The 92,925-nt window shown below is 59.9% G+C and carries 98 protein-coding genes, 1 pseudogene and 1 riboswitch; of the genes and pseudogenes, 53 read left to right on the forward strand and 46 right to left on the reverse strand.

The genetic code is table 11. The features are described from left to right. Together BUB78_RS12640 and BUB78_RS12645 are read right to left on the reverse strand one after the other, a co-directional pair. A partial coding sequence (locus BUB78_RS12640) for an ATP-grasp domain-containing protein (protein ID WP_342742324.1) occupies nucleotides 1-329 on the reverse strand: 329 nt, incomplete at its 3' end. 72 nt (nucleotides 330-401) lie between these two features. Continuing rightward, entirely contained in the window at nucleotides 402-911 is a 510-nt protein-coding gene (locus BUB78_RS12645) for a hydrolase (protein WP_245813474.1), read from the reverse strand. 498 nt (nucleotides 912-1,409) lie between these two features. Between BUB78_RS12645 and BUB78_RS12650 the strand changes: the two genes are divergently transcribed. The 9 genes from BUB78_RS12650 (at nucleotide 1,410) to BUB78_RS12690 (ending at nucleotide 12,153) form a co-directional block, all read left to right on the forward strand. Further along, a complete protein-coding gene (locus tag BUB78_RS12650) occupies nucleotides 1,410-2,114 on the forward strand; it encodes a GntR family transcriptional regulator (RefSeq protein WP_073198459.1) in 705 nt (234 codons plus the stop codon). A gap of 34 nt (nucleotides 2,115-2,148) precedes the next feature. After that, complete coding sequence (gene oxc / locus BUB78_RS12655) at nucleotides 2,149-3,918, forward strand: oxalyl-CoA decarboxylase (RefSeq protein WP_073198460.1); 1,770 nt, start codon at nucleotides 2,149-2,151, stop codon at nucleotides 3,916-3,918. Between the two features lie 45 nt (nucleotides 3,919-3,963). Continuing rightward, nucleotides 3,964-5,226 carry a formyl-CoA transferase gene (gene frc, locus BUB78_RS12660; RefSeq protein WP_073198461.1) on the forward strand — a complete coding sequence of 421 codons (1,263 nt, stop codon included), beginning with the start codon at nucleotides 3,964-3,966 and terminating at the stop codon, nucleotides 5,224-5,226. A 68-nt stretch (nucleotides 5,227-5,294) separates the two neighbouring features. Continuing rightward, on the forward strand, nucleotides 5,295-6,212 hold the full coding sequence (locus BUB78_RS12665) for a methionyl-tRNA formyltransferase (protein WP_245813478.1): 918 nt from the start codon (nucleotides 5,295-5,297) through the stop codon (nucleotides 6,210-6,212). Nucleotides 6,213-6,252: 40 nt separating this feature from the next. Then, nucleotides 6,253-7,920, forward strand: a complete 1,668-nt coding sequence (locus tag BUB78_RS12670) for a formate--tetrahydrofolate ligase (RefSeq protein WP_073198463.1) — start codon at nucleotides 6,253-6,255, stop codon at nucleotides 7,918-7,920. Nucleotides 7,921-7,922: 2 nt separating this feature from the next. Continuing rightward, nucleotides 7,923-8,786 carry a universal stress protein gene (locus tag BUB78_RS12675; protein ID WP_073198464.1) on the forward strand — a complete coding sequence of 288 codons (864 nt, stop codon included), beginning with the start codon at nucleotides 7,923-7,925 and terminating at the stop codon, nucleotides 8,784-8,786. 147 nt (nucleotides 8,787-8,933) lie between these two features. Next, a complete protein-coding gene (locus BUB78_RS12680; protein WP_073198465.1) occupies nucleotides 8,934-9,917 on the forward strand; it encodes a Bug family tripartite tricarboxylate transporter substrate binding protein in 984 nt (327 codons plus the stop codon). Between the two features lie 153 nt (nucleotides 9,918-10,070). Then, a complete protein-coding gene (locus tag BUB78_RS12685) occupies nucleotides 10,071-10,598 on the forward strand; it encodes a tripartite tricarboxylate transporter TctB family protein (RefSeq protein ID WP_084732863.1) in 528 nt (175 codons plus the stop codon). Between the two features lie 43 nt (nucleotides 10,599-10,641). Then, nucleotides 10,642-12,153 (forward strand): tripartite tricarboxylate transporter permease, encoded by a 1,512-nt coding sequence (locus tag BUB78_RS12690; RefSeq protein ID WP_073198467.1) that lies wholly within the window; start codon nucleotides 10,642-10,644, stop codon nucleotides 12,151-12,153. Nucleotides 12,154-12,204: 51 nt separating this feature from the next. Here the strand turns inward: BUB78_RS12690 and BUB78_RS12695 are convergent, their stop codons facing one another. Next, nucleotides 12,205-13,611, reverse strand: a complete 1,407-nt coding sequence (locus tag BUB78_RS12695; RefSeq protein WP_073198468.1) for a helix-turn-helix domain-containing protein — start codon at nucleotides 13,609-13,611, stop codon at nucleotides 12,205-12,207. A 141-nt stretch (nucleotides 13,612-13,752) separates the two neighbouring features. On the opposite strand from BUB78_RS12695, the gene BUB78_RS12700 reads away from it, so the two are divergent. After that, nucleotides 13,753-14,805 (forward strand): ketopantoate reductase family protein, encoded by a 1,053-nt coding sequence (locus BUB78_RS12700; protein WP_073198469.1) that lies wholly within the window; start codon nucleotides 13,753-13,755, stop codon nucleotides 14,803-14,805. Nucleotides 14,806-14,879: 74 nt separating this feature from the next. Here the strand turns inward: BUB78_RS12700 and BUB78_RS12705 are convergent, their stop codons facing one another. Continuing rightward, nucleotides 14,880-15,128, reverse strand: a complete 249-nt coding sequence (locus BUB78_RS12705) for a DUF1127 domain-containing protein (protein ID WP_073198470.1) — start codon at nucleotides 15,126-15,128, stop codon at nucleotides 14,880-14,882. 174 nt (nucleotides 15,129-15,302) lie between these two features. Then, entirely contained in the window at nucleotides 15,303-16,136 is an 834-nt protein-coding gene (locus BUB78_RS12710; protein WP_073198471.1) for a prephenate dehydratase, read from the reverse strand. 118 nt (nucleotides 16,137-16,254) lie between these two features. Here BUB78_RS12710 and BUB78_RS21570 point away from each other — a divergent pair. From BUB78_RS21570 to BUB78_RS12735, 6 genes and pseudogenes are all read left to right on the forward strand, one after another. Next, nucleotides 16,255-16,770 (forward strand): annotated as a pseudogene (locus BUB78_RS21570) (c-type cytochrome); the annotation flags it as partial. Beyond that, on the forward strand, nucleotides 16,744-17,280 hold the full coding sequence (locus BUB78_RS21575; protein WP_425442186.1) for a c-type cytochrome: 537 nt from the start codon (nucleotides 16,744-16,746) through the stop codon (nucleotides 17,278-17,280). The pseudogene BUB78_RS21570 and the gene BUB78_RS21575, both read left to right, overlap by 27 nt. A gap of 175 nt (nucleotides 17,281-17,455) precedes the next feature. Then, complete coding sequence (locus BUB78_RS12720; protein ID WP_073198473.1) at nucleotides 17,456-19,390, forward strand: extracellular solute-binding protein; 1,935 nt, start codon at nucleotides 17,456-17,458, stop codon at nucleotides 19,388-19,390. A gap of 32 nt (nucleotides 19,391-19,422) precedes the next feature. Beyond that, nucleotides 19,423-20,517, forward strand: coding sequence for a microcin C ABC transporter permease YejB (locus BUB78_RS12725; RefSeq protein WP_073198474.1), 1,095 nt, complete (start codon nucleotides 19,423-19,425; stop codon nucleotides 20,515-20,517). A gap of 127 nt (nucleotides 20,518-20,644) precedes the next feature. After that, nucleotides 20,645-21,751, forward strand: a complete 1,107-nt coding sequence (locus tag BUB78_RS12730; protein ID WP_073198475.1) for an ABC transporter permease — start codon at nucleotides 20,645-20,647, stop codon at nucleotides 21,749-21,751. Continuing rightward, entirely contained in the window at nucleotides 21,748-23,352 is a 1,605-nt protein-coding gene (locus tag BUB78_RS12735; RefSeq protein WP_073198476.1) for an ABC transporter ATP-binding protein, read from the forward strand. The genes BUB78_RS12730 and BUB78_RS12735 overlap by 4 nt, the downstream gene beginning before the upstream one ends. Nucleotides 23,353-23,395: 43 nt before the next feature. On the opposite strand, the gene hemN is transcribed toward BUB78_RS12735, so the two are convergent. Beyond that, nucleotides 23,396-24,751 (reverse strand): oxygen-independent coproporphyrinogen III oxidase, encoded by a 1,356-nt coding sequence (gene hemN / locus BUB78_RS12740; protein WP_073198477.1) that lies wholly within the window; start codon nucleotides 24,749-24,751, stop codon nucleotides 23,396-23,398. A gap of 77 nt (nucleotides 24,752-24,828) precedes the next feature. On the opposite strand from hemN, the gene fnrL reads away from it, so the two are divergent. Beyond that, nucleotides 24,829-25,569, forward strand: coding sequence for a transcriptional regulator FnrL (gene fnrL, locus BUB78_RS12745; protein ID WP_170865076.1), 741 nt, complete (start codon nucleotides 24,829-24,831; stop codon nucleotides 25,567-25,569). A 50-nt stretch (nucleotides 25,570-25,619) separates the two neighbouring features. Here the strand turns inward: fnrL and BUB78_RS12750 are convergent, their stop codons facing one another. Further along, nucleotides 25,620-26,459: a universal stress protein gene (locus BUB78_RS12750; protein WP_073198478.1), complete on the reverse strand. Its 840-nt coding sequence runs from the start codon at nucleotides 26,457-26,459 to the stop codon at nucleotides 25,620-25,622. 206 nt (nucleotides 26,460-26,665) lie between these two features. Between BUB78_RS12750 and ccoN the strand changes: the two genes are divergently transcribed. Genes ccoN through ccoP form a run of 4 tightly spaced genes read left to right on the forward strand, consistent with a single transcriptional unit; the run spans nucleotide 26,666 to nucleotide 30,088 of the window. Next, nucleotides 26,666-28,270 (forward strand): cytochrome-c oxidase, cbb3-type subunit I, encoded by a 1,605-nt coding sequence (gene ccoN, locus BUB78_RS12755; RefSeq protein WP_073198479.1) that lies wholly within the window; start codon nucleotides 26,666-26,668, stop codon nucleotides 28,268-28,270. Nucleotides 28,271-28,284: 14 nt separating this feature from the next. After that, entirely contained in the window at nucleotides 28,285-29,010 is a 726-nt protein-coding gene (ccoO, locus tag BUB78_RS12760; protein WP_073198480.1) for a cytochrome-c oxidase, cbb3-type subunit II, read from the forward strand. 14 nt (nucleotides 29,011-29,024) lie between these two features. Then, nucleotides 29,025-29,222, forward strand: a complete 198-nt coding sequence (locus BUB78_RS12765; RefSeq protein ID WP_073198481.1) for a CcoQ/FixQ family Cbb3-type cytochrome c oxidase assembly chaperone — start codon at nucleotides 29,025-29,027, stop codon at nucleotides 29,220-29,222. A gap of 5 nt (nucleotides 29,223-29,227) precedes the next feature. Continuing rightward, entirely contained in the window at nucleotides 29,228-30,088 is an 861-nt protein-coding gene (ccoP, locus tag BUB78_RS12770) for a cytochrome-c oxidase, cbb3-type subunit III (protein ID WP_073198482.1), read from the forward strand. Nucleotides 30,089-30,337: 249 nt separating this feature from the next. Here the strand turns inward: ccoP and BUB78_RS20730 are convergent, their stop codons facing one another. Next, nucleotides 30,338-30,505, reverse strand: a complete 168-nt coding sequence (locus BUB78_RS20730) for a hypothetical protein (RefSeq protein ID WP_170865073.1) — start codon at nucleotides 30,503-30,505, stop codon at nucleotides 30,338-30,340. Nucleotides 30,506-30,604: 99 nt separating this feature from the next. Here BUB78_RS20730 and BUB78_RS12775 point away from each other — a divergent pair, with 99 nt between their 5' ends. The 5 genes from BUB78_RS12775 to ccoS all read left to right on the forward strand — a co-directional run bounded on the left by BUB78_RS12775 (nucleotide 30,605) and on the right by ccoS (nucleotide 35,834). Next, nucleotides 30,605-31,492: a LysR family transcriptional regulator gene (locus BUB78_RS12775; protein ID WP_073198483.1), complete on the forward strand. Its 888-nt coding sequence runs from the start codon at nucleotides 30,605-30,607 to the stop codon at nucleotides 31,490-31,492. A 96-nt stretch (nucleotides 31,493-31,588) separates the two neighbouring features. After that, complete coding sequence (gene ccoG / locus BUB78_RS12780) at nucleotides 31,589-33,025, forward strand: cytochrome c oxidase accessory protein CcoG (RefSeq protein WP_073198485.1); 1,437 nt, start codon at nucleotides 31,589-31,591, stop codon at nucleotides 33,023-33,025. Further along, nucleotides 33,025-33,480: a FixH family protein gene (locus BUB78_RS12785; protein WP_170865074.1), complete on the forward strand. Its 456-nt coding sequence runs from the start codon at nucleotides 33,025-33,027 to the stop codon at nucleotides 33,478-33,480. The genes ccoG and BUB78_RS12785 overlap by 1 nt, the downstream gene beginning before the upstream one ends. 6 nt (nucleotides 33,481-33,486) lie before the next feature. Beyond that, nucleotides 33,487-35,670, forward strand: coding sequence for a heavy metal translocating P-type ATPase (locus tag BUB78_RS12790; protein WP_073198489.1), 2,184 nt, complete (start codon nucleotides 33,487-33,489; stop codon nucleotides 35,668-35,670). 5 nt (nucleotides 35,671-35,675) lie between these two features. Further along, nucleotides 35,676-35,834, forward strand: coding sequence for a cbb3-type cytochrome oxidase assembly protein CcoS (ccoS, locus tag BUB78_RS12795; protein ID WP_073198491.1), 159 nt, complete (start codon nucleotides 35,676-35,678; stop codon nucleotides 35,832-35,834). A 143-nt stretch (nucleotides 35,835-35,977) separates the two neighbouring features. Here the strand turns inward: ccoS and BUB78_RS12800 are convergent, their stop codons facing one another. The 8 genes from BUB78_RS12800 to BUB78_RS12835 form a co-directional block, all read right to left on the reverse strand. Beyond that, nucleotides 35,978-37,432, reverse strand: a complete 1,455-nt coding sequence (locus BUB78_RS12800; protein ID WP_073198493.1) for a D-alanyl-D-alanine carboxypeptidase family protein — start codon at nucleotides 37,430-37,432, stop codon at nucleotides 35,978-35,980. A gap of 261 nt (nucleotides 37,433-37,693) precedes the next feature. Next, entirely contained in the window at nucleotides 37,694-38,686 is a 993-nt protein-coding gene (locus tag BUB78_RS12805; RefSeq protein WP_073198495.1) for an ABC transporter substrate-binding protein, read from the reverse strand. A gap of 29 nt (nucleotides 38,687-38,715) precedes the next feature. After that, complete coding sequence (locus tag BUB78_RS12810) at nucleotides 38,716-39,561, reverse strand: ABC transporter permease (RefSeq protein WP_073198615.1); 846 nt, start codon at nucleotides 39,559-39,561, stop codon at nucleotides 38,716-38,718. After that, nucleotides 39,561-40,436, reverse strand: a complete 876-nt coding sequence (locus tag BUB78_RS12815; protein WP_073198497.1) for an ABC transporter permease — start codon at nucleotides 40,434-40,436, stop codon at nucleotides 39,561-39,563. The genes BUB78_RS12810 and BUB78_RS12815 overlap by 1 nt, the downstream gene beginning before the upstream one ends. A gap of 198 nt (nucleotides 40,437-40,634) precedes the next feature. Further along, nucleotides 40,635-41,420 (reverse strand): ABC transporter ATP-binding protein, encoded by a 786-nt coding sequence (locus BUB78_RS12820; RefSeq protein ID WP_073198500.1) that lies wholly within the window; start codon nucleotides 41,418-41,420, stop codon nucleotides 40,635-40,637. A 93-nt stretch (nucleotides 41,421-41,513) separates the two neighbouring features. Then, a complete protein-coding gene (hydA, locus tag BUB78_RS12825; RefSeq protein ID WP_073198502.1) occupies nucleotides 41,514-42,977 on the reverse strand; it encodes a dihydropyrimidinase in 1,464 nt (487 codons plus the stop codon). Continuing rightward, nucleotides 42,974-43,357 (reverse strand): helix-turn-helix domain-containing protein, encoded by a 384-nt coding sequence (locus tag BUB78_RS12830; RefSeq protein WP_084732865.1) that lies wholly within the window; start codon nucleotides 43,355-43,357, stop codon nucleotides 42,974-42,976. Before BUB78_RS12830 ends, hydA begins: the two co-directional genes overlap by 4 nt. Continuing rightward, the gene (locus BUB78_RS12835; RefSeq protein WP_073198506.1) at nucleotides 43,291-44,541 is read right to left on the reverse strand and encodes a Zn-dependent hydrolase; all 1,251 of its coding nucleotides are present in this window, start codon (nucleotides 44,539-44,541) and stop codon (nucleotides 43,291-43,293) included. The genes BUB78_RS12830 and BUB78_RS12835 overlap by 67 nt, the downstream gene beginning before the upstream one ends. Before the next feature lie 135 nt (nucleotides 44,542-44,676). On the opposite strand from BUB78_RS12835, the gene BUB78_RS12840 reads away from it, so the two are divergent. The 3 genes from BUB78_RS12840 to BUB78_RS12850 all read left to right on the forward strand — a co-directional run bounded on the left by BUB78_RS12840 (nucleotide 44,677) and on the right by BUB78_RS12850 (nucleotide 48,232). Then, the gene (locus BUB78_RS12840; protein WP_073198508.1) at nucleotides 44,677-45,324 is read left to right on the forward strand and encodes a TetR/AcrR family transcriptional regulator; all 648 of its coding nucleotides are present in this window, start codon (nucleotides 44,677-44,679) and stop codon (nucleotides 45,322-45,324) included. 38 nt (nucleotides 45,325-45,362) lie between these two features. Then, a complete protein-coding gene (locus tag BUB78_RS12845; protein ID WP_073198510.1) occupies nucleotides 45,363-45,980 on the forward strand; it encodes a TetR family transcriptional regulator C-terminal domain-containing protein in 618 nt (205 codons plus the stop codon). Nucleotides 45,981-46,270: 290 nt separating this feature from the next. Further along, a complete protein-coding gene (locus BUB78_RS12850; protein WP_073198512.1) occupies nucleotides 46,271-48,232 on the forward strand; it encodes a tetratricopeptide repeat protein in 1,962 nt (653 codons plus the stop codon). Between the two features lie 27 nt (nucleotides 48,233-48,259). Here BUB78_RS12850 and preA read toward each other — a convergent pair whose 3' ends face one another. From preA to BUB78_RS12895, 9 genes are all read right to left on the reverse strand, one after another. After that, nucleotides 48,260-49,564 (reverse strand): NAD-dependent dihydropyrimidine dehydrogenase subunit PreA, encoded by a 1,305-nt coding sequence (gene preA / locus BUB78_RS12855; RefSeq protein ID WP_073198522.1) that lies wholly within the window; start codon nucleotides 49,562-49,564, stop codon nucleotides 48,260-48,262. 33 nt (nucleotides 49,565-49,597) lie between these two features. Beyond that, nucleotides 49,598-50,425: a class I SAM-dependent methyltransferase gene (locus BUB78_RS12860; RefSeq protein ID WP_073198524.1), complete on the reverse strand. Its 828-nt coding sequence runs from the start codon at nucleotides 50,423-50,425 to the stop codon at nucleotides 49,598-49,600. A 24-nt stretch (nucleotides 50,426-50,449) separates the two neighbouring features. Beyond that, on the reverse strand, nucleotides 50,450-51,772 hold the full coding sequence (locus BUB78_RS12865) for an NAD(P)-dependent oxidoreductase (RefSeq protein WP_073198618.1): 1,323 nt from the start codon (nucleotides 51,770-51,772) through the stop codon (nucleotides 50,450-50,452). A gap of 157 nt (nucleotides 51,773-51,929) precedes the next feature. Beyond that, the gene (locus tag BUB78_RS12870; protein ID WP_073198621.1) at nucleotides 51,930-52,697 is read right to left on the reverse strand and encodes an FCD domain-containing protein; all 768 of its coding nucleotides are present in this window, start codon (nucleotides 52,695-52,697) and stop codon (nucleotides 51,930-51,932) included. Between the two features lie 64 nt (nucleotides 52,698-52,761). Further along, nucleotides 52,762-53,136: a Lin0512 family protein gene (locus BUB78_RS12875; RefSeq protein WP_073198526.1), complete on the reverse strand. Its 375-nt coding sequence runs from the start codon at nucleotides 53,134-53,136 to the stop codon at nucleotides 52,762-52,764. Then, a complete protein-coding gene (locus BUB78_RS12880; protein ID WP_073198528.1) occupies nucleotides 53,129-53,479 on the reverse strand; it encodes a Lin0512 family protein in 351 nt (116 codons plus the stop codon). The genes BUB78_RS12875 and BUB78_RS12880 overlap by 8 nt, the downstream gene beginning before the upstream one ends. A gap of 3 nt (nucleotides 53,480-53,482) precedes the next feature. Beyond that, entirely contained in the window at nucleotides 53,483-54,091 is a 609-nt protein-coding gene (cobO, locus tag BUB78_RS12885) for a cob(I)yrinic acid a,c-diamide adenosyltransferase (protein WP_073198530.1), read from the reverse strand. A gap of 18 nt (nucleotides 54,092-54,109) precedes the next feature. Further along, nucleotides 54,110-54,826 (reverse strand): LrgB family protein, encoded by a 717-nt coding sequence (locus tag BUB78_RS12890; RefSeq protein WP_073198531.1) that lies wholly within the window; start codon nucleotides 54,824-54,826, stop codon nucleotides 54,110-54,112. Beyond that, a complete protein-coding gene (locus BUB78_RS12895) occupies nucleotides 54,823-55,251 on the reverse strand; it encodes a CidA/LrgA family protein (RefSeq protein ID WP_342742326.1) in 429 nt (142 codons plus the stop codon). Before BUB78_RS12895 ends, BUB78_RS12890 begins: the two co-directional genes overlap by 4 nt. 59 nt (nucleotides 55,252-55,310) lie before the next feature. Between BUB78_RS12895 and BUB78_RS12900 the strand changes: the two genes are divergently transcribed. After that, nucleotides 55,311-55,688: a hypothetical protein gene (locus BUB78_RS12900; protein WP_245813481.1), complete on the forward strand. Its 378-nt coding sequence runs from the start codon at nucleotides 55,311-55,313 to the stop codon at nucleotides 55,686-55,688. On the opposite strand, the gene BUB78_RS21190 is transcribed toward BUB78_RS12900, so the two are convergent. Together BUB78_RS21190 and cobN are read right to left on the reverse strand one after the other, a co-directional pair. Further along, nucleotides 55,685-55,945 carry a GNAT family N-acetyltransferase gene (locus tag BUB78_RS21190; RefSeq protein WP_245813483.1) on the reverse strand — a complete coding sequence of 87 codons (261 nt, stop codon included), beginning with the start codon at nucleotides 55,943-55,945 and terminating at the stop codon, nucleotides 55,685-55,687. The two genes, BUB78_RS12900 and BUB78_RS21190, sit on opposite strands and share 4 nt — an antisense overlap. 273 nt (nucleotides 55,946-56,218) lie before the next feature. Continuing rightward, entirely contained in the window at nucleotides 56,219-59,935 is a 3,717-nt protein-coding gene (cobN, locus tag BUB78_RS12910; RefSeq protein WP_073198623.1) for a cobaltochelatase subunit CobN, read from the reverse strand. A 92-nt stretch (nucleotides 59,936-60,027) separates the two neighbouring features. Between cobN and BUB78_RS20735 the strand changes: the two genes are divergently transcribed. Beyond that, nucleotides 60,028-60,195 carry a hypothetical protein gene (locus BUB78_RS20735; RefSeq protein ID WP_170865075.1) on the forward strand — a complete coding sequence of 56 codons (168 nt, stop codon included), beginning with the start codon at nucleotides 60,028-60,030 and terminating at the stop codon, nucleotides 60,193-60,195. 2 nt (nucleotides 60,196-60,197) lie between these two features. On the opposite strand, the gene BUB78_RS12920 is transcribed toward BUB78_RS20735, so the two are convergent. Together BUB78_RS12920 and cobW are read right to left on the reverse strand one after the other, a co-directional pair. Continuing rightward, complete coding sequence (locus BUB78_RS12920) at nucleotides 60,198-60,647, reverse strand: GNAT family N-acetyltransferase (RefSeq protein ID WP_073198539.1); 450 nt, start codon at nucleotides 60,645-60,647, stop codon at nucleotides 60,198-60,200. Continuing rightward, nucleotides 60,644-61,738 (reverse strand): cobalamin biosynthesis protein CobW, encoded by a 1,095-nt coding sequence (gene cobW / locus BUB78_RS12925; protein WP_073198541.1) that lies wholly within the window; start codon nucleotides 61,736-61,738, stop codon nucleotides 60,644-60,646. Before cobW ends, BUB78_RS12920 begins: the two co-directional genes overlap by 4 nt. Nucleotides 61,739-61,810: 72 nt before the next feature. Here cobW and BUB78_RS12930 point away from each other — a divergent pair, with 72 nt between their 5' ends. Then, nucleotides 61,811-62,140, forward strand: a complete 330-nt coding sequence (locus BUB78_RS12930) for a DUF1636 family protein (RefSeq protein ID WP_073198543.1) — start codon at nucleotides 61,811-61,813, stop codon at nucleotides 62,138-62,140. A 4-nt stretch (nucleotides 62,141-62,144) separates the two neighbouring features. Here BUB78_RS12930 and BUB78_RS12935 read toward each other — a convergent pair whose 3' ends face one another. From BUB78_RS12935 to BUB78_RS12945, 3 genes are read right to left on the reverse strand one after another with little or no spacing between them, the layout of a single operon-like run. Continuing rightward, the gene (locus BUB78_RS12935; RefSeq protein ID WP_073198545.1) at nucleotides 62,145-62,642 is read right to left on the reverse strand and encodes a hypothetical protein; all 498 of its coding nucleotides are present in this window, start codon (nucleotides 62,640-62,642) and stop codon (nucleotides 62,145-62,147) included. Nucleotides 62,643-62,693: 51 nt separating this feature from the next. Next, a complete protein-coding gene (locus tag BUB78_RS12940) occupies nucleotides 62,694-63,374 on the reverse strand; it encodes a CbtA family protein (protein WP_073198546.1) in 681 nt (226 codons plus the stop codon). A gap of 3 nt (nucleotides 63,375-63,377) precedes the next feature. Then, nucleotides 63,378-63,542: a CbtB domain-containing protein gene (locus BUB78_RS12945; protein WP_073198549.1), complete on the reverse strand. Its 165-nt coding sequence runs from the start codon at nucleotides 63,540-63,542 to the stop codon at nucleotides 63,378-63,380. A gap of 33 nt (nucleotides 63,543-63,575) precedes the next feature. Further along, a riboswitch (cobalamin riboswitch) is annotated at nucleotides 63,576-63,799 on the reverse strand. Nucleotides 63,800-64,222: 423 nt separating this feature from the next. On the opposite strand from BUB78_RS12945, the gene BUB78_RS12950 reads away from it, so the two are divergent. Together BUB78_RS12950 and smc are read left to right on the forward strand one after the other, a co-directional pair. Next, nucleotides 64,223-64,411 carry a hypothetical protein gene (locus BUB78_RS12950; protein WP_073198551.1) on the forward strand — a complete coding sequence of 63 codons (189 nt, stop codon included), beginning with the start codon at nucleotides 64,223-64,225 and terminating at the stop codon, nucleotides 64,409-64,411. 147 nt (nucleotides 64,412-64,558) lie between these two features. Beyond that, the gene (smc, locus tag BUB78_RS12955; protein ID WP_073198626.1) at nucleotides 64,559-68,014 is read left to right on the forward strand and encodes a chromosome segregation protein SMC; all 3,456 of its coding nucleotides are present in this window, start codon (nucleotides 64,559-64,561) and stop codon (nucleotides 68,012-68,014) included. A 95-nt stretch (nucleotides 68,015-68,109) separates the two neighbouring features. On the opposite strand, the gene rpmE is transcribed toward smc, so the two are convergent. From rpmE to BUB78_RS13010, 11 genes are all read right to left on the reverse strand, one after another. Next, complete coding sequence (gene rpmE, locus BUB78_RS12960) at nucleotides 68,110-68,331, reverse strand: 50S ribosomal protein L31 (RefSeq protein ID WP_073198553.1); 222 nt, start codon at nucleotides 68,329-68,331, stop codon at nucleotides 68,110-68,112. 11 nt (nucleotides 68,332-68,342) lie between these two features. Then, nucleotides 68,343-68,726 carry a 50S ribosomal protein L19 gene (gene rplS, locus BUB78_RS12965; protein WP_073198555.1) on the reverse strand — a complete coding sequence of 128 codons (384 nt, stop codon included), beginning with the start codon at nucleotides 68,724-68,726 and terminating at the stop codon, nucleotides 68,343-68,345. A gap of 301 nt (nucleotides 68,727-69,027) precedes the next feature. Beyond that, a complete protein-coding gene (gene trmD / locus BUB78_RS12970; protein WP_073198557.1) occupies nucleotides 69,028-69,828 on the reverse strand; it encodes a tRNA (guanosine(37)-N1)-methyltransferase TrmD in 801 nt (266 codons plus the stop codon). Between the two features lie 111 nt (nucleotides 69,829-69,939). Next, entirely contained in the window at nucleotides 69,940-70,449 is a 510-nt protein-coding gene (rimM, locus tag BUB78_RS12975) for a ribosome maturation factor RimM (RefSeq protein ID WP_073198559.1), read from the reverse strand. Between the two features lie 143 nt (nucleotides 70,450-70,592). Beyond that, nucleotides 70,593-71,222 (reverse strand): 5,6-dimethylbenzimidazole synthase, encoded by a 630-nt coding sequence (gene bluB / locus BUB78_RS12980; protein ID WP_073198561.1) that lies wholly within the window; start codon nucleotides 71,220-71,222, stop codon nucleotides 70,593-70,595. Nucleotides 71,223-71,240: 18 nt separating this feature from the next. Further along, nucleotides 71,241-71,642, reverse strand: coding sequence for a 30S ribosomal protein S16 (gene rpsP / locus BUB78_RS12985; protein WP_073198563.1), 402 nt, complete (start codon nucleotides 71,640-71,642; stop codon nucleotides 71,241-71,243). A 48-nt stretch (nucleotides 71,643-71,690) separates the two neighbouring features. After that, entirely contained in the window at nucleotides 71,691-71,987 is a 297-nt protein-coding gene (locus tag BUB78_RS12990; protein WP_073198565.1) for a chorismate mutase, read from the reverse strand. Beyond that, on the reverse strand, nucleotides 71,980-72,585 hold the full coding sequence (locus BUB78_RS12995; protein WP_073198567.1) for a GNAT family N-acetyltransferase: 606 nt from the start codon (nucleotides 72,583-72,585) through the stop codon (nucleotides 71,980-71,982). The genes BUB78_RS12990 and BUB78_RS12995 overlap by 8 nt, the downstream gene beginning before the upstream one ends. After that, nucleotides 72,582-73,151, reverse strand: a complete 570-nt coding sequence (locus BUB78_RS13000) for a GNAT family N-acetyltransferase (protein WP_073198569.1) — start codon at nucleotides 73,149-73,151, stop codon at nucleotides 72,582-72,584. The genes BUB78_RS12995 and BUB78_RS13000 overlap by 4 nt, the downstream gene beginning before the upstream one ends. 74 nt (nucleotides 73,152-73,225) lie before the next feature. Beyond that, nucleotides 73,226-74,728, reverse strand: a complete 1,503-nt coding sequence (ffh, locus tag BUB78_RS13005) for a signal recognition particle protein (protein ID WP_073198571.1) — start codon at nucleotides 74,726-74,728, stop codon at nucleotides 73,226-73,228. A 206-nt stretch (nucleotides 74,729-74,934) separates the two neighbouring features. Continuing rightward, complete coding sequence (locus BUB78_RS13010) at nucleotides 74,935-75,441, reverse strand: hypothetical protein (protein ID WP_073198573.1); 507 nt, start codon at nucleotides 75,439-75,441, stop codon at nucleotides 74,935-74,937. A gap of 180 nt (nucleotides 75,442-75,621) precedes the next feature. On the opposite strand from BUB78_RS13010, the gene BUB78_RS13015 reads away from it, so the two are divergent. Together BUB78_RS13015 and BUB78_RS13020 are read left to right on the forward strand one after the other, a co-directional pair. Further along, nucleotides 75,622-76,503 carry a LysR family transcriptional regulator gene (locus tag BUB78_RS13015; RefSeq protein ID WP_073198575.1) on the forward strand — a complete coding sequence of 294 codons (882 nt, stop codon included), beginning with the start codon at nucleotides 75,622-75,624 and terminating at the stop codon, nucleotides 76,501-76,503. Continuing rightward, nucleotides 76,500-77,393 carry a DMT family transporter gene (locus BUB78_RS13020; protein ID WP_073198577.1) on the forward strand — a complete coding sequence of 298 codons (894 nt, stop codon included), beginning with the start codon at nucleotides 76,500-76,502 and terminating at the stop codon, nucleotides 77,391-77,393. The genes BUB78_RS13015 and BUB78_RS13020 overlap by 4 nt, the downstream gene beginning before the upstream one ends. On the opposite strand, the gene BUB78_RS13025 is transcribed toward BUB78_RS13020, so the two are convergent. Both BUB78_RS13025 and BUB78_RS13030 read right to left on the reverse strand, forming a co-directional pair. Further along, nucleotides 77,386-78,369, reverse strand: a complete 984-nt coding sequence (locus tag BUB78_RS13025; protein ID WP_073198579.1) for a glycosyltransferase family 61 protein — start codon at nucleotides 78,367-78,369, stop codon at nucleotides 77,386-77,388. The genes BUB78_RS13020 and BUB78_RS13025 overlap by 8 nt on opposite strands. Next, nucleotides 78,359-78,694, reverse strand: coding sequence for an ArsR/SmtB family transcription factor (locus BUB78_RS13030; RefSeq protein WP_073198628.1), 336 nt, complete (start codon nucleotides 78,692-78,694; stop codon nucleotides 78,359-78,361). Before BUB78_RS13030 ends, BUB78_RS13025 begins: the two co-directional genes overlap by 11 nt. 188 nt (nucleotides 78,695-78,882) lie before the next feature. Here BUB78_RS13030 and BUB78_RS13035 point away from each other — a divergent pair, with 188 nt between their 5' ends. The 14 genes from BUB78_RS13035 (at nucleotide 78,883) to BUB78_RS13100 (ending at nucleotide 88,243) form a co-directional block, all read left to right on the forward strand. Next, a complete protein-coding gene (locus BUB78_RS13035) occupies nucleotides 78,883-79,296 on the forward strand; it encodes a universal stress protein (protein ID WP_073198581.1) in 414 nt (137 codons plus the stop codon). Between the two features lie 266 nt (nucleotides 79,297-79,562). Beyond that, a complete protein-coding gene (locus tag BUB78_RS13040; protein WP_073198630.1) occupies nucleotides 79,563-79,925 on the forward strand; it encodes an AtpZ/AtpI family protein in 363 nt (120 codons plus the stop codon). After that, the gene (locus BUB78_RS13045; RefSeq protein ID WP_073198582.1) at nucleotides 79,915-80,697 is read left to right on the forward strand and encodes a F0F1 ATP synthase subunit A; all 783 of its coding nucleotides are present in this window, start codon (nucleotides 79,915-79,917) and stop codon (nucleotides 80,695-80,697) included. The genes BUB78_RS13040 and BUB78_RS13045 overlap by 11 nt, the downstream gene beginning before the upstream one ends. A 127-nt stretch (nucleotides 80,698-80,824) precedes the next feature. After that, complete coding sequence (locus tag BUB78_RS13050; RefSeq protein WP_073198584.1) at nucleotides 80,825-81,061, forward strand: F0F1 ATP synthase subunit C; 237 nt, start codon at nucleotides 80,825-80,827, stop codon at nucleotides 81,059-81,061. Between the two features lie 87 nt (nucleotides 81,062-81,148). Beyond that, complete coding sequence (locus tag BUB78_RS13055) at nucleotides 81,149-81,682, forward strand: F0F1 ATP synthase subunit B' (protein ID WP_073198586.1); 534 nt, start codon at nucleotides 81,149-81,151, stop codon at nucleotides 81,680-81,682. A 4-nt stretch (nucleotides 81,683-81,686) separates the two neighbouring features. Next, nucleotides 81,687-82,247, forward strand: coding sequence for a F0F1 ATP synthase subunit B (locus BUB78_RS13060; RefSeq protein WP_073198588.1), 561 nt, complete (start codon nucleotides 81,687-81,689; stop codon nucleotides 82,245-82,247). Between the two features lie 366 nt (nucleotides 82,248-82,613). Next, complete coding sequence (sdhC, locus tag BUB78_RS13065; RefSeq protein ID WP_073198591.1) at nucleotides 82,614-82,997, forward strand: succinate dehydrogenase, cytochrome b556 subunit; 384 nt, start codon at nucleotides 82,614-82,616, stop codon at nucleotides 82,995-82,997. 10 nt (nucleotides 82,998-83,007) lie between these two features. Further along, nucleotides 83,008-83,379, forward strand: coding sequence for a succinate dehydrogenase, hydrophobic membrane anchor protein (gene sdhD, locus BUB78_RS13070; protein WP_073198593.1), 372 nt, complete (start codon nucleotides 83,008-83,010; stop codon nucleotides 83,377-83,379). Nucleotides 83,380-83,389: 10 nt separating this feature from the next. Then, nucleotides 83,390-85,195, forward strand: a complete 1,806-nt coding sequence (sdhA, locus tag BUB78_RS13075; RefSeq protein ID WP_073198595.1) for a succinate dehydrogenase flavoprotein subunit — start codon at nucleotides 83,390-83,392, stop codon at nucleotides 85,193-85,195. Beyond that, nucleotides 85,195-85,947 carry a class I SAM-dependent methyltransferase gene (locus tag BUB78_RS13080; RefSeq protein ID WP_084732866.1) on the forward strand — a complete coding sequence of 251 codons (753 nt, stop codon included), beginning with the start codon at nucleotides 85,195-85,197 and terminating at the stop codon, nucleotides 85,945-85,947. Before sdhA ends, BUB78_RS13080 begins: the two co-directional genes overlap by 1 nt. Then, nucleotides 85,944-86,267: a succinate dehydrogenase gene (locus BUB78_RS13085; RefSeq protein WP_073198598.1), complete on the forward strand. Its 324-nt coding sequence runs from the start codon at nucleotides 85,944-85,946 to the stop codon at nucleotides 86,265-86,267. The genes BUB78_RS13080 and BUB78_RS13085 overlap by 4 nt, the downstream gene beginning before the upstream one ends. A gap of 15 nt (nucleotides 86,268-86,282) precedes the next feature. After that, complete coding sequence (locus BUB78_RS13090; protein ID WP_073198600.1) at nucleotides 86,283-87,062, forward strand: succinate dehydrogenase iron-sulfur subunit; 780 nt, start codon at nucleotides 86,283-86,285, stop codon at nucleotides 87,060-87,062. Nucleotides 87,063-87,183: 121 nt separating this feature from the next. Beyond that, on the forward strand, nucleotides 87,184-87,390 hold the full coding sequence (locus BUB78_RS13095) for a hypothetical protein (RefSeq protein WP_073198602.1): 207 nt from the start codon (nucleotides 87,184-87,186) through the stop codon (nucleotides 87,388-87,390). Between the two features lie 10 nt (nucleotides 87,391-87,400). Continuing rightward, entirely contained in the window at nucleotides 87,401-88,243 is an 843-nt protein-coding gene (locus BUB78_RS13100; protein ID WP_073198604.1) for an urea carboxylase-associated family protein, read from the forward strand. Nucleotides 88,244-88,360: 117 nt separating this feature from the next. On the opposite strand, the gene clpB is transcribed toward BUB78_RS13100, so the two are convergent. Next, complete coding sequence (clpB, locus tag BUB78_RS13105; RefSeq protein ID WP_073198606.1) at nucleotides 88,361-90,979, reverse strand: ATP-dependent chaperone ClpB; 2,619 nt, start codon at nucleotides 90,977-90,979, stop codon at nucleotides 88,361-88,363. A gap of 260 nt (nucleotides 90,980-91,239) precedes the next feature. On the opposite strand from clpB, the gene BUB78_RS13110 reads away from it, so the two are divergent. The 3 genes from BUB78_RS13110 to pyrF all read left to right on the forward strand — a co-directional run bounded on the left by BUB78_RS13110 (nucleotide 91,240) and on the right by pyrF (nucleotide 92,725). Further along, nucleotides 91,240-91,539, forward strand: coding sequence for a hypothetical protein (locus BUB78_RS13110; protein ID WP_139279342.1), 300 nt, complete (start codon nucleotides 91,240-91,242; stop codon nucleotides 91,537-91,539). Nucleotides 91,540-91,739: 200 nt separating this feature from the next. After that, nucleotides 91,740-91,967: a hypothetical protein gene (locus tag BUB78_RS13115; protein WP_220084010.1), complete on the forward strand. Its 228-nt coding sequence runs from the start codon at nucleotides 91,740-91,742 to the stop codon at nucleotides 91,965-91,967. A gap of 65 nt (nucleotides 91,968-92,032) precedes the next feature. Continuing rightward, nucleotides 92,033-92,725: an orotidine-5'-phosphate decarboxylase gene (pyrF, locus tag BUB78_RS13120; RefSeq protein ID WP_073198610.1), complete on the forward strand. Its 693-nt coding sequence runs from the start codon at nucleotides 92,033-92,035 to the stop codon at nucleotides 92,723-92,725. The last annotated feature ends 200 nt before the right edge of the window (nucleotides 92,726-92,925 follow it).

Genomic DNA, 92,925 nt, shown 5'->3' on the forward strand with positions numbered 1-92,925 from the left:
TCTTCGATATAAATCCGGTTGACCTGCTTGCCGGCAGGGCCGGTCTGCTTGGTCACAAGGGTGCGGCCGAGCATGCGCTTGGCTTCCTCGGCGGCCTCTTCAACGGATTTGGTGATCCGCACGCCGCCTTTGCCGCTGGTCCCGGCCTCTTTGAATTTGCCTTTTCCGCGCCCCCCTGCGTGGATCTGAGCCTTGACCACCCAGACAGGGCCATCCAGAGCGCTGGCCGCCGTTTTGGCGTCTTCTGCCTTTGCAACAACACGCCCGTCGCCGACTGGCGCCCCATATTGGCGTAGCAAGGCCTTCGCCTGATACTCATGTATGTTCATCTTTATCCTCCCTGAAAGTTTGCAATGTGGCATCCGAGTCTGGATTTCTTGGATGCTGAAAGTTTTTTTCTGTTACTTGATGAGCGGGAGCAGCTTTTTGAAGGCTGGCGTTCCGGCTTTGCCAAGCCATTCAAAGACAACCATCTCGGTTGTAACGATAGCTGCCCCACTGGCGCCGAGCCTTGCGATACAGGCCTTCTCGCTGTCGAGGGTTCGCGACGCCGTCGCGTCCGATACCACAAACACATCATAATTCCGTTCGATCATGCTGGCGGCTGTCTGGACCACACAGATATGCGCCTCCATTCCGGCCAGAACGACCTGCTTGCGGCCAAGTCTGGCAAGCGTTTCGGCAAAGGTTTCATCCTCCATGCATGAAAAGTGCATCTTTTCGAGGGTAATCGTATCCGGCCTTCCGGTGAGTTCGGGCACGGTGTGTCCGAGGCCGGCGGGATATTGTTCAGTCATGATCACAGGTATGCCAAGCTCATGTGCGCTGGAAAGGAGAGTGCGTGTATTGCGAATTGTTCGCGCCGGTGCCTGCATGGCGGGAACGAGACGCTCCTGCATGTCAATGATCACAAGCACAGATTCCTCAGCTCGAATGAGCATAACTACAGGCTCCTCTCTTGTGATATTATATACTTTTCATTTTGTGGTATACCAAATACCATATGAATTATCCATCATCAAGATGGTTGTTTTTAGCGGTGAGGAACCTCGCGAATCGCGGTAACGCGTTAACGCTGGCGGACAATAGTTCAAATGCTGCATTGCAGAGGAAATCTGCCGTGCTCAAAGAAGCACAGCGCGCCAAAAACGCGCCTGAAACCTAATTAAATGTAACTATAACAGTGATATATATAGAATTCGATGATTGTGATCCAATTTCGCATGATGGGCCGCTATGGGCGTAAAGTTCTAGTATTTTCAGCAGTGTTACCGTAGCTTTCCTTGCCCCTTTATGCAGGTGCGGCGAAAGTTTTAATTAATGGGAATTGCCTGAAAAATTTCTCTGGTCTATGGTATACCACAAGTCAGTAGGGTTTGCGCCGATCCCCGGTCAGACTGGAGAGAACCATGAAGCTTCGACCGATTGTGACGAATCTCACGCTGAAGGGCCACGTGTACGAAAGGTTGCGGGAAGCAATCACTGCGGTGGATATCTACAGTCCCGATGCTGATCTCAGATTGGATGAGCGATCGCTGGCAGATCAACTCAAGGTCTCCAGAACGCCGCTGCGCGATGCAATCGCGCGGCTTGAGGCCGAAGGTCTGGTCGCCGTGGTTCCACGTAAGGGCGTGTTTCTTCTGCGCAAAAGCCTGGATGAAATTCTGGAGATGATCGTGGCCTGGGCGGCGCTGGAGAGCATGGCTGCGCGGATGGCAACAGTGCATGCCTCGGATGCCGAGATCGCATCGCTTCGCAAGATCGCCTCCAAGCACAATGATAAGTTATCTCTGACCCGAATCTCGGAATACTCGGACGACAACATTCAGTTTCACCTGCGCATTCTTGAGGTCTCGCACTGCTTGCTTCTCAAATCCATGGCCGAGGGGCTCTTCCTGCACATGCGTGCGGTGCGGTTGCGGGCGATGGGCGAAGCCGACCGGATCAATCGCTCGGTCGTTGATCACGCTGAAATCATCGAGGCCCTGGAAGCGCGCGACGCGGATGAGGCTGCGTTGAAGGTAAGAGAGCACACCATGCGTTTGCATGAACACGTTCGGAAAACCTGGACGAGGCTTGAACTCGCTCAGAAATTAAATGCGGAAACGGCGTGACGTAATATGCGCGCACCGGAATTGGAGGAAAGAAATGCCTGCAGACAGCGTTTTATCGGGATCAGCTGATCAAGAGTCGGTCGCTATCGAGACTTTGACCGATGGGTTCCACCTTTTGATTGATGCACTAAAGTTGAATGAAATCAACACGATTTATAACGTTCCGGGTATCCCAATCACCGATCTTGGTCGCTACGCGCAGGGTGAGGGAATTCGTGTTCTTTCCTTCCGCCATGAGCAGCACGCAGGCTATGCCGCAGGGGCTGCCGGTTTTCTGACCAAGAAGCCCGGGGTCTGCATGACGGTATCGGCTCCCGGATTTTTGAACGGCTTGACGGCATTGGCCAATGCCACAACCAATTGCTGGCCGATGATCCTGATTTCGGGGTCATCCGAGCGTGAGGTCGTTGACCTGATGCAGGGTGACTACGAAGAGATGGACCAGCTGGCCATCGCCAAGCCGCTTTGCAAGGCGGCGTACCGTATCCTGCACGCGGAAGACATCGGGATCGGTGTCGCACGAGCGATCCGTGCTGCGGTCACGGGGCGGCCAGGCGGTGTTTATCTTGATATCCCGGGCTCTTTGCTCGGACAGACGATGGATGCCATCGAAGGCCAGAAATCTCTGGTGAAAGTCATTGATCCGGCCCCGTCACAATTGCCCGCACCCGATGCGGTGGCTCGTGCGATTGATGTGCTCAAGGGGGCCAAAAAACCTCTGATTATCCTCGGCAAGGGCGCGGCCTATGCGCAGGCGGATGATGTGGTGCGCGAGCTGGTCGAGAAATCCGGCATTCCTTACCTGCCGATGTCGATGGCTAAGGGCCTGTTGCCTGACAACCATCCGCAATCCTCTTCGGCAGCACGTTCTTTGGTATTGAAGGAATCCGACGTGGTTCTGATGGTCGGCGCCCGCCTGAACTGGTTGCTGAGTCACGGGAAAGGCAAGCAATGGGGCGAGCCGCATTCCAAGAAGTTTATACAGATCGACATCGAACCCAAGGAAATGGACAGCAACGTAGAAATCGCGGCCCCATTGGTCGGCGATATCCAGTCCTGCGCTCAGGCGTTGATCGACGCGATGGGGTCTGACTGGAAAAAGCCACCAACCGACTGGACAGGTGCGGTGCGAGCAAAAGTTGAAGGCAACATCGAAAAGATGGCATCGCGCCTTCAGGGCAATGCCACCCCGATGAACTATCATTCGGCTCTTGGTGTGGTGAAAAAGGTTTTTGAGGACCGGCCTGATACCATTCTGGTCAATGAAGGCGCAAACACACTCGATTTTGCCCGCTCAATCGTAGACATGAGCAAGCCGCGCAAGCGGCTGGATGTGGGGACCTGGGGTGTGATGGGGATCGGCATGGGGTCTGCCATTGCCGCGGCTGTCGAAACGGGCTGCCCGGTCGTGGCCGTTGAGGGCGACAGCGCCTTTGGGTTCTGCGGGATGGAGGTTGAAACCATCTGTCGCTACAACCTTCCGATTTGCGTCGTGATCTTCAATAACAACGGCATTTACCGTGGCGACGACGAAAACCGCTCCGGCGGCGACGATCCGGCAACGACAGTTTTCGTCAAGGATTCTCGCTATGAGAAGATGATGGAGGCCTTTGGCGGTGTGGGCGTCTACGCGACCTCGCCTGATGATCTCAAACGCGCGATCTTCGAGGCCATCGATAGCCGCAAGCCAACGCTGATCAACGCAATTATTGACGAGGCGGCAGGTAAGGAAAGCGGCAATATCGGCAGCCTCAATCCGCAATCCGTCGTGGCCCAAGCGCGAGAAGCAGCCGCGAAAAAGTAAACAAACTTCGTTTAAAATATCCACCCAAGTAAGCAGGGAATAAAAATGAAAGCTCTGAAAGGCGTCAAGATTCTTGATTTCACGCATGTGCAATCTGGACCGACATGTACACAACTTCTGGCCTGGTTCGGGGCCGATGTGATCAAAGTCGAGCGTCCCGGTGTCGGTGACGCCACCCGCAAACAGCTGGTCGATGTGCCTGGGGCGGACTCTCTCTATTTTACGATGCTCAATCACAACAAGCGGTCGATTGAGCTGAACTCGAAAAACGAGACCGGCAAGGAAGTGCTGACGCGGCTTGTGAAAGAATGCGACGTGTTGGTCGAGAACTTTGCCCCCGGCGCGCTGGATCGCATGGGCTTTTCCTGGGAGCGTATTCAGGAGATCAACCCGCGTATTATCATGGCATCGGTCAAAGGGTTTGGTCCGGGCAAATATGAAGACTGCAAAGTCTATGAAAACGTCGCCCAATGTGCTGGTGGGTCGGCGTCGACAACCGGCTTTCTGGATGGTCCACCGGTCGTGACGGGTGCCCAGATCGGCGATAGTGGTACCGGTCTGCACCTTGCACTGGGGATCGTGACGGCCTTGTTCCAGCGTGAAAAATCGGGGCGTGGTCAAAAGGTTCTGGCGCCGATGCAGGATGGGGTTATCAACCTCTGCCGCGTGAAGCTGCGCGATCAGCAGCGTCTCGAAAAGGGCCCGCTTAAGGAATATTCGCAATATGGTGCCGGGATTCCGTTTGGCGATGCGACACCCCGCGCGGGAAACGATTCAGGTGGCGGACAACCGGGCCGTATCCTGAAATGCAAGGGCTGGGAAACCGATCCGAATGCCTACACCTACTTCATCACTCAGGCCGCTGTTTGGGAGAAGGTCTGTGATGTTATCGGTGAACCCGACTGGAAGACCAAGGAAGGTTATGCCACGCCGCCCGAGCGGCTGAGCAAACTGGACGAGATTTTTGCGCGGGTCGAAGCCTGGACGATGACCAAAACCAAATACGAGGTCATGGATATCTGCAACCCGCTCGACATTCCTGTTGGTCCGATCCTGTCGACCAAGGAAATCATGGAAGACCAGGGCTTGCGCGCGACCGGGACAATCGTCGATGTCGATCACCCCGAGCGTGGTCAGTACACAACAGTCGGCTGCCCGATCAAACTTTCAGACAGCCCGGTTGATGTGACCCGCTCGCCGCTTTTGGGAGAACATACAACCGAGATCCTTCAGCAAGTGCTTGGATACGAGGGAGAAGATCTGGCCCGTGTGATAGCTTCGGGGGCAGTTGGTCAGGTCACTAAATAGGTCGCGGCAAATGAAGAGGTTGACCGTGTAGCCGTGAAAAAATGGCTCCACGTCAATGGGAGGACAGAATGAGACTGATAGTAATGGGACAGCAGGCCTTTGGTAAGGACGTGCTTGCCAAGCTTCTGGAGGCCGGAACCGACGAGGTTGTCGCGGTTTATTGCGAGCCCGACAAAGACGGCAAGCCGGTCGATCCGATCAAGGAATTCGCGGTCGAAAAAGGCCTGCCGGTCCATCAGCCTGCGAATTTTGACGATCAGGCGGCGCTTGATACATTGGCCAGCCATAACGCCGACCTGATGATCATGGCGTTTGTAAATGTGTTTGTCCCCGAAGCCGCACGTGACACGCCGAGCCATGGGTCAATCTGTTTCCATCCCTCGCTTTTGCCGCTGCATCGTGGTCCTTCGGCGGTGAACTGGCCGATCATCATGGGGGCGACCAAGTCGGGGTATTCCTGGTTCTATCCATCGGATGGATTGGATGAAGGTGACAGCCTTTTGCAGTGGGAATGCCCTATTGATCCCGACGACACGGTCATTCAGCTCTACTTCAACAAGATTTATCCGCATGCCGTCGATAGTGTGTTGACGGTATGTGACCTCTTTCGCAGCGGCAAACCTCCGCGGATCGTACCAGACGAAAGCCAGGCCACATATGAACGCCGGTGCAACAAAAATCATGCACGGGTGAATTGGCATGCTCCTGTCAGGCAGGTCTATAATCTGATCCGCGGCACCAACCCGGCCCCGGGTGCATGGACCACGTTCAACGGCGCCGAGCTTGGTATATTCGACAGCGCGCTTGTGCCCGGCGACGGGATTTCGGGCCGCGTTCGCGAGATCAGCGAAGACGGCATCTCCATTCAATGTGTCGGCGGGCGCATACTTGTAAAACGGGTCCGCCCGGCGGGTGGCGCAAAACAGCCTGCCTCTGAGTGGGCCGCCTCGGTCGGGCTCAAACCCGGCGACACGTTTGGCACTTAACCAGCACAAAAATAATTCCCGAGAAGTATAGGAAAGCACAATGTCAGACATCGAAATAGCACGCGCAGCCAACAAGAAACCGATCCAGGAGATCGGGGCCAAGCTCGACATTCCAAATGAGCATTTGCTGCCTTTCGGCCACGACAAGGCCAAGGTCTCGGAGGAGTTCATTCGCTCGCTTTCGGGCAAGAAGAATGGGCACCTGGTTCTGGTAACGGCGATCAATCCGACGCCTGCTGGTGAAGGCAAGACAACCACGACCGTGGGTCTGGGTGACGGGCTTAACGCCATCGGCAAAAAGGCAGCGATCTGCATTCGCGAAGCATCACTGGGTCCGTGTTTCGGCATGAAGGGTGGCGCAGCCGGCGGCGGATATGCTCAGGTCGTTCCCATGGAGGAAATGAACCTTCACTTTACGGGCGATTTCCACGCGATCACCAGCGCGCACAACCTTCTGGCGGCGATGCTGGACAACCACATCTATTGGGGTAACGAGCTGGATATCGACATCCGCCGTGTTGTCTATCGTCGCGTCTTAGACATGAACGACCGGGCGTTGCGCCAAGTTGTCTGTAGCTTGGGCGGTGTTGCCAATGGCTTCCCGCGTGAAGCAGGGTTTGACATCACCGTAGCCTCAGAGGTCATGGCGATCCTGTGTCTGGCCACTGATCTGGCCGATCTGGAAAAACGGCTGGGCGATATCATCGTGGCCTATCGCCGCGACCGCACGCCTGTTTACGCCCGTGATATCAAGGCCGACGGTGCCATGACCGTTCTGTTGCAGCAAGCGATGCAGCCGAACCTGGTGCAGACATTGGAAAATAACCCGGCCTTCGTGCATGGCGGGCCTTTCGCCAATATCGCGCATGGCTGTAACTCTGTTGTCGCAACCACTACTGCCCTGAAACTGGCCGATTATGTCGTGACAGAAGCCGGATTTGGCGCCGATCTGGGCGCCGAGAAGTTCATGAACATCAAGTGCCGCAAGGCGGGCCTGAAGCCCGAGGCGGTTGTCATCGTGGCCACCGTGCGGGCGATGAAGATGAACGGCGGCGTCGACAAGAAGGACCTGGGCGAGGAAAACGTCAGCGCCGTGGAAAAAGGCTGCCCGAATCTCGGTCGTCATATCGAGAACCTCAGGAAATTTGGCGTCCCGTCAGTTGTGGCGATCAACCACTTTGTTACCGACACCGACGCCGAGGTTCAGGCGGTGAAGGACTTTGTTGCCAGCATGGGGTCAGAGGCCATTTTGTGCAAGCATTGGGCCGATGGATCGAAGGGCTCTGCGGAATTGGCCAAGAAAGTGGTTCAGATCGTTGAAGGCGGTACGGCGGACTATAAACCGCTTTACCCCGACGATATGCCGCTGTTTGAAAAGATGGAAACCATCGCCAAAGAGATCTATCGCGCCGACGAGGTGTTGGCGGATGCAAAGATCCGCAACCAGCTGAAGGAGTGGGAAAATCAGGGGTACGGGCATCTGCCGGTTTGCATGGCCAAGACGCAGTATTCCTTTACGACTGATCCCACCCGGCGCGGCGCGCCCACCGGGCACAGCCTGCCGATCCGCGAGGTTCGTCTTTCTGCCGGTGCCGGATTTGTCGTTGCCGTCTGCGGCGAGATCATGACCATGCCGGGCTTGCCGCGTGTACCTTCAGCCGAGTCCATCTGCATCAACGAAGATGGCCTGATAGACGGGTTGTTTTGATCATGAGCGGCAGCACACTTCATACCATTATGGTGCCGGTTCGGGGCGACGGTAAAGGCCCGGTGCTATTTGCTCACGCCGCAACGCTGGCCAGGCGCTTCGGCGCCCATGTCAAGGTTGTTCACTGCCATCCAAAGGCCGAAGACATGATGCCGTTTGGCGTTGTCATTCCATCCTTCCTGCGGAAGCAAATCGAGGAGGCAACCAAGAAGAATGCCGACACGACCGAGGACATTGTCTATGAGAAATATACTGCTGACGCCGCCAAACATGGCATCAGCGAACAAGACCCGGAACTGAACAAGCCGACGACCAAGTTCTACGAATACGAGGGTAAACAGGCCGATGCCGTGCGCCACTATGGCCGGTTGTCCGATCTGATTTGTGTGGCCAAGCCAAGCAAAGAGGAAGATCTTGGATTTAATACGTTGAAATCTGCCCTGTTTTCATCGGGGCGTCCGGTTTTGGTCTGTCCCAACACCGATGATGTTGCGCCGGATCTGGGGCGCCATGTTGCCATTGCCTGGAATGGATCGCTCGAAGCATCCCGCGCAGTTAGGATGGCAATGCCGTTAATTGAAACCGCCAAGGCGGTGACAATCCTGACTGGCGGCAAATCCGATCACGCAGCAACGGCCGACGATTTAAAGGATTATCTCGCTCAGCGCGGCGTCACGTCCAAAATCGAAGAATTCTCAGGCCAGGGAAATGTTGGGCGCCTGCTCCTTAAGAAATGTAGCGAAATTGGTGCCGACCTTATGGTGATGGGGGCATACAACGACAGCTACGAGCGCGAGTCACTGCTGGGCGGAAACTCGGCGACGATTGTTGCCGAGGCGGCGATCCCGGTGGTGATGGTCCACTGATTTTACGTAAGAACAACGATAGAACAACAAGGAGGATACTCTCGACCCAAAAACCAGGAGGAGCAAACCAAACCGAAGGTGGCGCTTTCTCAAGAAACGAAATGGCCGTGTAACGGCTGGCAATCGGTACTTCTAGGGAGGAAGAACATGAAAATTTTGAAAACTTTGACAACCAGCATCGCGGCACTGGCCCTTACGGCCCCTGCAGCCTTTGCTGAATGGCAACCACGCAAGCCTGTTGAGCTCATCATCATGGCCGGGACGGGGGGTGGTGCGGATCAGATCGCACGGCTGCTTCAGGGTCTCATTCAAAAGAACAACATGAGCCCGCGTCCGTTTATCCCAATCAACAAGCCGGGTGGTTCGGGCGCTGAAGCCCTGTCCTATATCAAGGGCAAAGAGGGTGACAACCACACGCTGCTGGTCGCACTGAACAGCTTCTACACCACGCCGATCATTCAGGAAGAACTGGATATTGACGTCACCACATTCGCGCCGATCGGCCGTATGGCGATGGATACGTTCCTGTTGTGGGTCAACAGCGAGCGCGAGGACATCACAGATCTCGACAGCTATGTTGCGGCCGTCAACGAAAGTGGCGGCACATGGAAGGTCGGCGGTACGGGGTCTGGCCAGGAAGATTCGATCCTGACTGCGATGATGGAAAAGGAATTGGGTTACAACGTAATCTACATTCCGTTCCCGGGTGGCGGCACCGTGGCCAAAAACTTGGTTGGCAATCAGATTGACTCGACCGTCAACAACCCGTCTGAGCAGATGGAGTTCTGGCGTGCTGGCAATACCAAGCCTCTGGTTCAGTTCAATGGAACGCGTTCAGCGCCCTTTGAGGACGTCCCGACCGCCAAGGAACTGGGCGTTGATATCGAGTACTACATGCAGCGCTCGATCAGCGGTCCGGCCGGAATGGATCCGGAAGCGGTCGCCTGGTACCAGGACCTGTTCGAGGAGCTGTTCAACTCGCAAGAGTGGCAGGATTATTGCAAGTCGGACGGTCTGACATGCGACGAATGGATCTCGGGTGACGCGCTGTCTGCGTTCCACGATGCACAGCTCAAGCGGCACGTCGAACTGATCGAAGCCGTTGGTGCCGACAGCATCACGTCCAAGTAATTGACATCACCTACCCCGAGCACGAGCGATCCTGCTCGGGGTAACACTGTAGTCTAACCAGTCAGCCAGATCGCTTGCACTCGCTGCGGGGCATGCGGCGATTGAGCCTGGCAATCACCAAACCAAACGCTGTCTGGATGTGGAGGATACTTAATGTCTGTTCGTATGGCTGAATTGATGATGGGAGTGTGCACGCTGCTGATCTCTCTTGGTCTGATGTGGAGCGTGACCAGTAACGATCTCACTGTTGGCTGGATCGAAGGACGAGGCCCGGGCGCGGGCATGTGGCCGTTCTGGCTGTCTGTGGGCATGGCCCTTGCTTCTATCTGGACCTTGGTTCGTTGGATGAGAGGCATCACCGCAGAATCCCGCAACAACGACCCCTACATCGACCCAGAAACCGTCTTCATCGTTGGAATCACGGTCGCCGCAATTTTCTTTCTACTGGTTTTGACCAGCGTAATCGGCCTCTACTTTTCGATGATGCTGTTCTTGTTGTTTTACATAAAGTTCATTGGAAAGCACAAATGGCCCGTCACGATGACCGTTGTGATCGCCATGCCTGTCGCGATCTACATGCTCTTCGAAGTGGCGCTCAATAAATATCTGCCACGTGGGTGGCCGTTTTTTGAGAACATCTTTCTTCATATCGACGATTTTCGTTATGCGATCTTCTCGTGAGGCCATCCCTAAAACCGTCAGAGACACAATAGGATAAATCTCCATGGACTCCATACTTAGCTTGCTTGCCGCAGGGCTTCTACAGTCCTTCGAGCCGCTCAACCTTGCCATGATTTTCCTCGGCTGTTTTGCCGGCCTGTTCATCGGCGCAATGCCAGGGCTTGGGTCTGTCAACGGCGTGGCAATCCTTCTTCCTGTCACCTTTCTGGTGCCCCCGACGGCTGCCATTATCTTTCTCGCCGCGCTTTATTATGGGGCGATGTACGGGGGGGCTGTCAGTTCGATCACGCTCGGAATCCCTGGTGCATCAACCGCCGTTGCGACGGTGTTTGACGGACGCCCGATGGCGCAGTCCGGCAGGGCCGATCAGGCGTTGATGGCCGCCGCCATAGCGTCTTTCATTGGGGGGACGATTTCGGTGATCCTGTTCACCGGCTTTGCCCCGCCACTGGCCGCCTTCGCGCTAAAATTCGGGCCGCAGGAAGAATTTGCCCTTATGTTACTTGCTTTTGCCACCTTCATCGGACTTGGCGGTGACGACATACCAAAAACCATCTTTTCGATCCTGATCGGCCTGGTGATGGCAGCCGTCGGCTTTGACATCATCTCTGGTCAGCCGCGCCTGATCTTTTTCGATATGGTCGAATTCCAGCGTGGCATTCCGTTTCTGGTGCTTGCCATCGGTATTTATGGCATCGGTGAGATGATCTGGACGCTGGAGCATACCAAAGGTGCCATCCAGATGCACAAGGTCGATTTCGGCTGGAAGAAGATCAAGGAGAATCTGGGACGCATTAAATCATATTTGCCGGTTTCGGTCATGGGTTCGATGCTTGGGTTCTTCGTTGGTACGCTTCCGGCGGCCGGCGCAACGCCAGCCTCTCTGATGTCCTATGGGCTTGCTAAAAGCTTTTCCAAGGATGGTGATAGTTTTGGCAAGGGCAACGTGGCCGGTGTGGCCGCGCCTGAGGCTGCCAACAACGCTGCATCCACCGGGTCCATGCTGCCGATGCTGACGCTTGGCATTCCCGGCTCGCCGACCACGGCAATCCTGCTGGGTGGCATGATTATCTGGGGCCTGCGTCCGGGACCGCTGTTGTTTGCTGAAAGCCCGGATTTTGTCTGGGGTCTGATTGGCTCGATGTATGTGGCGAACTTTGTCACGGTTCTTCTGAATATCGCGCTGATCCCGGTGTTCATCCGCGTACTGGCTATGCCTTTCAGCATCCTCGCACCAATCATCTTCATCCTTTGCGTTGTTGGCGTCTTTGCAACGACCGACAGAATGTTCGACACTTGGTTAATGCTGCTTCTCGGGTGTATCGGTTACCTGATGCGCAAGTTGAATTACCCGGTTGCGCCCGCGGTTTTAGCCATCGTGCTTGGCCCGCTGACGGAACGGGCGATGCGCCAGTCGCTGATCGGCAGTCAGGGTGATCCGATGACCTTCCTTGAGCGCCCGATCTCTCTGACCTGTATCCTGATCGCGGTTGCTCTGGTGTCTTATCCGCTGGTGTCCAACATGATGAGGAAACGCAAGGCTGCATCTGCGTAAGGTCAGGCACACCGCTAAATGATCTTGGAAAGGGGCCTTGACGGGCCCCTTTCAGCTTTCGTAGCGGGTGTTTCCGCGTCGGTTTTCGTCCATGGACAACTGAGTGAAAAGCGGTTGATGCGCGCGCTGAGAACAGGCCTGTCGCGGGCAGATATGACAGTTGATCCCGATCGGCGCATAAAGCTTTGGATCTTCGAAGTTGTAACTTGATGCATAGCGAAGCCGCCCGGCGTAACGTGTCTCGCAGCCAAGCGCCAATGTCAGCCTTCTGTCCTGGGTCTCTTCGCTGAACACGGGACGGTGCACGGTTCGGCTCAGCGTGAAATAGCGTTCTCCATCCGGTGTTTCGACGAATTGGGGCATCACAACACCTGGTGTGTAAAAGGCCGTATGGATATTCCAGACCGGGCACGATCCACCATACTCGGCGAGGTGAAACGATGTCGAATTAAAGCGCTTGGTCACGTTGCCGGCTTTGTCGATGCGCAGAAAAAAGAACGGTACGCCACGCGACCCTTCGCGCTGCATCGTGGTCAGGCGCTGGCATACCTGCTCGAATGACGCCCCAAAAGTGGCCGCGACGCGGTCAATGTCATAACCACAGGCCTCTGTTTCGGTCAGGAACGTTTCATAGTGCATCATGAAGGCGGCAGCGAAATAATTCGCCAGTTCGACCCGCAATCGTGCCAGGGCCTGAGAGGTACGGATGCCACTGCGTTCGACAAGTGTCGCGATGATTCCAGGGTATTCGACAGTGCATAAAACATGGGCGAGTTGAAAGACGCGGTTCGAGTGGCTCAGCGCCTGCGACAGATGAATGACACGTTTGTTTTCATCGAAGTACCGCAAGGCATTGCCAAGTTTGTCGATTTTGCAGACTTCGACCGAAATACCGTGCTTTTGAAACAGCCTGTTGCGCAGGAATGTAAAGTTTTCTTCGGGCGGCGCGTATTCACCGTTCCAGGCGCTTTCAGCGGCTTTTTCGAGTTCCGGAAAGTGGTTTTTGTGATCGCGAAAAAAGTCGTGAATAACCGATTCCGGTGATGCGTTCAGCAGCTCGTCTTCGGAGCTGTTCCCACCCAGTTTCATGATTTTTTCCAATGCCACACGATGGGCCGCGTGGAGTTGCAAAAAGTGGTCCACCAGCCGCGGCGCATGATCAATTGCGCCGCGTATTTCCTGAATGTCCGGTTTTTCGCCAATGAAAATCGGGTCTTGAACGGCATTGCGCAGATCCGCCGCCTTGCGCGCGGTTTCGTCCTTGGTCAATTCGCGCCAATCCACCGCATAGGCATCGGCGAGCGACATAAGCAGTTTTACAGACAGACTTCTCTGGTTGTTTTCAAGCAGGTTTATGTAGGATGGGCTGACCCCCAACGTCCGTGCCATCTCTGCCTGGGTTTGTTTGCGTTCACGCCGGAGTTGACGCAATCGCGGGCCGATCAGGGTTTTGGTCAAGGCGTGATCCTCACAGCATTACAAAAAGTAGGGATGTAAATTTAACAATATACACAAAGACGTTGTTTTTGTAGCGGCGCTTTCATTCTGTTGGTATCGTTTTCATGAATTTGCAAAACACTGACGGATAAAAGGGATATCATGGCATATAAAATCGTCATACTCGGGGCTTCGTATGGCTCGCTTCTTGGAACCAAGCTTTTGATGGCTGGTCAGGATGTGACCCTTGTTTGTCGGCAGGCGACCGCTGATCTTATCAATGCCGAGGGAACGGATGTGCGCATCAAGCTGCGCGGAGAAGACGAGCACCGGTCCTTCCGCTCTGATGATTTGCCCGGCAAGCTCGATGCGAAAACCCCCGAGCAGGTGAACCCGGACGAGTACGACATGATCGCCCTGGCCATGTCAGAACCGCAATATTGCAACGCGTCCATTGTCGATCTTCTGGGCCGGATCGCGGCAAGCAGAAAGCCCTGCCTGTCGATCATGAACATGCCGCCTTTGCCCTATCTGCGCCGGATCAAAGGGCTGGACACCAAAAAGCTGGAAGCCAGCTTTACCTGCCCGGATGCCTGGAGCGGCTTCACTCCCGGCGCCGTCACCCTGTGCAGCCCCGATCCACAAGCCTATCGCGTTCCCGAAGACGGGGCGAACACCTTGCATGTCGGTTTGCCAACCAACTTCAAGGCGGCACCATTTGAGACGGATGAACACAACAAGATCCTGCGTGATCTTGAGGCCGCGATTGATGCGGTTCGCGTGGATGGCCAGGATGTTCCGGTCAAGCTTCGGGTGTTTGACTCGCTGTTTGTACCCTTCGCCAAGTGGAGCATGCTGCTGACCGGCAACTATCGCTGTGTGCTGCCCGAGGGGGCCCGCCCGATCAAAGAGGCGGTGCATGGGGATATTGACCTGTCAAAACGCATTTACGAGCTGGTGAATGAGATCGTAAGCCGGTTGGGCGCTGATCCGGAAGATCGTGTTCCGTTTGAAAAATACGCAAAGGCCGCCAATGGTCTGCTCAAGCCGTCCTCAGCCGCGCGTGCCATCGACGGTGGGGCGCAGCGCGTGGAACGGGTGGACATGCTGGTGACGTTGATCGCCGAGCAGGTCGGCGTGTCGGTGTCTGAATTGAGCGGGATTGTCGAGACCGTCAACGCGCGCCTGCAGGCGAATGCGCTCGAACATACATGATGAACATAGGGCAGGGCCAAATGGTCCTGCCCTCTCCGTCTGGACGGTCTCGGAATGATTGCAGAGTGTTGACGTCAGCCCGCGATCACGCGGAAATTTTCGGATTTCTGTGCCACATACTGCACAATTTCATCCCGGCTCACGCCCACCGAGGCAAGTTTGCGGTCGCTGGCAAGCGAGAGCATTTCAACTTCTTTGGCCATTCGATTGGCCGCGATGATCGACTGAAACACACTGTCGATGAAGCGCAGCGGCGCCAACATGGCATGAGACATGTTCTCGCCAAATGGCATATGGGGTCTGATGTTTGTGTTGATCGACATGGCACTTAACCCTCAAGCTTCAAAAATCACGCTCCATTTACTCTGCAGTGCAGCAGGTCACAACGGCGCTTTCCGCAATGCAGCAATGCTGTCCGGTCATGGCTGGAAGGGCGGAATCGGGCTGTCGGCCTTGCCCGGCCCGCCAAAAAGCAGAGACCGACCGCCCCGGGCGCGCTAGTGGCGGCGGGGGTCGGCCGGGTAAACGCCTAGAATGGTGATGTCCGAGGTGAAATAATCCAACTCGTCAAGCGCGCGGGCCACCTCGGGGTCGTCGGGGTGACCTTCGATATCGGCATAAAACTGCGTCGCGGTGAACGATCCGCCGACCATATAGCTTTCAAGCTTGGTCATGTTCACGCCATTGGTCGCGAATCCGCCCATCGCCTTGTAGAGCGCCGCCGGAATGTTGCGCACCTCAAAGACAAAGGTGGTCATCATCCCGTCATCGCCGCGGCGGCTGAAATCGGGCTCGCGCGCCATCACCAGGAAGCGGGTGGTGTTATTGCCCTCATCCTCGATCCCCTCGGCCAGCACATCAAGACCATAGATTTCGCCGGCCAGGGCACTGGCGAGGGCGGCCATCTCGGGTTTTCCGGCCTCGGCCACGTGGCGGGCCGAGCCGGCGGTGTCGGCGCCGGTCACGCGGTGGATGCCGTGACGCTCTAGAAACGCGCGGCACTGACCCAAAAGCATGGTGTGGCTCATCGCGCTTTCGACCTGATCAAGGCGCACGCCGGGCAGGGCCAAAAGGCTGATCTGCACCCGCACGAATGCCTCGGCGATGATATGCAGCCCCGAATCAGGCAGCAGGTGGTGAATGTCGGCAACCCGTCCGAAGGTTGAATTTTCGACCGGCAGCATCGCCAATTCGGCCTCACCGTCGCGCACGGCGGCAATCGCGTCTTCGAATGTGCGACAGGGCAGCGGATCAAGCTCTGGATAGGTTTCACGGCAGGCCTGGTGCGAGTAGGCGCCAAGCTCTCCCTGAAAGGCAATGCGCTTTTTCATGAGCAATTTCCGTATTTTTGGCCCTCTCGGGCGTTTGGTCGCGGAAACTACACCTTGCGCCCCCATAGGGGAAGCGGATAGATACGCGGCCAAACACAGTTTAAATGGAAACGGGCCCATGTTCGACACAATGACACTTACCAAGACCGTTGGCGCGCTCTGCGGGGCTCTTCTTATCTTTCTGATGGGGAACTGGGCTGCAGAGACAATTTACTCTATGGGCGGCGGTCACGGCGATGATCACGCACAGGGGTACGTGATTGAAACCGGCGCTGAAGAAGGCGGCGAAAGCACTGCCGATGAAGGCCCGAGCTTTGGCGAACTGCTGTTGGCGGCGGATGCGGACAAGGGCGAAAAGGTCTTTGGCAAATGCAAGGCCTGTCACAAGCTTGAAAAGGGCGAGAATGCGACCGGCCCCCACCTCTATGACGTGGTTGGGCGCGCCGTGGATGCCGCCGAAGGCTTCGGATACTCCGGTGCACTGGAAGCCGTGGCCGAGGTGTGGACGCCGAAAAACCTGTATGATTTCCTTGAAAACCCCAAGGGCTATGCGCCGGGCACCACCATGGGCTTTGCAGGTTTGAAGAAGCCCGAAGACCGGGTGAACCTGATCGCCTATCTTGATGAGGTGGACGGTGCCAAGTACGTCGATCCGAATGCTGGTGCCGAAGAAGCCGCTGCCGAGCCTGCCGCTGAGGAAGCTGTCGCCGAGCCTGCCGCTGAGGAAGCTGTCGCCGAGCCTGCCGCTGAGGAAGCTGTCGCCGCCCCCGCCGCTGAAGAAGCCGCTGCCGAACCTGCCGCTACAGGGGCCTCTGGCTTTGCTGCAATGGTTGCTGCCGCTGATATCGAGGCTGGCAAAAAGGTATTCCGCAAATGTGGCGCCTGCCACAAGGTTGAAGACGGCAAGAATGGCGCCGGCCCGCATCTTTACGGTGTGGTTGGCCGCGATATCGCCAGTGTTGACGGCTTCAAGTATTCCGACGCCCTGACCGGGATTGAGGGCGAATGGACCGCTGATGAGCTTGGTGCTTTCCTCACCAATCCGCGTGGCTTTGCCGCTGGCAACCGCATGAGCTTTTCCGGGCTTAAAGACGAACAGGACCGGGCCAATTTGATCGGTTACCTGCAAAGCGTCGCCAACTAAGCCTCGCAACATCCTGTCAAGGCCGCCGCCCAACCGGGTTGGCGGCCTTTTTCATGGGCTACACACGGATTTGCGGGGGCTTTGGGCCGACAGTGCTTGAACAAGACGTGGCGCCCTCTTAGCTTGCCCTAAACAGAAAAAGCGCCAGTTATGGGTGCGGCAGGAGGAGAATGATATGACCGGATACCACGCCCCGGCCAAAGCCCGGGCCCCCCAGCGTTTTGCGCGCCTGCGCATCGTGGCGACCGCAATTGGCCTGTCGATTGGCGCGCTGCTTGCCCAGGGGGCCTTGGCGCAGGATGACGTGATCACCTCGCACGGCTATTCCTATTTCGGCGATCTGAAATACCCCGCCGATTACAAACATTTCGATTACGTGAACCCCGAGGCGCCCAAGGGCGGTGAAATCTCGCTTTATGCGCCGGGTACGTTTGATTCGATGAACCCCTATTCACGCAAGGGCCGCGCCGGGCGTCTGTCCTGGATGGTCTACGAGAGCCTGCTTGGCGCCTCCGAGGCGAGCGGCGAGCCGCTTCCGGGCGATAGCTATAGCGAAGCCTACGGGCTTTTGGCCGAGAGCCTCGAATATGACGCGGGCAAGACCTGGGTCATATTCCACATGCGCCCCGAGGCGCGGTTTGCCGATGGCACGCCGGTGACGGCGCATGATGTGGTGTTTTCGCATAACCTGTTTCTGGATCAGGGCCTCAAATCCTATGCCGATGCGGTCAAACGCCGGGTGCTAAGCGCCGAGGCGCTTGACGATTACCGGGTCAAGTTCACCTTTGCAGAAGGCATCTCGCGCCGCTCGCTGATTGATCAGGTTGGCGGCACCCCGGTCTTTCCCAAGGCCTGGTACGAGAAAACCGGTGCCCGCCTTGACGAGCCGCGCCTTGATGCGGCGCCGGGTTCGGGGCCATACCAGATGGCAAGCTATGACGTGAACCGCAACATCGTCTATCAGCGCAATCCTGATTATTGGGGCCGCGATTTGCCGATCAACAAGGGACGGCATAATTTCGATACCATCCGCATCGAATATTTTGCTGATGACAATGCCGCCTTCGAGGCCTTCAAGGCCGGCATCTATACCTTCCGCCCCGAGGGGAATTCGAAAACCTGGGCCACGGGGTATGATTTTCCGGCGGTTCAAAAGGGCTATGTGGTCAAGGCAGAGCTTCCCGACGGGTTGCCGCCGACGCCCTCTGGCTTTGTGTTCAATCTCGGTCGCGAGGTGCTTCAGGATATCCGCGTGCGTCAGGCAATCGCGCTTGCGTTCAATTTCGAGTGGACCAATGAATCTCTGCAATATGGTCTTTTCAAACAGCGCCATTCCTTTGTGCAAGGCACCCCGCTAGAGGCGACAGGTGTGCCCGAGGGGGCCGAGCTTGAGCTGCTCAAGTCGCTTGGCGATATCGTGCCCGCCGAGATGCTGGGTGTGCCTGCGGTCATGGCGCATTCGTCAAACGGGGCGCGGCTGAATGACCGGCGCAACCTGCGCGCCGCTATGAAGCTTTTGGACGAGGCCGGCTGGGCCGTGGGCGATGACGGCACGCGGCGCAATGCCAAGGGCGAGGTTCTCAAGATCGAAATTCCGATTTCCGCCTCTGGCTCGGCGACAATGTCGGCAGTGGTGGAAAGCTTTGTCAGCAATCTTGAACTGATGGGGATCGACGCGCGGTTTGATAAGATCGACGCCGCGCAATACACCCAACGCAGCCGCGACCGCGACTATGACCTGATCTTTGACAGCTATACCTCTTTTCTTGAGGCGGGCACCGGCCTGCATCAGCGCTATGGCAGCAAAGAGGCCGCCTTTAGCCTGTTCAATCCGGCCGGCCTTGCCAGCCCGATGGTCGATGCGATCATCGACGCGGCACTTGAATCCGACAGCACCGAAGCGCAGAATGTCGCCCTCACGGCGCTGGACCGGGCGTTGCGGTACGAGTTTTTCATGATCCCGACATGGTATCTTGATCAAAACTGGGTCGCTTATTGGGATATGTACGAGCATCCCGATCCCTTGCCGCCCTATGCGACGGGGGTGCTCGATTTCTGGTGGTACAATGCGGATAAGGCCAAGGCGTTGAAAGACGCGGGCGCGCTGTGATGCAAGCGAGCTTGCCAATGGGATCTGTGTAGATGGGCGCCTATATCATGCGGCGGTTGCTGCTGATCATCCCGACGCTGCTGGGGATCATGATCATCAACTTTGCCCTCGTGCAATTCGTGCCCGGCGGGCCAGTCGAACAGATGATCGCCAATATGCAGGGCCAGGGCAACGTCTTTGAGAGCTTTTCCGGCTCGGGGAGCGATACCGGTCAGGAGCTTACGGGAAGTGGCGGCGGCAATGAGCAATACCTTGGCGCGCGCGGCCTTCCGCCCGAGCTGATCAAGGAGCTGGAAGAGCAGTTCGGCCTTGATAAGCCGCCGGTTGAGCGGTTTTTCAACATGATGTGGAATTACATGCGGCTTGATTTCGGAGAGAGTTATTTCCGAAAAATCGAGGTGCTTGACCTGGTGCTGGAAAAGATGCCGGTCAGTATCACGCTTGGGCTGTGGTCGACGGTGATCGCCTATCTGGTATCAATCCCGCTTGGAATTCGCAAGGCGGTGGGCGATGGCAACCGCTTTGACACATGGACAAGTGCGGTGATCATCGTCGCCTATGCGATCCCGGCGTTTTTGTTCGCGATCATGTTGCTGGTGCTTTTTGCAGGCGGCAGTTACTGGCAGTTGTTTCCGCTCCGCGGGCTGACCTCGGATAATTTCGATCAGCTCTCGCTGGTGGGCAAGGCGATGGATTATCTGTGGCATATCGCGCTGCCGGTGCTGGCCTCGACCATATCGGCCTTTGCGACGCTGACATTGCTGACCAAGAACAGCTTTCTCGACGAGATCAAGAAGCACTACGTGATGACAGCGCGGGCCAAGGGGTTAAGCGAAAGTAAGGTGCTTTATGGCCATGTGTTTCGCAATGCCATGCTGATCGTGATCGCGGGCTTTCCGGCGGTATTTATCGGCGTGTTCTTTGGCGGTTCGGTTCTGATCGAGACGATTTTCAGTCTTGATGGGCTTGGTCGGCTTGGGTTCGAGGCCGCCGTGGGGCGCGATTACCCGGTGATGTTTGGCACGCTGTTTCTGTTCGGGTTGATCGGTCTGCTTGTCGGTATCCTGTCGGACCTGATGTATGTGCTGGTCGATCCGCGGATCGACTTCGAAAAGCGGGAAGGGTGAGGCGTATGAAGATCGACGCTCGCGCCGCAAGGACAGGCTTGGAGTGGGGGCGCTGCTCCCCAAGAAAATTCGCCGAATTTTCTTGTCCCCCGGAGTATTTCTGGAAAGATGAAAGGGGTGCGTGGTAATGGCTCTCTCACCTCTCAATCAACGCCGCTGGCGGAATTTCAGGCGCAACCGGCGGGCCTATTGGTCGTTGTTTCTGTTTGTGATCGTGTTTGGCATTTCGCTCTTTGCCGAGTTCGTTGCCAACGACAAACCGATCCTCGTGCAGTACCGGGGCGAGCTTTATATGCCGGTGTTTCAGTTTTATCCCGAGACCGCCTTTGGCGGCGATTTTGAAACCGAGGCGATTTATCGCGACCCCGAGGTCAAGTGCCTGATTGCCAGCGGTGGGTTGGATATCTGCTTTGACGATCCAGAGGGTGTCATGGCCGATGCCGAGGACGGGGTGGTCGAGGGCGATGCGATCGAAGCTGGCTGGGCGATTTGGCCGCCGATTCCCTATAGTTACAACACCACCGTTGACCGGCCCGGCGCCGCGCCCTTACCGCCCAATGCGCAGAACCTTTTGGGCACGGATGACACCAAGCGCGATGTGCTTGCGCGGGTGATTTACGGTTTCCGCCTGTCGGTCTTGTTCACGCTGATCGTCACAGCGCTTTCCTCGGTGATCGGCATTTTCGCGGGGGCTGTGCAGGGCTTTTTCGGCGGGCGCACGGATTTGATTTTCCAGAGGGTGATCGAAATCTGGTCCTCCACCCCACAGCTTTACGTGATCATTATCCTGTTCGCGATCCTGCCGCGCAGTTTCTGGCTTTTGGTGTTTATCACCGTGCTGTTCGGATGGATGGGTCTTGTCGGCGTGGTGCGCGCCGAGTTTTTGCGCGCGCGCAACCTTGAATATGTGCGCGCGGCCAAGGCCTTGGGCGTGAGCAATCTGACGATCATGTTCCGGCATATGTTGCCCAATGCCATGGTGGCGACGCTGACCATGTTGCCCTTTGTGATCACCGGTACAATTTCCTTGCTGGCGGGGCTGGATTTTCTGGGTTTTGGCCTGCCGTCCTCATCGCCGAGCCTTGGCGAGTTGACCCTTCAGGCCAAGCAGAACCTTCAGGCGCCCTGGCTTGCGTTTACCGCGTTTTTCGCCTTTGCCATCATGCTGTCGCTGCTGGTCTTTATCTTCGAGGGCGTGCGGGATGCATTTGATCCAAGAAAGACATTTGAATGAGCCTTTTGACGGTCAAAGATCTGCGCGTAAGTTTCCGCCAGGACGGGCAATTGATCGAGGCGGTCAAGGGCGTTTCGTTCCGCCTTGATCCCGGCGAGACGGTGGCCATCGTCGGTGAAAGCGGGTCGGGCAAGTCGGTGACGGCGCTGAGCACTGTGTCGCTGCTTGGTGGCTCTGCCGAGGTCTCGGGCAGCGTGACCTATGACGGCCAGGAGATGATCGGCGCCGATGACAAACGCCTGCGACAGGTGCGCGGCAACGATATCAGCTTTATCTTTCAAGAGCCGATGACATCGCTCAATCCGCTGCACACGCTTGAAAAGCAGATTCGCGAAAGTCTTGAGCTGCATCAGGGGCTGACCGGAGACGCCGCAAGGGCGCGCATTATCGAGCTTTTGCAAAGGGTCGGTATTCGCGACGCCGAAAGCCGCCTTGGCGCCTATCCGCATCAGCTCTCGGGGGGACAGCGCCAGCGGGTGATGATCGCCATGGCTCTGGCCAACAAGCCCGATATCCTGATCGCGGACGAGCCGACAACGGCGCTTGATGTGACCATTCAGGCGCAGATTCTGGAGTTGTTGGCAGAGCTCAAGCGCGAAGAGGGCATGGGCCTTTTGTTCATCACCCACGATCTGAGCATCGTGCAGAGGATCGCCGACCGGGTCTGTGTGATGAAGGATGGCGAGATTGTCGAAGAGGGGCCGACCGCGAGCGTCTTTGCCGACCCGCAACATCCCTATACCCGCAAACTGCTGGGCGCGCGCGCGGTGGGGCAACCCGCGCCGGTGCCCGCAAATGCGCCGGTGATGGTAAAGACCGAGGGCCTGCGCGTCTGGTTTCCGATCCAGAAGGGGTTCATGAAACGCACCGTCGGCCATGTGAAGGCGGTCAATGACGCCAACCTTACGGTGCGGGCGGGCGAGACGCTTGGCATTGTCGGCGAAAGCGGGTCGGGCAAGACGACGCTGGCGCTTGGGATCATGCGGCTGATTGCCTCCGAGGGGCAGATCACCTTTGACGGCAGCGATGTGCATGATTGGTCGACGCGCGAATTGCGTCACCGCAGGGCCGATATGCAGATTGTCTTTCAGGATCCCTTCGGAAGCCTGAGCCCGCGCATGACCTGTGAACAGATCATCGCCGAAGGCATGGGCGTTCACGGAAGCCCGGATGGGCGCGCGCAGCGCGTTCTGGTCGCTGAGGTGATGGAAGAGGTGGGGTTGAACCCTGCAACGATGGATCGCTATCCTCACGAGTTTTCCGGCGGCCAGAGGCAACGGATCGCGATTGCGCGGGCGATGATCCTGCGGCCCAAGCTTGTGGTGCTGGACGAGCCGACATCGGCGCTTGATATGACCGTGCAGGTTCAGATCGTGGATTTGTTGCGTGATTTGCAGGTGAAATACGGGCTGGCCTATCTGTTCATCAGTCACGATCTAAACGTGGTGCGCGCGATGAGCCACCGGGTGTTGGTGATGAAGCAGGGCGATGTGGTTGAAGAGGGCGAGGCCGAGGCGTTGTTTTCGGCGCCCAAGACCGAATACGCGCGCACGCTTTTGGCGGCGGCGCTCGATCTCAAGGCGGGTGCTCACCAGCCGTGACCGGCTGTTTCGCGCGGCCGACCGCAAGGTCGGATGAACGGGCTCAGATCGCCGAGCTATGGCCCGCGCCGTCCACCGCATAGGCGTCGAGGTGGCGCGCGATCATCCGGGTCAGGGGACGTGCCGCAGGCGGAACGAACAGCCCGCCCTGATCGGTGCGAAGCAGGCCGGGAAAGGCCTCGCTGACCTCTTGCAGCATCGCGGCGAGCGCCGCAGGGGCAATGTCGAAAGACCGCGTGATCTCACCCGCATCAATGCGGAAATCGCACATCAGCGCCTCGATCATCCGTCCGCGCATCTTGTCGTCGGGGCTAAAGCGGTGGCCGCGCGTGACCGAAAATCGGCCCTCGCGGATGGCGCCGGTATGGGCCCCGGTGGCGGGCGCATTCTGGGCATAGCCCTGTGGAAAGCGAGAGATCGACGAGGCCCCGACACCGATCAGCACATCGGATGTGTCATCGGTATAGCCCTGGAAATTGCGCCGCAACCGCCCGGCTTTTTGCGCAATGGCAAGCCCGTCATCAGGGGTGGCGAAATGGTCGATCCCGATTTCGGCGTAATTGTCCCAGAGGAACAGTTTGCGCGCGGTTTCAAACAGCGCCAGCCGCTCTTGCGGGGTTGGCAGGGCCTCCGAGGGGATCATCTGTTGGCGCTTGGCCATCCACGGCACATGGGCATAGCCATAAAGCGCCACCCGGTCGGGATTGAGCGACAGAAGCTTTTGCACGCTTTCGGTGATGCGCGCATTGGTCTGATGCGGCAGGCCATAAAGGATGTCGGCATTCAGGCTTGTGACGCCGCGGCTTCTGATTTCATCGGCGGCGTGGCGGGTGATGTCATAGCTTTGCTGACGCCCGATGCTTTGCTGAATCTTCTCGTCGAAATCCTGTACCCCGATCGAGGCGCGGTTCATGCCGGCTGCGGCTAGCGCGTCAAGCCGGGGGCCGTCCACTTCGTTCGGGTCGATCTCGACCGAGAACTCGGTCTTGTCGGTGAAGGGCGCGATGGCGCGAATCGCACCGGCCAATTCGTCGATCATGCCAGGCGACAAAAGCGTCGGGGTGCCGCCGCCCCAATGCAGGCGCGACAATCGGACGCCCTTGGGCAAAAGCTTGCCCAGCATGGCAAGTTCGGCCTTCAGCGTCTCGAGATAGGCAACCACGGGCTTGTCGGTCTGGGTGCCCTGGGTGCGGCAGGCACAGAACCAGCACAATCGCCTGCAAAACGGCACATGCACGTAGAGCGATATTTCGCCGTTCTCGGGGATCGCCCTGATCCAGCTTGAAAAATCATCCGCTCCAACGCCGCTATTGAAATGCGGGGCCGTGGGATAGCTTGTATAGCGCGGCACTTTGGCGTCGAAGAGACCAAGTTTGCCCAGTTGAGTTTTCGTATCCATGTGCCTAGGGTTAGGCGTCGTGTTTGAGAATGACCTTGACCCAGATCAAACTAGAGAAAAGTGATTATTCCATGCTGATGAATGACCCCTCGATTACTTCGCGCCAATGCGGGGATTGCCCGATCCGCCACCGGGCGGTTTGCGCGCGCTGCGAGTCGGACGAGTTGGAGCGGCTGGACCAGATCAAGTATTACCGCAATTTTGAGGCCGGCCAGACCGTGATCTGGTCTGGCGACAAGATGGATTTTGTCGGGTCGGTCGTGTCGGGTATCGCCACCCTGACCCAGACGATGGAAGACGGGCGCACCCAGATGGTTGGCCTGTTGCTGCCCAGCGATTTCGTCGGTCGCCCCGGACGCGACAGCGCGGCCTATGACGTGGTTGCGGTGACCGACATGGTGATGTGCTGTTTCCGCAAGAAACCGTTCGAGACGATGATGAGCGAGACGCCGCATATCGCGCAGCGCCTGCTTGAGATGACGTTGGACGAGCTTGATGCCGCGCGCGAATGGATGCTGGTGCTTGGCCGCAAGACAGCGCGCGAAAAGATTGCCTCGTTGCTGGCGATCATCGCACGGCGCGATGCCACGCTGAACATGGCCGGGATGCAGGGGCCGATCACCTTTGAATTGCCCCTGACCCGCGAGGCGATGGCCGATTATCTTGGTCTGACGCTCGAAACGGTCAGCCGTCAGGTCTCGGCGTTGAAAAAGGACGCGGTGATCACGCTTGAGGGCAAACGTCGCATCACCATTCACGATTTCAACCGCCTGCTGGATGAGGCGGGCGACGACAGTGACGGTGGCATGCTCGCCTGAGGGGGCGATGCGGGCGGCGGCGGGTCACCAGACCGCCACCCGAACCGGGCCTAATGTGCCATGAGAACCGGAACTTTACTTTGTTCCAGCATATAGCGGGTGGCGCCACCAAAGATGGCCTCTCGGAACCGCGAATGACCATAGGCGCCCATCACGACCATATCGGCATTCATGTCGCCCGCGTGACGCAACAGCACATCCGAGACCCGCGGCAGGGTTTTGGACAGAACATCAACCTCGACGGTGACACCATGGCGGGCCAGATATTGCGACAACAGACCACCGGGATCAGAGCGGTTCGGCCCATGGGTTGGCGGGTCGATGATCACCACATGCACCACATCCGCCCCGGCAAGCAGCGGCAGGGCTGCGCGGACCGCGCCAAGGGCCTCGCTGCTTTCGTTCCAGGCGACAAGGATGCGTTTGGGGTGTGTCACCGGCGTGCTGCCCGCAGGAGCCACAAGAACCGGGGTGGCGCCATCAAACAGAGCGGCCTCGGTCACGGGCTCAAGTTCCGCGCCGCGGCCTTCGCCATAAGGCTGGGGCAGAACCACGAGATCGGAGAACCGCGCGCGCATCGCCACGTGCCGCCCCAGATCGGCAAGCTGCGCCACGCCGCCTTCACAACTCCAGCGCAGGGCGGTGGTGCCCAGGACGTTGCGCACCTTGGCCTCGATCGCCTCGGCATCTTCCTGGGCGCGGGCGATGGTCTCCTGAAGCACAATGGCGCTGGCGCCGGCATAGTAATAGCCGGCCTGGCTGCGATCCACGCCAAGACACAGCACATCAAGGTGTGCGCCGTGAACTTCGGCCGTGGCAATTGCATGGGCCATGGTTTCTTCCACCAGGGCCTCATCCGTCAAAACCGAAAACAGGGTGTTGTAGGTCATTTTTGCATTCCTTTGCTCGGGGTCGCACATCAATTAAGCATATGCACTGTGCGAAGGGCTCCGCTTTGATGCTAATCAATCAAAGGAATGAATGGGTTTGACACAGATCAAGGTATCGCGGCTGCTATGCTCGCATTACGGCATCAGTCTAAACGCGCCCGCGCGAAACAGTTCGAAACGCGCGGATAAAGACGAAGGGACGCATTATGACGAACTATATCAAGCTGATCGTGCTTGGCCTGATCACGCTTTTTGCGCTGATCGCCGCCAACTATGCGCGCGATCTGGCCTATCTGGTCAACGCGCTGACAGTCGCGCTTGTGGCCGGGGGGCTATTTCTATGGACGCTGCGCCATACCGATGAACCGACCAGGGACGTTGACCTGTCGGGGGAATACTTCGACGGGGTCATCCGCGCCGGGGTAATTGCCACCGCCCTCTGGGGGGTTGTCGGCTTTCTGGCGGGCACATTTATTGCCTTTCAGCTGGCCTTTCCGGGGCTCAATTTTGAGTGGGCCCAAGGATTTGCCAATTTCGGGCGCTTGCGCCCGCTGCACACCAGCGCGGTGATTTTCGCCTTTGGCGGGAACGCGTTGATTGCCACCTCGTTTTATGTCGTCCAGCGCACAAGCGCGGCGCGGCTCTGGGGCGGCAATCTGGCGTGGTTCGTGTTCTGGGGCTATCAGCTTGTGATCGTGCTGGCCGCGACCGGATATCTTCTGGGCGCCACCCAATCCAAGGAATACGCCGAGCCGGAATGGTACGTCGATCTGTGGCTGACAGTTGTCTGGCTGGCCTATCTGGCGGTTTTCCTCGGCACCATCGTCAAGCGCAAAGAGCCGCATATCTACGTGGCCAACTGGTTCTATCTGTCGTTCATCATCACGGTGGCGATGCTTCATGTGGTGAACAACCTCAGCATTCCGGTGTCGATCTTCGGGTCGAAATCGGTGCAGGTGTTCAGCGGCGTGCAGGATGCCATGGTGCAGTGGTGGTACGGCCATAACGCGGTGGGCTTCTTCCTGACCGCCGGCTTCCTCGGGATGATGTACTATTTCGTGCCGAAACAGGCCGAACGCCCGGTCTATAGCTATAAATTGTCGATCATCCACTTCTGGGCGCTGATCTTTATCTATATCTGGGCGGGTCCGCACCACCTTCACTACACGGCTTTGCCCGATTGGGCGGCGACGCTTGGCATGGTGTTCTCGATCATTCTCTGGATGCCCAGCTGGGGCGGGATGATCAACGGTCTGATGACACTTTCGGGCGCCTGGGACAAGCTGCGCACCGATCCGGTGATCCGGATGATGGTGATCTCGATCGGCTTTTACGGCATGTCGACCTTTGAAGGGCCGATGATGTCGATCCGCGCGGTCAATTCTTTGTCGCATTACACCGACTGGACCATCGGGCACGTGCATTCCGGTGCGCTTGGCTGGAACGGGATGATCACCTTTGGCGCGCTTTACTTCCTTGTGCCCAAGCTGTGGAACCGTGAGCGGCTTTATTCGCTCAGCCTTGTCAGCTGGCACTTCTGGCTCGCCACGATTGGCATCATTCTCTACGCCGCCTCGATGTGGGTGACCGGGATTATGGAAGGCCTGATGTGGCGCGAAGTCGATGCCAACGGTTTCCTCGTGAACTCGTTTGCCGACACTGTGGCGGCCAAGCTGCCGATGTATGTGGTGCGCGGTCTGGGTGGGGTCATGTTCCTCTCGGGTGCGATTATCATGTGCTATAACCTCTGGATGACTGTGAAACGTTCGCCGGCCGTTGAGGCCACGAACTCCACAGTTCCGGCTGAATAAGGAGGGCCGGAGAGATGGGAATTCTTGATAAACACGCAGTCCTGGAAAAGAACGTCACGCTTTTGGCGGTCTTTGCCTTCCTCGTGGTCACCATCGGGGGGATCGTTCAGATCGCCCCGCTGTTCTGGCTCGAAAACACCATCGAGGATGTCGAGGGCATGCGCCCCTATTCCCCGCTGGAACTCACCGGGCGCGACATCTATCTGCGCGAGGGCTGTTATGTCTGCCATAGCCAGATGATCCGTCCGATGCGCGACGAGGTCGAACGCTATGGCCACTATAGCCTCGCGGCGGAATCCAAATACGACCACCCGTTCCAGTGGGGCTCCAAGCGCACCGGGCCCGATCTGGCCCGTGTTGGCGGCCGCTATTCGGATGAATGGCATGTCGATCACCTGCGCAGCCCGCAATCGGTTGTGCCTGAATCGGTGATGCCCAAGTATGGCTTTCTTGAAAACCGCATGATTGAGCCCGAGCATATCGAAGAGCTTTTGGCGACGCATGCGCTTGTCGGGGTGCCGTATTCCGACGAGATGATCGAAAATGCCAAGGCCGATTTCAAGGTTCAGGTTGATCCCTTCGGTGATACCGACGGGTTGCTGGAACGCTATCCCAACGCGCAAGTCCGTAACTTTGACGGGCAGGCCGGGATTTCCGAGGCCGACGCGCTGATCGCTTATCTGCAAATGCTGGGCACGCTGGTTGATTTTTCGACCTTCACGCCTGACGCCAGCCGCTAGGGGAGGGGTAAACGATGGAAACCTATTCCCTGCTGCGTGAGTTTGCCGATAGCTGGATGTTACTGCTGTTGTTCGCGTTCTTTGTTGGCGTGGTGGTCTGGGTGTTTCGCCCGGGCTCGACCAAGGCCTATGACGATCCGGCTGGCATTCCCTTTCGGCATGATGACAAACCCGCGGCCGCGCGCCGCGAGGCTGGCGCCAAGGAGGCGTGAGAGACATGGCAAAAAAACCCAACAAGAAACCCGAGGTCGAAACCACTGGCCATCAATGGGATGGTATCGAGGAATATAACAACCCGCTGCCGCGCTGGTGGCTGTGGACGTTCTATGCCTGTATCGTCTGGGGGCTTTGGTATGTGATCGCCTATCCGGCCTGGCCGATGATCGAAGGCGCCACGGCCGGCTACAAGGGCTGGTCGACGCGGGCCAATGTAGCGGTCGAACTGGCCGAGGCCGAGGCTGCCAATGCCGAGATCAACGCCAAGCTGGCCTCGGTCGAACTCGCCTCGGTTGCCGATACGCCCGAATTGCAGGCCTATGCCACATCGGCGGGCGCGGCGGTCTTCAAAACATGGTGCGCCCAGTGCCACGGGTCCGGCGCGGCGGGGGCCAAAGGCTATCCCAACCTCTTGGACAACGACTGGCTTTGGGGTGGAAAAATCGACGATATCCACACCACGATTGCCCATGGTATCCGCAACGAAGTCGACGATGATGCGCGGTATTCGGAAATGCCCGCCTTTGGCGAGATTCTGGAAACCCCGCAGATTGATCAGGTCGCCAACTACGTGATGTCGCTGTCCGGCACGCCGCAGGACGCAAGTCTTGTGGCCGACGGTGAGGCGGTATTCATGGACAATTGTGCCGCTTGTCACGGCGAGCAGGCGCAGGGCGATATCTTTCAGGGCGCTCCGAACCTCGCCGATGCTATCTGGCTCTATGGGGGTGACTTTGCAACGATCAAGGAAACCGTCACCAATAGCCGCTATGGCGTGATGCCGCCGTGGAACACGCGCCTCTCCGAGGCCGAAGTGCGCGCGGTTGCGGTCTACGTCCACCAGTTGGGCGGCGGCGAGTAAGTCCGCAAAAGAATACCCCGGGCGACCTGTTTGCGCAGGTGGCCCGGGGTGGGCATCGGTCTTTCCGTCCTGTTCGCGCGTTTCCTGGAACGGCCGGTGCCATTCAACCGCCAAAAGATCAGGTGCTGTCAATCCTCGGGCCCCAATGCGGGGCCTTTTTTGTGCGCTCTGCGCGAGGCCGCCTGTAAGGGCGGATGAGCGGTCCACCGCCCACCGCGCCATGGCCAGTGGCTGGCCCCTGCGCGCCGCTCAGTCACGACGGCGGGCATGAAGATGCGCCTCGATCTCTGCGCCCGAGCGGGCATCAAAGCGTTCCGCGGGCGGCCAATGTGCGCGCCCCGCATGGTGGTGGCGCGCCTCGCTGTGATTGCCAAGGCGGGTGGCATTCCTGAAAGTATTTGCGAAGATATTGAACATTTCCTTGTCCTTCCTGATCTTGCTTCTATGTGTCTAATATGGACAAATCGACCATTTCACGCGAGTCTGGAAAAATTCGGATATGTAAGGTGGACTAACATGAATGACTGGCTTTCCCTGCCGCCTCTGACGTCGTTGCGCGCTTTTTCGGCCCTGGCCGAGACCGGTGCGACGGTGGCGGCGGGCGCGCGCCTCAACGTTAGCCACGCGGCGATAAGCCAGCAGGTCAAACAGCTTGAAACCCACCTTGGCGTCGCCCTTGTCGACCGCTCGGGGCGCCAGCTTGTGCTGACCACCGAAGGGCAGCAGTTGGCCGATGCGCTTCATCTTGGGTTCGGCACGATTGGGCGCGCCATCGAGGCCTTGACCGGCGCGGATGCGGATCGCCCCTTGCAGGTTTCGACAACGCCGGGCTTTGCCGCGCAATGGCTGATGCCCTGCCTGAGCGCGTTTCGACAGGCACACCCACAGATCGACATCATGATCGACCCCACGCCTAACATGGTCACGCTTGACCCGGGCGGCATTGATGTCGCCCTGCGTTATGGCACCGGTGATTGGCCGGGGCTTGAGGCCGAATTGCTGTTTCGCTCCTCGCTGGTGGCGGTTGGCGCCCCAAGCCTTGTCGAAGGGATGCAAATCACCTGTCCCGCCGACCTTGTGCACCTGCCGTGGCTTCAGGAATTCGGCACCAATGAATCAAGCGACTGGCTGCGTCGGCGCGGGGTAAGCGAGGCGCGCGCGGCGGGGCTTGTTCAGGTGCCGGGCAATCTTTTGCTGGACGGGTTGCGCAATGGTCAGGGCGTGGCCGTGACGGTGCGCGAATGGGTGAAACAGGATATCGCCGCAGGGCGCTTGGTGCTTTTGTTCGAGGAGCCGGACGATGCCGGATATTATATCGTGACCCGACCTGGGGTCATGCGCGCCTCGGCCAAAGCCTTTGCAACATGGTTGAAAAAACAGGCGAAACTGATGCAGAGTTGTTAATAGGTCAGTTCTAGATTCAGAATTTGACACAGGTCAATGTTACCACGAGTCTGTCCTGCGAAAAGACGGGCGAAACCCTTATAACGGAGTGAGTCCGTGGCCGATTCCCAGCCCGATGCCCCCCAGCCCCTCTATGCGGCCCACGAGCCCATTTTCCCGCGCAAGGTTTATGGCAAGTTCCGCAATCTGAAGTGGGCGATCATGATCGTCACGCTTGGCATTTACTATGTCACGCCCTGGATTCGCTGGGATCGCGGGCCAAGCCTGCCGGATCAGGCGGTGCTGATTGATCTTGCAAGTCGGCGGTTCTTTTTCTTCTGGATCGAAATCTGGCCGCACGAGTTTTACTTTATTGCGGGCCTTCTGGTGATGGCGGGCTTGGGCCTGTTCCTGTTTACATCTGCACTTGGTCGGGTGTGGTGTGGCTACGCCTGTCCGCAAACCGTCTGGACCGATCTTTTCATTCTGGTCGAACGCTGGATCGAGGGAGATCGCAACGCGCGCCTGCGCCTGCATCGCCAAAAGAAATGGGATTTCCGCAAGGTTCGCCTCAGGCTGACCAAATGGACAAGCTGGCTTTTGATCGGTCTCGCCACAGGCGGGGCCTGGGTGTTTTATTTTACCGATGCACCGACGCTTTTGCGCGATCTTGTTACGCTCAACGCCCATCCTGTTGCCTATACGACCATCGCCATTCTGACCGGCACGACGTTCTTCTTCGGCGGGTTCGCCCGCGAACAGATTTGCATTTATGCCTGTCCCTGGCCGCGTATTCAGGCCGCGATGCTTGACGAGGACAGCCTTGTCGTGGGCTATCGCGACTGGCGCGGCGAGCCACGCAAACATTCGCAAGAGGTCGAGGATGGCGCGCCGCAGGGCGATTGTATTGATTGCATGGCCTGCGTGAATGTCTGCCCGGTGGGCATTGATATCCGCGACGGGCAACAGCTAGAGTGCATCACCTGCGCGCTTTGCATTGATGCCTGTGACGACATCATGGCCAAGATCGGCAAGCCGCGCGGTTTGATTGATTACATGGCGCTGACCGATGAGGAGAACGAACGCGCCGGCAAGCCGCCCAAGCCGATCCTCAAGCATATCCTGCGCCCGCGCACGATCATGTACACGGCGCTTTGGGCGCTTGTGGGCTTTGGTCTGGTCTTTGCGCTGTTTATCCGTGCGGATGTCGACATGACGGTGGCCCCGGTGCGCAACCCGACCTACGTGACTTTGTCAGACGGCTCGATCCGCAACACCTATGAGGTGCGCCTGCGCAACAAACACGGTGAAGACCGGCGCTTTAACCTGACGGTCAGCGGCGACCCGGCCATGCGCCTGTCGCTTGAGGGCACGCCCTATTCGTCGGTCACGGTGCCTGCGGATTCGATGCGCCTGCAACGGGTCTATCTTGTGGCCGCGCCCGACGCCAATGCCGCCAAGGTCGAACGCAGCGAGGTGCGCCTGTGGATCGAGGATACTCTGAACGGAGATCGCGCCTATAAGGACACCGTGTTTAACGGAAGGGATAACTGATGGCTGAACGCAAGATAACCGGGCGGCACGTCTTCTTTGGTTTTGCCGCCGCATTCGGGGTGATCATCGGGGTCAATCTGGTGCTGGCCTATTCGGCCGTCACCACCTTTCCGGGGCTTGAGGTCAAGAACTCCTATGTCGCAAGCCAGGAGTTCAACATTCGCAAGGCCGCTCAAGAGGGGCTTGGCTGGCATATCGAGGCGGATCATGCCGATGGCACGCTGCTGCTGCATATCACCGATGATGTCGGCAAGCCGGTCGAGGTCGCGAGCCTTGAGGCCACGGTTGGCCGCGCGACGCATGTGTTTGACGATCAAACCCCCGATTTCCGCTTTGACGGTCAGGCCTATGTCGCGCCTGTCGCCCTTGGCGATGGCAACTGGAATATCCGGATGAAAGCCACGTCTGCGGATGGCACGCTCTTTCAACAGCGCGTCATTTTGCACAAGGAGTAGCCCGCAATGACGGCTGGCGTGCGCCCCTCGATCTCGGCCTGTCCGGCCTGTGCCGCCGCCCCGGCGGCCGAAGATCTTGCCGAGCGGGCACTCAAGCCGTCGCAGATTGCCCTGTCCTTGCCGACTATCCATTGCTCGGCCTGCATTTCCAAGATCGAACGTGGACTGAACGCGCATCCCGGGGTGCGCTCTGCGCGGGTGAACCTGACGCTTAAGCGCGCCAGCATTGATGCGGCGCCAGAGGTCAGCGCCGAAGAGATGCGCAGCTTGGTCGAGGGACTTGGCTTTGAGGCGCACGAGCTTGATGGCGCATCGCTTGGGGCCACGTCGACCGACCGCGCCGGGCGTGATCTTTTGATGCGGCTGGCGGTGGCGGGCTTTGCCAGCATGAATGTGATGCTGCTCTCGGTCTCGGTCTGGTTCGGAGCGACGGACGCCACGCGCGACATGTTCCACTGGATTTCGGCGGCGATCACCCTTCCGGCGATTGCCTTTTCCGGGCAACCGTTTTTCCGCAATGCCCGGGCCGCGCTGTCCAAGGGGCGGCTCAATATGGATGTGCCGATCACGCTGGCCATCGTGCTGGCGATTTTCACATCGCTCTGGGAAACGGTTTTGTCGGGCGAGCATGCCTATTTTGATGCGGCGCTTGCTCTGACCTTCTTTCTTTTGGCGGGGCGTTATCTTGATCATCGCACCCGCGCGATTGCCCGCTCTGCCGCCGAAGAGTTGACGGCGCTTGAGGTGCCGCGTGCCACGCGTCTGCGCGAGGGGGTCGAGGCACAGGTGAACATTGCCGAGCTGCGGGTTGGCGATCTTATTCTGGTGCGTCCCGGCGGGCGCATGCCGGTTGATGGCGAGATCGTGCAGGGCACCTCGGAACTTGACCGCTCTTTGCTGACCGGCGAAACCCTTCCGGTTTTCGCAGGCGAGGGGCAGGCGGTGTCTGCGGGCGAAGTCAACCTGACCGGGCCGCTGACCATTCGGGCGACGGCGGTGGGGGCGGATACATCGCTTCACCGGATGGCCGGTCTTGTGGCGATCGCTGAATCGGGGCGCTCGCGCTATACCTCCTTGGCAGACAAGGCGGCCAAGCTTTATGCACCGGGGGTGCATATCCTGTCGGCGCTCAGCTTTGCGGGCTGGTATCTCTACACGTGGGACATGCGCACGGCGCTTAACATTGCCGCCGCCGTTCTGATCATCACCTGCCCCTGTGCGCTTGGGCTGGCGGTGCCGGCGGTGACCACGGCGGCCTCGGGGCGGTTGTTCAGGCGCGGCATGCTGATCAAGCACGAAACCGCGCTGGAGCGTTTGGCGCAGGTTGACACGGTGGTGTTTGACAAGACCGGCACGCTGACAACCGGCACGCCGCAGCTGACCAATCTGGCGGCGCTGCCGCGCGCGGCGGTGGAATGCGCGCTTGCGCTTGCGCAGGGCTCGTCGCACCCGCTGGCGCGGGCAATCACCAATGCGGCGCGTGACGCCGGGTTCGCCGCCTCTGACCTGGTGGAGGTGACCGAGGTCCCGGGATATGGCACCCGCGCGCGCCTGAACGGGCAAGAAGTGCGCCTTGGTCGCGCAAGCTGGACCGGGGCAACGCCTCTGGCCGAAACCGCGAGTTTCCTCAAAATCGGGGATCAGGCGCCGGTGGCCCTTGTTTTTGCTGACAACCTGCGCCCCGGTGCCGCCGAGGCGGTCGAGGCGCTCAAATCGAGCGGCAAGACCGTGATCCTGATGTCGGGCGATACCACCCCGGCGGTCGAGGCCCTGGCCACGCGTCTTGGCATTCCGCAATGGATGGCCGAGGCCCTGCCGGCCGATAAATGCGCCCGCATCCAGGCTCTGAGCGGTGAGGGCGCGCATGTGCTGATGGTCGGGGACGGGCTTAACGATACGGCGGCTCTGGCGGCGGCGCATGTGTCTATCTCGCCTGCCACCGCGCTTGATGCGGCGCGGGTGGCCAGTGACATCGTGCTTTTGGGCAATGACCTTACGCCGATTGCGGCGGCTTGCGAGACGGCACAATCGGCCACGCGACGTATCCGCGAAAACTTTCGGATCGCCACGATTTACAACGTGATCGCGGTGCCCCTGGCCGTGGCTGGCCTTGCCACGCCGCTGATCGCCGCGCTTGCCATGTCGCTCAGCTCGATCACGGTTTCGCTCAACGCCCTGAGGCTGAGGTAAGGCCGATGAACATCCTGACCTATCTCATTCCGATTTCTCTGGTGCTGGGCGCGGTGGGGCTTATCGCGTTCATCTATACGGTGAAATCGAACCAGTACGACGACCCCGAAGGCGACAGCCGCCGTATCCTTTCGGATGAATGGGATGATCACCCCAAGCCGTGAAAACGTCGGCTTGTCACGTTTTTTAAAGTGCGCGGCGCCACCGGACTGGCATAAAAGCTCAGCCCCCGTTTCTTCTTGCCATAAATATCCCGGGGGAGTCGCCATTGGCGACGGGGGCAGCGCCCCCCAATCCAATCCTCGCCTCAGCTTGGCCCGATCATGAAGCAGGTGATCTTTTTCGCCTGCAACCGGCGACAGGCCAGATCGGCGCTTTCGCGGGTCAGCCCCATGAAATTCGCATCAAACCCGGTGGGGCGTTTGACGACCTTGCGCAGAGATCCGTCAAGCGTGCTCATTTCATTAAGGGCCGTCTGCAACAGAACCTGACGCGCCTTGTACTGGCTTGGATAGCGGCCCACGTTGATCCCCCAATGACGCCCGCCAGATGTGGAAACGCGCATCACCACCTCTTGGATCGGATCGCCAGAGGGTGCGCTTGCCAGGACGATATTCTTGGGGCGCGGTTCGGGGCGAATATTCGGGGTGACCGTGGGGGCGGCGGCAATGCTTCCTGCGGGGATCACCTCGGCCTCGGCAACCTGCTGCGCGACCAGGAGTGCGCGTTCGATATCTTCCTTGACGGCCAAGAGTACCGGCGCCTCGGGGGCCCGGCGGGCCCTTGGGCGCAGGCTCTTGCGCACGGCGGCGGCACCGGCAAGGCGTATGGTCTTGGCGGCCAGCGCCGGACGGTCCTGGCCTTCGGCGATCATCACCGGGCCGGTTCCGATCTTGCCCATATAGGGCGGGCGCGCGGGGCGGTTTACGGCCACCCGGCTTGGCGCTTTGCGAAAGCCGAGATCCAGAAGTTCGGCAACCTTGGCATTGCGCGAGGCAGTGGATTGACCGCCAAAGACGGTTGCAATGATCCGTTCGCCACCGCGCTCGGCACTGGCCACAAGGTTAAAGCCCGCCGCGCGGGTATAGCCGGTTTTGATGCCATCGGCGCCGCGATAGTTTTCAAGCATGCGGCGGTTGGTATGGCGGACCGAACGCACGCCGGCATCGGCGGTGATACGCGAGAACAGATTGTAATATTGCGGATAGTCGTAAAACAGGCTGCGCCCCAGAAGGGTCATGTCATGGGCGGTCGACAAATGCCCGCTTTCGGTAAGGCCATGAGCATTCTTGAAGGTGGTTCGGGTCATACCAAGCGCCTTGGCGGTCCGGTTCATCCGGCGCGCAAACTGCGCCTCTGATCCCTCGATCGCCTCGCCAAGGGCGGTGGCGGCATCATTGGCCGATTTGACCGCCGCCGCACGCACAAGGTAGCGAAGCGCGATGGTCTGACCGGCGCGCAGGCCAAGTTTGCTGGGCGGCTCGCTTGCGGCATGGGCAGAAATGCGGACCTTGTCGTCAAGGCTGATTTCGCCGTTTTGAACAGCCTCAAACACCACGTAAAGCGTCATCATCTTGGTGAGCGAGGCGGGGTGAAGCCGGGCATCGGCATTGCGTGAATGAAGCACCTTGCCGCTGCGCGCATCCATCACCATTGCCGCATAGGGCGCCGCAACGGCGCTTAGCGGTACGACGACCAGCATCCAAATGGTTGCCAACACCAACAGACCCCAACGGACCGGCTGTTTGCCCCGTGCTTTCATAGAACTGCTCTTTTTCTGCCTCGCGCCGCCGATTATTCGACTGGCATTTATTTATGTGTTGAGGGTAGCACAGCTCTCTTTTCTTTTAAAGTCTTCATTTATAATAGGTTTTTCGAAACTTTGCGGGGGTCTTCTGCAAGATGTTGTGGTTAACGCGAACTGATCCCCAAGATGATCGCAGCGCATGTCATTGCGCTCGGGAAGATCGGAAAAGGCCCGGATCGCAAAACCCGGGCCAATTCCTCTGGTTTTTCGCCTGTCTTATTTCAGCGCGGCGTCGGAAATGACATGCGTCCAGGCCTTGTCGCCGGGGTGTGTGCTGATCACTGGATCAGAGCCGCCGGACAAAAGCGATTGCACCGTGCGCTCGAAATCCGCCGGATCAAGCGCGCCGTTGCTGCCCGAGGTCAGCTTGGCCACCTCGCCCATCATGCGAATCTGATGGCTCTCGGTCTGTGCGCCGGTGGCATCGTTATCAAGGACGATCATCGCCGCCTCTTCGGGGTTTTCCTCGGCCCATTTCCAGCCCTTCATCGAGGCCCGCACAAAGCGCGTAAGCTTGTCGACCTCCGCAGGGTCGCTGAGCTTGTCTTCATGCACGTAGAGCCCGTCTTCCAATGTGGCCACGCCCTGATCCTCGTATTTGAAGGTGATAAGCTGATCGGCGCTGATGCCGGCATCAATCACCTGCCAGTATTCATTATAGGTCATGGTCGAAATGCAATCGGCCTGCTTTTGGAGCAACGGATCAACGTTGAATCCTTGCTTGAGAACGGTCACGCCATCCGCGCCGCCCGTGGTCGGAATGCCAAGCTGGCTCATCCAGGACAGGAACGGGAATTCATTGCCAAAGAACCAGACCCCAAGGGTGCGCCCCGGAAAATCCGTCGGCCCGGTCACGCCGGTTTCCTTGAGACAGGTCAGCATCATGCCCGAGGATTTGAAGGGCTGGGCGATATTGACCAGCGGCAGGCCCTTTTCACGCGCCGACAGGGCAGCGGGCATCCATTCCACCGTCACATCGGCACCGCCGCCGGCAATCACCTGTGTCGGCGCGATATCCGGGCCGCCCGGCTTGATCGTGACATTCAGGTCTTCGTCATCGTAAAAGCCCTTGTCCTGCGCCACGTAATAGCCCGCGAACTGGGCCTGCGTGACCCACTTGAGCTGTAGCGTCAGGTCATCCGCCGCCTGCGCAATGCCCGCAATGCTGGTCAGTGCCGCAAGGCCAAGGCCTGTCAAAAACGTCTTCATAGGTCGTCTCCCTTTTTCAAGTGTCGGCCTTATGTCCGGCCTCTTTGTGACGGGTGCCAAAAGGTCACCGCCTTTTCGATAAGCGCCATGGCGCCGTAAAACCCCGAGCCGACAATCGCCGCGACGACGATTTCCGCCCACACCAGATCAAGCGCAAGCTGGCCCACCGAGGTGGAGATGCGAAAGCCCATGCCTTTGATGGGCGAGCCAAAGAACTCTGCCACGATCGCACCGATCAAGGCCAGCGTGGTTGCGATCTTGAGGCCGTTAAAGATGAACGGCATTGCCGCCGGCAGGCGCAGCTTGAACAGGGTTTTCCAATAGCCCGCCGCATAGGTGCGCATCAGGTCGCGCTGCATGGCGTCGGTGTCCTGAAGGCCCTGTACGGTGTTCACCAGCATCGGAAAAAACACCATGACCACCACGACGGCGGCCTTGGATTGCCAGTCAAAGCCGAACCACATTACCAGGATCGGCGCCATGCCGATGATCGGCAAGGCGGCGACGAAATTGCCAACCGGCAACAACCCGCGTTGCAGGAACGGAAAGCGGTCAATCGCAACCGCGATCAGGAACGCCGCGCCACAGCCGATGATATATCCCGATAGCGCGCCCTTAAGGGCGGTCTGCACGAAATCCTGCCACAGAATATCGGTGGATTTGGCAAAGGTCGCCGCAATCGCTGTGGGCGGCGGAAGAAGGATCGGCGAGATATCAAGCCCGCGCACAAGGCTTTCCCAGATCGTGATCAGCGTCAGGCCAAAGATCACCGGCACCAGCAAGGAGGTGAGGCGTGTTTTCGGGCGATGCGACAGGCGGGAATTGATCCACCAGCCCGCCGCCCAGACAACGGCTCCGAACGCAAGCCAGCCCATCATGACATCCCCATACGCTTGAGGGTGATACGCTGAATAAGGCCGATGATCCCCACCAGACCTGCGGCCAGCGTGGCGGCCATGATCAACGCACTCCATATCTGGATGGTCTGGCCATAATAGCTCCCTGCCAGAAGGCGCGCGCCAAGCCCGGCCACGGCGCCGGTGGGCAATTCGCCGACAATGGCGCCCACAAGGCTCGCGGCCATGCCGATCTTGAGCGAGGTAAAGAGATAGGGCATCGACGAGGGCAGGCGCAGCCGCCAGAATGTCTGGGCCGCACTCGCATTCCAGGTGCGCATCTGATCAAGCTGCATGGCGCCCGGACTGCGCAGCCCCTTGACCATGCCAACAACCACCGGAAAGAACGACAGATACATCGAGATCATTGCCTTGGGCAAAAGCCCCGAAATGCCGACCGCATTCAGCACCACGATGATCATCGGCGCAATCGCCAGAATGGGAATGGTCTGGCTGGCAATGACCCAGGGCATCACGCTCATGTCCATGGTGCGATTATAGACAATCCCGATTGCAAGCGCGACGCCAAGTGCTGTGCCCAACACGAAGCCAAGCGCCGTTGCGCTAAAGGTGACCCAGCTGTGATAAAACAATGAGCGCTTTGAAAACCCGCGCCCCGCCAGCACCATCGCGCCGGTTGTCTTCCAGATTTCAGCCGCCACCTGATGCGGCGCGGGAAGCTTTGGCTTGTCCTGTGACCAGGTTTCGGCGACCAGCGCGCCAAACCCAAGTTCTTGCCCCGCGCGCGCCGCCTGATCCCGCGCCCAAGGTGCATTAAGCGCAACCGCCGCCCCGTACCAGAGCACGAACAGCGTGGCGACCACCGTCAAAATGGGCGCAAGATTTCTCATCATGTCGCCCCTGCTTTCATCTTTCCAAAAATACTCAAGGGGCCCACCGTGCCGCTTGCGCGGAATTTGAGTATTTTTAGAAAGATGAAAGTATTTGGTGTTTCACTCTTTGTGCGGAACAGGCTGGAGAGCCGATGGCCGTGAAAGGTGAAAGTCCCTCTCCCCGTCATACGGGAGGGGGCGCTTGCCGACTGTGTTGGATTATACCGCATCGCCATGCCCCGCTCTCAGACCTTCGCGCACACGATGGGCGACCTCGAGGAATTCAGGCGTGTCGCGGATGTCCAGCGGGCGATCGCGCGGCAGCGGGCTTTCGATGACATCCGTGATCCGGCCCGGGCGCGGTGACATGACCACAATCCTTGTGCTCAGATAGACCGCTTCGGGGATCGAGTGGGTGACAAAGCAGATGGTCTTGCTGGTCCGCTTCCAGAGGTGCAAAAGCTGTTCGTTCAAATGGTCGCGAACGATTTCATCAAGTGCGCCAAAGGGTTCGTCCATCAACAGAAGATCGGCGTCAAACGCCAGGGCGCGGGCGATGCTGGCGCGTTGCTGCATGCCGCCCGAAAGCTGCCATGGGAATTTCTGCTCGAACCCGGAAAGTTCGACCAGTTCCAGCACGGCCTTCACGCGGGCAACCTGATCGGATTTGGCATAGCCCATGATCTCAAGCGGCAGGCGGATATTGCCGCCGATCGTGCGCCAGGGATAAAGCCCCGCCGCCTGAAACACATAGCCGTAGGCGCGCGCCTTGCGGGCGTCTTCGGGGCTGACGCCATTCACGGTGATCTGACCTGCGGTTGGATGTTCGAGATCGGCCATAACCCGCAGAAACGTCGTCTTGCCACAGCCCGAGGGGCCGATAAAGCTAACGAAATCGCCTTTTTCGACGTTCAAGTTGACGTCTTTCAGCGCATGCACCGGCCCGTCATTGGTTTGAAACGTCAGCGACAGGTCCGTTGCGCTGATCACCGTCTTGTTGGTCAAACTTCATCCCCCGCTTGCCCGACTCTATTGCGCCGTGCTGGCCTGTCTTTGTCAAGGCGCGACCCCTGCCAGTCAGGCTGAGGTCGCTGTTTCTCAGATACCTGCCGGAATATTCAGCGGATCGCGCTGGATCATTTTGGGCGCGGTCAGGGCCTTCCATTTGCTGAGCGCCTGATGCGCCGACGGGAACGCCGGGCGGGGCACGAACCGTCCGCGACCGGGTTGCGGTTGCGAGTTTTGACCCCAGGCCCAGATCACCTCGCCGCGGCTTAGCGTATACCGGCTTTGCGCCCTGACCTCGAAGCCCTCGAACACGTTGTAATCGAGGATGGAGTGGTGGTTCGAGGCGCTAATCGTTTTGGTAATTTTCGGGTCCCAGACCACGATATCGGCATCGGCCCCTTCGACGATCGCACCCTTTTTCGGGTATATATTCAATATCTTGGCCACATTCGTGCTGGTCGCCGCGACAAATTCATTCGGCGTCAGGCGGCCGGTTTCAACGCCTTGGGTCCAGAGCATGGCAAGCCGTTCCTCGACACCGTTTGACCCATTGGGAATGATCCGGAAATCATCGCGCCCGGCGCGTTTCTGCGCGGTGGAAAAGGCGGCGTGATCGGTTGCGACGACCTGCAAAGACCCCGATTGAAGCCCGGCCCAAAGGCTATCCTGATGGTCCTTGGAACGGAACGGAGGCGACATCACGCGGCGTGCGGCGTGATCCCAATCCTTGTTGAAATATTCGGATTCGTCCAGCGTCAGGAACTGGATCAGCGGCTCGCCGTAGACCCGCATCCCCTTTTGTCGCGCGCGCCGGATCGCCTCATGCGCCTGCTCGCAACTGACATGCACGATGTACAAAGGCACGCCCGCGGCATCGGCGATGCAGATCGCGCGATTGGCGGCCTCGCCCTCAAATTCCGGCGGGCGAGAATATGCGTGGCCTTCTGGCCCGGTGATGCCCTGGTCAAAGTATTTCTGCTGCATCTCAGCGACCAGATCACCGTTTTCGGCATGTACCATCGGCAACGCGCCAAGTTCGGCACAGCGCTTGAAGCTGGCGAACATCTCGTCATCCTCGATCATCAAGGCGCCCTTATAGGCCATGAAATGCTTGAACGAATTCACGCCCATCTTGACCGCATCTTCCATCTCGGAAAACACGTTCTCATTCCAGCCGGTGATCGCCATGTGATAGCCGATATCGCTGCATATCTGCGGCGCGGATTTCCTGTGCCATTCGTTGATCGCGTTCTTGATGCTGCCATCGGCACCGGGCAGGCAGAAATCTACCAGCATCGTGGTGCCCCCGCAAGCCGCGGCCCAGGTGCCGGTCTCAAATGTTTCGGCGGCGGTGGTGCCCATAAAGGGCATTTCCAGATGCGTATGCGGATCAATCCCGCCGGGGATGACATAGGCTCCCTCGGCGTCGATATACTCGTCGCCCTTGAGATCCTCGCCGATCTGCTTGATCGTTTCGCCTTCGATCAGAACATCGGCCTTCCACGTGCGATCCGCCGTACAGACGGTGCCGTTCTTGATGACTTTGGTGGTCATTTTATGATCCTCCTGAGTTGAGATATGCCAGCAAGAGCGTGAGAGTGTCGCAATACAGACGCCTTATCTTGTCCATCCAATGATGAGTATGCTTCCAAAAGTTCAACTTCATCATTGGGGAAGTTCGTGCCAGCAAAAATTTCGTTGAGTTTAATTCCTGATGCGTCAGCGATTTTATTAAGGGCGCTTACACTGCCTGGCTTCTTTCCTGTTTCGATTTCCGAAAGATATGCCCCAGAAAGTCCAGTGCGCTCAGCCATTTGCGTAAGTGTTAGACCTGCACGCTTGCGGGCAGATCGGATGCGCTCGCCGTTCACTCCACGATCTCCGCCGTCTCGACCACCGCATGCATCAAAACATCCGTCCCGGCAGCCGCCCATTCCCGCGAAATCTCTTCGGCCTCGTTGTGCGACAATCCATCGACACAGGGACACATCACCATAGCCGTCGGCGCCACCCGGTTGATCCAGCAGGCGTCGTGCCCCGCGCCCGAAATCAAGTCGCGGTGCGAATAACCAAGACGCTCGGCGGCGTTGCGCACGGCCGCAACGCACCCCTCGTCAAAGGTCACCGGATCGAACCCGCCGACCTTTTCAAAGGCGATGCTAAGGCCCATTTGGCCGCAGATATCCGACGCCCCCATGCGCAGCATTTTCTCCATCTCCTCGATCACCGCCTTGTCGGGCGAGCGGAAATCGACCGTAAACACCGCCTTGCCGGGGATCACGTTGCGCGAATTGGGAAAGATGTCGATATGCCCCGCCGCGCCCACCGCATCGGGGGCATGGCTTAGGGCGATCTGTTCGACAAGTTCCAGAACCCGCGCCATGCCCAGCCCTGCGTTCTTGCGCATCGGCATCGGGGTTGATCCGGTATGGCTGGCATTGCCCTCGATCGTGACCTGGGTCCAGCTTAGCCCCTGACCATGGGTGACCACGCCGATATCCTTGCCTTCGGCCTCAAGAATCGGGCCCTGCTCGATATGCAGTTCAAAGAACGCATGCATCTTGCGCGCGCCGACGGATTCGTCTCCGCGCCAGCCGATCCGGTCAAGCTCGTCGCCAAAGCGTTTGCCATCGGCATCGGTGCGGCCCTCGGCCCACTCCTGGGTGTGGACCCCGGCAAAAACACCGGACGACAGCATCGCCGGGGCAAAGCGCGTGCCTTCTTCGTTGGTCCAGTTGGTCACGACGATGGGGTGTTTTGTCCTGATCCCGAGGTCATTCATCGTGCGGATAATTTCAAGGCCGCCAAGCACCCCCAGAACGCCGTCATATTTGCCGCCTGTGGGTTGGGTGTCGAGGTGGGAACCGACATAGACGGGGAGTGCGTCCTGGTCGGTTCCCTCTCGGCGGGCAAACATATTGCCCATGCTGTCCAGCCCCATGGCAAGGCCCGCATCCTCGCACCAGGACTGGAGTAGCTTGCGCCCTTCGCCGTCTTCATCGGTCAGCGTCTGGCGGTTGTTGCCGCCTGCCACACCGGGGCCGATCCTGGCCATCTCCATAAGGCTGTCCCAAAGGCGGTCTGGGTTGATCTTGAGGTTCTCGCCGGGGGCTGCCATTTGAAATCTCCTGGGTGTCGGGTCATGCGGGCCAATGGGCGGCCTCTTGCAATCGGGCTTTTCCTGACCGTATGGTCAAGAAAAGAGCATCATAGGTTGACCAACTGGTCAAGAAATTTCTGAAAGCGATGTGCGATGACCGCTTCTTACCGCCCGCTCAGCCGCAAGGATATCCGCCGCGAGAACGAAAAGCTTATTCTCGAAGCGGCCGAAAAAGTCTTTGCCGAGGCCGGGTTTGGCGGGGCGACGATGCAATTGATCGCCGATATGGCGGGGCTGCCCAAGGCCAACCTGCATTATTACTTTCCCACCAAGGAATCGCTCTACCGTCAGGTGGTGCAGGCGATTTTTCTCGATTGGCTCAAGGCGGCGGATATCTTTGACGCCGCCCCCGGTCCGGTTGAGGGTTTAGGGGCATATATTGACGCCAAGATGGAAATCAGCCGCCGCCACCCGGCGGGCTCAAAGGTTTGGGCGTCCGAGGTGATGCACCGCGCGCCGGTCATTCAGGACTATCTTGAAACCACTCTGATGGAGTGGACCGAGGGGCGCATGGATGTCATCCGTCGCTGGATCGCCGAGGGTAAGATGGATCCGGTCGATCCGCGCCACCTTTTGTACATGCTTTGGGCCACGACCCAGCATTATGCCGATTTCGGTCATCAGATAGAGACTTTGAACGGGGGCCGCCCCATGTCCGACGCGCAATGGGTGGCGGCCAAGGAGTCGGTCAAGAGCATTATCCTAAAGGGGATCGGCGCGCGGCCTTCCCCCGACGGTTGAAATGGCCCATGTTAAGCAGGACCCTGCCGGAGTAACCGATGAACAATCCCAGCCCGATCCGAAAACCAAGCCGCATCCAAAAGCGCAATCGCAAGCTTATTCTCGATGCCGCGCTGGAGGTGTTTTCGGCCCATGGATATCGCGGCGCGACGCTTGATCTGATTGCGGCCGAGGCGGGGCTGAGCAAGCCCAACATCCTGTATTATTTCACTGGCAAGGAAGAGATCCATATCACGCTTTTGAACGGGCTGATGGATACCTGGCTGGCACCGATGCGCGAGATTGACCCTGCGGGCGACCCGCTGGAGGAAATCCTGCGCTATGTGCATCGAAAGCTTGAAATGAGCCGAGAGTTCCCCCGCGAAAGCCGCCTGTTTGCCAACGAGATCATTCAGGGCGCGCCGCGCATCGGGTCGCATCTAAAGGCGGGACTGAAGCCGCTGGTGGATGAAACCGCCGCCCTGTTCGAAGGCTGGATGGCGGCGGGTAAGCTGGCGCAAATGGATGCGCGGCACCTGATATTCTCGATCTGGGCTACAACGCAGCATTATGCCGATTTCGATGCGCAGGTGCAGGTGCTTATGCAGGACCAGCCGGTGCACGAAGGTGCGGATGCCTTTCTTGATACGCTCTATCGCAGGCTGTTGACAATCTGAAGCTGAAGTCGCCTTGGCTCGGTTCAGTCTAGGCTGGCAAAACGCCCAAAAAGAACCTCTGACGCATAGAAAGGTTGCCGCGTTCTGTTTACTTTGATGTCAGGGTCATGATTTGAATTCGTCAACTGCGCCATTAGCAAAGTAAAGCGGTCAAATCTCGCGGGCTTTTAAAAAACGCGCATCTAAAGCGACAAAGAACCCGCGTTAATCAGGGCGCAGGCAATGGAATACTATGCTTGGTCCGGCTTGCATATGCGCATGGCCGAGAAACCAGCACTCGGGAGGTCAGAATGAGCAAGGCGCGCATCAGGTTTTGGGTTTTTGTCGGCCTGTTGTCTGTTTTGGGGCATGCGGGTTGGGCCAATCCGGTCTCCGAGGCCGCGATCGAGTTCCTGAAAGGCGAAGGTATCCACGTCTCGTCGGGGGCGGCGGCCGGGTATGTCCCAGACACGGTTTGCGCCGAATGCCATGCGGACAAGGCTGAAAGTTTTGCCGACATGGGCATGGCCCGCAGTCTGTACCGGCCCGCCAAAGACAATACCATCGAAGATTTCGATGCGGTGCCCTATTACCACGAACCCAGTCAACGCCACTACGAAATGGAATGGCGCGACGGTGAAATGTGGTTTCAACGCTATAGCAATACCGCCGACGGCCACAAGATTGACGAGTTCGCCGTCAAGGTCGACTGGATCATGGGCTCGGGCAACCATGTGCGGGTTTATCTCTACCAGACACCGGACGGCGCAATGTTTCAATTGCCTTTGGCTTGGTACACGCAAACGAAAAAATGGGCGATGGCGCCAGGATACGAGAGTGCAAACCATGAGGGCATTTTGCGCGACATTCACCAGCGATGCATCGGCTGCCACAACGCATTCGGGGAATATAGCGAGAAGTCGGGTCTGAAAGGGCATATTGGCCTCTATCCCCACGACCTGCCGGAAGGTATCGGATGCCAACGCTGCCACGGGCCGGGCGCGGAGCATGTATATCGCGCCTATAGCGGCGAAGGTGAGGTGGAAGAACTGCGCTCCGCGATCGTGCAGCCGGGCAAGCTCCCGCGTGAGCGTCTCTATAGCATTTGCTATGGCTGCCATATGCAATCGAATGTGGCGGTGAATGCGCAGCTCCGCCTGGGACGTGACCATTTCTCGTTCCGTCCAGGCGAGGATCTAAAGGACTTCATCGCTCAGATTGACATCAAGGAAGCGGATCAGTCCAAGGGAGACCGTTTCGAGATCAATCACCACCCCTACAGGCTTGAGCAAAGCACCTGTTTCACCCAGAGCAAGGGTGAGCTGGGCTGTTTGAGTTGTCACGACCCGCATGTGAAAATCAAACCTGAGCAGCGGGTCGAACATTACCGCAACGCGTGCCTGAGCTGCCATGAGCTCGACGATGATGGCCTGCCCGCGATCGAAAAAACCGAGGCGACGCACCCGGAGATCGCAGCGACGGACGATTGCACCACTTGCCATATGCCCGAACGGCGCACCGAAGATGTTGTCGAAGTCTGGATGACCGACCACCGGATCGTGCGCCACATCGAGCCTGAGGAAGAGCGCATGCGTGAGATCAAAAGTGTCGATCCGGTGGTCGAGAACGTTTTCCTTCAGCATCCCAATTCGGGTGTACCGAAGGCCGAGGCATCGATGCTGAAACTCATGGCGATCCTCGACTATTCGAAAAACAAAATGGATTTCGCGGTGAGGGATCTGGAAAAGCTGTTGGGTCAGGCACAGACACCGCATTTCGAGCCATGGCTGACCTTGATCGAGGCCTACATCGCAAACAAGCAGTATGGCAAAGCCCGACAGATCGCTGGGGCCACCCTTAAGCGGGCGCCGGACAATCCCAAGGTCATCAACGCGGTTGCCGTGTCGCTTTATGCAACCGGAGACAAGGCGCAGGCCATTGATATTCTGACAAAAACCGCCAATCAGATGCCAGAACTGGTTTTTATCCGTCTTACGCTGGCCAAGCTTCTGGCCGCTGAGGGCAAGCTTGACGGGGCGTTGCAATATGCCGAGAGTGTTGTCAAACAGCGCCCGAACCAATGGCAGGCCTGGGCTCTGATTGCCAATCTGGCAAAGGCTATGGGGGATGACACCCGTGCGCTAGAGGCCTATCTGAAAACCCTTGAAATCAGGCCCGAGTCACCCGCCATTCGTAAAAAGACAGTTTCCCTGCTAGAGGCCGCAGGGCGCCAGGACGAAGCGGCGCGCCACCAGACCCGGCTCAAGCAATAAGGCGAACTCAACGAGGTTTGCGCCGGATTATTCAGCCGCGCAGCTCCCGGGGTTGTTGGGGTGTGTGGTCCAGTTGGCATAGTCTTCCTGCACCACCTTGCCGGTGCGCGGATCAACCGCGCCTGTCGGCATGCGCTCCATCGTGATGCAGCCCTCGATCGGGCAGACATTGACGCAGAGATTGCAGGCCACGCACTCGTCATCCTTGACTTCGAACACGCGATCTTCGGACATCGAAATCGCTTGATGCGAGGTGTCCTCGCAGGCCGCATAACACCGCCCGCATTTTATACAGTCCTGTTGGTTGATCTTGGCCTTGGCCACGTAGTTGAGGTTCAGATCCTGCCAGTTCACCACATTCGGCACGGCCCGCCCAATAAGTTGCTCGGTCGAGGTAAACCCCTTTTCGTCCATATATTGCGACAGCCCCGAAATCATTTCCTGCACCACCTTGAAGCCATAGGTCATGGCCGCCGTGCAGACCTGTACGTTGCCCGCCCCAAGGGCCATGAATTCGGCCGCGTCGCGCCAGGTGGTCACCCCGCCGATGCCACTGATCGGCAGGCCCGCCGTCGCCGGATCGCGGGCAATCTCGGCCACCATGTTCAGAGCAATCGGTTTCACCGCCGGTCCGCAATAGCCGCCATGTGCGCCTTGACCGTCGATCGTCGGTTCCGGCGCAAACAGGTCCAGATCGACCGAGGTGATCGAGTTGATGGTGTTGATCAAAGACACCGCATCGGCGCCGCCTTCCTTGGCGGCCTGAGCAGGTTTGCGGATGTCAGTGATGTTCGGCGTCAGCTTGACGATCACCGGAAGGTCACTGTGTTTCTTGCACCAATGAGCCACCTGGCCGACGTATTCGGGCACCTGACCCACGGCGCTACCCATGCCGCGTTCGCTCATCCCGTGCGGGCAGCCGAAATTAAGCTCGACCCCGTCACATCCCGTGTCTTCGACCCGGTGCAGGATGTCTTTCCACGCGTCCTCATTCACTGGCACCATCAGCGACGCAATGAGGGCGCGGTCGGGCCAGTCGCGCTTGACCCGCTTCATTTCCTCAAGGTTCACTTCAAGCGGGCGGTCGGTGATCAGCTCAATATTGTTCAAGCCCAACAGCCGTCGATCCGCGCCCCAGATCGCGCCATAGCGCGGGCCGTTGACGTTGACCACCGGCGGCCCCGCCTCGCCAAGGGTTTTCCAGACAACACCGCCCCAGCCGGCCTCGAAGGCGCGGCGGACGTTGTATTCCTTGTCCGTCGGCGGCGCCGAGGCGAGCCAGAACGGGTTGGGGGATTTGATGCCGATAAAGGTGGTTTCGAGATTGGCCATTGGGCTGGCTCCTTTCCCTGTTGGGGTTGCCGCTTAGGCGGGCAAGCGAAAGATCATTTCGACGGGTGCGATGTCACCGGCACCCACGGATTTTACCATGTTCCTGATTTTCAATTGTGCGTCCTCGCCCATCAGCAGCCCAAGCCCGACGGGCGGCGGGCTTGCCCCCTGAAGGCTGGCCGAGAGGCGGTCAAAGAAATCGCGGGCGAATGCGCCGCGTTCGCGTTGCGCCACCAAGGTGAGGCCTACCTTGTCTGCGGCCGAAAGATAGGTCTCCGGTGTATCGAGAAACGATGTATCGGCGGAGCTTGCCCAGGGCAGGGGAAATTCCGGATGCACCCCTCCCACCTGCATCACGTCATAGACAACAAAGGTGCCGCCGGGTCTTAGGATGCGCGCCACCTCGGAAAAGAGTTTCGGCTTGTCGGGCAGGTTCATGCCCACGTGGATCAAAGTCGCAACATCAAAGTTCCGGTCGTCAAACGGCATGTCCAGAGCGCTGCCGACCACAAATTCAGGGCTCAGCCCGACCAGCTTTGTCAATCTGCGCGCGGTTTCCACATATTCGGGGGTCAGGTCCAGTCCGGTTACAGTCGCGCCATGGCTGTGGGCCATATGCCGCGCCGGACCACCGATACCAGAGCCGATGTCCAGAACGCGGCTTTGCCGACCAATATCGACCTGCGCCATGAGGTCCCGTGTCGCCTCGATCCCGCCAATATGGAATTCGTCCACCGCCTTCAGATCCTCGGGCGTCAGATTTTTCTCTGATTTACCAAGCTCCGCCAAGCCGGTGATGATCCGGTCATAAAGCCCGCGCTTGCCATAGTGCCGGGCGATATCTGTTTCTGTAAGGCTCATTCCGATGCCCTCGCCAATTGTGGTTTATCCCAGCAGTGTAGCATGAATATCCATCGCCGCATCGCGCCCCTCGGCGACTGCCGTCACGGTAAGGTCATCGCCGCCCGTGGCGCAATCACCGCCCGCCCAGACTCCGGGAACGCTTGTGCGCCCGGCGCCGGTCACGGCGATCTTGCGACCTTCAAGATCGGGCAGGTCGCCACATGCAAGGGACTGGCCGATGGCCTTGAAGACCTGATCAGCGGCAAGGCGAAAGGTCTGGCCGGTCGCGGTCAGCGCGTCATCGGTATATTCAAATTCAACCTCGCGGACCGCCCCGTTGCCATGCACGGCAATCGGGCTGGCATTGGTGATGATCCGCACGCCCTTGGAGGCAGCGAGATCCTGTTCGAAGCGGCTGGCATTCATCCGCTCGCGGCCCCGGCGATAGACAAGGGTAACGTTCAGCGCGCCCAACAGACGGGCCTGTACGGCAGCATCCACCGCCGTCATGCCGCCGCCGATCACCACCACGTCGCGCCCGATGGGCAGGGTGGCAAGATCACTGACCTGTCGCAGCTCGGCGATGAAATCGACCGCGTCGCGCATGCCCACCCTGTCTTCGCCCTCAAGCCCAAGCGCGTTCACGCCACCAAGACCTATGCCAAGAAACACGGCATCATGCGCATCGCGCAGATCACTCAGCAATAGTTCGCGACCCAGCCGTTTGCCGGTCTGCAAAGTGATGTCGCCGATCTGAAGAAGCCAGTCGACCTCGCGCGCAGCGAAATCTTCGGTGGATTTATATGCGGCGATGCCAAATTCGTTCAGGCCGCCGGGTTTGTCGCGGCTGTCATAGAGGGTCACGTCATGGCCATGCATCGCCAAACGGTGCGCACAGGCAAGACCGGCGGGGCCGGCACCAACAACCCCAACCGATTTGCCGGTGGGTGCGGCGCGCACGAACGGATGCGTGCCCTGTGCCATTAGCGTGTCGGTGGCATAGCGCTGCAGGCGGCCGATGAGGACCGGTTTGCCTTCGGCGGCTTCGCGCACACAGGCCTGTTCGCACAGCGTCTCGGTCGGGCAGACACGGGCGCACATGCCGCCAAGGATATTCTGGTCCAGGATGGTCCGCGCCGCAGCTTCGGGCGTGCCGGTGGCGATCTGTCGGATGAAAAGCGGGATGTCGATTTCGGTTGGGCAGGCGGTGATGCAAGGCGCATCGTGGCAGAAATAACAGCGGTCCGCCGCCACAAGCGCCTCGTGGTCATCAAGGGCGGGGTGCAGGTCGGCGAAATTATCAGCAAGCTCTGCGGGATCAAGGCGACCGGCTCGGATGCCGGGGGTCAACGCTGTGTCACTCATGGCGGTCTCCATGGATTGGATGGCTGAGTGCAGTATTCCACGATTTAAAATTTTATCAATTGGTAAAATTTATTCAGACGGCAAAAATCGACCGGTGGCTGCTGAACGGCAGTTTTTTAGTCAGTCAGGGTAACGGCGGAAAGAGCCACTCACCGGGTTAGCGCGATTGCTCGTGTTCGAAACGCTGTCGCGCAATGTTTTCGTTGCGATCGGCCTTTTGCTGATCGGCAAGCGATTTTTCGACATAGTCCAGATGCGCAATCACCGCCGCGCGCGCAGCATCGGGATCACGCGCCTGAATGGCGCTGTTGATGGCGCGGTGTTGATCCAACAATGCGCCACGGGTCGTGCGCTGTTTGAACATGACCTGGCGGTTATAAAACACACCCTCGCGCAACAGCTGGAACATCGAGCGCATCATATGCAGCATCACGACGTTATGGCTGGCCTCGATGATGGCCATGTGAAATTCGGCATCAAGGCGCGCCTCATCGGAGGGGTTGGTCTTTTTATGCGCCGCCTCCATCTTGTCCATCACGGTCTGGATCACCTGAAGATCGGTGTCCGAAGCAAGCCGCGCCGCGCGGCAGGCGGCAAGCCCCTCAAGGTCGCGGCGAAAGGCGATGTAGTCAAAAACCGCCTCGTCGTGATCGGCGAACAGCCGGATCAAGGCGTCGGAGAACGCACTGCCCAGGACGTCGGCCACATAGATGCCGGCCCCGGCGCGGGTGGTCAAAAGCCCCTTGTCCTGCAACTCGGCAACCGCCTCGCGCAACGAGGGGCGCGACACGCCAAGCTTTTCGGCAAGATCACGTTCGGCCGGCAGCCGTTCACCGGGCCGCAGGATACCCTGCAGGATCAGCTTTTCGATTTGCCGGGTGACAGCGGTAGAAAGCTTTTCCGGTGTGACTTTCTGAAATGGCATTTGCGCGACCTTGATCAATTGGTCAGATCATATGACCGCACTTGCCCTGCGGCAAGCCTGTCCTTTAGTCTTGTGGGTCACTCATGCGCCATTTGCCCGCCTGCCCCGGCAAAAAGGCCTCGACGGCGGCGGTGGCGATGACAAGGGTTTCACCGCTTCCGGGATCGGTCACGTTCTGCCCGCCCTTGACCGCCCGCACGCTGGCGCGGCCCCGTGGCAGGCCCTTGGTAAGGGCGTCGGTGTCAAGCTTGTCTGGCTCTTGCACGCCCACGGTCACCGCCACCCGCATTTCGGTATGGGCAATCTCGGTATTGAGGAAAATCGGCAGGGTCGAGTGCCGGATCGCATCCTCGATCGCGCGGGTGGCGGCCTTTTGGTAATCCCTCCCATGCAGGTCATTGCCCATGCCCATCTCGATTATGAACCGCTGATCATCCATGCGCCTTCTCCATATCAAACGAGACCGAAATCGCGGCATTGGCGATCACCGTCGGCTTGCCTGTGGGTCGCGGAATATCAAGCCCGCCATGGCCCACGCTCACGGTGATCTGGCCATAGGGAAAGACCTCGCTCAGGGTGCTGATATCCACCTGATCGGGCTGCTGCACGGCGATTTCCACATCGACAATCATCGCCTCTTTGGGAAAACCGAACAGCTCTGCCATGTTGATCGAATTATGCCACAGGGCATCCTGCAACGCGCGCTTGGCGGCCTGGGTGTAATCCTGACGGCGCAGAGAGCTCCCCATGCCAAATTCAGTCAAAACGCGGGTTTTTGGCATGACTTAAAACTCCACCCCGATCTGCGCCTTGATGCCGGATCGGAAGGGATGCTTGATAAGCTCCATTTCGGTCACAAGATCGGCGATCTCGATCAGTTCGTCCTTGGCGTTGCGCCCGGTCAGAACCACATGCGTCATATGCGGTTTTTCCTCGACCAGAAATTCCACCACCTCGTTGATATCAAGATAATCATAGCGCAGGGCGATGTTGATTTCGTCGAGAAGCACCATCTTGTTGGCCTCGTCGCGGATCAGGTCCTTGGCCTTTTCCCAGGCGGCCTTGGCCATTTCGATATCGCGGTCGCGGTCCTGGGTTTCCCAGGTAAAGCCTTCGCCCATGGTGTGAAACGAGCAGATGTCCTGGAACTTGTCTAGGATCATGTCGCGCTCGCCGGTGCTCATGCCACCCTTGATGAACTGCACCACGGCGCATTGCATGCCATGCGCGATACAGCGAAAAATCATCCCGAAGGCGGCCGAGGATTTGCCCTTGCCCTTGCCGGTATGCACGATGATCAGGCCTTTTTCATCGGTCTTGGTGGCCATAATCTTGTCGCGGGCGGCTTTTTTTTTGGCCATCTTCATTGCGTGGCGGTCGCTGTCGGGGGTCATGGCTCGGCTCCTTGGACGTTAGAGGAATAGGGACAACACATAAGGCGCAATCAGGGCGGTTAGCAAGGCATTGAGGCCCATACCGATGCCCGCAAAGGCGCCTGCGGTCTCGTTCACTTGAAAGGCACGGGCGGTGCCGATGCCATGCGCGCTTACCCCGACGGCAAAGCCGCGTGCGCGCCAGTCGCGGATGCGAAGGGCGTTCATCAGCGGCGTCACGATCACCGCGCCGATAATGCCGGTCAGGATCACGAGGGCGGCGGTCAGAGTGGGCAGGCCGCCAAGTTGCTCGGAAATGCCGATCGCCACCGGCGCGGTGGTGGATTTCGGCGCGAGTGAGGCCAGTTGCGCGCCCTCGACCCCAAGTGCCTGAGCGATCCAGAGCGCCGAGGCGATGGCCGTCACCGAGCCCACAACAAGCGCGCCAAGCATCGGCACAAGCGCGCGGCGCACAAGGTGCAGGTTGCTGTAAAGCGGGCCTGCAAGCGCCACGGTGGCAGGGCCAAGCAGGAAATGCACGAATTGCGCGCCCTCGAAATAGGTCTGATAGGGCGTGCCCGTGCCCCAGAGGATGCCTGCCAAAAGGATCATCGCCACCAGCACCGGGTTGACCAGAGGGTTGCCGTGACTGGCGCGAAAGGCCGCGTCGCCGATGACATAGGCGACCAGCGTGGCGGTCAGCCATAGGAGCGGCTCTTCGCTGAGGTAAGACCAGATTTCGGGCAGCGAGGTCATGGCCGGTCCTCGCGCGATCCGGTCAGCCGGGCGAGGCCCACGAAGGTAAGCGCACCCGCCGCAAGCGCCAGTGCGGTGCTGAGCACAAGCGCCGTCATCATCGCCACACCGCTCTGGCCCAGGGCCTCGGCATGGCTGATCACGCCGACACCGGCGGGCACAAACAAAAGTGACAGATGCGCCAGCAGGCCCTTGGTCGTCTCAAGCATGCGCGCGGCCAGTTTTGGCAGGGTCATGAAGCTGGCCAACAAGAGCGCCATCCCGATCACCGGGCCGGGCACCGGCAGGGCCAAGGCGCGCGACGTCACCTCGCCGACAAGCTGAAAGGCAAGGATGAGGGCAAAGTTGAGAACCATGATCGTGGCTTTCTTGTCCGGAGGTATCCGACCAGCATAGGGCGTGGGAAGGGGAAGAAAAGTGCCCATCTTTCGGCAGGTGCTAAGACCCTGTTAACCATTATGACCGCAGTCTTGGCGCCATGCGAATGATCTTTTGGCTCTTCCTGCCGTTTCTGGCCGCCTGCAACACGCCGGGATATGAATTCCGCGGGATTGATCCAGTGCGCGTGAGCATCGGCAAAAGCACCTTTGATGTGCGCGTTGATGGCACCTATGCCCAGGCGATCCGCATCAACCCCGAATGGGCGCCGCGGTTCGAGGCGGTTGCGCCGCGCGGGGCGATGGCGATGCAGAAGGTCAGCGGCTGCAAGGTGGCGCGGCTTTGGGGCGATCAGGCGGTGATGCTGGCGCGGCTCGATTGCGGGGCTGGCGTGCCGCCTTTGCTGCCGGGGCGTGCTTATGAGTGTGAGCTTGAGCATATCCATGGCGGTTATGGCGATCTGATCTGTTTGCCACGTCTTTAGGGCCCTGCCGCCCCCTTGGCGGGACGCCCACCCACCCACCCCGTCCCGCCAAGGGGGCGGATCATGGTGATGCTGGTCGGGCGACCATATCCGGGATGCGCCGATTCGGCGGTCCGCCGAAAGCCGAGTGCGGTAAAGACGGCGTGGTTTTCCACCAACTCGATCCGGGTTTCCAGCGTCACACTGTTCAGGCCCAGTTGAGCGGCTCGGTGCGACGCGTGGTTGATCAGCGCGCGCGCCAGCCCCGTGCCTTTCACTTTCGACAGCCAGTTTGCCAAGATAGAGCGTGTCGGGCTTTGGGGACAGAATCATGCAGGCGATGGAGCACTGTTGATCCTCAATGGCCCAAATCTCGCTATTTCCGGCCATCTCCCTCAACCCATCAACCGTCAGCCGACTCAATGACGAAGGCGGATCAATCCGCCCCTGCATGTAGGAAAAGCATTGCGTCAGATGGGCATGCAGCGCCGCAAAATCATCGTTCGATCCGTACCTACGCATAGAGCCGTCCTTTCCCGCGACGCCGCCTGTCAGGGCGGGGGAGCACCCCGGCGCGCCGCCTCGATCCGGGTGCGCGCCGAGTTTGAACGCGGCAGCCAGAGCCCCCGATCAATCGACTCGGCCAGCCGTTCAGCCATCTCGCGCAGGGCCGGTGCGTTGTGTTCTGCAATGAACTCCCGCGTGTCATCATCTTCCAGAAAGGCGGCCTCGACCAGATCGAAATGATGCCCGCGCACCGCGCCCGTCGTGGCCGCAAAGGCAAAGAGATAATCCACCGTCGCCGCCATCTCGAAGGCGCCTTTATAGCCGTGGCGCTTGACACCTTCGATCCATTTTGGGTTGACCACCCGGCTGCGTACAACGCGGCCGATCTCATCCTCAAGGGTGCGGATGACCGGGCGTTCGGGGCGGGAATGGTCATTGTGATAGATCGGGCGGTCGCGCCCCTGAAGGGTGCTAACGGCGGCGGCAGCTCCGCCTTCGAATTGGTAATAATCGTCGCTATCAAGGATGTCGTGTTCACGGTTGTCCTGATTTTGCACGATGGCCTCGGTCTGGCGCAGGCGGGTTTCAAACCCCTCGCGGTCACGGCGTCCCTCGTCGGCGCTGCCATAGGCATAGCTGCCCCATTCAAGATAGGCCTCGGCCAGGTCGGATTTGTCGGACCAGAGCCGTTCGTCGATCATCGCCTGAAGCCCGGCGCCATAAGCCCCCGGTTTCGCGCCATAGACCCGCGCCTGCGCTCCTTCTGTTCGCGCGCGGGCCGCCGCCGGATTAAGGTCATCCGGTTCGTCGAGCGCCATAACGGCGCGCGCGGCCGAATCCACAAGGGCGATAAGCTGGGGGAATGCGTCGCGGAAAAAGCCTGAAATGCGCAGGGTGACATCGACACGAGGGCGCCCCAGAACGCCCTGCGGGAGGATTTCAAACCCGGTCACGCGGCGGTTGGCTGCATCCCATTTCGGCTTGACCCCCATGAGGGCAAGCGCCTGCGCGATATCATCGCCGCCGGTGCGCATATTGGCCGTGCCCCAGGCCGTCAAAAGCAGGCTTCGCGGCCAGTCGCCATGAGTCTGCAGGTGCTTTTCTATCAGCAGGTTTGCTGATTTCCACCCCAAGGCCCAGGCGGTCGGTGTCGGTACGGCGCGGCTGTCGACGGAAAAGAAATTGTGCCCGGTTGGAAGGACATCCAGACGTCCCCGCGTGGGTGCGCCGGATGGCGCCGGGGCGACGAACTGCCCTGAAAGGGCGGTGAGAAGGCCCGCCCCTTCGCCCGGCCCACAGGCGCGCAGGGTTGGGCGGACATTGGTCTCGGCATGCTCCAGAACCGCGCGGCTTGCCGCCCCTTGCGGGGGCGTCGCGCCATCCAAAAGCTGCGAGGCCAGCTCTTCGAGCCGCTCAACCGTGTCGCCGTTGCTGCGCCACGCGCCCGGCGCGGCCTCCGCCAGAACCTGCGGCTTTCCCCCTGTCCAGGGCGCGGCCATGTCGCAATCAAGTGGGTCAAAGGCAAGGTCAAGGTCCTTGGCCAAGGCACGAATGATCGAGGCATCGCCGCCCATTGCCTGATTCCGCGGTACCCTGAGCAGCGCCTGCAACAGATCGCGTTCCTGCCGCCCGGTCGGGGATTGGCCGAAAACATGCAAGCCATCGCGAATTTGTGCCTCTTTCAGCTCGCAAAGATAGGCATCGAGCTTGGCGAGATCGCTGTCCTCATCGGCCCCCTGCATGCCAACGTCCTTGTCCAGCCCGGTGGCCGAACTCAGCGTCAGGATTTCGCGACGCAGATGCGCAATGCGGCGCGGATCAATGCCCGCGGCCTCGTAATATTCATCGACCAGGGCCTCGAGATCGCGCAGCGGCCCATAGGTTTCGGCGCGGGTCAGCGGCGGGGTCAGGTGGTCGATGATCACCGCCTGCGCGCGGCGCTTCGCCTGTGTTCCCTCGCCGGGGTCGTTGACAATAAACGGATAGATATGCGGCATCGGCCCAAGCACCGCCTCGGGCCAGCACTCCTGACTCAGCGCAAGCGCCTTGCCGGGCAGCCATTCAAGATTGCCGTGTTTGCCCATATGCACGATGGCATGTGCGCCGAATTGATGGCGCAGCCAGAAATAAAACGCCAGATAGTTGTGCGGCGGCACCAGATCGGGCGAATGATAGGTGTCTGTCGGGTCGATGTTATAGCCGCGCGCTGGCTGCACGCCGACAACGACATTGCCGAATTCCAGAACTGAGAGGCTGAAGTGCCCGCAATCGACCGCGCCGGGGGTGAAGAACGGATCGGCCTCGGGCGCCCCCCATCTGGCCTCGACCGCTTCGCGCAGCGCCCAGGGCAGACGACCATATTCGATCTGGTACTCGGCCATCGAGAGGGTTACGCCGCCCTGTCGCTCGGCGCGGTCGGTCAGCCAATTTGTCGGTCCCGCCATCACCGCCCGCATCAGGGCATCGCTATCCGCCGGGGCATTCGTGACCCGATACCCGGCTTCGGCCAAAAGGCCGAGCGCATGCACGGTGGCGGCAGGCGTATCAAGACCAACGCCATTGGCCAGCCGCCCATCCTTGTTGGGGTAATTGGCGAGAATCAGGGCAACGCGGCGCTCGGGCGCCGGTGCATGGCGCAGTCGTGCCCAGTTCAGCGCGAGCTGTGCCACGAATTCCACCCGATCACCCTGCGCGCGATAGGTGGCGATGGGGCATTCGGTGGCTTCGTCAAAGAAGGCCTCGCCCTTGAAGCTGATGGCGCGGCTCAGGATGCGACCGTCAACTTCGGGCAGGGCGACATTCATAGCGATGTCGCGCCCCGATAGCCCGCTAAGCCCATCGGCCCAGGTCTCTTCGCTGGACCCGGCAAGCACCACTTGAAAGACTGGCGCAGAATTGGCGGCGGGCATGGTGAGCGGATTCATCGGGCTGTCACCGCCAGCATGCGGCGAGCCGACGGCAAAAGAGGTGCAATTCAGGATCACAGACGGCGGGGCCTCGGTGAACAGATACTCAAGCGTGGCGGTCGAAACCGGGTCTTTCAGGGACGCGACGAAAACCGGCAGCGGATTGAGCCCCGCGCGCAGCAGAGATTTGACCAGACGGTTGATCGGATTAAGGCCCGCCCCCTGCACCAGAGCGCGGTAAAAGATGACCGGCACGACGGGTTGATCGTCGCTCCAACTGTCGCGCGCGGCGTCAAGGCCGGCCACGCCTGCGCCGGGCCAATAGACGCCCGCGCGCAAGAGCGGGCTTGCCGCGGCGGGTTTCTCACAGTGCTCGATCATCGACCTGGCGTAACTTAGAAAATTCGTCGAATTTTCTGGGCCGCCTTCGACCAGATAGGCCCAGAGGGCATCATAGTCCTCATCAGCCACCGTCGAGAGGCCGCGCAAATCCGCGTCGGGTTTGTCATCACCGGGCAAGAGCGCAAGCGGCACGCCCGCCTCGTGACAGCGCGCGGCAAATTGTTCGGCGCCGTATTTCCAATAGCCGGTGCCGCCCAGGACCCGCGCAATCACCAGCCGCGATTTGGTGGCGCAATTGTCCAGGTGCAAATCGACCGACATCGGGTGTTGCAGATGGGTGAGATTGGCCAGCCGCAAACTCGGCGGATCAGCCATTTCGCCGCGCGCCCCACTGAGCGCCGCAAGCTCTGTATCGGCGGCAGAGACAAAGACGACATCGGCCGGACTTTGGCCCAGATCGACGGGTTCTGTGCCATCATCAATGGCTCCGGGGGTGGCTGCAAGAAGGTGCATCAGGCGGTTCCAGCTTGATTGAGGGGGCAGATTGCGGCAATAGACCTGCAACGGCTGCGAATGGAGTGGCCTCTGGCCGAAAGGGCAAGATCATGGAAAAGAACAAAGCGCTTGGCGCCGCCAAAAAAGGCAACAGAACCCCCCGCCACAAAGAGCACAATCAGCCCGGTGGTCCGAAAAACCCCTTTGGCAATCGCCCAACCAAGGAAGAGCTGATTGCCAAGCTGAAAGAGCAGGCGGAAAAGAACAAATCCGAATAGGCTCATAGGGCCTTTTCCATAAAAATCGACGATGGCGCCTCGGGATAGGCGCCGAACGGGCCGCATGTGACATAGCCGTGGCGCGCATAGAGCCTGTGCGCGGCATAGAGCACATTGCCGGTTTCAAGCCGCAAGATCGGCAATTCAAGCGCGCGGGCCTCGTCTTCGATCTGGCGCAGGATCGCATCCGCCACGCCTTTGCCGCGCGCGGCCTCATCCACGAACATGGATTTCACCTCGCCGTACCCGTCCTTGAGGGCAAGCGCGCCGGTGCCGACGATCCTGCCATCAATCCGTGCGGTAAAGAACCGGATGTCGTCGGTGCAAAGCTCTTCAATATCGAGGAAAAAGTTATCCTCGGGCGGGAAAAGCGATTGCATCAACGCGTGGCTGGCCCGCAAAAGCGCGCTTGCCTCCGGGTCTTTCGGGCTGGTGGGCGCGACGATGATCATGCACAGAGCGCGGCTTCGATGGCGGCGCGGTCAAGTCCGGCCTGACCGATCACCACAAGCCGGGTTTCACGCGGCGCTGTGCCAAACGGCTGATCGAAATAGGTGTCGACGCGCGGCCCAACGGCTTGCAATGTCAGGCGCATCGGCTTGCCGGTGACGGCGGCAAAGCCCTTGAGGCGCAGGATGTCATGGGCGCGGATCACATCAGCGACCTGAGCCGCAAATCCCGCAGGATCGGCGATTTCGCTCCGGCTGACAACAAAGCTTTCAAAGGCGTCGTGGTCATGGTCGTGATGATGGCGGTCGTGATCATGATCGTCGTCATCGTGGTGATCGTCGTCGTGGTCATCGTCATGATCGTGGTGATGATGGTGAAGCTCATGGCGGCTTTCCATATCGCCCTCGGCACCGATGCCCTGACCCAGGAGCACGTCAATCGGCAAGGCGCCCATGGTCGATGTGACCACCTGAACGCCATCGCGGCTGTCGCTGCGAAGGCGGGTCACAAGGGCCGTCATTTCACCCGCATCCAGAAGATCGGATTTGTTGATTACGATCATATCGGCACAGGCCATCTGATCCTCGAACAGCTCGGAGAGCGGCGTTTCGTGGTCAAGGTTCTCGTCAAGCTTGCGCTGTGCATCCACGGCGGCGACGTCATGGGCAAAGCGGCCTTCGGTGACGGCCTTGCCATCAACCACGGTGACCACGCCGTCGACGGTGACTCGGGTCGAGATTTCGGGCCAGTTGAAGGCGCGCACAAGCGGTTGCGGCAGGGCCAGCCCGCTGGTCTCGATCACGATGTGATCGGGCGCATTTTCGCGATCCAGCAGCTTTTGCATGGTCGGGATGAAATCCTCGGCGACGGTGCAACAGATACAGCCATTGCTGAGCTCCATCACGTCATCCTCGGCGCAGCCCTCGATGCCACAGCCCTTGAGGATATCGCCATCAACCCCAAGATCACCGAATTCGTTGATGATCAGGGCGATACGCCGACCGCCTGCGTTCTGCAGCATGTGGCGGATGAGCGTGGTCTTGCCGGCACCCAGAAAGCCGGTCACGACGGTGGCGGGGATTTTTGCGGACATAATCAAAAGCTCCTTGAAAGGCTTGCGTTGGGGCGGGCAACCGGCCTAATCCCGGAACAAAGGGGATCGGCGATGATGCACCGGATTGTGGTTTGTTCTACATGTGATGGCACGGATGGTAAAAGCTTTGCTGCGGCCTTGCGCGCGGCCTTGGCCGAGCGCGCCATGGCCTTCGAGGTGCAGGACCACGAGTGCATGTCAAATTGCGGACGCCCGTTGAGTGTTGCGTTCTCGGCGCCGGGCAAGGCGACGTATCTTTTCGGCGATATCGACACGACCCGCGATCTGGCCGACACATTGGCCTTTGCGACGCTGTATGCGGGTTGCGCCGATGGCTGGATCGAGGATGCGCGCGCCGCCGGGCGGCTGCGCCATTGTCTTGTGGGGCGTGTCCCGGCCTGAGGGGTCATTCGATCACAAGCTCGGCATGGGCCTCGATCGGGCTGCCCTGATCGGCAAGCTGGCTGTGGTCATTGGCATTCAGGGTCACGCGGATATCGTGGCGCCCCGGCGGCAGCGCATCAAGCTGAAACCACGGCCCGTAGGTACGCGCGATCTTCATGCCGTTGAGGTAGATATGCGCATGGCCCTGGCCCGGCACATGTGGGCCATTCACCGCCTCGGGGGCAAAGGTGAAATGGGAGATCTCGATATGCAGGTTGCGGCTTTGCGGCCCGTCGGGGTGCAGGCTTAGCCTGATCTGTGGCGCGGGGCTGGTCACATCGGTCAGTTTGGAATGATCCGGGCCGTCGGCGCCATGATCATGGGCAGTGTGATCATGCAAGGCGTCAACCTCGGCGTGGTCGTGCCCGGTAAGCTCGGCGCCGGTGGTGGCGGCCAGAAGAAAGCCGAAGCCGACGCCGAAAAACAGCCCGATCAGCAGGAAGGCAAAGGTTTTGGGCATGCGGGCTCTCCTAAAGGGGTGCCCCGGCGGCGGACCGCCGGGGCGTGTCGGTTAGCTTTCGGCCGATTCGCGGGCCCAGAAATACCCGGCCAGCGTGCCCAAAAGCGCCCAGGCCGCCAATCCGACGCCAAGCGCGCGGGTGGCAAAGAGCGCCGCCAATTCCGGCGGAACAGGCCCGGCAAAGACCTCTGGATGCGGGGCGCCGATCACATGCGGCGCCAGCAAAAGCGCAATCGCCGCGGCAATCATCACCGGCGCGCGGCCAAAGGCGATCAAGGCGAGCGCAACGGCCGTGGCAATCACCGTGCCCCACCACCAGATCTGGCGGGCGGTGATATCGGTATAGGCGCCGCCGGGCACTTCGGGCGGCAAGGAGACGGCAGGGGCGAAATGCAAGGCAACAAAGCCCGCAATGCCCCAGATCAGGCCCGTGCGCGCAGTGATGGTTGCACCGTACTCTGCGGCCATTCCCATAGCTGCCACAAGCACAAGCCCGTAGCCGACATAGATCAGCGCCGAGAACAACAGGGTGAGCCCGTCGCGCATCATATCGAACCCCGGCAAGTCGGGGGTGGCAACGGTCGCGCTGTTCCCGAAATGCACAAGCGTGCCGGCCTCATACAGCTCGGCGTGTAAAAGCACCGGCTGAATGAGCACAAACTGCAGCAGGGCGGCTATCAGCCCTGTGCAGAACCCAGCGAGCAACGCGCTGGTCACAATTTTGGAAAACATGGCTTAGTGGCAGGGAAAGCCGGTTGCGTGGCGCACGTCATGGGCGGCGTCATGCAGGGCAGAGGCCTGAACATGGCCGGCAATCGTGACGATGCCGAGCCCGAGGACCATGGCGGCCACGAAGGGCAGTACGGTAGATTTGGCGGCGGTTTGAACCAGTGCAGTCATAGCAGTATCTCCTTTACACCTCTCACCCGAGGCGGGATTGACAAACGCAGGGCTGGTCTCCTGGCTCGCGGGTCGTCGCCTTACTGCCGCCTTCCCGGACCTTGCGATCCAGTGGCATGTGACAGGGGCTCACCGCTTACAGTCGCGGGGGCGGCTGAAGACTAGGCGCCCTGCTTGGGTCCACCATCACTTCATTCCCAATTCATCCCCAGGCGCTTTGCACCTTTAAGCGGGGAACCTTGCCCTTCTGGTATGAGGCCCGGGGCCAATTGCGTCAAGGTTGATTCCGACCTTGGCCGCGCAAGGAGCGGCATTGGGCCTTTGGGTTTGTGTCAAACTTGGCGACGGGATACTGTTTTTGCGACAAGATGGGCAAGAAATAGCGAGGGGGCTTTGATGCTCTGCAGAATCGGTGAGATCGAAATCTGGCGCATTCTTTAGATCAACGGGCCGTTCATGGCCCCCGAGGCGCTTTTCCCGAACGGCGGGCCGGATATGCGCGCAGCCCACTTATAGCTTTGCCGAAATCGTGCTGCCGGTAATTGAGGCCGGTCAGGCGGAGATGGTGCAGCCCGGACGTATGATGTGCGATCACATCACCCTGTTTCCGAAGCCTGGCCATACCCTTGGGCATGTCTCGATCGCGGGGCAGTCGAGGCGGTAATGCGCGGCATTCAGTGATGCAATGCTGGCATCTTGAATGGCATTTCAAGTATGATCTCGGCCCGGATCGCGCCGAGGTTTCGCGCCGTCGCCTTTTGATGATGACAGCAGAAACCGGATGCACGGTGCTTGGCTCGCATTTCCGCCTGCCGTCGATCGGGCGCGTGCGGGCCGATGCCAAGGGCTTTCGCTGGGAAGATAGCTAGGCGGATATCCGCAATATTGTGTGGATAACTCCGGTCGGTGCCCAATATGATGTGGTTGGCCGTTGACAGGGGCCGCGTGGCTTGGTCACACTCGTGAGTCAAAGGAATCACCGGCCCGATGGCCCCCAACCCCAACCCGAGGCCCGCTTGCAGTTCTCGAAACTCAGATTGACCGGCTTTAAAAGCTTCGTTGATCCGACCGACCTGATCATCGCCCACGGGCTGACCGGGGTGGTCGGGCCGAATGGCTGTGGCAAGTCGAACCTGCTTGAGGCGCTGCGTTGGGTGATGGGCGAAAACCGCCCCACCGCCATGCGCGGCGACGGGATGGAGGACGTGATCTTTGCCGGCGCGGCCACCCGCCCGGCGCGCAATTTCGCCGAGGTGGTGATTCAGCTTGATAACTCCGACCGGCTTGCGCCCGCAGGGTTCAACGACTCGGATAACCTAGAGATCGTGCGCCGCATCACCCGCGATGTGGGCAGCGCCTATAAGGTGAATTCCAAGGATGTGCGCGCGCGTGATGTGCAGATGCTGTTTGCCGATGCCTCGACCGGGGCACATTCGCCCGCGCTTGTGCGTCAGGGCCAGATTTCAGAGCTGATCAACGCCAAGCCGAAATCGCGCCGCCGTATTCTGGAAGAGGCGGCCGGAATTTCCGGCCTCTATCAGCGCCGCCACGAGGCGGAGTTGAAATTGCGTGCGGCGGAGACCAACCTGACCCGCGTCGATGACGTGATCGAACAGCTTGCGGCGCAATTGGCACAGCTCGCGCGGCAAGCGCGGCAAGCTGCGCGCTATCGCCAGATCGGCGAGGAATTGCGCCAGTCCGAGGGGCTGTTGCTCTATCGGCGCTGGAAAGAGGCCGATCTCGCCCGTGCCCGCGCCGAGGACGAGTTGCGCGAGCGCACCACCGAGGCGGCGCGGGCCGAAAAGGCCGCCCGCGAGGCCGCCAAAGCGCGCGGTCTGGCCGATGATGCCCTGCCAGCCCTGCGCGAAGAAGAGGCGATTGCGGCGGCGATCCTGCAACGGCTCACCGTGCAGCGCGACACCCTGAGCGAGCAAGAGGCCAATGCCCGCGAGCGGATCGAGACGCTGGAGCGGCGGATCGAACAGCTTGCCCGCGATATCGAGCGTGAAACCGGTCTCAACCGCGATGCGGGCGAAACCATCGAGCGGCTCGACTGGGAGGCGCGCGAACTTGCCAAGGGCGCCGAGGGCCACGAAGACCGCCTTGATGAGGTGCAGGCCACAGCCCGCGAAGCGGCGCAGATTTTGCAGGAGCGCGAAAGCGACCTGAGCCAGATGACCGAGGATATGGCCCGCCTGTCCGCGCGCCACCAATCCGCGCAGCGCCTGCTTGACGATAGCCGCAAGACCCTTGCCAAAAGCGAGGCCGAAGCCGAGCGCGCGCGCGTTGCGCAAGCCGGATCGCGCGAGGCGCTTGAAAAGGCCAGCGCCGATCACGAGGCCGCCAGTATGGCCGAAGCCACCGCCGTTGCCGCCGCCGAAGCCGCCGAAGCCGCGCTTGTCGTCGCCGACGAGGCCCGCGCCGAGGCGCAATCGCGCGAGGCCGAGGCCCGTGCCGGGCGCTCGGAAGCCGAAGGCGAGATGAACGCCCTGCGCGCCGAGGTCACGGCGCTGGCCAAGCTGGTACAGCGCGACACCGCCGAAGGCGGCCAGATCATGGATCGCCTTCAGGTTCAGCAGGGCTTTGAAAAGGCGCTTGGCGCGGCGCTTGCGGATGACCTGCGCGCGCCTGAGGTCGAGGCCGATGGCCCGTCCGGCTGGGCGGTTTTGCCGGGCTATGACGCCCCGCAACCGCTGCCGACCGGGGTGACAGCGTTGACCAATCACGTGTCGGTGCCCGAGGTTCTGGTGCGGCGCATGGGGCAGATCGGTCTTGTTGATCCCGACGAGGGCCCGCGCCTTCAGCCCTTGTTGCAACCCGGTCAGCGGCTGGTCAGCGTAGAGGGCGATCTTTGGCGGTGGGATGGCTATCGTGCCTGGGCCGAGGATGCGCCAAGTGCGGCGGCGCTGCGCCTGCAACAGCTCAACCGGCTGGAAGAGCTCAAGCAACAGCTTGAGCATGCGGCCGCGCGCGCCGAGGGCGCAATGCAGGCGCATGAGGCCCTGCGCGATCAGCTTGCGCGGCGCACCGACGAAGACCGCAGCGCCCGCGATGCGCGTCGTGCCGCCGATGTCGCGGTGAACGAGGCCAACCGCGCCCTGAGCCGCGCCGAGGCCGACCGCAACCTTGCCGGCTCGCGGCTTGAATCCCTCGGCCTTGCCGTGACCCGCCACGAGGACGAGGCGATGTCGGCGCGCAGCGATCTGATTGAGGCCGAGAAAGGCCTTGCCGATCTGGGCGATCTTGATGCGGCGCGGGCCGATCTTGAGGATATCAAGTTGACGGTTGAAGCGGCGCGCATGACCATGATGGCCAAGCGGTCGGCACAGGATGAAATGCGCCGCGAGGGCGAGCGCCGCACCCGCCGCAGCCAGGAAATCACCAAGGAAATCAGCGGTTGGCGCCATCGCCTTGAGACCGCTGAAAAGCGCAGCGCAGAGCTTGCCGAACGCAAGGCCACCTCTGAGGTCGAGCTGGCCGATGCCAATGCCGCGCCCGAAATCCTTGCCGCCAAACGCTCGGAGCTGGGCGAAGAAATCAACCGCAGCGAAGCCCGCCGCGCCGCCGCCGCCGATGCGCTTTCCAAGGCCGAGGGCGTCGCGCGCCAGGCCGCGCTGGATGAGCGCGAGGCAGAGCGCCTTGCGTCCGAGGCTCGCGAGGCCCGCGCCCGCGCCGAGGCCCGCACCGATGCCGCGCGCGAAACCCTGTCTTTGTCCGCCGAGCGCATTCATGACGCGCAAGACACCACGCCCGAGGCCCTGCTTGAAAGCCTTGGCGCCGATCCCGATGCGATGCCTGCCTCGGATGCCATCGAGGCCGATGTGAACCGCCTCAAGCGGCAGCGCGACGCGCTTGGCGCGGTCAACCTGCGTGCCGAGGAAGACGCGCAGGAGGTGCAGGTCGAGCATGACGAGCTGGTTCGCGAAAAGACCGACCTTGAAGAGGCGATCAAGACCCTGCGCAATGGTATTGCCAGCCTGAACCGCGAGGGCCGCGAGCGGCTTTTGACAGCTTTTGAACAGGTGAATTCCAACTTTACCCTTTTGTTCCGCCATCTCTTTGGCGGCGGCGAAGCCAACCTTGTGCTGGTCGAAAGCGACGACCCGCTTGAGGCCGGGCTTGAGATCATGTGCCAGCCGCCGGGCAAGAAGCTTTCGACGCTGAGCCTGTTGTCGGGGGGCGAACAGACGCTGACGGCGCTTGCGTTGATCTTTGCTGTGTTCCTGGCAAATCCGGCGCCGATTTGCGTGCTAGACGAGGTCGATGCGCCGCTGGACGATGCCAATGTGACGCGGTTCTGTGACCTGCTTGACGAGATGTGCCGACGCACCGAAACGCGGTTCCTGATCATCACGCACCACGCCGTCACGATGAGCCGGATGGACCGGCTGTTTGGGGTGACAATGGCCGAGCAGGGCGTCAGCCAGCTTGTGTCGGTTGACCTCAAGAAAGCCGAGCAATTGGTGGCCTAAGGCCACGGATCTCCGACCGCTTTAACCTAAAATGCCAAAAGAAAAACGCCGCCCCGAGGGACGGCGTTTCTTTGTGCCATGCAAAGGTCGTGTGATCAGAAACCAAGACCGGCATATTTGTTCTTGAACTTCGAAACGCGGCCACCGGCATCCATCAGACGCGAGGTTCCGCCAGTCCAGGCAGGGTGTACCGTCGGGTCGATATCAAGCGAAAGCGTGTCGCCTTCCTTGCCATAGGTCGAACGCATCGGAACGATCGTGCCGTCGGTCATTTTGACGTCGATCAGGTGGTAATCGGGGTGAATGTCTTTTCTCATCGGAGACGTCCTTACGCTGAAGCGCCCGAGAGGGGCTTGTAGTTGGCGTTTTCCGCGATACGGGCCGATTTGCCGCGACGCGAGCGCAGATAGTACAGCTTGGCGCGACGAACGCGGCCACGACGGACAACCTCGATGCTGTCGATATTGGTCGAATAGAGCGGGAACATACGTTCAACGCCTTCACCAAATGAAATCTTGCGAACGGTGAACGACCCGGCAATGCCTTTGCCGTTGTTGCGGCTGATGCAGACGCCTTCAAAGTTCTGAACGCGGGTGCGGGTACCTTCGGTCACCTTGAAACCGACGCGGATCGTGTCGCCGGCTCTGAAATCGGGAATGGTTTTCCCGAGCGAGGCGATTTGTTCCGCCTCCAACTGAGCGATAATATCCATCGCTTCTCTCCTAATTTGCTTGCGGTTATTCCGCAAAGGTGTGTTGCGCCTCAGAGCTCTTGGTCTTCTTCCGGGTTCGCAGGGCGCCCGCCAGAGATCAGGTCGTCATTATTTTGCGTCGTCCGTGGTGCCTTTTGCCGTAGGGTCCGCGATGGGATGAAGAAACCCCGACGGCACACCCTGCAAAAACGCCACACACTGCCGAGTCGGAAAACCGACTGGGAACAGGCGCTGTTTATGGTGAAACCGGAAATGACGCAAGGCGTATTGTTGTCCGGTTCATGGGCTGAACGCAGGGGGGCTATTTGGCTTTTTGCGCCGTCTGATGAGCCGCCCAGAGATCAGGGCGGCGGTCTGCGGTGATCTTCTCAGACATCTCGCGACGCCATTTTGCGACCTTGGCGTGATCGCCCGAGGTGAGAATCGAAGGGATTTCGCGACCCATCCATTCGGCGGGGCGGGTGTACTGCGGATGCTCCAAAAGGCCGTTGGAATGGCTTTCCTCAAGCGCGCTTTCGGCATTCCCCAAAACGCCGGGCAAGAGGCGGACAGTGGCGTCGATCAAGGCCTGCGCGGCAATCTCGCCGCCGGTCATCACGAAATCACCAAGCGAGACTTCCTGAATGTCGTAGTGTTGGATCACGCGCTCATCAAGCCCCTCGAAGCGCCCACAGATCAGGGTCGCGCCGGGGGCCTCTGAAAGACCCTGCACCATCGCTTGATCAAGCCGCTTGCCACGCGGGCTAAGATAGATCAGTGGCCAGCCGGAGGGGGTGCCGGTCTGGGCCTGTTCGATGGCGCGGCCCATGACGTCTGCGCGTAAAACCATGCCTGCCCCGCCACCCGCAGGCGTGTCATCGACATTGCGATGCTTGCCTTCACCAAACAGGCGCAGATCGATGGTTTCCAGTGCCCAAAGCCCGTCTTGCAGGGCACGCCCGGTCAGGCTTTCGCCCAAAATACCCGGAAAGGCCTGCGGCAGCAGGGTGATCACCTTGGCGGTCCATGCCCCGACAAGGCGGGGCGTGGGCGTGATCAGCTCGCGGGGCCGGGCGGTGGCGCTGATCGATTTGCGGCCATGGGATCTGGGTGAGTTTGTCATAGGTTCGGGCCTTAACCTGCGGGTTAGGGCGCAGGCAAGATTTTTCGCCGAAAAATCTTCGTTGAGGAAAATTCGGTGAATTTTCTTCGAGGGCGTCAGGGCTGGCTAGGTTTAAAAAAGGCCATCGGGCGGGTCGGCGATGATCCGACCGGCGGCAAGGTCGACCGTGGGCACCGCTTGCAAGGTAAAGGGCAGCAGGACCGTGGCGCTTGTCCCGGGGGCCTGAACCTCAAGAATATCCGAAGCGCCGTGATTGAGCACGGTCTTGACCTTGCCCAAAAGCGTGCCGCCGGTGTCATAAACCTCAAGCCCGATCAGGTCGGCGTGGTAATATTCATCGTCGGGAAGATGCGGAAGCTGGTCGCGCTCGGCATAAAGCCGGGTGCCGCGCAGGGCATCGGCGGCCTCTTTGCTGGTCACGCCCGTCAGGCGCGCGGTGAACCCGTTCTTGAGTTGCCCGGTCAGGGTGATTTCAAATGATCTGGCCCCGTCTTCCGAGGTCAGCGGGCTGTATTCCGCGATATCCTCGGGCGTGGCGGTGAAGCTTTTGAGGCGCACCTCGCCCTGAACACCAAAGGCGCCGCCAAGGGCGCCGACACAGATACGGTTTTCGTCATTCATTGGCGGAGTCCCCTGCAAAGCCCATCCTGTGCGACGCCTTGGGCGACCGCGCAGCGTTGGCTGTGCTGATAGCGTTCAAATACGATTCCGGCCAGAAAAACCAAACCCATCAGGATAAGCGTGCGGATCGGGCGGAAAATCATTTAGCGGGTCTCGATAATCATGTCGGTCTGGCGTGTTTCCCAACCGGCAAGCTCTAGCTCTGGCGTGTCATTTTCGGTTTCGGGCCAGCCGACGCAGAGATAGGCCACAAGCGACCAGTCTGTTGGCGCAGCCAGGTCGCGGGCAAGCTCTGCCGGGTCAAGGATCGAGACCCAGCCGACGCCAAGCCCGCGCGCCCGCGCCGCAAGCCAGAAATGGGTGATTGCGCCAACCACGGAATAACGCCGGGTTTCGGGCATCGTGCCCGCCCCAAGGCCCGCGCCTTTGGTGGTGCTGTCATCGCAATAAATCGCGAGCTGCACCGGGGCGTCTTGCATGCCAGATAGTTTCAGGCCGCTGTAAAGGCTGGCTTTTTCGCCGCTATAGCCGTCAAGCGCGCGTTGATTGGCGGTCTTGAAATTCGCAAGGGCGGCGGCGCGCGCAGCGTCGCTTTGCACATGGATCACACGCCAGGGTTCAGACAGGCCCACAGAGGGCGCAAGCTGAAAGGTGGCGAGACACTCTTGCAAGAGTGCCTCGTCCACCGGATCGCGGCGGAAACGGCGCACATCGCGCCGCCACCGCATGAGATCAAGCAGGTCGTTCTGGAAGTCTTGGGAAAAGCCTGACATTCCAGCGATATCCCTGTCTTACTCTTCTGCACCGGCCTCTGCGGCGGGCTCTTCTGCCGGAGCAGCAGCAGCTTCGGCAGCGGCGGCGGCCTTGGCGGCTTTCTCTTCTGCGCGATCCTGGGCTTTCTTGCCGGGGGTGCCTTTTTTCAGGTTGGCACGCTCGGTTTTCGGCACGACGCCAGCAGCTTCAAGCATGCGGCTGATGCGGTCGGTGGGCTGGGCGCCCTGGGCGATCCAGTGCTGGATGCGCTCGATGTCCATTTTCACGCGCTCTTCGCTGTCTTTCGGCAGAAGCGGGTTGTAGGTGCCCAGTTTCTCGATGAAACGGCCATCGCGCGGCATGCGGCTGTCGGCCGCTACGATGCGATAGAAGGGGCGCTTTTTGCTGCCGCCGCGGGCGAGACGAATTTTCATAGCCATGTGATGTTCTCCTTTGAATGGCGTGGGTCAGGGGGCGTTTGTGCCGCCTTACGATTGGTGTTGTTGATGGTGTCGGATCACTTCAGCGATGATGAAGTTGAGAAACTTTTTGGCGAATTCAGGGTCGAGATCGGCCTGATGAGCCAGGTCTTCGAGCCGCGCGATCTGGGTCGCCTCGCGGGCGGGATCGGACGGGGGAAGGTCGTGTTCGGCCTTGAGACGGCCAACCGCCTGGGTGTGCTTGAAGCGCTCGCCAAGGGTATAGACAAGGATCGCGTCAAGCCGGTCGATCGACTCGCGGTGGCCTTTCAGGAGCGCGGCGGCGCGGGTGCTTTGATCAGTCAAGGGGCATCCCTTTCGGTTTGAAAAGCGGGTCGCAGTAATGGTTGATCTCAAGCTCAATCCCGTCGGCGATCTGGCCGGACTTCAGGCGCTCGGGCGAGGGGTGGCGATAGACGGCGTCATTGCCGTCAATGGTCGCCGCATCCTTGTCCTTGGTGGCGCCAAGACGCTCGGCAAGGCGGATGCTGTCAAGGTTCTTGGGGTCGATATAGCTTACCGCGCCGTCCCAGCCCTGCGTTTCATAGAAATGACGGCGCACGGCATTGGTCGCCTCAAGCGCATAGCCGTGACCGGCCTTGTCGGGCCAGATGATCCAGGCGATTTCGCGTTCGGGCCATGCGGCAGGAAACCAGCCGCCGGCCATACCAAGCGTCGCATCACTGTTCTTGTCGTGGATCATCCACATGCCAAAGCCGCGGATTTCCCAATGGCCGATCTCGGCGGCATAGAGCATCCATGCCTCGTATTTGTTCAGCGGCCCGCCCATGAAGCGCGAGCGATACGAGCTGAACGTGGCCTTGAAATCGGGGTAATCCTCGGGCGTGGGCCCGCGCAGCACAAGGCGGCGCGTTTCGATGGTGGGGATGCGCGACAGGGTCATGCGTAGGCCTCGACCGAGCCGTCATCGTCTGCGTCACGCTCGAACAGGTCACCCGGTCCGGGGTGGCGATACAAAAGATCGTGGCCCATGTGGATGTTCTCATATTCGCGCTCGAACCATGCGCCAAGCCGTTCGGCAAGCGCGACAGAGCGGGTGTTGCCCGGCACGATATTCGAGGTGAGCGTGGTAAAGCCGAGATCCTGATAGGCATAGCGGCGCGCCCGTTCGGCGGCCTCATGAGCGATGCCCTTGCCCTCAAAGCCGTCAAACACGACCCAGCCAAGCTCGGGTTCGGGCCAGCCTTCGGGGTTCCAGATGCCGCTGATGCCGACGGTCTCGCCGGTGTCTTTCATCTCGATGCTGAAATAGCCATAGCCGTGGATATGCCAATGTCCGACGTTCAACGCGAACCAGCGCCAGGCCTCGCCGCGGTTGGGCGCGGCGCCAAAGCCGCTTGCGCGCGCCTCATCCAGAAGAAACGCGATAAGCGGCTCGATATCGCGCGGCTCCGGGCCGCGCAGGATCAGGCGCTCGGTTTCAAGCATCGGGGCCTGGGTCAGGCTCATTGCTGTGCCCCCCTGAAGCGCCACGCCGCTCGCCGCGTCGGATTTGAGTATTTGAGGAAAGATGAAAGCATGGGTTATTTCTTTTTCCCAAAACCGGACAGGCCGGGCGGAAGGCCCATGCCGCCGCCCATGCCACCAAGACCGCCCAAACCACCGGGCAGCTTGCCGCCCATGGCGCGCGCGGCCTCTTCCATGGCCTTGGGATCATTCATGTCGGGCATGCCGCCTGCGCCTTTGCCGCCAAGCATGCCTTTCATGGCCTGTTTGAGCATGCCGCCCTTGCCCATCTTCTTCATCATGTCGGCCATCTGGCGGTGCATCTTCAGAAGTTTGTTCAGCTCGGAGACCTCAAGGCCGGCCCCCGCCGCGATCCGCTTTTTGCGGCTTGCCTGAAGCAGGGCGGGATTGGCGCGTTCTTTCTTGGTCATGGATTGCACCAGGGCGATCTGGCGGGTGATGATCTTGTCGTCAAACCCGGCGTCCTGCACCTGTTTGGCCATTTTACCCATGCCGGGCATCATGCCCATCATGCCTTCCATGCCGCCCATCTTCTGCATCTGCTCAAGCTGCATCTTGAGGTCGTTCATGTTGAACTGACCCTTTTGAAAGCGCTTCATCATCCGCTCGGCCTGTTCGGCCTCGATGGTGGCCTGGGCCTTTTCGACAAGGCTTACGATATCGCCCATGCCAAGGATGCGCCCGGCGATGCGTTCGGGTTCAAACGTCTCAAGCGCGTCGAGCTTTTCGCCAAGGCCGACAAAGCGGATCGGCTTGCCGGTGACAGCGCGCATTGAAAGGGCGGCACCGCCGCGCCCGTCACCATCCATCCGCGTCAGGATCACGCCGGTCACGCCGATCTTGTCGTCAAACTCTGTCGCCACGTTGACCGCGTCCTGACCGGTCAGGCCATCGACCACCAGCAGCGTCTCGCGCGGCTTGGCCACGTCGCGCACGGCGGCGGCCTGGGCGATCAGGTCGGTGTCGATATGCAGACGCCCGGCCGTGTCGAGGATATAGACGTCATAGCCGCCCATTGCGGCCTGGGTCTTGGCGCGTTTGGCAATCGCCACCGGGTCTTCGCCCTTGACGATCGGCAGGGTATCAACCCCGATCTGGGTGCCGAGAATTTGCAGCTGTTCCATCGCCGCCGGGCGGTTCACGTCAAGCGAAGCCATCAGCACGCGTTTGCCGTCGCGCTCTTTCAGGCGCTTGGCCAGCTTGGCGGTGGTGGTTGTCTTGCCCGAGCCTTGCAGACCGACCATCAGGATCGGGGCAGGCGGGTTGTCGATGCGCAGCGCACCGGGGTCATCCGATCCGCGCAGCGTGTCGATCAGCGCGTCATGCACGATCTTGACGACCTGCTGGCCGGGGGTGATGGATTTGGTGACCGCCTGACCGGTGGCCTTTTCCTGAATCGCCTTGACGAAATCGCGCGCCACGGGCAGCGACACATCGGCCTCAAGCAGGGCAACACGCACCTCACGCAGGGCGGTTTTGACATCCTCTTCGGACAGCGCCCCTTGTTTCGTCAGCCGGTCAAAGACACCGGAGAGGCGTTCGGACAGATTTTCAAACATCTCAGGCGCTCCTTTGAGCAGTTGATCAATAGCCCCAAAATAGGCAGGGACGGTGCAAATGCCAATCTCCCCCGTGGGCGCAACGCGCTGACGGAGGGCGATCCCTGCACAATGGCATAGGGACCGGAAGCGTTGAACTTCCGGAGGTTGGGTGGCGTTTACGCGCGCCGATGGCACGAGTCAAGCCTTGGGATTTGGGCGAGGGCCTAGCGGGGCGGCAGCAAGAAGCTTTCGAAGGTTGCATACATCCGGGCGGCTTCGGACGGGGTCAGGCGGGCATGACCGGGCAGAAAGGCGGCGATGTCATGACCGCTATAGCGCCCGACAAGCTTGCCGTCACGCAGGACAAGCCGCTGGCGTGCGAAATCATAGGCGCGGTCATGACAGAACAGGCAACGCTGGTCCAGCCCACTGTATAACCCGCCTGACAAAAGTTGTTGGCGAAACATCGCCACAAGGCTCTGGATTGCGGGCTCTGGCTGGCCTCCGCGATGATAGCGGAGAAACGCCGCAACCGGCCTGTCGCCCGAGGTCATTGGTGTGTCACTGTCAAGGTGAAGCTTCGCGCGGGCAAAGGCTCCGGCATGACCATGGCACGACAGGCACTCTGCCTCAAAAACCTGATGCGGGTCGAGATCCTGCGCCTCGCTGCCTTGCGAGCACAGCAATACCAACAGAAGCACGCGTGCGGCATGGATAAGGAGACTTGGCATGTTCGAGGCTCCGGTCAATATTTAACCATTTTACGCCCCAATCAGCGGTGGCGCATTGCGTCAGGTCAAAAAGTCGGGAATCGTTTTGCCGTTGCGGGAATGGGCCTTGCGCTTTACGACAGATGCGAACGCCCGACCGTGTTGCCGGGGGGCGATGTGAGTTAACGCACAGAGAGAACAATGGAACATTGGGATGAAGTGCGCACCGCCTATAACGTCGCGCGCATTGGCACGGTCAGCGGCGCCGCAGAGGTTTTGGGCGTGCATCATGCCACGGTGATCCGGCACATTGACGCGCTGGAGGAACGCCTTGGCGTCAAGCTTTTTCAGCGCCATGCGCGCGGCTATACGCCGACCGAGGCGGGCAGCGATCTGTTGCGTGTCGCGCAGGCCACCGATGATCAGTTCAGCCAGCTGGCCGGGCGCATCAAAGGGCGCGGCAACGAGGTGTCCGGCGAGTTGGTGGTCACCTCCATCGGCGGGCTCAGTCATTTGCTGGTGCCGGTTCTGGCGGCGTTTCAGGATGCCTATCCGGGGCTGACCGTGCGCTATCTGACCGGCGACCGCCTGTTCCGGCTTGAATATGGCGAGGCACATGTGGCGGTGCGCGCGGGCGCGGTTCCCGATCAGCCCGACAATGTGGTTCAGCCGTTTTTCCGCCAGGACTTCACGCTTTATGCCAGCGAGGCCTATGTGGCGCGCCATGGCCTGCCAGAGTCATGCAAGGATTTCGGCACGCATCGCTTTGTCGGCGCGGATGATCCGAAAAGCCGCGCGCCCTTTGCCCGCTGGATGCAGGAAAACGTGCCCGCCGAGAATATCATCTTCAAAAGCGGTGATGTGCATGCACAGCGCCGCGCGATCCTGAGTGGGGCCGGTATCGGCTTTACCTCGGTCTTGCAGGCCGCCGAGGTCGAGGGGCTTGTCCAGGTGGTGCCGCCCAAGCCGGACTGGGCCGCGCCACTGTGGCTTGTGACGCATATGGATCTGCACCGCACCACCAAGGTTCAGGCGTTTCTGGCCTTTCTCAAGGAGCATTCCAAAGCCTGGCAGCCCGAATGATGCCTGCCGCGCGCGGGCATCTTGCGATGCTGGCGTTCTCGGCGCTTGTGGCGGGGTCTTTCGCGCTTGGGTCGCTGGCGGCTGGGTATATTGCACCGGCCGCCCTGAATGCGCCGCGCTTTGTTCTGGCGGCGATGCTCGTCGGGGCCGGGGCGGCGATGACCACCGGCATCCCGCGCAGTACCTGGCGCGCGCCCTGGCGCTATCTGCTGCTTGGCGGGGCGATGGGGCTTTACTTCGTGCTGATGTTCGAGGGGCTGAAAACCGCGCCGCCGGTGTCTGCGGCGGCGGTGTTTACCCTGACGCCGGTGATGGCGGGGCTGGCGGGCTATGTGATGCTGCGCCAGATCACCACGCCGCGCATGGCGCTTGCCCTGGCGATCGGGGCGATGGGCGCGCTCTGGGTGATCTTTCGCGCCGACCTTGGGGCTTTGCTGGCGTTTGAGGTCGGGCGCGGCGAGGTGATCTATTTCTGGGGCTGCGCGGCGCATGCGATCTATACGCCGCTGGTGCGCCTTCTCAATCGCGGCGAGCGTCCGGTGGCGTTTTCCTTTGGCACCATGCTGGCGGCGGCTGGGCTGATCACGTTGGCGGGCTGGTCCGATATCGAAGCGACCGATTGGGCCGCTTTGCCCGGGATCGTGTGGATCACGCTGATCTATACGGCGCTTTTTGCCACGGCCCTGACCTTTGTGTTGCTGCAATACGCAAGCCTGCACCTGCCAAGCGCCAAGGTGATGGCCTATACCTATCTCACGCCCTCTTGGGTCATCTGCTGGCAGGTGGCGCTTGGCCATCCGGTGCCGGGCGGTCTTGTGCTGGCGGGGATCGGGTTGACGGTTGTGGCGCTGTTCCTGTTGCTTAAGGACGAAACCGCCGTTCTCAGATAAACCCGGCCTTTTTCAGATCGAACCGCAATTGACGCATCTCCGGTGGCATCGCGCTTTCGCGCTCGCTTGGTTGCGGGTCGCTGGCCATCTGCGACAGGGCCGCGTTGGTCCAGAGGTCGGCCTTGGCAAAGCTGGTGATCTGGCGCGCGATGGCATCAAAGGCGGGCTGGCGCGTGCGCCGCTGGATAAGGCCGACCCGCGCACCAATCGGCATCACGAAGGGCGCAAGATGAAAGGCCGAGCCATCGGGGCCGACAATGTCATGCGCGGCCATGTAGCGTTGGCATTGCACGGCAATCGTATGGCGCTCGGGATGAAAGATCGTATAGCCCGCCGCCGACAGCCAGCGTTCGATTTGCTGTTCATGTGGCACCTGCTGGGCCGGATTTTTGAGCCGACGGCGCGAGATATAGAGTTTGTCCGGCCCCTCGGGCGTCAACGCGGCGCAGAGGTGCTGGCGCACATAGGTGCGAAATTCGGGGGTGCCGCCGGTCCAGTGCATATGCCCCATGCCCTGGCTTGGCACCACCAATTCGTCAACCTGAACCGGCTCTGCGGCCAGGTGCACGGGCAATCCCTGTCCCAGGATGTCGAGAAGCGGGCCAAGGCGGCGCCGGATCACCGCCGCAATATCGCGTCCCTGCATCGGGATGATGATGATCCCGTCAAAGGGCCCTTCGGCGTAATCAAGCGCCCAGAGGCGGCTGATGCATTCCAGAAGGAAATGACCGAAATGATGTCGCCCGACCCCGACAAAAAGCCAGCGACCGCGCAGATGCGCGACCGGCCCGTCTGGCGCATCAGGGTCCGGCGTGAACCGTCCGCCCGACAACAGGGTGCGCGCCTGTGCAACCGCATCGCCATCCGCCGTCACCACACCACAGGCGTGGCCGGTCCCGGCGGTCATCGGCATGACAATCGCGCGGCTGAGCACGTCAATCCGGGCCTCGGGCAGATGTTTGGCGTCAGGACTCATCGGGCAACTCTGCGCGCAGGAACCTTTCAAAAGCGTCAAGATTCACCGCCTCGAACTGACCAAAGCCCTGCATCCAGATGCTTGCATCGCGCATCGCGTCGGGCTCCAGCTTGCACCATTTCACACGCCCGCGCCGTTCCTGACTGATAAGGCCTGCGCGGCTGAGGATGTTGAGATGCTTGGAGATCGCCGCAAGGCTCATCTCGAAGGGATCGGCCACATCGGTCACGGCCATGTCATCCTCGAGCAGCATCGACAGGATCGCGCGGCGGGTCGGGTCGCCGAGGGCGGCAAAAACGGTATCAAGTGCCTGCGATTTATCCATGATCTTGTTAAGCCCAACCAGATGCCCGGCGTCAACGCTAATGCGGGCCCCGCGCATCGGCCGTGCGGGTCAAGTGTGACTTTTCCGGCTCTTTTGCCTGCCAAACCGGATTGATCTGTGACAAAGTCACGGATCAGCCGCCGGTTTAGGCTCGTGGCGCAACAACAGGAAACGCGAAAGGATTGAGTATGTTTTCAACAATCATGGTTCCCGTCGATCTGGTTCACAAGGATACGCTTGCCAAGGCACTGGACGTGGCCGGTGAAATGGCAAAGCAGCACGGCGCGGTCATCAAGGTGGTCAGCGTGGGCGGTGAAATGCCCAACGAACTTGGTCACAACTCGGGCGAATTCACCGAGACCGTTCAGGCGTTCGCCAAGGGCCTGCGCGACAAATATGGGGTTGAAGTCGAGGCCGAAACCATCATCAGCCATGACCCCGAGGTCGAAACCACCTCGGCGCTAATGAAAGCGATCGAGAGCACCGGCGCCGATCTTGTGATCATGGCAAGCCACGTGCCCGGCATCCTTGAACATATCTTCAGCTCGCATGGCGGCTATATCGCCCAGCATGCCAAGGTTTCGGTCTTCATCATTCGATAAAGCCCCCTGCGCGCCGGGCCGGGTTCGGTGACCCGTCGGCCCGGTGCGCCAGTGATCCAGAAAAAGCTCAACCATCTGGTTGAATATAACCAAAGCGCCCCCTCGGCGCGAAACAGGCCCTGCGGCGGAATCGCACGCGCCTTTCATCTTTCCAAAAATACTCAAAAAAACAAAAGGTTACATCGTATTTCCGCACTGCGGCCCGGCGCTTGACTCGGGGGCGGCTGCCGCATAGCAAAGGCGCAACCGAGTTGAGGGGCGACGGCGTGACAGATCCCGATCAGGCAGAGCGACTTGCGCAGCTTGAGGCGAGGATCAACCGGCTCAAAGCCAAGGATGCGCCAAAGTCTCATCAGGAGGAACATTATTCCCAGGCAAATCTCGCCTGGCGGATGGTGATTGAACTTGTTGCCGGTCTGTTGATCGGCTTTGGCATAGGGTACGGGCTGGATAGCCTGTTCGGGACGCTCCCGATTTTCCTGGTGCTGTTTACATTGCTGGGTCTGGCGGCCGGCGTCAAAACGATGATGCGAAGCGCGGCCGAACTGCAGCAAAAGAACATGGCCGCTACGGTCAGCGACAATGCGCCCGAAAAGGGCGCCGATGAGAGGGCAAAAAATGGCGACTGAAACGCATGGTGCCGATCAAGGCGGTCTGGTATTCCACCCGATGGATCAGTTCATTGTCAAACCGCTGTTTGGCGACGGGCCGGTTGGCCTTTTCACGCTGACCAATGTGACCTTGTGGATGGCACTGACCGTTCTGGCGATCTTCGCGCTTCTGGTTCTGGGCACCTCCGGGCGCGCCACGATCCCGAGCCGGGTGCAGTCGGTTGCCGAGCTGGTCTATGATTTCATCCGCAAGATGGTCGAAGACGTCGCCGGCAAGGATGCACTGGTGTTCTTTCCCTACATCATGACGCTGTTCCTGTTCATTCTTTTCGCAAACTTCCTCGGCCTCCTGCCGATGGCCTTTACCACCACGAGTCATATCGCGGTGACGGCTGTAATGGCGGTGATGGTGTTCCTGACCGTAACCATCGTGGGTTTCGTCAAGCATGGCTTTGGCTTTCTCGGCCTGTTCTGGGTGAGCTCGGCGCCGCTGGCGCTGCGCCCGGTACTGGCGCTGATCGAGGTGATTTCCTACTTCGTGCGCCCGGTCAGCCATTCCATTCGTCTTGCAGGCAACATGATGGCCGGTCACGCTGTGGTCAAAGTCTTCGCGGCCTTCGCGCCGATGATCCTGATCTCGACCGGTATCGGCCTTGTGGTCACGCCGCTGTCGATCCTGGCGATCTCGACGATCTATGCGCTTGAGGTGCTTGTGGCATTCATTCAGGCCTATGTCTTTACCATCCTGACCTGTGTCTATCTCAAGGATGCGCTGCATCCGAGCCACTAAGGGATACGGTGGGTTCCACCCACCCTGCGAACAAACCGGCAGGTCTGATCCTGCTTCGAAACGACGGCGGGTTCGCCTGCCTCACGACCGACTGATCAATGCCAATTCCAACTTAAGGAGAAATCACATGGAAGGCGATATCGTACAAATGGGTGCCTACATCGGCGCAGGCCTCGCATGCACAGGCATGGGTGGCGCGGCTCTTGGTGTGGGTCACGTGGCCGGCAACTTCCTCTCGGGCGCTCTGCGTAACCCTTCGGCCGCTGCTGGCCAGACCGCGACACTGTTCATCGGTATCGCATTTGCCGAAGCTCTGGGGATTTTCTCGTTCCTCGTCGCGCTTCTGCTCATGTTCGCTGTCTAAGACTCTTGGGTAGCTGATCCTTTCGACCGGGGGGCGGCGCATTGTCGTCGCCGCCCGGTGCACGGAACTTTCCCTTAGGAGAACGACATGGCAAGCGAAACGCACAACGCCGCTGACGCCGCCGCATCCGCGCCGGGGTTGCCGCAGCTTAATTTCGATCACTTCGGCAACCAGATTTTCTGGCTTCTGGTCACGCTTGTCGTGATCTATTTTGTCCTGTCGCGCATTGCGCTGCCGCGGATTGCGGCTGTGCTGGCTGAGCGTCATGGCACCATTACCAATGACCTTGCAGCCGCCGAAGACCTCAAGGCCAAGGCGGTCGAGGCTGAAGAGGCTTACAACAAGGCTCTGGCCGATGCCCGCGGCGAGGCACAGACCATCGTCAACGAGGCCAAGGCCGAGATCAAAGCCGATCTCGACAAGGCGATTGCCAAGGCTGACGCCGAGATCGCGGCAAAGACTGCCGAGGGCGAAAAGAAAATCGACGAGATCCGCGCCAACGCTCTTGAAAGCGTCAGAGAGGTTGCCAACGACACCACTGGTGAAATCGTTGCTGCTCTTGGCGGCAAGGCCGACAAGCGCACTGTAACCGCGGCTGTGACCGCCCGGATGAAAGGGTAATCGCATGCGGAAAATTCTAGCCACTCTGGCCGCAGCCACACTTGCCAGCCCTGCGCTGGCGGCATCGGGGCCTTTCGTCTCGTTGGGCAATACCAACTTCATCGTTCTGATCTCTTTCCTGATCTTTGTCGGCTTTCTCATGTACCTCAAGGTGCCGGGCATGCTTGGCAAAAAGCTTGATGAGCGCGCCGAGGGCATTCAGGCAGAGCTTGATGAAGCCCGCTCTTTGCGCGAAGAGGCCCAGACCCTTCTGGCCAGCTATGAGCGCAAGCAGAAAGAGGTTCAGGAACAGGCCGACCGTATCGTCGCCCATGCCAAGGAAGAAGCGGTCGTTGCCGCCGATCAGGCCAAGGCTGACCTGAAGGACTCGATTGCGCGCCGCTTGAAGTCGGCCGAAGACCAGATCGGCTCTGCCGAAGCCCGTGCAATCCGCGAAGTGCGTGATCAAGCGGTCAGCATTGCGGTTGCGGCGGCCAAGGATGTCATCGCCAAACAGATGACAGCCGCAGACGGCAACTCTTTAATCGACGCATCAATCGCCGAGGTCGACGCCAAGCTTCACTAAGCGCTGCGTGACACAGCAACACCAAGGCCCGGACCGGTAACGGCCCGGGCCTTTTTCGTTTCAGGGTTAAGAATTCGTAAATTTGTGATCACAAGCAGGGTGCGGCTTATCCTGCCATTGCTTCAGGCCCGCCGCGTGCCGCGCCTGTCCTGGGCTGAGTCGAGCCGAGTCGTTGATTCCTTGCGGGCAATTATGTGATCACACGATAATTTACGTGATCACAAAGTGTGGAAATTTGCGGCCAATGGCCCCATTCCACGATTTTCTAGCTGCCAACAGGTGACATCGACGCTAAAACATCTCACAAAGGCACAGCCCGCGCCGACGCTTGCGCCGCGCCGCCCGTACGCATGAAGGAGATCATCCATGGCTGACACCAAACCGGTTGAACGCCCGCTTTCCCCGCACCTCCAGGTTTACCGTCCACAGCTCACCTCGATCACCTCGATCCTGACCCGGATCACCGGCAATGGTCTTATCGTGGCGGTGCTGTTGATGGTCTGGTGGCTTTTGGCGGCCTCGACGTCTGACGCCTATTTCGCTGTTGCCGATGCGGTGGTCACCTCGTGGTTTGGCGATTTGATCTTTACCCTCTCGCTCTGGGCGATCTGGTATCACTATCTTGCCGGTCTGCGGCATTTCTATTTCGATGCGGGCAAGGGCATGGATATCCCCACGGCGGAAAAGCTTGGCTGGGGTCTGATTATCGGATCGGTCGTTTTGACCATTATCACCCTGTTGTTGGTCTGAGGAGGCTATCATGCGTTATCTGACCGCCCGTAAACGTGCCGAGGGCAAAGGCGCCTCGGGAACCGGAACCGAACATTTCTGGCATATGAAGGTCAGCGGTGTTGGCCTTGCCATCATCGTGCCGACCTTTCTTGTGCTGTTTGGCCGTGCCCTTGGTGGCACCCGGCAAGAGGTGATAGATGCCTTTTCCCATCCGTTCATGGCCATTCTGACCGGGCTTGTCCTGTTCGTCGGCCTGCGCCATTTCCAGAATGGCGCGCAGACGATGATTGAAGATTATAGCAAGGGTGCGACGCGACGGGCCCTGATCATCGGCGTGACCGCACTAAGTTACGCGTTGACCGCAACCGGGCTTTTCGCCCTTGCCAAGATCGCGCTTTGAGGAATTGACCATGGCCGCTTACGAATACGAAACACATGATTATGACGTCGTTGTAGTGGGGGCCGGGGGCGCCGGTCTGCGCGCGACCCTGGGGATGGCCGAGCAAGGCCTGCGCACGGCCTGTGTGACCAAGGTCTTCCCAACCCGGAGCCACACCGTCGCGGCGCAAGGTGGCATTGCCGCAAGCCTTGGCAATATGGGCCCCGACAGCTGGCAGTGGCACATGTATGACACGGTCAAGGGTTCTGACTGGCTTGGTGATACCGACGCGATGGAATATCTCGCCCGCGAAGCGCCCAAGGCGGTTTACGAGCTTGAGCATTACGGCGTGCCGTTCTCGCGCACCGAAGCGGGCAAGATCTATCAGCGCCCGTTTGGCGGCCATACCACCGAATTCGGCGAAGGCCCCCCGGTGCAGCGCACCTGCGCCGCCGCCGACCGCACCGGCCACGCCATTTTGCACACGCTTTATGGTCAGAGCCTCAAGAACAACGCGGAATTCTATATCGAATATTTCGCTATTGACCTGATCATGTCGGATGACGGCGCCTGTACCGGTGTTGTCTGCTGGAAGCTTGATGATGGCACGATCCACGTGTTCAACGCCAAGACTGTTGTTCTGGCGACCGGCGGCTATGGCCGCGCCTACTTTAGCGCCACATCGGCGCATACCTGCACCGGCGACGGCGGCGGCATGGTGGCGCGCGCCGGTCTTCCGCTTCAGGATATGGAATTCGTGCAATTCCACCCGACCGGCATTTTCGGCGCTGGCTGTCTTATCACCGAGGGCGCACGTGGCGAGGGCGGGTATCTTACCAACTCTGAGGGCGAGCGTTTCATGGAGCGCTATGCGCCCAACTATAAAGACCTCGCGCCGCGCGATTATGTCAGCCGCTGCATGACCATGGAAATCCGCGAAGGCCGGGGTGTCGGCGCCGATGGCGACCATATCCACCTCAACCTGAGCCACCTGCCGCCTGAGGCGCTCAAGCTGCGCCTGCCGGGGATTTCGGAAAGCGCCCGCATCTTTGCAGGTGTGGATGTCAACAAGGAGCCGATCCCGGTTCTGCCGACGGTGCATTACAACATGGGCGGTATCCCGACCAACTATTGGGGTGAAGTTCTGAACCCGACCAAGAAAGACCCGACCGCGATCGTGCCCGGCCTTATGGCCGTGGGCGAGGCGGGCTGTGCCTCGGTGCACGGCGCGAACCGGCTTGGCTCCAATAGCCTGATCGACCTTGTGGTCTTTGGCCGCGCCGCCGCCATTCGTGCCGGCAAGGTTGTCGATCCCGACACTGCCGTTCCGGCCACGAATACGGCACAGGTCGACAAGGCGCTTGATCGCTTTGACACCCTGCGCCATGCCAAGGGCGCCGTGCCGACCGCCGAACTGCGCCTTGAGATGCAGAAAACCATGCAGGCCGATGCCGCCGTGTTCCGCACCTCGAAAACCCTCGCCGAGGGTGTCGACAAGATGCAGGCCGTGGCCGCCAAGATGGATGACATCCAGGTCACTGACCGAAGCCTGGTCTGGAACAGCGACCTTATGGAAACGCTTGAGCTGACCAACCTGATGCCGAACGCGCTTGCCACGATCAACGGCGCAGAGGCCCGCAAGGAAAGCCGCGGCGCCCATGCGCATGAGGATTTCAGCACCCGCGACGACAAGAAATGGCGCGTGCACACCATCTCGCATGTTGATGGCGCATCGGTCGAGCTGAGCTATCGCCCGATTGTCACAGAGCCTCTGACCACCGAGGCCGAGGGCGGTATCAGCCTCAAGACCATCGCACCGAAAGAGCGGACGTTCTGATGGTTCAGCCGCATCAGGATCGGCGCCCGGCCAAACCGGGCACCGATGAGTGGCTTCGCGCAAGCGGGCCACATTACCTTGATGTGCTTGAGCGCCTGCAACGTTTGCTTGACCCGGAGTGGTATTTTGAAATCGGCACCGGGCGCGGCAATTCCCTTGCGCGCGGGACCGGCAAGGCGATTGCCATCGATCCGGAGTTTCGCGTCAAACAGGATGTCATCGGACAACGCTCCGAGTTGCATTTTTACCGCCAGACCAGCGATGATTTTTTCGCAAGCGGCGCGATTGCCCGGCTGACCGATCAGATTGATCTGGCGTTCATCGACGGGATGCACCTGTTTGAAAACGTGCTGCGGGATTTCATCAATACCGAGAAACTCTGCCGTGGCGAGAGCGTTGTTCTGCTGCATGATCTTGTACCCTTTTCAAGCGCCGCCGCCGCGCGCGCATGGGACCCCGAGGTGACCAAAGGCTGGTCCGGGGATGTCTGGAAAATGATCCCGATCCTGAGGGATTATCGCCCCGACCTAGATTTCACCGTGCTCGATTCCCGTCCAAGCGGGCTTGGCATGATTTCTGGTCTCGACCCTGAAAACCGCGTTCTGGAGGCGGCATTCGACGAGATCGTTGCCGCCTATCGTGATATGACACTCGAGACCTACGGGGTGAGTGCTTTTCGTGAGATGGCAAAGATGACCAATGTGATGGACGTGCTTGTAAGCAATGCAATCGGTGAGGATCTCGAGGCATGAAGTGGGCAGGTTTCGCCTTGATCGCGGCACTCGGCCTGACGGGCTGTGCCGCCGCGAATGGCACCGCCGACGCCTTGGCGCGCGACCGGGCCAAGACTGTGGTCAACGGGGTGGTCAGCACCAGGTTCCCGCGCGTCAATGCCGTGCCGGTGACCGATTGCATCATCGAGCAGGCCTCGGCCGGAGAAATTATTCAGATCGCCGGGGCAAGTGTGACCGGCGTGACCCAATCCACGGTGGAGCAGGTAGTCGAGATCGCCAGCCGCCCCGACGCCGTGACATGTATTGCCCAAAACAGCCTGACCCTGCTGGGCGGCTGAGAAGGAGTAGACGAGATGGTTCAATTCAGACTTCCCAAGAATTCGCGCATGGTGACGGGCAAGACTTGGCCCAAGCCGGAAGGCGCCACCAATCTGCGTAAGTTCCAGATTTACCGCTGGACGCCGGATGACGGCAAAAACCCCAGCGTCGACACCTATTTTGTCGATATGGACACCTGCGGCCCGATGATCCTGGACGCGCTGATCAAGATCAAGAACGAGATTGACCCGACGCTGACCTTCCGCCGGTCCTGTCGCGAGGGGATTTGCGGGTCTTGCGCGATGAACATCGACGGGATCAACACGCTGGCCTGTATTTACGGCATGGATGAGATCAAGGGCGATGTGAAAATCTATCCGCTGCCGCATATGCCGGTGGTGCGCGACCTGATCCCGGACCTGACGCATTTTTATGCGCAGCACGCCAGCATCATGCCCTGGCTTGAAACCAAGACCAACCGCCCGGCAAAAGAATGGCGACAGTCGATCGAGGATCGCGAAAAGCTTGACGGGCTTTATGAATGCGTGATGTGCGCGTCGTGTTCGACATCCTGCCCAAGCTATTGGTGGAATGGCGATAAGTACCTCGGGCCGGCTGCCTTGCTGCATGCTTATCGCTGGATCATCGATTCACGCGACGAGGCCACGGGCGAGCGTCTGGACGAGCTTGAGGATCCCTTCAAACTCTACCGCTGTCATACGATCATGAACTGCACCAAGACCTGCCCCAAGGGCCTTAACCCGGCCAAGGCGATCTCTGAGATCAAGAAGATGATGGTCGACCGCGCGGTGTAATTTCCACGCCATGACCCGGTGTTCAAGGGCCTCGGAGAAATCCGGGGCCTTTTCCATTTGAATGGCTTTCCTTTCAGAGCATGCTGCGGGACCAATTGCTCGGAGTTGCAGGAGCCATGCCATGCTGATCGTTGTCGGGTTGATCATCGCCTTTATTCTGGTGCTGATCCTGTCCAACCGCCGCACGCGGTCGTGTCGTTGGCGGGCGGATCGGCGTCAGGATGGCGAGGCGGGGTCTTGTTTCAACTGTATGACCTGCGGCGCGCAGGTCTTTACATCGACGGGAAAACCGCCTTTGGATTGTGTGGCCAATTCGCCGAAATTCTGAGAGGCCCAAGATGACCCAACCCGTTGATGCCGATGCCCGCCGCGCCGTGCGCCCGGTGATCTGTTACCCCAATGACACCCTGCCGCGCCCTGACATGGCGCTTTACGGCGCCGCACGGGCAGGGGCCAGGAAGGTGTCAGAGGTGATCGTGCCCGCGCGCGAGGCGGCATGCTTTCGCGCCGACGCGGGGCAGTTCTTTCGCATCTCAAGCGTTGAGGGGCCGCAGGTGGGCGATCTTAACCTGTGGAATGCGCGCGACCTTTCAGAGCGGTTTTATTCCGGAAAATCGCGCGCCCTGCACGGCACGCATCTGAGTGTGGGCGAGAGGATGTGGTCAAGCTTTCCCTATCTGCGCCCGATGGCGACGATCACCGGCGATAGCCTTGGGTGGTACGGGATCGACGAATTTGGCGGTTCGGTGCATGACGTGATCGGCACGCGCTGCGATCCCTATACCGGCAATCTTCTGGCGGGCACGCAGTATCACCATTGCTGTCATTCCAACCTGACCCGCGCGCTCGCCGATGAAACCGGCCTTAGCCTCGCCGAGGCAGAGCGCCATGTGCATGACGTTCTCAACGTGTTCATGTGCACCGGATTTACCCGCGACACCGGGCAGTATTTCATGAAGGCCAGCCCGGTGCGCCCCGGCGATTACCTTGAATTCTTCGCCGAAATTGACCTGCTTGGCGCGCTAAGTGCCTGTCCGGGGGGCGATTGCTCGTCCGAGCATTCAAGCGATAGCGCGGCGTGTTTTCCGATGCTCATCGAGGTCTTTGCGCCCGACCCCGCCGCTCTGTCGGGGTGGCAGAGCCCGCCGGTGAACGGCTATGATCAAAGCCACGGGCGCTAGAGCATGTCGCATGTTCGAGAAGCTCAAAACCGGTGCCCACTTTTGAGCAACATGCTCTAGATGCAAAAACGCCCCGCTGCGTAAACAGGGGGGCGTTTTATTAAGCATGGGCCGGGGTTAATGCACCACGGCGTCCTGTGGCGGTTCCTGCCGGGTGGAGCCGACACGATCCCCGATGATAAGCCCTTCGGCACCGGCCGTGACCGGCACGGTGGAGCCATCAAGGATATCACCGGCCAAAAGCGCCTCGGCCAGAGGATCCTGCAAGGCGCGCTGGATCACCCGTTTCAGGGGGCGTGCACCAAAGACCGGATCGTATCCCTCATCAGCAAGCCATTTGCGGGCATCTGAATCCACATCCAGCGTGATCTTGCGCCCCGCCAGACGTTTCATCAACAGACCAAGCTGAATGTCGACAATCGCCCCCATATCGCCCCGGCTGAGACGGTCAAAGATGATCGTTTCATCCAGACGGTTAAGGAATTCAGGCCGGAAGTGGGCCCTCACCGCATCCATCACGTCACGCTTGGCGTCCGACGCATCGGCGCCTTCGGGCAGTTGGCTAAGCGCCTGTGCCCCAAGGTTTGAGGTCAGGATGATCAAGGTCTGCTTGAAGTCGACGCGATGCCCCTGACCGTCGGTCAGAACGCCATCGTCAAGCACCTGCAACAGCACGTTGAACACATCCGCATGCGCCTTTTCGACCTCATCAAACAGGATCACCTGATAGGGGCGGCGACGTACCGCCTCGGTCAGAACCCCGCCTTCGTCATAGCCGACATAGCCCGGAGGCGCACCGATCAGACGCGAGACCGAGTGTTTCTCCATGAATTCCGACATGTCGATCCGCACCATGGCGTTGTCGTCGTCAAAGAGGTATTCGGCGACGGCCTTGGTCAGCTCGGTTTTACCCACGCCGGTCGGCCCGAGAAACAGGAACGATCCCAGCGGGCGGTTCTCGTCGTTGAGACCCGCACGCGCCCGGCGCACGGCATTGGCCACGGCCTTGACCGCAAGGTTCTGGCCGATCACCCGCTTGTGCAGGTTTTCTTCCATCCCAAGCAGCTTTTCGCGGTCGCCTTCGAGCATCTTCGAGGTCGGGATGCCAGTCCAGCGTTCGACCACCTGCGCGATCTGTTCGGGGCGCACGGCCTCTTCGACCATGACGCCTTTGTCCTCGGCCTTTTCGGCCTCGGCCAGCTTTTTCTCAAGCCCCGGAATGACGCCATAAGACAGCTCGCCGGCCTTGGCGAGGTTGCCTTCGCGCTTGGCATGATCGAGTTCAATCCGGGCGCGATCAAGCTGTTCCTTGAGATCGCGGGCCCCGGCAAGCACATCGCGTTCGGCCTGCCATTGGGCGGTCATCTCGGACGAGCGTTCCTGCAACTCGGCCAGCTCTTTTTCCAGCTTTTCAAGCCGGTCCTTGCTTGCCGCATCGTCTTCTTTCTTGAGGGCTTCTGCCTCGATCTGCTTTTGCAGGATATCGCGGTCAAGCGTGTCGAGTTCCTCGGGTTTGCTGTCGACCTCCATGCGCAGACGGCTTGCGGCCTCGTCCATAAGGTCGATCGCCTTGTCGGGCAAAAAGCGGTCGGTGATATAGCGATGGCTGAGCGTCGCCGCCGTCACAAGCGCCGAATCCGAGATGCGAACGCCGTGGTGAACCTCGTATTTTTCCTTGATGCCGCGCAGGATCGAAATCGTGTCCTCGACCGTGGGTTCGTCAACGACAAGCGGTTGGAACCGGCGGGCAAGGGCCGCGTCTTTTTCGACATGCTTGCGGTATTCATCAAGCGTGGTCGCGCCGATACAGTGCAATTCGCCGCGCGCCAGTGCAGGTTTGATCAGGTTGGCGGCATCCATCGCGCCGTCGCCTTTACCCGCGCCGATCAGGGTGTGCATCTCGTCGATAAAGAGGATGATTTCACCGGCGGCGGCGGTCACCTCGTTAAGAACGCCCTTGAGGCGCTCTTCGAACTCGCCGCGATATTTTGCGCCGGCAATCAGCGCGCCCATGTCGAGCGACAACAGCTTTTTGTTGCGCAGGCTTTCGGGCACGTCGCCATTGATGATGCGCAGCGCAAGACCCTCGGCAATCGCGGTTTTACCGACGCCGGGCTCGCCGATCAGAACGGGGTTGTTCTTGGTGCGGCGGCTCAGGATCTGCATGGCGCGGCGGATTTCATCGTCGCGGCCAATGATCGGGTCGATCTTGCCCTCTTCGGCGGCCTTCGTCAGGTCGCGCGCGTATTTCTCAAGCGCCTCATAGGTATCCTCGGCGCTCGCGCTATCGGCGGTGCGGCCCTTGCGGATATCGTTGATCGCCTCGTTGAGTTTTTGCGCCGTGACGGCACCGGCCTCAAGCGCGTCCTTGGCAGGGGATTTGACAAGCGCAAGCGCGGTCAGGATGCGCTCTACCGGCACAAAGCTGTCACCGGCCTTTTCGGCCAGCTTTTCGGCCTCGGCCAGAACCTTGCCGGTTTGCTGATCCATATAGGTCTGTCCGGCATCGCCAGAGACCCGCGGGATTTTGCCAATCGCCAGATCAAGCGCCTGAACCACACGCTCGGGCGCGCCACCGGCACGGCGGATCAGGTTGCTGGCAAGCCCCTCGGTGTCGTCCATCAGGGCCTTCAGGATATGTTCGGGGGCTAGTTTCTGATGGCTTTCGCGCATCGCGATGGTCTGGGCAGCCTGAATGAACCCGCGCGACCGTTCCGTGAACTTGTTGAAGTCCATGGGTCTTCTCCTTTTTGCAAGCGTTACCCTGGTTGCGCACCCAGCATTAGGCATGCGCGATCAGGAACCTCATGATCCAGATGGGTTTTACGCGCCACCTGTTCAAGCCCAATGATCGCCGATTCGTGGCCCCAGCGAGATGATTTGCGTCAAATCCGCACATTTTCGTGACCACCCCTTGGGGTAAGCACTTGGGATTCCAATCTTAATGAAAGTTATCCACAGGGCTGAAAAGGCCCCGAGCACAAAGGATGCAGGCAATGGAAACCCGGAAACTTACACTGGACGACATCAGATATAACCCCGAGCGCGGCGCCTTCGAGGCCCAGGTTCGAATCCGGCAGGGCGATGATTGGTTCAGCTATCCGGCACAGGTCAGCGCGCCGCTTCATGCGGATTACGCATTGGTGATGCGCGGGTTGGTCGAGGATGCCGAGGCCGCACATCGCGGCAAGCGCGCCGGTCTGCGTCTTCGCCTCGCGGCAGGAAACGCGGCCTCTGCGGCGCGGGCGAGCACCATGGTGCAGGTGCAACGATTGTTGCGTGGCATCGCCGCCTGAAGGTTTGGCGAGTCGATTTTGAGCGATCAACCGCCGATTGAGTAGCTGGTTCAGGCGAACCCCTGCCTATGGGAGCGTTCTAGGTATTTTCACCTTAGGCGGCCAATGCTTTGCGCCTACATGGTCAGACGTAGTTAATAAGTAAAATGGGTGAGCCGATGCATATTACGAAGGTAACCGTATGTGATTTGAAAAGTGATATGGTCAAGCGCCGCCACAGCGCGGTCGTCCTGCTTGAAAATGAGGGTGGTCGGGTCACCATGCAGTCCACCGTTACCGCCGAAGAGGGCGTTGATCCGGCGGCCCTTGCCGAGGCGCTTCTTGCGGATGCCATCCGGCAATTGGCGCGCCTGCCAGAGTATCGGACTGGCGAAACGCCGATCACCGTGGCCGACGGCGCCCTTGAAGGCGCCTTGCAGGGGGCTTGACGCCGCGCCACGGCACCGCGACAAGGGCGCAGGTTTTTCCTGTCCTCAAGCCCCGGAGCGCCCCCATGACCGATGACCGCCTGATCGTTGCCCTTGATGTGCCGAACGCCCTCGCCGGGCTTGAGCTGGCCGAAAAGCTGGGCGATGCGGTGTCGTTTTACAAGATCGGCCTCGGCATGCTGACCGGCGGTGGCCTGGCGCTTGCGGATGAGTTGAAGCGCGAGCATGGCAAGCGCATTTTCCTTGATATGAAGCTTTTCGATATCGGCGCGACGATCGAGGCGGCAGTGCGCGGGCTTGCGCAATATGACCTTGATTTTCTGACCGTGCATGGCGATCCGCACGTTGTACGTGCCGCCAAAGAGGGCGCCTCGGGCAAGCCGCTCAAGATTTTGGCGGTGACGATCCTGACATCTCTGGACCGGGCCGATCTTGATGCCGGGTTGATCCGGGCGGGGGATATCCCCGATCTGGTGGCCGAACGTGCGGGGCGTGCGTTTGACGCCGGTGCCGATGGCGTGATCGCCAGCCCGCAAGAGGCGGCGATGATCCGGGCGCTGCCGAATGCGGCGGGCAAGCTTATCGTGACACCGGGCGTGCGCCCCGTCGGCGCGGCGCTTGGCGACCAAAAGCGCGTGGCCACCCCGGCGCAGGCGATTGCCGATGGCGCCGATCACATCGTCGTCGGTCGCCCGATCTGGGCCGCTCCCGACCCCAAGGCCGCCGCCGCCGCGATCCTGGACGAATTGCGCGGTTAAATCAGCAAGGTTTCCGGCGGCCAATCAAGCGGCATGCCATGCGCACGCGCGATGTCGACCTCTTCCTCGGTTGTGGGGCGGTATGACACGAACTCGCTTGATGAACAGGGCGGCATGTATGAACCGCCTTCCCCTGCAAACGTTTTTTAATGTCCCTTTGACCCTGCTTCTATGTATTCGGTCTATTTGTGGGGCAAAGT

Source organism: Roseovarius marisflavi (assembly GCF_900142625.1).
GTDB classification, from domain to species: domain Bacteria; phylum Pseudomonadota; class Alphaproteobacteria; order Rhodobacterales; family Rhodobacteraceae; genus Roseovarius; species Roseovarius marisflavi.

Bases quoted from the DNA above. Each gene is read 5' to 3' on its own strand.
- BUB78_RS13080 (WP_084732866.1), top strand. From the start codon at position 85,195: ATGGTTCAGCCGCATCAGGATCGGCGCCCGGCCAAACCGGGCACCGAT.
- BUB78_RS13100 (WP_073198604.1), top strand. From the start codon at position 87,401: ATGACCCAACCCGTTGATGCCGATGCCCGCCGCGCCGTGCGCCCGGTG.
- BUB78_RS12940 (WP_073198546.1), bottom strand. From the start codon at position 63,374: ATGTTTTCCAAAATTGTGACCAGCGCGTTGCTCGCTGGGTTCTGCACA.
- rplS (WP_073198555.1), bottom strand. From the start codon at position 68,726: ATGGATATTATCGCTCAGTTGGAGGCGGAACAAATCGCCTCGCTCGGG.
- BUB78_RS12920 (WP_073198539.1), bottom strand. From the start codon at position 60,647: ATGATCATCGTCGCGCCCACCAGCCCGAAAGACCCGGAGGCAAGCGCG.
- BUB78_RS13085 (WP_073198598.1), top strand. From the start codon at position 85,944: ATGAAGTGGGCAGGTTTCGCCTTGATCGCGGCACTCGGCCTGACGGGC.
- BUB78_RS12810 (WP_073198615.1), bottom strand. From the start codon at position 39,561: ATGGGCTGGCTTGCGTTCGGAGCCGTTGTCTGGGCGGCGGGCTGGTGG.
- ffh (WP_073198571.1), bottom strand. From the start codon at position 74,728: ATGTTTGAAAATCTGTCCGAACGCCTCTCCGGTGTCTTTGACCGGCTG.
- rimM (WP_073198559.1), bottom strand. From the start codon at position 70,449: ATGAATGACGAAAACCGTATCTGTGTCGGCGCCCTTGGCGGCGCCTTT.
- BUB78_RS12730 (WP_073198475.1), top strand. From the start codon at position 20,645: ATGGCTCTCTCACCTCTCAATCAACGCCGCTGGCGGAATTTCAGGCGC.
- BUB78_RS13095 (WP_073198602.1), top strand. From the start codon at position 87,184: ATGCTGATCGTTGTCGGGTTGATCATCGCCTTTATTCTGGTGCTGATC.
- BUB78_RS12735 (WP_073198476.1), top strand. From the start codon at position 21,748: ATGAGCCTTTTGACGGTCAAAGATCTGCGCGTAAGTTTCCGCCAGGAC.
- BUB78_RS12860 (WP_073198524.1), bottom strand. From the start codon at position 50,425: ATGAGCCTTACAGAAACAGATATCGCCCGGCACTATGGCAAGCGCGGG.
- BUB78_RS12665 (WP_245813478.1), top strand. From the start codon at position 5,295: ATGAGACTGATAGTAATGGGACAGCAGGCCTTTGGTAAGGACGTGCTT.
- BUB78_RS13010 (WP_073198573.1), bottom strand. From the start codon at position 75,441: ATGCCAAGTCTCCTTATCCATGCCGCACGCGTGCTTCTGTTGGTATTG.
- ccoO (WP_073198480.1), top strand. From the start codon at position 28,285: ATGGGAATTCTTGATAAACACGCAGTCCTGGAAAAGAACGTCACGCTT.
- BUB78_RS12890 (WP_073198531.1), bottom strand. From the start codon at position 54,826: ATGACCTCGCTGCCCGAAATCTGGTCTTACCTCAGCGAAGAGCCGCTC.
- BUB78_RS12750 (WP_073198478.1), bottom strand. From the start codon at position 26,459: ATGACCTACAACACCCTGTTTTCGGTTTTGACGGATGAGGCCCTGGTG.
- BUB78_RS12835 (WP_073198506.1), bottom strand. From the start codon at position 44,541: ATGGCAGCCCCCGGCGAGAACCTCAAGATCAACCCAGACCGCCTTTGG.
- hemN (WP_073198477.1), bottom strand. From the start codon at position 24,751: ATGGATACGAAAACTCAACTGGGCAAACTTGGTCTCTTCGACGCCAAA.
- pyrF (WP_073198610.1), top strand. From the start codon at position 92,033: ATGACCGATGACCGCCTGATCGTTGCCCTTGATGTGCCGAACGCCCTC.
- BUB78_RS12790 (WP_073198489.1), top strand. From the start codon at position 33,487: ATGACGGCTGGCGTGCGCCCCTCGATCTCGGCCTGTCCGGCCTGTGCC.
- rpmE (WP_073198553.1), bottom strand. From the start codon at position 68,331: ATGAGAAAAGACATTCACCCCGATTACCACCTGATCGACGTCAAAATG.
- BUB78_RS13055 (WP_073198586.1), top strand. From the start codon at position 81,149: ATGGCAAGCGAAACGCACAACGCCGCTGACGCCGCCGCATCCGCGCCG.
- BUB78_RS12700 (WP_073198469.1), top strand. From the start codon at position 13,753: ATGGCATATAAAATCGTCATACTCGGGGCTTCGTATGGCTCGCTTCTT.
- ccoN (WP_073198479.1), top strand. From the start codon at position 26,666: ATGACGAACTATATCAAGCTGATCGTGCTTGGCCTGATCACGCTTTTT.
- BUB78_RS12670 (WP_073198463.1), top strand. From the start codon at position 6,253: ATGTCAGACATCGAAATAGCACGCGCAGCCAACAAGAAACCGATCCAG.
- fnrL (WP_170865076.1), top strand. From the start codon at position 24,829: ATGAATGACCCCTCGATTACTTCGCGCCAATGCGGGGATTGCCCGATC.
- BUB78_RS20730 (WP_170865073.1), bottom strand. From the start codon at position 30,505: ATGTTCAATATCTTCGCAAATACTTTCAGGAATGCCACCCGCCTTGGC.
- BUB78_RS12675 (WP_073198464.1), top strand. From the start codon at position 7,923: ATGAGCGGCAGCACACTTCATACCATTATGGTGCCGGTTCGGGGCGAC.
- BUB78_RS12805 (WP_073198495.1), bottom strand. From the start codon at position 38,686: ATGAAGACGTTTTTGACAGGCCTTGGCCTTGCGGCACTGACCAGCATT.
- BUB78_RS12935 (WP_073198545.1), bottom strand. From the start codon at position 62,642: ATGCCCAAAACCTTTGCCTTCCTGCTGATCGGGCTGTTTTTCGGCGTC.
- sdhA (WP_073198595.1), top strand. From the start codon at position 83,390: ATGGCCGCTTACGAATACGAAACACATGATTATGACGTCGTTGTAGTG.
- BUB78_RS12720 (WP_073198473.1), top strand. From the start codon at position 17,456: ATGACCGGATACCACGCCCCGGCCAAAGCCCGGGCCCCCCAGCGTTTT.
- cobW (WP_073198541.1), bottom strand. From the start codon at position 61,738: ATGTCCGCAAAAATCCCCGCCACCGTCGTGACCGGCTTTCTGGGTGCC.
- BUB78_RS13020 (WP_073198577.1), top strand. From the start codon at position 76,500: ATGATGCCTGCCGCGCGCGGGCATCTTGCGATGCTGGCGTTCTCGGCG.
- BUB78_RS12705 (WP_073198470.1), bottom strand. From the start codon at position 15,128: ATGTCGATCAACACAAACATCAGACCCCATATGCCATTTGGCGAGAAC.
- sdhD (WP_073198593.1), top strand. From the start codon at position 83,008: ATGCGTTATCTGACCGCCCGTAAACGTGCCGAGGGCAAAGGCGCCTCG.
- BUB78_RS12870 (WP_073198621.1), bottom strand. From the start codon at position 52,697: ATGCCATTTCAGAAAGTCACACCGGAAAAGCTTTCTACCGCTGTCACC.
- sdhC (WP_073198591.1), top strand. From the start codon at position 82,614: ATGGCTGACACCAAACCGGTTGAACGCCCGCTTTCCCCGCACCTCCAG.
- BUB78_RS12995 (WP_073198567.1), bottom strand. From the start codon at position 72,585: ATGACCCTGTCGCGCATCCCCACCATCGAAACGCGCCGCCTTGTGCTG.
- BUB78_RS12930 (WP_073198543.1), top strand. From the start codon at position 61,811: ATGATGCACCGGATTGTGGTTTGTTCTACATGTGATGGCACGGATGGT.
- BUB78_RS12900 (WP_245813481.1), top strand. From the start codon at position 55,311: ATGATCTTTTGGCTCTTCCTGCCGTTTCTGGCCGCCTGCAACACGCCG.
- clpB (WP_073198606.1), bottom strand. From the start codon at position 90,979: ATGGACTTCAACAAGTTCACGGAACGGTCGCGCGGGTTCATTCAGGCT.
- BUB78_RS13115 (WP_220084010.1), top strand. From the start codon at position 91,740: ATGGTCAAGCGCCGCCACAGCGCGGTCGTCCTGCTTGAAAATGAGGGT.
- BUB78_RS13025 (WP_073198579.1), bottom strand. From the start codon at position 78,369: ATGAGTCCTGACGCCAAACATCTGCCCGAGGCCCGGATTGACGTGCTC.
- BUB78_RS12785 (WP_170865074.1), top strand. From the start codon at position 33,025: ATGGCTGAACGCAAGATAACCGGGCGGCACGTCTTCTTTGGTTTTGCC.
- BUB78_RS12710 (WP_073198471.1), bottom strand. From the start codon at position 16,136: ATGAAAAAGCGCATTGCCTTTCAGGGAGAGCTTGGCGCCTACTCGCAC.
- preA (WP_073198522.1), bottom strand. From the start codon at position 49,564: ATGGCCAATCTCGAAACCACCTTTATCGGCATCAAATCCCCCAACCCG.
- BUB78_RS13045 (WP_073198582.1), top strand. From the start codon at position 79,915: ATGGCGACTGAAACGCATGGTGCCGATCAAGGCGGTCTGGTATTCCAC.
- BUB78_RS12875 (WP_073198526.1), bottom strand. From the start codon at position 53,136: ATGGATGATCAGCGGTTCATAATCGAGATGGGCATGGGCAATGACCTG.
- BUB78_RS13000 (WP_073198569.1), bottom strand. From the start codon at position 73,151: ATGAGCCTGACCCAGGCCCCGATGCTTGAAACCGAGCGCCTGATCCTG.
- BUB78_RS13090 (WP_073198600.1), top strand. From the start codon at position 86,283: ATGGTTCAATTCAGACTTCCCAAGAATTCGCGCATGGTGACGGGCAAG.
- cobO (WP_073198530.1), bottom strand. From the start codon at position 54,091: ATGACCCCCGACAGCGACCGCCACGCAATGAAGATGGCCAAAAAAAAA.
- BUB78_RS12765 (WP_073198481.1), top strand. From the start codon at position 29,025: ATGGAAACCTATTCCCTGCTGCGTGAGTTTGCCGATAGCTGGATGTTA.
- oxc (WP_073198460.1), top strand. From the start codon at position 2,149: ATGCCTGCAGACAGCGTTTTATCGGGATCAGCTGATCAAGAGTCGGTC.
- BUB78_RS12895 (WP_342742326.1), bottom strand. From the start codon at position 55,251: ATGGGCACTTTTCTTCCCCTTCCCACGCCCTATGCTGGTCGGATACCT.
- BUB78_RS13030 (WP_073198628.1), bottom strand. From the start codon at position 78,694: ATGGATAAATCGCAGGCACTTGATACCGTTTTTGCCGCCCTCGGCGAC.
- BUB78_RS12830 (WP_084732865.1), bottom strand. From the start codon at position 43,357: ATGGGCGGCTGCCGGGACGGATGTTTTGATGCATGCGGTGGTCGAGAC.
- BUB78_RS13035 (WP_073198581.1), top strand. From the start codon at position 78,883: ATGTTTTCAACAATCATGGTTCCCGTCGATCTGGTTCACAAGGATACG.
- BUB78_RS12685 (WP_084732863.1), top strand. From the start codon at position 10,071: ATGTCTGTTCGTATGGCTGAATTGATGATGGGAGTGTGCACGCTGCTG.
- bluB (WP_073198561.1), bottom strand. From the start codon at position 71,222: ATGTCAGGCTTTTCCCAAGACTTCCAGAACGACCTGCTTGATCTCATG.
- ccoP (WP_073198482.1), top strand. From the start codon at position 29,228: ATGGCAAAAAAACCCAACAAGAAACCCGAGGTCGAAACCACTGGCCAT.
- BUB78_RS12690 (WP_073198467.1), top strand. From the start codon at position 10,642: ATGGACTCCATACTTAGCTTGCTTGCCGCAGGGCTTCTACAGTCCTTC.
- BUB78_RS12945 (WP_073198549.1), bottom strand. From the start codon at position 63,542: ATGACTGCACTGGTTCAAACCGCCGCCAAATCTACCGTACTGCCCTTC.
- ccoS (WP_073198491.1), top strand. From the start codon at position 35,676: ATGAACATCCTGACCTATCTCATTCCGATTTCTCTGGTGCTGGGCGCG.
- trmD (WP_073198557.1), bottom strand. From the start codon at position 69,828: ATGACAAACTCACCCAGATCCCATGGCCGCAAATCGATCAGCGCCACC.
- BUB78_RS13015 (WP_073198575.1), top strand. From the start codon at position 75,622: ATGGAACATTGGGATGAAGTGCGCACCGCCTATAACGTCGCGCGCATT.
- BUB78_RS12725 (WP_073198474.1), top strand. From the start codon at position 19,423: ATGGGCGCCTATATCATGCGGCGGTTGCTGCTGATCATCCCGACGCTG.
- BUB78_RS12775 (WP_073198483.1), top strand. From the start codon at position 30,605: ATGAATGACTGGCTTTCCCTGCCGCCTCTGACGTCGTTGCGCGCTTTT.
- BUB78_RS12815 (WP_073198497.1), bottom strand. From the start codon at position 40,436: ATGATGAGAAATCTTGCGCCCATTTTGACGGTGGTCGCCACGCTGTTC.
- BUB78_RS13110 (WP_139279342.1), top strand. From the start codon at position 91,240: ATGGAAACCCGGAAACTTACACTGGACGACATCAGATATAACCCCGAG.
- BUB78_RS13050 (WP_073198584.1), top strand. From the start codon at position 80,825: ATGGAAGGCGATATCGTACAAATGGGTGCCTACATCGGCGCAGGCCTC.
- BUB78_RS12650 (WP_073198459.1), top strand. From the start codon at position 1,410: ATGAAGCTTCGACCGATTGTGACGAATCTCACGCTGAAGGGCCACGTG.
- BUB78_RS12865 (WP_073198618.1), bottom strand. From the start codon at position 51,772: ATGAGTGACACAGCGTTGACCCCCGGCATCCGAGCCGGTCGCCTTGAT.
- hydA (WP_073198502.1), bottom strand. From the start codon at position 42,977: ATGACCACCAAAGTCATCAAGAACGGCACCGTCTGTACGGCGGATCGC.
- BUB78_RS12880 (WP_073198528.1), bottom strand. From the start codon at position 53,479: ATGCCAAAAACCCGCGTTTTGACTGAATTTGGCATGGGGAGCTCTCTG.
- BUB78_RS20735 (WP_170865075.1), top strand. From the start codon at position 60,028: ATGGAAAAGAACAAAGCGCTTGGCGCCGCCAAAAAAGGCAACAGAACC.
- BUB78_RS12800 (WP_073198493.1), bottom strand. From the start codon at position 37,432: ATGAAAGCACGGGGCAAACAGCCGGTCCGTTGGGGTCTGTTGGTGTTG.
- BUB78_RS13060 (WP_073198588.1), top strand. From the start codon at position 81,687: ATGCGGAAAATTCTAGCCACTCTGGCCGCAGCCACACTTGCCAGCCCT.
- BUB78_RS12845 (WP_073198510.1), top strand. From the start codon at position 45,363: ATGAACAATCCCAGCCCGATCCGAAAACCAAGCCGCATCCAAAAGCGC.
- BUB78_RS12680 (WP_073198465.1), top strand. From the start codon at position 8,934: ATGAAAATTTTGAAAACTTTGACAACCAGCATCGCGGCACTGGCCCTT.
- BUB78_RS12840 (WP_073198508.1), top strand. From the start codon at position 44,677: ATGACCGCTTCTTACCGCCCGCTCAGCCGCAAGGATATCCGCCGCGAG.
- rpsP (WP_073198563.1), bottom strand. From the start codon at position 71,642: ATGGCTATGAAAATTCGTCTCGCCCGCGGCGGCAGCAAAAAGCGCCCC.
- frc (WP_073198461.1), top strand. From the start codon at position 3,964: ATGAAAGCTCTGAAAGGCGTCAAGATTCTTGATTTCACGCATGTGCAA.
- BUB78_RS12950 (WP_073198551.1), top strand. From the start codon at position 64,223: ATGCAATGCTGGCATCTTGAATGGCATTTCAAGTATGATCTCGGCCCG.
- BUB78_RS12850 (WP_073198512.1), top strand. From the start codon at position 46,271: ATGAGCAAGGCGCGCATCAGGTTTTGGGTTTTTGTCGGCCTGTTGTCT.
- cobN (WP_073198623.1), bottom strand. From the start codon at position 59,935: ATGCACCTTCTTGCAGCCACCCCCGGAGCCATTGATGATGGCACAGAA.